Genomic DNA, 115,343 nt, shown 5'->3' with positions numbered 1-115,343 from the left:
GGCGGGGGAGTAACGTTCCCCGACCACGCACGGCGGCGCCTGCCTTGAAGTCCATTAGGAACTTCCTGCGGGACATGTGTGGCTTCCAATGTGCTCGGAGTCGCAGCCTGTGGCCTGCCCAATAAGTTCTGCATTTTTTCGGTTGGGTGAAACCTTTTGGACTTTCCCGGACAATACATTGCATGGGGAACATTCAACTCGACGACACCGAGCTGTGGTCGTCCAGTCTCAAGGGTGATGGTGATGCTTTTGGCCTGCTCTTTGACCGGCATCACGACAGGATCTTCCGTCATGCCTATCGGCTGATTCCAGTCCGCCATGACGCCGAAGACGTGGTGGCGACGGCGTTCCTCGAGTTGTGGCGACGTCGAGAGAAAGTCAGGTTGGTCGAGGGTTCAATTTTGCCGTGGCTACTTGTCACGACAACGAATGTGGCCCGCAATACGCGACGTGCGGCGTTCCGGTATCGCAAACTGCTCAATTCTCTTCCCCGGTCGGACGATGCACGGGATCCGCTGGATGAGGTTTTCTCTCGTCACCCACTGGACTCTGTTGATCACGATCTGGCGGCCGCAGTGCGTGGTCTCGGGGCCATCGACCGGCAGCTCGTCTCGTTAGTGATCTTGGAGGGGTACACGATTTCCACGGCGGCAACCGTACTTGGCCTCACGTCGTCGGCCGCGAAAACCCGGATGTTCCGGGTACGTGAACGCCTGAGAGTCGCTTTGGGGCGACCAATCAAGATAGCCGCCAATGAAATGCCGAACGGAGTGCAGCCATGAACGAGCCACATTTCGATGAAACTTTTAGTACCGCCCTCCGAAAGGTGCTGGTTGCCCAAGTTGATACGTCGGCGTCGGTGAAGAAACGCAAACACCGGCACCCATGGATTGGTGCGGGGGTGTTCGCCGGTGCTGGCCTTCTCGGTGGCATTGGTGCGGCAGCGGCCGGAATTCTCGTCCTTCCCGGTGGTGATGCTGTCACCACGCTGGCCCGTCCGGTCACCGGGACGTACACCGGGACGGCCACGGTGGACCTCGGCCCCGTCCCCGAGGGGGTTACCAACATCGCCGTTGAACTCACCTGCCTTACCCCCGGCCGGTTCGCCTACGACGACGGTGCCAGCGTGGTGTGCGACGGCGCCGGAATTGGAACACGATCTGCTGTGAGTGGCTACAGCATTCCCCTCACTACCGGGCAACACTCGATCACTATCACCACGGACTCAGCTGCTAGATGGACATTGACGGCCACCTACGTCAATCAAGCCACCACGGACTGGGCGACAAATGAACACGGGCAGAGCTACGGCGTCGAGAATTCCAAGGGCAGTCCAGACTTAGTCGCTGTTGTTGCCACGAATGGGAAGACCGGATACGCCTTTCGTACTGACCTGGACGATGCCGACGGTACGAGCGCGGCCGAGACCTTCAAAAGCCCGGAAGACGCCCTTGCCTGGCAAAAGGCACGCCAAGGGATGATCTTTCGCGTCCCCGTCTATGATTCGGACGGGACAACACTGGTGGGCGAATTCGTCGTCGGCGGCCCATAGGCGAGCCCCCCAATGGGACCGCACTGCGGGGCACTGGACCAATCAAGGTTTCTGGAGCATCACTTCGGTATGCCGCTACTCGACGGCTGCAACTACTCGCGTTCGATGGGGAGCCACAATTCACAGGTAGCCGTGCTGAAATCGTCGGCCCGGTCGAGAATGGAAACGATCGAGGGCCTGGGTCGTAACCGCCAGGGACTGGACGGGAACCACTCGGTGGCCGTCGCGGCCCATGTTGACTGCAGAATCTCAGGGTAGGGGCCTGCTGCGTGAAATATTGCCCAGGCACCAGCCGGAACCTTCAAAATGTCTAGGTCCTCGGGTACCGGCGTCTTTTCGCTGATGGCGACGCCATGGAGGTAGGTAAGCTCACTTCCCTCTATGTAATCCGGGTCGACGTCGGCGCTTATCTGGAGTAAACCCGATGGCTCCGTGTTGCCAATTCCTTTAAGTCTCTGGTGCTCGGAAATTGGCAGCGAAGCGATGTGCGCTTGGATGTGCGGATTGGTGCCGCTGTGGATGAGCGGCACGCGCGTCGCGTGGCCGACGAGACAAAATGCGGGTTGGTCTGCAATGCGGGCGTCCATTGTGGTGTTCCCTTCTACGGTCAGGCGGAACCTGAGATGTGGTTGAGTTCGAAGGGGTCCACCGTTTCGGCGTACTTCGCTAGGACTGACGCCATGCACCGCTCGGAATGCTCGACTGAACGCCTCAGCGGACCCATAGCTGTAACGCACGGCGATGGCCAAAAGGTCTTCGCCGCTGAGGAGGTCTGCCGCCGCGACTGCCATACGACGTCGGCGGATGTACTCGGATACCGGCATTCCAGCCAGCGAAGAGAACATCCTGCGAAGGTGATACTCGGTCGTGCCGAGGTGGCTAGCCAGGCCGACGACGTCGATTTCCTCGGTGAGGTGTCCCTCTATGTATACGACGAGTCGGTTGAGAACTTCGATCACGGTTTCCCCTTTCAACACCAAGCCTATTCACCAGCCTCGATGCGCACCCGACTATTCTGGTCCGATTTGATCGGCTGACTTTGTCGTTCACGAGGCCGCGCTTCACTACGCTCTGCGGCAAGCGCCCTGGAACGGGTCAACAGAGGCCTTGTTCGATCATGTGCGTTGAGAGTTGCCGAACCCCTTCGACATCAAAGTATTCATCATGTTAGGCGGATGGCTATTTGTAGACCTCGCGGCGATGAGAACTCAGGCGTCGAGCTCGGCACGCAGCTCATCCAAGGTGACTCGACCACCGTCATCAGCAGCCTTGGCAGCACGGTATTCGGTGACATCACGCATCATTTCCAACTGCTCCAGAAGCTCAAAATCCTCGGGCCCAATGAGTACGGCCGCTGGCTTGCCATTCTTCGTGATCTGGACGCGCTCATGACCGTAGCTGGCGCGGCTCACAGCATCGGCAAGACCGTCACGAAGTGCTCGAATGGTGACGGATGAGGTAATTGTGTTCACGTAACCACAGGAGTGCTTGTGTACACACATTACACAAGTGGTTTTTCGTCCAAAAAACGCACAGCGATGATTGCTGGCATTTCTTATGGGGAATCATGAGCGGATAGCTGGGAATATCTCACCAGTAACGTCGCTTGCCACCAGTATGACTATCGTGAACCAAACAGCCCAGGATGGACAACGAACGGCGCTCGTGGTCGGTGCGACGGGCATCGCCGGCTCCGCACTTGTGGAGTCCCTCTCCGCCGCTGGCTGGTCAGTGCTTGCACTGTCCCGCAGGCCCGGTGCCAATCGCGACGGTGTGCGGTGGCTTTCCGCGGACCTGACCTCCACCGAGTCTGTAGCAGCCGTTCTCGCTTCGGAGCGTCCGACGCACGTCTTCTTTACGGCGTGGTCGCGGCAGGACTCGGAGGAAAAGAACATTGCCGTCAACGCCGGCATGCTGCGCAGCCTTCTGGCCGCTCTTCGTGGCAAGCCCGTGGCACATGTGGCTCTCATGACGGGGCTTAAGCACTACCTTGGTCCGTTCGAGGCCTACGCTGCCGGCGATATGCCGGATACACCGTTCCACGAGGAGGAACCGCGACTGCCCGTCCGGAACTTCTACTACGCCCAGGAAGACGAGCTGTTCGCGGCGGCCGCGGAGCAGGGTTTCACCTGGTCCGTGCACCGCGCGCACACCGTCATTGGACACGCCGTAGGTAACGCCATGAACATGGGACTCACGCTCGCCGCGCAGGCGACCTTATGCAGGGAAACGGGAGAACCATTTGTCTTCCCGGGCTCTGAGACGCAGTGGAACGGGCTGACCGACATGACAGACGCCGGTCTCCTTGCCGAGCACATGCTGTGGGCTTCGACGACCCCCGGTGCGGCCAACGAGGCCTTCAATATCGTCAACGGGGACGTGTTCCGGTGGCGCTGGATGTGGCCAAAGCTCGCCGCCCACTTCGGCGTCGAATGGGAGGGGTACGATCAGGCCCCACGACCCCTCGAAGAGGCCATGGAGGGGCGAGAAGATCAGTGGCGCGAGCTAGCGATGCAGCACGGGCTAGCAGAGCAGCGCCTAGACCGGATGGCTTCATGGTGGCATACGGACGGTGACCTGGGCCGCAACATTGAAGTGGTGGCCGACATGGGCAAGAGTAGGGCAGCCGGCTTTACCGGATACCGGCGGACATTCGACGCTTTCATCTCGCTTTTCGAACGCTACCGCGCCGACCAACTCATCCCCTGAGGTATGCCCGCACCTAGCTCTTGTGGCTGAAGCACACAAGAGCTATGCGTGGGACCAACGACCCCGTCACGTCAAGAAAACCAAGAAATTCAGATCTCAGGATCCCTCCGGATGCGCGGCAGCGGCGGTGTCGTGCTTGGTTGGGCAGGTCACGATCGAGGATGCGGCCGCACCGACAAACGCCTGTCGAGGCCGCATGACAAGGAAACCTAGCGGAACGTATCCTTGACCAGAGTCGGGTATTAGTTTTGCGGTGACCCATGGCCGGGACCGGTGGTGGCTCCGAACAGCGCCCGGCCGGGATCATGCCTCCGTCACCGTTACCTCCCGCGAAGGCCCAGAATCCGATGGGGTATCCGTCAGACCGGCGTACGCCTGAACGCTTGACCCTGCCCGCAGTGTAGGAAGCTCGTCGAGGTCAGAGCATTGGACGCCTCTGTGGCAATTACCAGGAAATGTCCTCCGTTGCGGCTTCGGAGGAGTCTCCTCGGTGTCTGTCCGTAATGCAAGGATCGTGCTGGCCTGATGTTCCATCCGAGTAAAATTGTGCTGCATGCGGAGCGCTGCATAAGACGGTCCCGGGTCGGTCGTCCGATCATGGCTCGGAACTAGAGAGCCTTCGCCGAGCAGTTATCTGCGAGCCGAACCCGCTGCGGGACAGGTTTGACTAAGTCCAGTGCCGAGATAGCAGTTGGTGCACACAGTTGTTTCACCTGACGACTGGGGTGTGACCGGACTTTGACGGCAATGATGCATTGCTCGTCGGACCCGAATTTGAACTGGTGAGACATTTGACCACCAACTTCGGCATTCAAGGATGTGAGTGCGCCCCGGCCGATTACACGAAAGCACCCCCACTCAGCGTGGGCGGACATTGCTCGTGCCGCCATCGTTCCATGCGTTCTGGTCCGCAAACGCATGGGATCCCGACCGTATTTCATGACCTTTGTCCATGGGAGTCTGGCCAGACTGGGCACCGCCGACGGGCCGAAGTCACCAATCGAGCGGGCTCCTCCGGTTGGGTGGGGTTTCATCACGCCTCGAAAGGGCAGGGTTCCCCTTCACTGCAACGGACCACGCGCCGAGGGCCAGCGCGCCGGCAATCACAGCGTCAAGGAAGACCTGCGTCGTCCCGGCACCGGATAGCGCGTGGATTATGCCCATGACCACAAAGGTAGCTGCCGCAACAGCCACACAAAGGGAGAGGATCATCGCCCAAGGGGGTATGTTTCGAAGTTCTTTCATAGTCGCCAACTCCTTGAGACCAGCGCGAATGAGGCACTTATCAGCACTCTACCCTCGTCGGCTCTCCTCTAACCAGAGTCAACAACATCCGCCCAGACACCCCCGGTCAGTACTTGAGGTCTGTTCCAGCTTTGGTTGGCAATTGGCAGACCCAACCACCAACGCATCTTGAACCCGGTTTCAGAGTCACAAATATCGCGACTTGGGGGCCAATGCTGTCTCGAAACCACACACCGCTCTAACGTAAGAGGAACGGCTAACGGGGCAGATCGCTGAGTTGTTCAAGCGTCACCGTATGACGAACCAGTGTCTGGGGAGTAGAGCGAAAGCGAACATAGCAGGTCGTCGGCTCGTGCGTCGTCGAATTGTTCGTCGAGGACAACGCCTTCTAGTGCTTGCGCAGCGATAATGGATTCGTCTATGGCCAAGATCTTGGCGGCAGCCTCGTGGAAACGCTCTGAAACACTCATGGCAGAAGACGACTCCTGCAGTTCTTAGTGGAGCGCTATGACTGGTACCTTCAGTTGGCGGTCTACACCGTCCCGTACATCGAACCTCCTCAGGGAGCGATTCAGCGCGATTCGGAAGATCTGGGTCATCGGCACCTAGGTCGGTTCATTCGTAGTATGGGCGACGGCTCGGCAGCTCGGGAGCTGAACTGACTATTGATGGGGACTAGGTCCTATTTCTGGTCTGTCATTGAGAAGGTGTCGCCATAGTTGTTCAAGATACTCCAGTTGCTTATAGGCCAGGCAAGGACAGAGGCCTTGCCGACGATGTTTTCCACCGGTACGAACCCCTTGCCTGGTAGGTCGTGGTGGATGCGGGAGTCGCTGGAGTTGTTTCTGTTGTCACCCATGACCCAAATTTTCCCTGTGGGGACAACGGTGTTGAACCGGGGATAGCTTTGCCCCGTGTCTTTCTGAGCACCGGATGGCAGGTAGGGTTCAGCGATTGGCTGGGCGTTGATCGATATTTTCCCTTGGCTGTCATACCAGATCACTCGGTCGCAAGAGAAGCCAATGAGTCCCATGTTCAGGTGTTCAGTGGAACTATCTAGGGCTAGTCCCACGGCGATAAACATGCCCTCTATCGCGCCCGATTGAGCAACGCTGATCTCTAGCCAGCCCTGAGAGTCTTTGAGTAGGACAATATCCCAGCGCTTTAAGGACATCGGCTCGGGTACGAGCAGGTTCACGAAGACGCGATCCCTGATTTGCAAGGTGTTTTCCATGGATCCAGAGGGGATGTAGGAGGCTCGAAATAGAAACGTTTTGATCAGAAAAGGCGGCAGCAAGACAACGGCGAAGATGAAGACCAGTTCCTTCAGTCCACCTGACGCCACAAATAGTCAATCCCCGTGCGACGAGCGCGCGTGCGACTCAGGTCCCTGAGCGGCTCGGTCTTCATCAGAGACCCATGAGTGCCAAATGAGGAACTGCCTACGGAACCCCGGCCACAGCGTGGCGTCCAGGAACAGTGCCCACGAGTCTGGGGTTTTCTCTGAAGGCTAGTGGACCACACAGTCTCATTGCCTCTGCTTGGATCCGAGGCTAGAGATCAGATCAATGGTCGTTTACAGTTGCCCTAGACCCTAGAAACTGCAGGCCGGTGCCGAGTATCTCGGCGAGCCGCACCGCGTGATGACCGTCCGGGTCCAAGTCAGGATCAAAAACCGTGACGGAGGCGCCAATTGCATACGGGGCAAGGGCAGATAGCAAGGCAACGAGATCCTCCGGGCTCAGTCCGCCCGGATCGGGGCTGTCTACGGCGGGCATCCAACGGGGGTCTAAGATATCGACGTCAAGCTGCAACCAGTACCCGGCCCCACCTGCGACGGCGGCAGCGGCAGATGCTGTTGCCGTCATTCCCCGTTGCATCGCCACACGAGCGGGCATGACAAGCCCGAGTACGGAATCTGCTTCAGCAAATTCTGGGTCGTCGTCCCGACAGCCGATATGAGCCACATTCCCTGGAGCAAAGTACGGGCCGCGGCCCTGGATGTTGGCGATCGCGGGCCAGTGCATACCGACGGCTGCGGCGAGATCCTCGCCTGCCACGCTTGCACATTCATTACTGTTTCCAGGGTGCCGAAAGTCGGTATGACCGTCCAAATGGACTAATCCGGCGTTTCGACGGTTGGTCAGCGCCAGTCCCGCACTCAGCAACAGGCTGCAATCGCCTCCAATCACCAGCGGGGACTCACCACGTTCTAGAACTGAGCCGATGCGGCCGGCAAGGCGTATTGCATGCTCGATCATCGCAGTTTCGTTGCGCACATGACCCTTGGCTCGGGTCTGGTCGTCATTCACATAGCGCCCTGGGAGCACTACGCCCGCATCCAAAGCGCCCGCGGACATCAGCCGGTCGTAGAGCCCGGCATCACGAAGCGCCTCCGGGGCTTTTGACGTACCGGGAACACTGCCAAGCTCAGGAGGGCGCAACCCCAAGTTCGTGGGAGCGGAAACAATAGAAATCATGACTTTATTCTGTCACTCAAGCGATACTGATCGGCCTCGCTCTCCCCGCCGACATAATCGAATTCTCGGTAGGGAACCCCGAGCGGGACGTATGGTCGGGCCGTTTGGCCGGCTGGTGCCGGAGAACGTTGCCTAGTAGGGGATTTGGGTTGACGCACTCATTTCTGGGGATGGTTTTGCGGGTTGAGTCGGACGCGGACCGCCATTCCGGCGCAGAGGATGACGGCGAGGCCGCCCGCGACGGTGATCCAGCTAAGTGTCTCGCCGAGCAGGAGCCATGCCCAGCAAATGCTCAGCACCGGTTGTACAAGTTGAATCTGGCTGACTTGAGCCATGGGGCCGATAGACAGGCCCCGGTACCAAGCAAAGAAGCCCAGGAACAGGCTGACGACGCCCAGATAGGCAAAGGACGCCCATTGTGCGGGTGTGCCAGATGGCGGCTGCTGAATGACGGAGACAGCGGTCAGGCCCGCCATCAAGGGGGCCACGAGTACGAGCGCCCACGATACAGTTTGCCAGGCGCCGAGTTCACGAGAAAGAAGGCCTCCCTCGGCGTATCCGATGGCCGCGGCGATCACCGCTCCAAAGAGCAGTAGATCGGTCCAGCCGATCGCCCCGAAGCCCCCGGATTGGGTGAATGCGAAGGTCATGACTGCCGCTGCACCCACGGCCGTCATAATCCAGAACGCCCCCGAGGAGTGTTCCTTTCCGCGGATGACGGCGACCGTGGCCGTCGCAGCGGGGAGCAGCGCAATGACGACCGCACCGTGGCTGGCGGGGACGGCGGTCAGGGCGAAGGAAGTCAGTAGTGGGAATCCAACGACGGTGCCGCCGGCGATCACGGCGAGACGCATCCACTGCTTTCCCTGAGGGAGCGGTTGCTTGGTAAGTCCCAGCGCCAGTGCCGCCAGGATTGCGGCAACGACCGCGCGGCCAGAGCCGATGAATAATGGCGACATTCCCTCGACGGCCACCCGCGTGAACGGCACAGTGAAGGAAAATGCGGCCACACCGAGCAAGCCCCACCAAAGTCCGGTGCCCGGACTTGACGATATCACTGGGTATTTCTGGACAGTAGCGCTACTATTGGTACTCATGTACAACGATAGCAGTTCACGTATTGTGGCGCGACTGAAGGAACGGATCGCCGCATCGGCCCCGGGATCTCGGCTGCCAGCGACTAGGGCGCTGGTCGCCGAGTTCCAAGCCAGTCCCGTGACGGTGCAGAAAGCCCTGCAGACACTGACAACCCAGGGACTGATTGAGAGTAGGCCGGGAGTCGGGACTTTCGTAAGGGCCGTGCGTACCGTACGGCCCGCCGACTACGGGTGGCAAAGCGCCGCATTGGGTTCACCCCGGGCACCGCTTCCCGCGGTCTCGTCCATGATGCGCACCGTATCCAACGATGCCATCGCCTTCCACTCTGGATACCCGGATGCGGAGTTACTGCCCGAGCGCCTAATCCGTGCGGCCCTCACCCGCGCGGCCCGCGGCGATGCTGCTCTGTCCCGACCCCCGGTCGCAGGACTCCCGGACCTGCAATCCTGGTTCGCGCGTGAACTGGGCGCGGCCACTCCGACCGGCATCAACCCACCAGACCCAAGCGATGTCATCGTGCTTCCCGGAAGCCAGAGCGGACTCAGCTCCATCATCAGCGCCCTGGTCGGCAGTGGACAGCCTCTGCTCATCGAGTCTCCGACCTATTGGGGAGCCCTTCTGGCCGCGCGGCAGGCAGGGGTCCGGCTCATCCCAATACCAAGCGGCCCCGAGGGGCCGGATCTGATGGCGCTGGCCCGGGCCTTTGCCGAAAGCGGGGCGCGGATGTTCTACGCGCAACCCCACTATGCCAACCCCACCGGTTCGCAATGGAGTGCGCAGCGTGGAGAGGAAGTGCTGGAAGTTGTGCGCGCCAACGGCGCATTCCTGGTCGAAGACGACTGGGCGCATGACTTCGGCATCAACACCACCCCCGTACCGATTGCCGCGCGGGATGATTCGGGCCACGTTATCTACCTTCGCTCGCTGACCAAGAGTATTTCCCCGGCCATCCGCATCGCCGCCGTCATCGCCCGCGGCCCGGCCCGCGAACGTATCCTTGCTGACCGCGGTGCAGAATCAATGTACGTCAGCGGCCTGCTCCAAGCGGCAGCCCTTGATGTCGTCACCCAACCGGGCTGGCAAACGCATGTGCGCAGCCTGCGTCACCAGCTGCGATCGCGCCGTGACTTGTTGGTTTCCAGCCTGCAGGAACATGCGCCCGAAGCGCACCTCGAGCAGATCCCCAAGGGCGGGTTGAACCTCTGGCTGCGCCTGCCGGATGGGACCGACGTTGAACGGCTGAGCCAGGACTGCGAAAGGGCAGGTGTCATCATCGCCGACGGCACAGAATGGTTCCCCGCGGAACCGGCAGGACCCTACATCAGACTCAATTATTCTGGACCGAATCCCGGCGCCTTTCCGGAAGGGGCGAGGATCCTAGGGCAGGCGCTGAGGATGAACCGCCACTGAGCTTTTCGGGTTCCCCAGCAAAACCAGAATGAGCATATGTCTGCCACCGGAACAGTCGAACAGTCCAGGCAGGGGCTTGTTCTGATAGGAGCTGGACGTTGGCCCGTATGACGGTCGCTACGCGGACCATTGAAATCAGGGTGGTGTCATTTAGGGTTTCAGATTGCTCGTGTTTCGCCGGGGGAACCCTTTGTGATCGCTGGTCAGGACAACCTTGGGGATGATTGACGTGTCTTGCCTGAAGATGATCTTGGGCGCCGGCGTCTTGCGCGATATCTTGAGTTGCGGATCTACTACCGTCGTCCTTATGGATAATGCCAAACGTCGAGCGAGCGTGAGAGGATCAACCGCATGAGAACAAAGAAGTTCGTGACTAGCCTGACCATTTTTATCTGCACTTTTGCGGCTTATAACTTTGGCAAGTACTTCGAAGCATTCGATGGGCTCCTTTTTACAGGCATCCTTACAGTGGTTGGAGTCATCGCGCTTGGGCGCTTCGTAGAGAGCGATAATTCGGCGGTCAAAGGTAAAACACCTCAGCCCTGAGGCCCTGTCGACAGTCATTCTCGGAAGCTGGGGCACCGCAGAAAACGGAAACAATCGTACGCTAGGGGCGCGTTTAGCCAACTAGCCACTCGACTACAGCTTGCCAATGGAAGTCACCCAAAGCCTGTCCGGAGCGGGAACCCTCTACGGGACGCTCTGGTGCCCAACCGAGATTCTTCGCCGTTGACCGTTAATGTCGCGTCGCTAAGACCAGTCTCGCTGCTTTCTTGCCTTTAGAATTGCCGACCATGACAGCGATGAAAACAATTAAACATAAGCCGAGGAGAAACTTTAGTTGCCAAGTTTCTCCCGAAAAAAATAGTTCTGGGATTGTGAAGACCATGGCCGCGTAGATGCCTGTGAACGTTGGCTTCTTGGCCGCCTTGTGACCGACAAGCCATGTCTGTTCGTTCGTCATCATGGCAGTTCGAAGGCCTATGGTCCCATTGGTGCTGATATGACCGTCTGTACACCGCAGGATGACGTTGATCAGCTGAACATAGCAGGTCAGAAGGGCTATCACTGAGAAGAGCATGATCTGATTCTGTGGAGTGGGAAGAACGTATGCAGACACTGGGAAAAGTTAGAATCCTTAGAAAGCCGTGACGCGGCAGTTCCAGTTTGAAACCCCTTACGGTAAGCGCAAAGAAGCTACCTGACGCCGAATGTGAATTTCCGTACGAATCCTCCTCGGCCGTCTTCTCTGCACGCCTGCGAGTGACAGGGACCAGGCGGACGCCAGAACACATCCATTGGGTCATGGGCACGATAAGGGGGACCCTCGATTTCCGATGAACATGCACAGTCGCCATGGTCATGGCATGAGAAAAGGGCTGGCCAAAAAGCTGGCCCTCACAGGAGCTTTGAGTGTGGTCGCCGCGTCTTGGGAGGCGGAGGTCACCATGGCCGCCTCGGTATAGGCCTAGAGTGGTGGCTCATGAAAAAGTTGAACATCCGACGGTAGGTTGAAGCGCCCGCCGCACAGTGGGAATCTCAGAAGCTGAACTGATGGCCGTGGCTACTGTCATCGGATATGGATGGATGAACGCCGTGCTACGGGACCAGTGCGCGCAGCCGGTGCCTGGCCGGTTCCTCGACGTACCTGTACAGCAGGTGGGTGGCCAGGGCCATACCAGCCAGACAGGCCGCCGCGAGCAGGTTCGTTGCCAGTGTGTCGGCGTCATGCAGCCAGTCCCTGTTCAGCCAGAAGAAGAGGTAGATAAAGAACATGTGGACTAGGTACAGACTGTAGGAGCTGCGCCCGCCGTACTGCAACCAGCGTGCGGACAACGCTGAGCGGACCCGTCCGCGGGCCAGACTGAGCAAGACGATCAGTAGAGGGAAGGCCAACACGGCCAGTCGCCCCGGGCCCGAGTCTCCGGCCGCGGCCAGGAAGATCACGACGGCGGCTCCGGTCAGCACGGCGCCAGGCCCGGCCAGTGCCGGATTGAAGTTCATACGGTCCGCGTTCTGGGCCGCGATGCAACCGAAAGTGCCGGCGGTGAAGCAGGAGGCGATCTGCAGCAGCCACCCATACGGCTGATGCCCATCCCAGACGGCCGTCGGCAACACGACCAGTACTGAGGTGGCAAGTGCCGCCAGCGGATGCAGCCGACGCAGCCGGAACAGGATGAGCGCCAGCAGCGGAAACGCCAGGTAGGCCAGCCATTCGGCGCTGACCGTCCAACCGGGGCCAAACCAGCTGGCGCCATCGGCATTCGGCTGGAACCAGAGGTGGACCATTAGCAACTGCTTGACCAACCCCCACGGTGACAGATCCGGAGCCTGGTTCTGCAGCGACCAGTCATGTACGGAATGCTGTCCAACCCCATACGCGAACCACAGGCCCAGCACACCCACCATCAGTGCGAATGCCGGCCACATCCGGGCGAATCGGGCCCACACGAAGTCCCTGGTCGCACGCCAGCGGAACCGCGGACCCAGCCGGTCCAGGTAGGTGTAAGTAATGATGAAGCCGCTGAGCACAAAAAACACGTCCACGCCCAGGTCGCCGTTGGCAACGACTGGACGGAACAGCTCATAGATGGGGGCTAGGAAGGTGTGCTGCATGGCCTTGAGATGGAAGAGCACCACCCACAGTGCGGCAATGAAACGCAGTGCGGTCAGCGTCCCGAGATCAGGACGGGAGCGCTTCGTCCTAGGGCTATCCAGTGCTGCGTTCGCTGGGATCGGATTCCCAGAGGTAGTGCGACGCGGAGGTGAGCCGACAGGAAACATTTAATCCACTCTAGCTGTCATTTTCAGAAGTTGTCTGCACAAAATTCAGTACTCGTCTGCACGGCCTTCTTGTGCCCGTAAGTGGAACGCTGAACAGTCTTGGAAGTTTGCCATATCATCCCTAAGTAGGGCGCTTTACTATTCATCAACTGAAAGAGTTGATGAATGAAATCACGCTCGGTTGCCGCCACGACCATCTTGCTTCTACTCGCCGCACCAAGTCTCTCCGGGTGTTCCCTGTTCGATCCACAAGTGGACCTCACTTTGCACGATGTCATGAACGCCGGATACGACGGACCCGATGTCACGACGCAGGCTGAAGACATCACAGATACGGCGTGTGTATCTCCGCGTGTTTGCGTTGAGGCGTACAGCACTGCAGAAGCAGACTATTTTCGGTTTGATACCCGAAAGGGTGCTGAGGAGTATGGAGCTTCAGTGAAGGACGGGTTTGTTGTTAACTACATCGTCATGGACTTCGAGGGTAAGAAGGCCTCAGTGGAGAAACAGCTGTGGGCGATGCAGGCCTTGGCCGGCATGTGGAACGACTACGAGGGAGACTTCCCGGACCGTGGCTAGCGTTCGCAGTACGGGAACCTCCTGCGGGACCCTTCGCCAAGGAGCCCTCCGCCTCGCCCGCACCATCGCCAAGCCGAGCCTCTAGCCAGCCGTCGCGAATGTCGGGATGACGGGTTCCAGGCCCGTCTCATCCAGCCAGGCCAACGCAATTAGTTCGCCAAACAACGGGGCAGCCAACTCAAACAGTGTGGGCATATCCTTCGCTGATCCAGGTGAGCAGTTCGGCGTCGATCTCTGCGGGGTCTTTCAGGATGACTTCGTTGTGCCACCGGTTGGCCGACACACGCTCGGCGCGGTGTATCCGTGCCGATTCGATTTCTCTGGTCAGAACAATATTGACCAGAATCCCGCCACGGCGGGGATGGATCCCAAGAAACGCTCGTCCGTGGGCAACATGGAACGACGATGCGTTTTCTTGCACCTCACACCCGTCCAGTGCAGAAATCTTGTCCATAAGCGCACCGTAAACGCCGGACGAAATCGGGTCACCATCAATGCGTTCTCTTGCCGTGCGAGCCATCCAGCCAGCATACAACGGACAGATGCGGCACTCGTCAGATGGGGCCGGAATTAGCCGTCGCACCGTGGCCACCAATAGTTGACATACTCACACGCGTGAGCGCAAGATCCATGCGACCATCACTGCGTGGCAAGGGGACACGATCTGTGGTTTTCAACGTTAAATGTCGCATCCCAAACGCCAGGAATCACAGTCTCCCCGTTCCACGAGGGGGAACCTCCTGCGGGACGGCTTCGAACTCCAGCCACCGAATTGTTCTCATACACGCCAAGGGGAAATGCGGTGCATGGCCTTACTGCCCGCAAATTGGCGCGCTGCCGAACAAGATTTTCGACGACAAACGAAATCAACTCAGGTGATTGCCTGGATATGGAAGCGGGCTGACGCTCCCCTTATCGGATTTGCACTTGGGTCGTGGAGTCCAAACCGTCCCCTCAGATCAGGAGCTCAGAGGGCGGGCAGGCTTCGATGTCTTTCGTCCTGCGATGAACCAGAGAACAGGACCAACAAAAGGCAGCAGAAAGACGAACACTACCCAAAGCGCGATTCTGGTCGGCGCCTGATTCTTAGTCCGGATGATACTTACCAAAGAAGCGATCAGTAGCGCGAAAAGTACCAGGGCTACGGTGCCTTGCCAAAATATCCACGTCGCAGGAATGACCGGATCTGTACCCGAAGATTGAATGAAAGTTGTCAGCATATTTCCCCCAAATAAGACCGGTACTAGCATCAGATGCGATGTCGACTAGCGACTGTTCAGCACCTTACCTTGGAGCATTCTTTAGTCTCACGTCGAGCGGCTAGCTGTATGGCCCCAAACAACGGTGGTAGCCAGATAGATTGGACTGCCCGCAGGCGAACGGCATATGGGACAAGAGTGGTTCCTCTACGTGGTGCGTCGTCATCGTGGGGTCAAGGAGCCTCTGAATATCAGTCCGATACGATCGTATTCATGGATTGGGTTGCGGGGACAGTGACAGCTTACGTTGACCGGTGGGGTATCCAGCCATGCGGCGAAATGGTGACCACATCTTCGAGCTGGTTAGTTCCCGGTCGCTGGCATAATCGAGACGTTATGCTCAAGGTGGCTCGTGTCGCCGAAGAAGCCCCCGGTGGCCGCGTCCTGGCCTGGTGGGCAGGCTCTGCCGCGGCTGATGTCTATGAGCTCAGCGACCAGGCAGTCTTGATGAACAGGGCGGACGGACAGCGGGATCTGGCCGACATGTGCCAGGCAGGTCGTGATGATGAAGTCACTCACATTCTTTGCGAAACCGTCGCCGCCCTGCACGATGTGTCAGCACATTCAACTGCTCCTGCTGATCTCGTGCCATTGTCCCTATGGTTTCAAGATCTCATCTCGCCAGATGCTGCGTGGCGTCATACACGCACCATCGCACGGGCGGCAACGATGGCCCGGGAGTTGGTTCAGGCAACGGGGACAAAGGAACACCGCGTTCTGCATGGGGATATCCACCACGGCAATGTTCTTGACTTCCAAGGCCGTTGGCGTGCGATCGATCCGAAGGGCTTGTTGGGCCACCGCGCATTCGACTATGCCAATATATTCTGCAACCCGACCACAGATGTGGCACTGTCCAATTTCCATCGCCGCCTGAACATCGTCAGCCAACACTCCGGATTCGACATCAATACGGTGCGGTCGTGGGTCATCGCGTGGTGTGCTCTTTCGGTCACATGGACCGACCAAAGCGGTGGCCAGCCATGGACAGCCCACGCCATTTTGAGCGAGTTTGCCTAGCCCGGAACAGGTACGTTCCGAACGCTGAGATGCGTCCACAGGGGAACCTTCTACGGGACAGTTCCATACAGTGGATCCCTTGAAAGTAAAGCGTGCGCCGCCTGTGTCAATTATGCCGATATCGTCATAATTTGCATGAACCGTTCTGGGGATTCCCTCCTGCTACGCCATACCCGTCGCCCGTGGATAGCTAGAGGGCCAGAGCATGTCGATCGACTTTGGAGTGGACGAGCCAGCCTATAAATCCATCCGGCAGGGCAATGAACCAGGAACACACTTGGTGAGACGCGGCCGCGGAAGTCCTCAGAATTGCAGTTCTTTTGGAATCAGACTTCGGCCTGTGGTGGTGAGTTTGAACAAGATGTACATATTTGTCTCACGCGAGTCGAGGGGTGTCGGAGTAAGCCCATGACGTATTTTTAGCTCTAGCTGATCGCCACGTTCCTCCCATATGAGGTACCCGTTGCCGTTGTGATAATTTGCCGGTTCGATCAAGCCTTCATCGCAAAATCTGACTACCCAATGAATTGAGTCTTCACGCGCTGCGTGTGAACCGTCTTCTCGAATGAGCTGTTCAACTTCCCCGAAGAGAATCCAATCCGTCCAGGCTCTGGCGAGAATTTGTGTGCACAACCCTGAAATATGCAATTTAGCCCCCACCTCATGCGGTCAATTTGAAGTACCGTTCCACTCACCTTAGGCCTGCTCTCCGGGCCCTTGCTAGATGAGGATCACTTCCATCCCTGAGCGGGCAATTTGAAGCCGATGGCGAATGTACGTCGTTATATGGATTCGTTTTGGCCTGAATCGGCCAGCGTCACTCCCGCCACCGACCAGTTTTCACGGGGCCCTTCGTGGGGATTTCGTCGCCGGCAAGTACTGCGTGGAAATGCGGATGAATCAATCTAGGAAGCTCTGTTTAAAGCAATTGTTCGCTGCTAGAACCACTAGCATCTTGTTTCATATGAGATCTTCTGCCGCTGGTCCAGCCAAGGGAAACTAGCTTGGCAGCCCAAAGAACGATCATTGCGATGCCTGCCACCAACAAGAATAGATCTACCCACGTCCACTCTTCGCGCCCAAGCCGCAGAAAAACCGGAATGACGACGCATATGCCAACGGCCAGACCGCCCCAGGCTCGGAACCAGCTGCCGTGCGGAGTAGCTGAATTTTTGGTCATGGTTAAATACCTTTCACTTATGCTGCTGCCACCAATAGCGGTGATTGTTCCTTGAACGCACGATACAGCCGCAGAGCAGCAAGCTCTAGGTATTACTCAAGGAGAAAATAGCCAAGGGGCCAAAAATAGATTCGGATGACCTTGATGAGGTGTCCCGTCTAGACACTGGCGAAGTGCACCGTAAGCCGGTCCAGCTCAGGGACCTTGAGCCACCAAGCTCGACAGTCGATGTGAGATCGATGGTGTTGCCCGCAGGGGAACCTTGAGTGGGACGGTTATTGCGGCACTCACGCATTGAGAGATGGGCACGTACTTATCGTTTGATGCGTAAGGATGGTCGTATGACAATTAGTCCACCCCTTGTAGATACCTTGTCCGCATCCAGTTCCACGAATGCTCATTCGCCGCTCAACTTACGTCAGAGCCTGGTCCTCCTCGTTTCTGCTGTTGTGGCCACAGTTCTGATACTCGGGATAACGGTGCTTGTCATTATTCTGATACCCGGAGCTAGGGAAAACGGTCTTGTAGTGCTGGGGGTGACATTTCCCGTGCATGCGGCTCTGCTGCTGGTCGTGACCCATTGGGGCCTGCGTCGAGCAGGTATTGGATGGCGGACGCTGGGGTTTACCCGACCAACGCTGCACATCCTCCACCTGTTGTGGCAGATTCCGGTCATCTTCGTCGCGCTCCTAACGGTGCAATTACTTACATTCGCGGTTACTGGTACTCCACCGGTATCCGAGGGCGGAGGTATCGATGCGCTGACAACAAGTGCAGGTCCTCTGGTCGCTCTCGCGGTGTTCATTGGCGCCAGCCTGCTCACTCCCTTGTGGGAGGAAGCGATTTTCCGTGGCGTAATCCACGGTGGCCTCAGGCGCCGGTTCGGTTGCTTCCTGGCGTCTCTTCTCAGCGCGGCAATCTTCGCAGCTTTCCACGGCGTGCCCATTCTTCTGCCCTACATGCTGACGCTCGGTTTGGCACTTGCCTTCCTGAGAGAGTTTCACAGGACCCTTTGGGCTTCTGTAATCATGCATGTATGCCTAAACAGTCTTGTCGGCAGTGCCGTGCTCATTTCCGTTCTGACATAGAACGCGGGCCCCAGTGACTCAAGCCGTGGTCGCTCACAGCCCGAATGAGTCCGTCCGCAGCCGGACGCTTTGCGGGACGGGGCGCCCCTTCCGGTAGTTCCTAGGCCTTGAGTAGACCTGTGGCGATGAACGCTTTACGGTAAATCTCTTTGATGACGTGTTCCTTGCGGGCGTTGTACTGCATGGAATGTTCGCCGGCGGCCCGCGACAAAGCCGCCGCCTCACGCTTGGTATCTGCGTAGAGAGCGCGATCATCAGGATTGGCGCGAAGCCAGTCGCGGAAGATTCGATGCTTGACTACTTCAGGACTGTCATAGCCAAAAACATGCAGATGGCAAGCCGGCTCCAAGCGGCGCAGGACGCGATGCCCAAACCACCAAGGTTCCCGAACCCGTAGTTCGAATCCGGCACGTTCAAGTGCCGGAACGTATGACGCCTCATCATTTGGGTCGGCGACGATCAGGTCAATGTCGATAATCGGTTTGGCGGGGAGGCCTGGAACGGAAGTCGAACCAACATGTTCGATGACCAGCGCGCGCCAACCCAGAACATCCTCGATCTGCTTGGCGAGCAACTGGAATTGGTCGGACCAGGTATCAGTCCATTCGACTATGTCGAAATTCAGTGATGGTCCGGCACCAGGAACATAGGGCGATTGCCCTTCGGGAACAGGTGGTTCGTGAAACGTCACGATGTCGTTGGGGTGCGGCATGACCCTATTCTCGATGATCACTTCCGTTTCTGAGCTCCGCAACACTCTCCCAATGGCAAAGCGCTCCGCAAGCGGAACGTTGAACGATACACCTACCGACAGTTCGTGGACGTGAAAGCGTAATCGGCAGTTTCATCCAGATCCATGTAGTCCGGGGAGTACTTCGCCGAGGCCATACGCCGGTGCGAGAATTCCGGAACGCGGGGATCAATTGCAGGCTGCTGTTAGCCTTTCATGATGCGGGTACTGCTTACACTCCTCGGAATCGTTGCAATCGTCGTCCACTCCCTTCTCGGGGCAACATTGATGAATGACTGGGCCTTGGTTGCCGCGAGCGAGATGCCGCTTGAAACGACGATTGCTGACATGGATGCTGCAGGTCAGACTTACACCGCCATTCCGGGTTTGGCCTTCGCTGCGATGGGTGTACTGCTCGCACTTGCTTGGGGCGCAACGACACTTTTCCGTCGGACTTCGTTTCCAAGCTGGGCAACCGTGTTGGTGTGGGCTGGAATCGCTACCCTGGGTGCGCCAGCATACTTCTTCACTTCGTTCGCCAACCTGAACTCTGTAGGAGATACCTATTTCGATTGGAACGCCGAGGCGGCATTCGCGTTGGAGGCACCCCTCTACATGGCCAGCGGGATCGCGTTCCTTGTCGTCGTTGCAATGATGGTGACGGCAGCGATCAAGGCAACGGCGCGGAAGAGACCGTCGCCGGTTACGTAGCAGGCCAATAGGAAGTGCGCTTAGCCTCCTTGCAGCTGGCCACATGAGTGGAAAAGCGAAGTACTTCTGAAGGTGGGTATGCGCTTGATCGCGGTGAACCAGCGTGGAGACAGCTCTACCCGCGACCGTAAGTGATGAGTGGGTGTGCGAAATAACCTGATTCGCCATGGCCGTAAATGCCCCAGCTGGGGAACGCTATGCGGTACTGGGACTGTATTCTGTTGGTTTCATAGACTTTGGGGTGGGAACGACATGGGAAGTACCCGTAATGCGCCGGCATTCTTGATTGGCGTGATCATGATTCCAGTTGGCATGTTTCTGTATGGGCCAATTGGAGGGCGTGTGGCCCGGCAGGAATACCGTAATCACGAGGATCTTTACACTTTGCTCTTGTTGTTGGGTGGGGTGATCATTCTGGCCGGAATATTTCTTGTTGTTCTTAGCATTTTTCGATCACTTCGGAAAATTGATCGACTACCCAATGATGCATCGGTTCCGTCGCCCGACCGGGACATTTCGGTTCCCAGGGTTCGTTAGAGCCAGACATCGATTCGGCGTCTTTGGAACAACAGCAAGGCTTGGCGGTACTGCTCATAAATCCGAAATGGTGTCGAGGTAGTTCCACACCGTATCCGCTGACCATAGACCAACCTTCTACGGGACAGCTTGCGAAATTATGCGCTTGAGTACGAGCGGAGTTGAAGGGTGCGGAAATTTCCGGCCGCCTCAGTTGTCGCGGGCGTAGGCCTCCACATCGTCCGCCAGCTTCTCTGGCCGTGCCATGGAATGGTGGGCTCGCCGCGGAGGCACACTTATCTTGAATCTCCTGCTGTTGAACAATCTCGCCAGAGTTTTTGGAGCCCGGTTTTTCATCAAGCTAGAAATCGAGGGTCGGAGGGTGAACCAACGAACGTTTTCCCGGGTATAACCATCACCCACGGGTCAACTGGTTGGTCGGAGAAGATCTCCACCCACCAGCCATCGGTAAGTTCGATGGCTAGGTCACCACTCATCCGAGGCGACTGTAAGGCAATGGAAAGGATGGACAGGCCGCAGAGTTTCTGCATCCGAAGCAGGAAATCCTCACTTTGACCCCCAGCAATTTCCACGACACCGTGCCGAGTCACACGCCATGCCGACCGCGCGCTAAAGCCCCAACCCTCCCCGTTCAGTCCCAGGTTCATGCCGTGGGCGTCGACTTTGTGAATCTTTAGCGGCAAGAGAGGTCCAAGCAATTCATTCATCTCGTCAATCATGATCCAAACTCCACGTCTACTAGAGGCTTCCGTAATTCGTGAGGAGATGAATTCTCGGTCGAGAGATTGCCGCGAGTTTTACTGGGGATGAACCGGCTTTTCATCATGAGACATACCGGGGATCGAAGGGTGCGCCAACGTAGACGAGACCGGGCAGATCCATTGCCCATGGGTCGATTGGATGGTCGGAGAAGATCTCCACCCAACTGCCATCGGATAGTTCGAAGGCAGGGTCACCCCCCATCCTGGGCGACTGTGGTGCAACAGCGACGATTGAAAGGCCAGCGAGTTCTGCAACCCGTTCGGGAGTATCTTCCTCGCGCCACACCATACTCCAGCCGATTACTAAGACGCCGTCCTTGACCACTCGCCAGGCAGAGGGGGAACCAAAGGTCCACCCTTCGCCACCAAAAGTCAGCTCCCCGTAGCGGGAGTCAGCTCGATTAATCTTCAGTGGTAAAAGAGGTCCGAGCGTTTCTTTCAGTTCACTGATCATGGTCCAAGCCCCACATTCGTTAGTTCCCTTTGCTTATCTTTCCATGCCTTCTCCTGACACCATACGGAGGCTGGGCGGTTTGTCAGTGAACGGGGTGATCGCGCCATTATTGGGGTTAGTGAAGGATGCTCTGCATGAAGCATTGTCGGTTCCATGATGCGTACCAACGAACCCTCAGCTGGCAAGATATGCGCCCTCAACCGGAACGCTATCCGGTCAGCTACGTCAGCATCACTTGGCTAGTCTGCCCTGGCGAACAACAGCATCGATGACTTCGGCAGCAGTGCCCGCAATGAGCGTGGGAGAAGCCGTTTCCCCTGGCCACTCCTTACCGCGCGAGACCCAGCCCGTTTCTAGACCTGCTGCTTGGCCGCCAGCAATATCCGCGGCGGGGTGGTCACCGACCATCCAACCGCCTGTTAGGTCTGTGCCCAGGCGCCGAGCCGCAATCCGGAAAATCTCGGGATCCGGCTTCTTGACTCGTTCAGCTTCGGATATGACGACAGCATCCACATACGGTTCAAGCCCCACCTTCTGGATCTTGAGTGTCTGTTGAGACGTTGTTCCGTTGGTGACAATGGCTATCTTCCAGCCAAGTTCTCTGGCATTCGTGAGTGCTTGTGTTGTGACAGTCTCCATAGTCATCGAGTCCACGTGTTCGTGGAGCAGCCTGTCCACGAGATCCCCGAGGGCCATGTCTAATCCAAAGCGTCCCTTGATCGCACGCGCCAGTAAATCCCGAGGTTCATAGCCGTCCCGGTCAGCCTCGATGAGCCAATCCGCCTCCGAATTGGGTTTCCCGATCGACCGAACGAAGGCAGTGGACCAAGAACCAAAAGCGGAAGCTCGGTCGACCAACGTGTTATCCAAATCCACGAGAAGTAACATCTCTCCACCTTAAGCTGGCGGCTATGAACCTGCTTGATCGGCCTAAAGTTAGCGCCTATTTCAAGGTGCGGAAATCGTCCCGTTAGACGGTCCCGCACCGATTCAAGTGCAACCAAAATTCTCTCGACAGAGAATCCGCGATGGTCCACGGGCCTCGGATTCCCGTATATTGACCGCAAAAAAGCCCGCGGACCATATACGGGACAGAAAATCAGACCCAAACCAGGCACGTTCTTTGGGCTCCATGCTCGGCAAGAGCCAATGATCCGAGCATTTTGGGCATCGTACTTGGAACAGGACAGCATCAACGATGATGCGCATCGTAGGAAAGTCACATGAACGTGAGAATTTCAGGAAATTAGCCGTAAGCGTCGTCGCAGCTCAGAGCGATCCGCTGGCGATGGCCAGATTAGGGCCTACAGCCCCGCAGGATCTGTGTTGGCCCCGCACAGGATGACCGCAACACGCTCATCAGTTTCCGGTACATAGACGCCGGAATGCAGGGCTGCGAAGGCTGCTGAGGCGCCATGTTCGAGCGCGATCCGGTAGTGCTCCCACAGGAAGGTTCTTGCAGCCACGATCTCTTCGTCACTGACCAACACGCTCCGCACCCCGGTGCGTACGGCTACATCAAAACCGATGGCACCAATCCTGCGGGCGCCCAAGGAATCGGCGGCGATTCCTGATACTTCCACATCCACCGGATGTCCGGCAGCCAGTGCATGGTGCAAGCTCGGCGCATTCTCGGGTTCCACGGCAATCGTGTTCGCCCTGCCCTCCAATGCAGCGGCAATGCCGGCCAGTAGACCGCCGCCGCCGACAGCCACCAAGACAGTGTCAACCCCCTCGAGCTGCTCCAAGAGTTCCAGACCGATGGTGCCAGCCCCGGCCGCGATCTCGGCCTGGTCATAGGCATGGCAGTAGATAGCACCGGTCTCCGCTACGAAGGCCATGGCCAACTCGAAAGCATCGGCGTATTGAGCGCCGGCCTGTATTACGGTGGCTCCTGCGGCGCGGAGCTTGGCCACCTTCACGGCTGGCGAGGACAGCGGGACAAAGACAGTAGCGGGGACGCCAGCGGCCGCGGCCGCATAGGCGTTCGCTAAACCTGCGTTGCCGCCCGAAGCCACGGCAATGCCAACGCTCGGGTCAATTTCGCCACGCTCCATGGCGCCAAGGACGCGGTTGAAGGCGCCACGAGCCTTGAACGTGCCCGTCTTTTGCAGGAATTCGCACTTGAGCCATACCTGCCCGGGGGAGTGGGCCGCATCCAATTCCATAACTGGAGTGCGGCGCACATGGCCAGCGATCCGCAGGGCGGCTTGGTCGACGTCGGCGAGTGTGATCATGAGGGAGGCCCTTAATGTAGAAGGTAGGACGCAGCGCTAGGCTGGTCGCATGACTGTTCAATCCTCGCTGATCCATGACCTTCCCGCCTACACTGTCCGGCGTGCGGTCGTTTCCGCCATGTATAACAATGTCTATCTGGTGACGTCCAAGAGCACAGGCGCGCAGATTCTCATTGACGCCGCCGACGACCTTCCCGTCATCAACAGTTTGCTGGCGGACGCGGAAGCCGATACTGATGCTAAAGTGCCCACCAAACTGGCCATGATTGCTACAACCCACCAGCACTGGGATCACGTGCGGGCATTGGCTGCCCTCGTGGCAGAGTCAGGTGCTCCCACCGCGGCCGGTGCCGACGACATTGCCGGCATCGACGCAGAGGCAGGTGTCCTCGTTGGCCATGCCCTCCATAATGGTGGCACCTTGGCGGTTCCCGGCATAGAACTGGCAACCATCCACCTACGTGGCCACACGCCAGGGTCCATTGCCTTTGTTCTGCAGGACTCGTCCGATCAGACGACTGCAAACATCGGCAACACCCTGATCTTTAGCGGAGATTCCCTGTTCCCCGGCGGGGTTGGTAACACGGAGAAGGACCCGGAGCGCTTTGCACAGCTGCTCGACGACGTCGAGGACCGGCTCTTTGCTGTCTACGGCGACGAGTCGATCGTCCTGCCCGGGCATGGCGATGCGACAACTCTGGGTGCTGAACGCCCAGCCCTTCCCCAGTGGCGCGAACGTGGCTGGTAGCCGCCGTTTCTCTCGGGAGCGATAGGCTTGAGGCATGTACTTCATCGTTGTTAAATACCAAGTCAAGCCCGAAGCCACCGACACGTTCATGGAGGTTGTGACACCCTTCACCGAAGCAACGCGCGCCGAGACCGGCAACCTGTGGTTCGACTGGTCACGCAGCGTCGAGAACCCCAACGAGTTCATCCTTGTTGAGGCATTCCTTGACGATGACGCCGCCAGCAAGCACGTCTCCAGCGCTCACTTCAAGGCCGGTTTGGAGTCCATGCGCCCGGCCCTCGTTTCGACCCCAAAGATCGTTTCCCGCAAAGTTGACGGCAGCGATTGGGATGAAATGGGCGAACTGCAGATCGGCTAATTCCCATGCCTACAGCCGACGCGGTGGAACTTCCGCGCGGTCCTTTCAAGCTTGCCACGTTGGGGCAGGGACTGACTTTCGCGCAGTCCTTGCCCCAACTGGCAGCTGTTCTCAGCCCTGACGAGGGTGCCGCCGCCGTTATTCAAGCTCCTCCAGGGACCGGAAAAACCACGCTCGTCCCGCCCCTCGTGGCGAATATCCTCAATCGCACGGGTGGCGCTGCCCGGAACATTCTCGTCACCCAGCCCCGCCGCGTGGCCGTGCGCTCAGCCGCCCGCCGCCTGGCCACCCTCGACGGCACACCCTTGGGCACCAAAGTTGGTTACACGGTCCGCGGTGAGAGTCACACAGGGCCGGAAACTATCGTGGAATTCCTCACCCCCGGCATCTTGCTGCGGCGCCTTCTGCGTGACCCCGGTCTGGATGGCATTTCAGCCGTCATTCTGGACGAGGTGCATGAACGCGGACTCGATACCGACCTCTTATTTGGCATGCTTGCCGAGGTCCGCGAACTGCGCGGCGATCTAACACTGCTGGCCATGTCGGCGACCCTTGACGCCGCCCGCTTTGCCCAGCTGCTGGCCGCGGACGACGGCGCGGCCCCGGCTCCCGTGGTCGACTGCCCCTCAGCGTTGTTCCCCCTTGAGGTGAGATGGGCGCCGTCGGCCTTGCCACGCATGGACGAACGCGGCATCTCACGGGCCTTCCTGAACCACGTCGCAGATACGGCCGCCGACGCGCATGCTGCCGCCGTGGCCCAAAACCCTGACGTGGACGCGCTCGTATTCGCTCCGGGCGCCTGGGAAGTGGGGCACATCGCCGCCAGATTGCGATCAGTTCCGGGCATCGACGTTCTGGAACTCCATGGTCAGGTGCCTGCGCGTGAACAGGACCGGGCCGTTTCCGCCCGTGAAGCCGGCGGCCTGCCGCGCATCATCGTCTCGACGTCGCTGGCTGAATCGTCGCTGACGGTGCCGGGCGTACGGCTGGTGATTGATTCGGGACTGTCCCGGGAGCCGCGGCGTGACGCAGCCCGCGGCATGACGGGTCTGGTCACGGTATCCACTTCGCGCGCCTCGGCAGACCAGCGGGCCGGCCGGGCCGCGCGTCTTGGGCCCGGAACCGTGGTGCGCTGCTATGACCAAAAGACCTTTGCTGCGGCACCGGCACATCCGATGCCCGAAATTGCCGTGGCGGATCTCAGTGCTGGTGCGCTGGTGCTGGCCTGTTGGGGTGCCCCCGGCGGGCAGGGCCTCAGGCTGCCGGAGTCGCCTCCTGTCCAGTCCATGGCTGCCGCCGTTACGGTTTTGCACGAGTTGGGCGCGGTTGACTCCCGTGGACACGCGACGCCGTTGGGCAGGACCTTGGCGGAGATACCGGCCGACCCTCGTCTGGCCCGCGCGCTACTTGACGGTGCTGCCGTAGTAGGCGCCAATATCGCTGCTGAAATTGTTGCCCTGGTCTCCGGTGACGGTCGTGCCCCAGGTGCCGATCTCACCGCGCTGCGTTCAGCCATGCGGTCCGGGCGTGATCCCGGTGCGCGACGCTGGCAACAGGAAGTTCGCCGCCTCGAGGGACTTGTCCGCAAGGAAAATCGCGGCAGCAAGCCCGCCACAACGGAGGTTTCAGCTGGCGAGGTGGTGGGGTTCGTCGTCGGGCTTGCCTTCCCTGACCGGATCGCCAAGCGTGTTGACGGGGCAGCGGGCCAGCAGTATTTGCTCTCATCGGGCACGCGTGCCGGATTGCCTGCGGGCAGTTCGTTGTCCGGCCACGAATGGCTGGCCGTGGCCGAGGTGTCCCGGGCCCAGGGACGCGACGCCGCAGGAACAGGTGCCGTGATCAGGGCCGCCGCCCCCTTGGGCCTCGATCTGGCGGAGATTGTTGCGGCCCACATGCGCAGCGATGCCGTGGAGGCCGTGTTCAAAAGTGGAAAGGTCACGGCCCGCCGCGTACGCAGGATCGGCGCCATCGTGCTGTCCTCAACACCAGTAAAGGCCACTGCCGCACAGGGACGCGAGGCAGTGGCAAGTGCGCTGGCCGCGGACGGTCTTGGCATGCTTTCCTGGAGCGGTTCGGCAGATGCGCTTCGCCGACGGCTGGCCCTGCTGCATCGCGAACTTGGTGCACCGTGGCCCGATGTCAGCGATGCGGCCCTGCTCGAACGGCTGCCTGACTGGCTTGGCCCCGAGCTTGAGGCCGTTGCCTCCGGCCGCGCCCTGTCGGCACTTTCGCTCACTGAACCACTGCGCCGCCTGCTGCCGTGGCCTGAGGCCTCAAGGCTGGGGGAGCTGGCGCCGGAAACGCTAGAAGTTCCCAGCGGATCGCACATCCGCATTGACTACCCTGAGGTGTCCGACGGCGGCCCTCCCGTTGTGGCGGTCAAACTGCAGGAGTGCTTTGGGCTGGCCGATACGCCGCTGTTGGTCAAGGGGCGCGTACGGGTCCTGTTCCACCTGTTGTCGCCGGCTCGCAGGCCGCTTGCGGTGACCGATGATCTGGCGTCCTTCTGGAGTGGGCCGTATTCACAGGTGCGTTCAGAGATGCGTGGCCGTTATCCCAAGCACCCATGGCCGGAAGATCCGTGGACGGCGCCAGCCACCGCAAAGGTCAAGAAGCGGATGTAGTTTAGTTCTGAACACTCGCCTCCTTAGGGATAAGCGAGCAGTCAGTCTCCGTTGCTCGTGCCCTTGCGTGTTGCCTGGCGCCAGTCGTTGTTGGCCACATGCGAACTGGCCTGGGCGCCCATCTGCGCCATTCCGCCGTCGACCTCCCAGCTTGCCCCGGTGACATAGCTGGCGGCAGGGGAGGCGAGGAAGTTGATGACACCGGCAATCTCATCCGCCGTGCCGGCGTGCCCCAGCGGGATTCCGGGCCGGGGGATGTCGTGCGGATGGCGCGTCTCATCCGGCCCAAGGTGGGTGGCAATTTCACCCGGAGCTACGGCGTTGACTGTGATCCCATGCTCGGAGAGCTCCACCGCCAGGGTCTTAGTCAGTCCGTCAAGTCCGAACTTGGAAGCGCAATATGCACCAAAACCAAACCTTGGCTGATGGGCATGGATGCTGGTGACAACCACGATCCGCCCGCCCGATCCGCCAGCAATGAGCAATTTCGCCGCGGCCTGAAGGCACAGGAAAGCGCCGTTGAGGTTCGTGTCCAGGATCCGTTGCCAGTCCGAGTAGCTAGTATCAACCACCGAACTGTTCAGGCCAATGCCAACATTGTTGACGAACACGCCCAAGGAACCGAGATTGGCCGCCAGCTTTTCGATCACCGGGGCACAGCTTGGCAGGTCCGTGGTGTCCAACCATGACGATGCGGTCCGCCGGCCCAGCGCTGTAATTGCTGCCGCCGTGTTGGCCGCGCCGGCCTCGCTGTCGTGCCATGTGAACCCAACATCGAATCCGGCCCGAGCCAGGGCAATGGCCGTTGCCCGGCCAATGCCCTGGTCCGCACCGGTGACGATTGCAGCGCGTGGGTAGTCGGATGGTGCCATGTACGTGATTAGGGCTTTGTCTTGCTGGCCGCGGACCGTTCGGTCTTGCTACCCGCATTGGCGAGATCTCCGGCGTCGTCCTCCAGATGTGCACGCATGAACCACTGGAACAATTCCAATTGGGCGCACTGGTTGATTACCATGTCCTCCGTGATGGGGTCCAGCTCGCCAACCTCGGACAAGGTCTTGCGGTGGCTCTTGAGGAACCCGTTGTAGACCAGGTCGAGGGCGGCCAGATGGGCAGAAGTATGGGCGCGCCCAATCGAGTAGTCGTCCCAGGGGCGTGCCTCTACTAATGCCCCCGGCAGGCCGTTCGGGGAAATTCCCAGGGTGGCAATTCGTTCGGCCGTCTCATCGATCATGGCCCGGACCAGGTCAATCTGGGGGTCGAGCATCTCGTGGACGCCGATGAAGTCACGGCCAACCACATTCCAGTGGGCGTGCTTGAGGGTCAGGGCAAGATCGTTTAATGCGTGCAGGCGGGCCTGCAGCAGTACGGCCACCTTGTGTCCATCCTGTAACGACAGTCCTGGAACTGTGAAACCTGCGCGGGTTGTTCTCTTGACGACCATGGAAACTCCTTCACGACTTATGCTCGGTTGGCATTCACACGGGACCTCTGTGTCCCGGCCTGTTCCCACGGTAGCGAGAAGAGGAACGAAGTGCCAGAGGTCGCCGGAAGTGGTTTCGAACCTTTCGCACCGCCCTTATTCGAAGCGGCTGGTATCTCCCATGCCTCGGCGCACCACTTCGGCATAGCCGCTGGAGAAATCCACCACAGTGGTGGGCTCGGCGCCAACGTCCCCTGAGTCAATGACGGCATCAAGGACGTGGTCAAGGGTTTCCTTGATTTCCCAGCCCTGTGTCAGCGGCTCCTCCTCGTCGGGCAGCAGGAGCGTGCTGGAGAGCATCGGCTCACCCAGTTCCTCGAGGATGGCCTGAATCAGCTTGCTATCGGGGATGCGCACACCAACGGTCTTCTTCTTCGGGTGGGCCAGGCGCTTGGGCACTTCCTGGGTGGCCGGCAGAATAAAGGTATACGGCCCGGGTGTGACGGATTTGATGCTTCGGAAAATATCGTTGTCCACCATCACGAATTGCCCCAGCTGCGCAAAATCCTTGCAGACCAAGGTGAAGTGGTGCTTCTTGTCCAGCTGGCGGATGGAGCGGATCCGGTCCAACGCCTCTCGATTGCCCAACTGGGCGCCGAGCGCGTAACAAGAATCCGTGGGGTAGGCGATCAAACCGCCAGCCTGCAGGGTTGCGACGACCTGGCTGACCATGCGGGGCTGCGGATCGTCGGGGTGAATGTCAAAGAATTTAGCCATATCCCGAGCATACGACTCCGGCCCGTGCGGGGCAGCTATTGCCGGGCGTGTATTTGTTGAAGAGGGTGCGTTTTGCCATCCTCAACTGTTTGCAAGTGGTGGTAGCGAAGGGATTTTACTGCTCCTTGCCAGCCAACTCCCATCTTGATGGAGGATTCTGGAAAGGAATTTTTGCGCCGTCTGGCAAGAGCCGGACACACTGTGCAGGACCAGCAGGAAAAGGTATTGAGGAGCATTCGTTACATGGCCACAAGATCAACAAGAAAATCTGGGCGTGCCGCACAGGCTGAACCCGGCTCCACAATGTCGAATCTGGGTCGGTTGTTTCTAGTGTGCGGTGTAATCGGCGTCATTGTGGCCGCCTTACTCATTCCTGGCGGGGTCTTGGCCACGGGTGCAGTTGGCAGCGTCGATGACTTCCTCTCAGAGGTTCCTGACGGCCTGGATGTTCAACCACCGGCGCAGGCAACCACTCTTCTTGCGTCCGACGGTTCAACCCTTGCCACGCTGTACGCCCAGGATCGTAAAGTCGTGGACCTGGACAGCATGTCTCCGTTTATTCGGGATGGTGTGGTGGCCATTGAAGATTCACGGTTTTACGAGCATGGGGGAGTAGACCTGACCGGAATCGCACGTGCCCTCGTTGCGACGCTGAACGGCAGCCGCCAGGGAGCGTCGACGATTACCCAGCAATACGTCAACAATGTGCTGATTGAGCAGCTCGTCTCTGCGGGAAACAGCGAGGACGCCAAGCTCGGAGTTGAGAAGACCATGGCTGACAAGGTCAGAGAAATCCAGCTGGCCATCGGGCTTGAAAAGCAGATGAGCAAGGATGACATCCTCGCCGGGTACCTGAACCTGATCTACTTTGGCAACGGTGCCTACGGCATTGAAGCGGCCGCAAAACTGTATTTCAACACGACGGCCAAAGACCTGACACTTTCGCAGGCGGCGTCCCTTGCCGGAGTGGTCAACAGGCCCAGCTACTACGACCCCATTACGCAGCCCGAAAACGTCGTCGACCGGCGCAACGATGTGCTGGCCAAAATGCTGGCACAAACAAAAATTACTCAAGCCGACTACGATGCCGCCGTCAAGACGCCGCTGGAACTCCACATCACCGAATCGGCCCAGGGATGCGCGGCAGCTGCCACGGCACCGTACTTTTGCGACTATGTGCAGCAGCTGATTCTCAATGACACGGCGTTCGGTGCCACAGTTGAGGAACGGACAAAGACTCTTTATCAAAGTGGTCTGACTATCCAGACAACACTGGACCCGGCCTTGCAAAAGGTTGCCCAGGAACAAGCCGCGGCGACCATGAGTCCCACCGATCCGCTCCAGCGTGGTGCCTCGATTGTCAGTGTTGAGCCAGGCTCGGGCAAGGTCCTGACCATGGCCCAAAACACGGTTTACAGCCCGGCTACCGCTGCTGGTAATTACATGGGCAATTTTGCCCTGCCGCTCAACGACACCAATGGCGAGTCACTTCACGGTGCAGGTGGGTTCCAGGCCGGTTCAACATTCAAGCCATTCATCTTTGCCGAATGGCTCAACAGCGGGCACTCAATGATGACCAGCATTGACGGTTCAGTCCGGCGGTATCCCGCGGGGTATCAGTGGCAGAACAGTTGTGGGACAACCACAGGTGATTATGATCCGGCCGTAGAGGGTTCCGTCCTGTTGCCCAATGACGATCCCGATCACTACTACGCCATGAGCGCCTATGAGGGCCTCTACAACTCCATCAATACCGTCACGTTCCAGACCGCGGCCGCCTTGGATTTCTGCAATATCCAAAAGATGGCCACGGCGGCGGGCGTGAAGGACGGACTGAGCAATGAGCCTTACGATCTCTCCACGATCTCTAAGCTGATCGGTACCAACAACGTGGCACCCATTGACATGGCCACGGCCTTTGCCACGTTTGCCAGCGGTGGCATTCGTTGCAACCCGATCGCCATTACGTCCGTTGTAGATGCTGCAGGCAAAAAATACCCCGTACCCGGGGCAGACTGCCAGCGCACCATTAGCGAAGACGTTGCTGCCGGCGTCACCTACGCCCTGCAAAGCGTGCTGGTCAAGGGATCCGGCTGGAACATTGGCTTGGACGATAAGAGCAATGCATTTGCGAAAACAGGCACAACCGACGGCAATATCGACACCTGGACCGTTGGCGCAACGAGCAGCATCGCCACGGCCTCATGGTTTGGCAGTTACCAGGGCAACGGAGCCGAGTGGGTCAACCAAGACATCACCATTAACGGCAAGTACTACGCGGGCGTCGACGGCGCAGATCTGGCTGGTGGGCAATGGGCAGCCGTCATGAATGCCGCGGCCAGCAACCCCGCCTATGCCGCAACGCCCTTCACACAGCCACCGGCCTCCATGCTCCAATCCACCGCGCCACTGGTGGCGGGAGTTAACGATCCGAAGCCCGGCGATGCTCCAGTGATAACCGAACCGCAGGCCACCCAGCCGCAAGCTACGGAGGAACCGGCACCCGCATCCCAGGCGCCCACGCAAGAAGCAACTCAGGAGCCAGCAGCCCCGGCGACGACAGAAGCCCCACAGCCAACTGCCGAGGCCACCTTGCCAAACAACAAGCCAGAGCCTAGCAATAAGCCGTGACTCTCAGAGGGTCTTCGTTGTTAGCTAGCTCCTTCGCCTCTGGCCATCTCGCCGGAGCGAGCGGTCATTTCGGCCGTCGCCAAAGCCAGGCCCAGCTTGTCCACGGCCTGCTGGTAGGTGGCAACGGCGTCGTCCGTGTCAGGAGTAACTGCTCTCAGCCGTTCCGCTGCCGTGACTGAGCGGATCAGTGCTGCCGTTTCGGGAATTCGAACATCGCTCATGGCAGGGAAATCAATACTCAGAGCGGGATCGAGCTCGTACCGGCACCAGCGCGTGATCAAGGAATCGTGCTGAGCAGTGACCTCCGCGTACGCCTCAGTGGTGCGCAGCTGCAGCCCTGCCACGGCCATGGCAGTCCTGTGGTGACGGAGAATTCTGTCGCTTGCTGCGGCAGCGGCGACTGAAATTCCCAGCAGTGCTATGGAGGACGGCTTGCTATGTTGGGCCGGGATGAGGATCATCGGTGCGAGGGCACAGATGCCCGTAAAGGCGTACCAGAAGGTTGAATCCGGATCGTTTTCCCTCGGTGCGCGCATGCGAACAAGCCACAGTGTTGCGACCGTCGTCAGCGTGACGAGGACTGCAAGTACAAGGAAAACCATGGCGGCACCTCCCGGCCCGACGTTCGGGCGGCACCGTCCGGACGCGTATGCGGGCCCACTCATTAGTGGGCCTACCTCCATTTCAGGCCCAAAATCTCCTCCGGTCAAGAGGATGTCTCCGGCCACTCGGAAAGGTCACGATCGCAAGTCTGCGGGCAAACTAACGAGATCTGCATAACGGTTGAAAACTCACCCTGAATGGGTGTATCGGTTCAGCCTAGCTTTTGCTCGGTCCATTTCGCTGGATGCCCGCTGGACATAACGTTGAATCACCCATAAATCCATGTATTCAACGTTTCCAAAAAGAAGGTGTTTTCCATGAAATTCCTCAAGACGTGGCTCGCCATTGTGGGGTTGCTGGCCGCATTCATCATGGTTGCTCCGGCGCCAGCCCAAGCCGCACCGTATTGTGGCATCACTTGGGGATCGATGGAGAAGGCGTCTGGCAGCCTCACCGGTGCTTCCGTCACCAATGTTCGTGCGGGCCGGCACGCGTGCTTTGACCGCATGGTCATTGACCTTCGGGGCCATGCCAACGGCTTCAGCGTCAAGTACGTTTCGTTGGTTTCCCAGCCGGGAAGCGGATTTCCAGTGCCGCTCCGAGGTGGTGCAGATTTGCACGTTGTAGTCCTGGCTCCGGCCTACGACCAAGCCACCGGTTTGTCCACCTATTCACCGGCCAACAGGAATGAGCTAGTCAACACCGCTGGCTTTGCAACCTTCCGCCAGGTGGCCATGGCCGGCAGCTACGAAGGCTACACCGACATCGGTGTGGGGGTCCGGGCCAGACTGCCGTTCAGGGTATTCTTCCTGAACGGTCCGGGGAACACGACCCGGATAGTGCTGGACGTAGCCCACCGCTGGTAGAGCCGAGCTGTTCACCTCAAGCGCCGGGTGCCGCCGTTGTCCGCATTTCCAAGGACGACGGCGGCACCCGGCTTTGCGCTGGCCACGGAGTAATGCGGTGGAGCGGAGGCGCAATCGAATCAGTAGCGTTCAGGTTCCGTACCAAGCTTGAAGCGAAGCCCCCGAATGCTGGTGGGGGTGATCTCCACAAAGGTGTATTTCAACGTCCGCAACCAAGGCGAAAGTGGCAGCTCGTTCAGGGCATCAATCTCGGTTTGGGATTCAACAACGCGCGCCGTTCCCTTGAGTACGACGCTCCAGGCTTCGGTTTCAGTCAGGCCATCAATTTCAAAGGCCACGGAATGGTTGACGGTCAGGGCGGCCAACTTCGTGCCAGGGTTGGTGCGGATGAGCAATGTGCCATCGTGTGCCAAGAAATTGATCGGGAAGATGTCGGGTTCATTGGCAACGCTGAGGGCCAATCGACCCAAGTGGGTGTGTTCGAGGAATTGCCAGACCTCGTCGTCGGACATGCTCTCACTGGGCTGCTGGTCACTGTTCATGATCTGATTATGCCCCACGGTTACGGGTTAATGACCTGCCCGCCGGCGCTTTCCCGCAGCACCACCGAACCCGTGAGTTCCGCGGGCTGTTTGGTCGATGGTGTCAGGGCAAGTTGGGCCGCAATCTTCCCAATCTCCTCCAGTGGGAGGCTGTACGTTGTCAGGCCGGGGAAGTGGTCCCGAAGGGTGGGGATGTCATCAAAGCCGGCCACCTGGGCATCCTCGGGGATCCGGAGCTTGCGTGATCGGAGTGCTGTCATGGCGCCAAGAGCCATGACGTCGTTGGCGGCAAGGAAGCACAGGGGGGAATCACCGTCGGACGTGAGGAGACTGGCTGACTCGGTGTCCAAGGACTCAAGGTATTCAAGCGTGGAATCGTATCCACCCTGACTGGAGAAGGCGCCATTGATAACAGCTAGCGGCTCACAAGCTGCCTGCGACAACCCCGCGAGGAATCCTTCAACGCGAACCCTGGCTGTGTTGCGTTCATGGGGTCCGGCAAGAATAACAAAGCGGCTGAGACCTCTATCAAGGAGAGCTCCGACGAGTTCGGCAGCTCCGTCGTGATTGGCAATGTTCACCACGTGCGCCTCGGGAATGGAAGATGGCCCGAGTGTCACAACGCGTCCGCCGTTGCCAATGTATTGCGAGAGTGCCTTGATGAGGCGGGGGTCCTCGTTGAGGAGCCGGGATGCGGCCAGGATGATGGCGTCCGTGCGGTATGAGATAAATGCACTGACGGCGGCCAGCTCGGCGCCTCCGGGGGAGCCGGCATCGCCTTCGAGATCGGTTCCGGCCAAAAGAACTTGATGTCGTGATTCCAACGCGGCTTGCTGAACTCCGCGGGCAATGGCTGAAAAGTATGGATCGGCGATGTCGTGAACGACCAGTCCCACCAGTCCTGTCGTTGACCGTGCCAGGGCTTGCGCCTGGGCGTTGGCGATGTAACCCAGTTCCTCAGCTGCAGCCCTGACGCGGTCCGCGATATCAGCGGCCGGCGTGCGGCTGGAGCCGTTGAGTACGCGAGAGGCAGTAGCCAGCGACACGCCGGCCTGCCGGGCAACTTCGGTGAGTTTGACTGGCACGGAGGGTTCCTTTTCAAGAAATGAGACCGAGCTAACATTTTGGTCTTGACCCGGTGATAACTTCAGCATATATTGGAAAGCGCTTTCCAAACTCGAGGCCACGCCGGGACCGCCGGTAAGCGCTTACAACTATCTCCGGGAGAATTCAGTGACTCTTACAGCCACCAACGAGCAGGCCGCTGCGCTAGCTGCAGAAACCGCTCAGGCCGTCAGCCCAAGCGGCACCGAAGCCGGCGGCAAGCGCGTCATTCGCATTGCCATGAACGGCATCACCGGACGCATGGGGTACCGCCAGCACCTGCTCCGCTCGATCCTGCCGCTTCGGGATAGCGGACTGACATTGGAAGACGGCACCAAGGTGGCCATCGAACCGATCCTGATTGGTCGCAACGAGGCGAAGGTGCGCGAGCTGGCCGAACTGCACAACGTTGAGCACTGGTCCACGGACCTTGACGCTGTCATCGCCGACCCCACCGTCGACGTCGTCTTTGACGCCTCCATGACGAGCCTGCGCGCCGCCACCTTGAAGAAGGCGATGGCCAACGGCAAACACATCTTCACCGAGAAGCCCACGGCGGAGACCCTGGAAGAGGCCATTGAGCTGGCCCGGATCGGTAAGGCCGCCGGCATTACGGCAGGCGTTGTGCACGACAAGTTGTACCTGCCCGGACTGGTCAAGCTGCGCCGCCTCGTCGACGAGGGGTTCTTTGGCCGCATCCTGTCCATCCGCGGCGAGTTCGGCTACTGGGTCTTCGAAGGCGAGCACCAGGCTGCCCAGCGTCCCTCCTGGAACTACCGCAAGGAAGACGGCGGCGGCATGACCACGGATATGTTCTGCCACTGGAACTACGTACTCGAAGGAATCATCGGCAAGGTTAAGAGCGTCAACGCCAAGACCGCCACCCACATTCCGGCCCGCTGGGACGAGCAGGGTAACGAGTACAAGGCAACTGCCGACGACGCCGCCTACGGCATCTTCGAGCTGGAAACCCCGGCTGGCGATCAGGTCATTGGCCAGATCAACTCATCCTGGGCCGTGCGCGTTTACCGTGACGAGCTGGTTGAATTCCAGATTGACGGCACTCACGGTTCCGCCGTCGCCGGCCTGAACAAATGTGTTGCCCAGCAGCGCGCCCACACGCCCAAGCCCGTCTGGAACCCGGATCTGCCTGTCACCGAATCCTTCCGTGCCCAGTGGCAGGAAGTCCCCGCCAATGCCGATCTGGACAACGGTTTCAAGCTGCAGTGGGAAGAATTCCTGCGCGACGCCCTTGCCGGCCGTGAACACCGCTTCGGGCTGCTGTCGGCCGCCCGCGGCGTGCAGCTCGCCGAGCTAGGCCTGCAGTCCTCAGCCGAGCGCCGTACCCTGGACATCCCGGAAATCGAGCTCTAATCATGACTATTTCAATCACCCTGCCCCTGCCCGCTGGTGAATCGTCCGACGGCGAACTGGCGGAACTTGCGCTGGGCGAGACAGGTCCGTGGCGGAAGCCCCATGGATTGATCCGTTCCCGCAAGGTCTACGCGGCGGCCCACGTCACGCCCAAGGTTCTAGGCAACAACACCCCGGGTGCCCCGGCCGACATTGACTGGGACTCCACCTTGGCCTTCCGCCGTGAACTGTGGAGCTGGGGCGTTGGCATTGCCGACGCCATGGACACGGCCCAGCGGGGCATGGGCCTCGACTGGGCTGCCACGCAGGAACTAATTCGCCGCAGCGCAGCCGAGGCCGCACTCATCGCTACGCCGGAGCGCACGGTTCGTGACCTGCTCGCCTGTGGCGCCGGCACGGACCAGCTCGACCCATCCGCCGTCGAACCCGGCAAGGACGGATTGGCAGCTGTGCTGTCCGCCTACCGCGAGCAGATTGCAGCGGTTGAGGCATCGGGTGCGAAGGTCATCATCATGGCGTCCCGCGCGCTGGCCAAGGTTGCCTCCGGGCCCGCCGACTACCTTGCCCTCTACGGAACCCTGCTCTCCGAGGTCAAGGAACCCGTGGTGCTGCATTGGTTGGGCACCATGTTTGACCCCGCATTGGCCGGTTACTGGGGCAGCGAGGACGTGACGGCCGCAACTGCTACCTTCCGGCAGCTCATCGAGACTCACTCGGCAAAGGTCGACGGCGTCAAGGTTTCCCTGCTCGACGCCGGCCACGAGGTTGCGCTGCGAGCTAGTCTCCCAGCGGGCGTGCGCCTCTATACGGGCGACGACTTTAACTACCCTGAACTGATCGACGGCGACGGCTCTCACTACTCGGATGCGCTGCTGGGCATCTTTGCGGCGATCGCCCCGGCGGCTTCCACGGCGCTGCAGGAGTACGACGCCGGGCGGCCCGCCGAGGCGCGTGCCATCCTGGATTCCACTCGGGATCTTGGGCTGCACATCTTCGAGGCGCCAACTTACTATTACAAGACCGGCATCGCGTTCCTTGCCTGGCTCAACGGCTTCCAACCAGGCTTCCAGATGATCGGCGGATTGCATTCCGGCCGCGACGTGAACCACCTCGTTAAACTCTTCCGACTGGCCGACACTGCCGGCTTGCTGCTTAACCCGGAGCTGGCAGCGACACGGATGGCCGGATTCCTGAGCAACGCCGGAATTCCCTCGACCGTGACTGTTGCTGGTCTCGTCACAGAAGGTCTCGTCGCAGAAGGGATCAACGCATGAGCACCTTTGGCAAGCTCTCCATCAACACGGCCACGATCAAAAAGGCGTCCCTTGCCGAGGCGTTGGACATCAGCGTTGCGGCCGGGCTCAAACATATTGGCCTGTGGCGGGACAAGGTTGCCGAGGTCGGTCTTGAAACCGCCGTAGAGCTGGTGCGGGCCTCCGGCTTGCAGGTTTCGAGCCTGTGCCGAGGTGGCTTCCTGACGGCGGCCGACGGCGCAGGCCAGGCAGCTGCTCTCGCCGACAACAAGGCCGCCATCTTGGAGGCCAAGGCGCTGGGCACCACGGAGATCGTCATGGTGGTGGGCGGTCTGCCCGATTTCAGTGTGTCACCCGGTGCGGTGGACGGGGGAGGCGCGGCAGGGGCCATTGTGGACGGAAAGGACCGTGGTGGAAAGGATCTGGTGTTGGCCCGTCAGCGCGTAGCCGATCGTCTTGCAGAGCTTGTGCCGTTCGCGCTCGAACATGGAGTCAGGCTGGTGTTGGAGGCCCTGCATCCCATGTACGCAGCGGATCGGGCCGTATTGTCGACACTCGGGCAGGCCCTGGATCTGGCCGCGCCGCACCCGGCGGAGGCCGTCGGCGTCGTGGTTGACACGTTCCACGTCTGGTGGGATCCGTCCCTGCGCGAACAGATTGCCCGCGCCGGAGCCGAAGGGCGGATCGCGGGTTACCAGGTGTGCGATTTCAACCTGCCCATCGCGGCTGACGCGTTGCTGTCCCGTGGTTTTATGGGCGACGGCGTGATCGACTTCGCCTCGATCGGCCAGTGGGTGGCAGAGGCCGGCTACAACGGTGTGGTTGAGGTTGAAATCTTCAATGAGGACATCTGGAACCAGCCCTATTCGCAGGTGGTAGACACTGTCAAGGAACGCTACGCCGAATTGGTGGAGCCGCACCTCGGCTAGATCCGGGCCCAGCGAAAGGCGGGGCCCAGCGAAAGTAGGGGCCGCCGTCGAACTTAAACAACTAACCCGCAGTAGTGGCTGAAAAATCGCGAAAAACGCGCCTTTTCGACCACTACTGCGGGTCAGGTGTAAATGGAGTTAGCGGCCCTTGACCATGATGCCGTTGCGGGTCATCGACTCGGCGTAAGCCTTGGCCGATTCCTGCAGCCACTGTTCCTGACGCTCGGGGGAGCCGGCAAAGCTACGGCCCGACAGTGAACGGACCTTGTAGATGCCGAAGCCACGCTTGTAGAGCATGGGGCCCTGGGCCTTGAGAAGCTGATCGGCAAGGCGGTGAGCCTCGGTGCCGTGGGCAACCAGGGCTGAAGCGCGGGGTACCAAGTTCACGAACTTCACCAGCGGGCGCAGGCCCTGTTCGATCTGCGGAGCTGTCAGGCGGCCGTTGGGCTCGCCCGGAGTGAACCACGGGTGGACATTCCACGGCATGACGTAGCTGGGGCGCAAGCCTATCTGCCAGTGAATGCCCAGCAGGCGAGTGGCAGCCTGATCGTCGCCAGCGGTGATGAAGCCCGAGGGGTCCATTTCGCCAACATTTGAAAACAAGCTGATGATCTTACATTCATCGACATCGTGAACCGGGTCCACGTAGGCCACCTGCTGCTCGGGCCGGGCTTCCGCCAGGGTGTCGCACAACTCGGTGATGGGAGCAATGTTCTCGTCGTAACGGCGATTCCAGAGCTGGTCACGCAGTGATTCAGTGGCCACGGATGTCATTGAGGGGTAATGCTCCTTAGAGGGGAAAAGAATAGGGTTTGGCAACTTCCCGGCGAAGGGGAATGCCCAGCTCTCTAGCTTAGCAATTTTCCTGGGTCTTGGGGTCTCTATGTCTGTGCTAAAGGGCTGGCCGAATGGGTTGATTGTGAGAAACACAACAGGGCAATTGCCTGCCGGCATCATCCGCCGAGCTTGCCTGCCAGACGTGTATGCATTTGCTCGCTTGCCTCGTTCAGCCGGGTAATGGTCACGGATTTGCCGTGGCGCCGATACTTCTCTTTGACTGCGTCAAGTGTTGCAATGCTCGAGGCATCCCAGAGGTGTGAAGCGTGCATGTCTATGACGACATTTTCCGGATCCAGCGCGTACTCGAACTGGGTGTACAGGTCATTTGATGAGGCAAAGAACAATTCACCGACAACTTCGTAGGTGGCCGTTTCCTGGCCCTCAAGCTCGGTCACGGCACGTTTCACCGTGACAAGGTGAGCGACCCGGCGCGCAAACAAGGCCAAGGCCACCAGGACGCCGACACCAACACCGATGGCTAGGTTGTGCGTCATCACCACAACCACCACCGTGGCCACCATGACGAAGGTTTCGCTCTTTGGCATCATCTTCAAGGTTGCGGGGCGGATGCTGTGCCATTCAAATGTGGTTGCTGAAACGTAGATCATGACGGCAACAAGGGCTGCCATGGGGATCAGGGCCACCACGTCACCCAGCACAACAACAAAGACCACAAGGAACACGCCGGCCAAGAATGTCGAAATTCGGGTGCGGGCCCCGGAGGCCCGGACGTTGATCATGGTTTGCCCAATCATGGCGCAACCGCCCATGCCGCCGAAGAACCCCGTGACAATGTTGGCCACGCCCTGGCCCAGGGCCTCACGGGTTTTTGAGGAACGGGTATCGGTGATGTCATCGACCAGCTTGGCTGTCATGAGCGATTCCAGCAGACCAACGAACGCCATGGCAAGGGAGAACGGGGCGATGATCTTAAACGTGTCCCACGTCAAGGGAACGTTGGGCATGAACAGTGTCGGCAGGCTGTGGGGCAATTCGCCCTTGTCTCCCACCGTGGGAACAACCACCGAGGCAAGGACCGTAAACAAGGTCAGGGCAACAATGGCCACCAGGGGAGCGGGCACGGCCTTGGTCAATTTCGGCAGCACAAACATGATCAGCAATGCGCATGCTGCCAGGGGATAGACCATCCACGGCACGCCGAGCAGCTCTGGAACCTGGGCAATCACAATGAGGATGGACAAGGCGTTCACGAAGCCCACCATGACCGAACGTGGGATGAAGCGCATCAGTTTCGCCACGCCGCCGAGTCCCAATAACATCTGGAACAAGCCAGCCAGGATGACGGCGGCGATGAGATAGTCCAGCCCGTGGCTTTTCATAAGGGGTGCAATGACAAGTGCGACGGCGCCAGTGGCGGCTGAAATCATGGCCGGGCGGCCGCCAACAAAGGAAATGGTGACTGCCATGGTGAAAGCCGCGAACAGACCGATCCGCGGGTCGACACCGGCAATGATGGAAAAAGCCAGCGCTTCGGGGATCAGTGCCAGAGCCACCACAAGCCCGCCGAGTACCTCTGTCTTGAGTCGACGCGGGGAACGCAATGTGCCCCAGACCGATTGCAGCTCGCGTGGGGTGGGGCCCGGAATGGTTCCGGTGGATTTTGTTGCCATGGCTGTTTCCTTTGTCATGCGGGGATGCCCGACGGCGTTATTCTCGCGTGCCGCCGGCCGAAGACAACCCTAATGCAACAGCCCTCATTCAATAGCGTCAGGGGCAGGTAGCGCGTTAGCCTTGCGGCCGCACTACCTGCCCCTGCGGTTTAACTTTTGGCAGGCTCCCGTTGGGAAGCCTTAGCTGATCGACCTTAGTTAGGCGGAGCTCTTGTTTCGACCTGTGATGGCGCCGTAAACTCCGGCAACTACGAGCCCACCAACAATGGCTAGCAGCCAGGAGCCGAGGCTCCAGAATGTCATGCTGCCCTTATTGAACAGGAGGTCTCCGATCCAGCCACCAACGATGGCTCCGACGACTCCAAGAATCAGGCTTGTCACCCAACCTCCGCCGACGCGGCCCGGCATGATCGCCTTGACTATGACCCCGACGATGAGGCCCAAGATAATCCATCCAATGAAACCCATTGCTCCTCCTCATGATTGAAAGTGCTGTTTCCTGTGACAGCCGGCTTCCCGCCATTAGCTGAAAAAGCCGGTGAGTCCACGCTAACCGCGCAAGCGCCGAAGGTCTACCCCCTATTGGAAGCCATGTTCTACTATCCGCTCCATTGCTCCTGCTACTACCCTCACGGGTAGGCCGAGATCGGGGCCATTCGACACCGCCGGGCCTTGACGGCAAAATGGGAATCATGCCGAACCTTGAGCGCCCTGCCGCTACGCCGCCATTCCACTCGACTCAAGATGCCGCCTTGCACGGCGGAGTCCACCAGCCCTGGGTGAAGAATTACCAACCTGGTGTACCTGGCGAAATTGAACTGCCCACCGAGTCGCTCGTCGCCATGTTCGAACGCTCCGTGCAGGAAGCCGGCGATGCTCCCGCCATGGAGTTCTTTGGCCGCCGCACGAGCTACCGCGAGCTGGGGGAGCAGGTGAGTCGGGCGGCTGAGGGTCTGCGTCGCCTCGGCGTCCGCGCAGGGGATCGGGTAGCCCTGATCCTGCCCAATTGTCCCCAACACGTGGTGGCCTTCTACGCTGTGCTGCGCCTCGGGGCAGTGGTGGTCGAACACAACCCGCTGTACACCTCCCGGGAATTGCGCCACCAGTTTGAGGACCACCAGGCACGGGTGGTTATTGCCTGGGACAAGGTCGTGGAGATTATTGAAGAATTTCCGGCCGATGTTGGTGTGGATCAGATCATTGCCGTCAATATGCTGGCCGAGTTCCCGGCGCTGAAGCGAATGGCGCTTAACCTGCCGATAAAGAAGCTGCGTGACAGCCGCGCGGCACTGAGTGCACCGGCGCCGGGTGCGATGAGTTGGAAGGCCTTGCTCTCGAGCGGGAGCCTGGATCCGGCGCACCCCTGCCCAGATGTTCAAGACCTGGCAGTCATTGGCTACACCTCAGGCACCACGGGGCGTCCCAAGGGTGCCATGTTGACGCATTTCAACCTCTATTCCAATGCGCTGCAGGGCGAGGCTTGGATGCACGGTGCACAGACCGGCAAGGAGGTCCTCTATGCCGTGCTCCCCATGTTCCACGCCTTCGGCATGACTCTTTACCTCACATTCGGCATCCGCAAACAGGGCCTGCTGGTGCTCTTCCCGAAATTCGACACGGATCTAGTGCTGGCAGCCATGAAGAAATCGCCCGCCACCGTATATTGCGCCGTGCCACCCATCTATGAGCGCACGGCCATGGCGGCCAAGGACAAGGGCATCTCGCTGCGCTCCTGCAAGTTCTGCATTTCCGGAGCCATGAACCTTCCCGATCATGTGGTTGAGCTGTGGGAATCGGTCTCCGGCGGGCTGCTCGTTGAGGGCTACGGCATGACCGAATCATCGCCGGTGGCCCTTGGTAATCCCTTCCACCCCACCCGCCAGTCGGGCACCATTGGTGTTCCGTTCCCGTCAACCTTGATGAAGGTGGTCGACGTCGATGACCCCACCGCGGAGGTGGCGCAGGGGGAACCCGGCGAGCTACTCATTAAGGGTCCCCAGGTATTCAAGGGATATTGGAACAATTCCGCTGAGACCGCCAAGGCGCTGACCGAGGATGGCTGGTTACGTACGGGCGACATTGTCACGGTCAGCCCCGAAGGCTTCACGAAGATCGTGGACCGGGCCAAGGAGCTGGTCATCACTGGTGGCTTTAACGTCTCGCCGTCGGAAGTAGAAAACGTGCTGCGCCAGCACTCCAACGTCGCTGATGCAGCAGTCTTCGGCAAACCGCTTGAGCGTGGCGGTGAAATGGTGGTTGCCGCCGTCCAGCTCGAGCCCGGAACGGATCTTGACGAGGCAGAACTGCGGGCATTCTGCAAGGAACGCATGGCCCGCTACAAGGTACCCGTGCGGATCATCGAGATTGAAGAAATGCCCCGCTCCATGCTGGGAAAGATCCTCCGCAAGCAGGTCAAGGAAGAATCACTTCCTCTCTTGTAGAACCACGCATTTGTGGAACCGGCGCCCAGCGCCCGGATTGTTGAACGTGGTAGGCACCATGGAAATCGGTGCGTACAGTTTTGGCGACACCCCCTTGAATGCTGATGGCACACCCGGCGCAACTGCCCACGGCATCCGAAGCCTCTTTGAGGCGATTGTCTTGGCGGACAGGGTGGGGCTCGATTACTTCGGGGTGGGGGAGCACCATACGGTGTCCATGCCGGCCTCGTCTCCTGGTGCCATGCTGGCGGCCGCGGCGGGTGCAACCAAGAACATCGTGCTTGGCAGCGCTGCCAGCATCATCAGCACGGACGATCCGGTGCGTGTCTTTCAACAGTTCGCCACGGCAGATGCGATTTCCGGAGGAGGGCGCATTGAGATCACCGCCGGCCGCGGCTCCTCGGTGGAAACCTTCCCGCTGTTCGGCTACGAGCTTCGGGACTATGACCAGTTGTACGCCGAAAAGCTTCAGCTGCTCATGACCATTAATAATGCGGAAACGGAAAGTGTCAGCTGGAACGGATCCGTCAGGCCTGCCATCGACAACCTCGCCGTCGTCCCTCGTCCGGTGCAGGGGAAGCTGCCGCTATGGATCGCGACTGGCGGCAGCCCGGCGTCGTCCGCTAGGGCAGGGCAGCTGGGACTTCCGGTGTCCTACGGCATCATTGGCGGGGCGCCCCACAGATTTGCGCCGCTGGCCGAGCTGTACCGAAAGTCGGCTGAGCAGGCCGGCCATATGGGCGATGACGTCAAGATTTCGGTGGCAGCCCTGGGCCTTGTCGCGCCAACCAAGAAGGAGGCGCTGGAGCGCTTCTACCCTGGCTGGCACAATATGAATGTGGAAATGGGGCGGCTGCGCGGCTGGCCGGCCCCGGACAAGAACGCGTACCTAGCTCAGGCACAGGCGCCCGGTGCCTACTATGTGGGAGATCCGGACGAAGTTGCTGAGCGGATCGTTCACCTTCACGGTTACATGGGGCATATGCGCCACTTCCTGCAAAGCGATATTGGTGGCCTGCCGCAGGAACACCTGCTGGAGTCCATCACCTTGCTGGCTACCGAGGTCAAGCCCCGGGTGGAGCGGCTGCTCGCCAAAAAGTAGGACTGCCGGGCCGGAATCGCCGTGCCGGAATGTGGACCGTGCGAGTGTTTGTAGTGCTGCTTGTGTAAAAATGGACTGTATGCGCCCCATGCAACATTCCAGTAAATTAGCCAATGTTCGGTACGAACTTCGCGGACCAATCCTCCACGCAGCGCAAAAGATGGAGGCCGAAGGGCACCGGATTTTGCGAATGAACCTTGGTGACACGGCACCCTTTGGGCTTGAGGCGCCGGAATCGATCGTGGTGGACATGATCCACCACCTGCGTGGTGCGCAGGGGTACAGCGATTCCAAGGGAATTTTCTCGGCTAGGACCGCCATTTCCCAGTATTACCAAACCAGGGGCCTGATGAAGATCGGTGTTGACGACATCTTCGTCGGCAACGGAGTCAGCGAGCTCATTTCCATGACGCTCCAGGCGTTTCTGGAAAATGGTGATGAGGTCCTGATCCCGGCCCCGGACTACCCGCTGTGGACGGCATCCGTGACTCTGACCGGCGGCGTCCCTATCCACTATCTTTGTGACGAGGAAAATCAGTGGTGGCCCGACATGGCCGACGTGGAGGCAAAGATCACGCCCCAAACACGTGCCATCGTCATCATCAATCCAAACAACCCCACCGGCGCCGTCTACCCGCGCGAAATTCTGGAACAGTTCGTTGACCTGGCGCGCAAGCATGACCTGGTGCTCTTTGCTGATGAGATCTACGAAAAGATCCTCTACGACGGAAACACGCACATCCACATGGCCTCGCTGTCCGAGGATGTCTGTGTCCTGACCTTCAGTGGCCTGTCCAAGGCCTACCGGATGCCTGGTTACCGGGCTGGCTGGGTTGCCCTGTCGGGTCCGCGTGCGGCTATGGCTGATTTCAAGGAATCCCTCGAACTATTGGCCTCATTGCGACTGTGTGCGAATGTGCCGGCCCAGCACGCCATTCAGACGTCCCTTGGTGGTTACCAAAGCATCAACGACCTGACCAAGCCTGGCGGACGCCTGCGTGAACAGCGTGATCGAGCCTCGGAGCTGCTCAACGCCCTTCCTGGTGTGTCCTGCGTTCCGGCAGCGGGAGCCATGTACCTCTTCGTCAAGCTCGATCCACAGATGTATCCCATCGACTCTGATGAGAAGTTTGTGATTGACCTGTTGCAGGATCAGAAGATTCTTGTCTCCCACGGGACGGCCTTCCACTGGCCAACCCCTGACCACTTCCGGTTCGTGATTTTGCCGTCCATCGGCGACATCGAAGAGGCCGTTCGGCGCATCGCATCCTTCCTGGCGGTATATCGGCGCAAGACGGTCCTGGCCGCTTCCTCCCGGGAATAGTTTCGGCGCCATTGAGGTTCCCGTAATAGATGCAAACGCATATTCTTTGGAAAAGGATGGAACTTCCGTGGCACTTGGCAACTTTGAACTAGGCCTTGACACCTTTGGTGACGTAACGCTTGATGCGAACGGCGATCCGAAGTCGGCCGCACAGGTGATTCGCGACGTCGTCGAGCAGGCTGTGCTGGCCGACAAGCTGGGCTTGGACTACTTCGGGGTGGGCGAGCATCATCGCGATGACTTTGCCGTCTCTGCTCCGGACATGGTGCTCTCGGCCATCGCCGCCAAGACGGAGCGCATTCGCCTTGGCTCGGCCGTCACCGTCCTCAGCTCGGATGATCCCATCAGGGTCTTCCAACGCTTTTCAACGCTCGACGCCGTTTCCTCAGGCCGGGCGGAGGTCACCCTTGGCCGTGGCTCGTTTACGGAGTCCTTCCCGCTTTTTGGCTTTGACATGGCCGACTACGAGGAGCTCTTTGAGGAAAAGCTCGAGCTTTTCGCTGAACTCCTGAAGCAACAGCCAGTCAACTGGAGCGGCAACACCCGGCCGGCGGTGACAAATCAAATGGTCTACCCGCACACAGAATCCGGAACCCTGAAGTCCTGGGTTGCAGTAGGCGGCAGTCCGCAATCTGTTGTGCGAGCCGCCCACTATGGCATGCCGTTGATGCTGGCCATCATCGGTGGAGAGCCCCTGCAATTTGCGCCCTTTGCCGAGCTGTACCACCGGGCGTTGAAGGAATTTGGGCAGCCGGAACAGCCTATTGGAGTACATTCTCCCGGGCACATTGCCGAGACGGATCAGCAGGCCCAGGACGAACTGTGGCCCCACTACGCGGCGATGCACAGTCGGATTGGCCGCGACCGCGGCTGGCCGCCCCTGACTCGCGCCGAGTACGACGTCACGGCCGGCCCCCGAGGTGCGCTGATGGTTGGCTCGCCGGAGACAGTAGCCAAGAAGATCACGGCGGTGGCCAAGGCGCTGGGACTTTCGCGCTTTGACCTGAAGTTCAGCCATGGCACCCTGCCCCATGAGGCCATGATGAAGAGCATCGAGCTGTACGCCACCGAGGTTGCACCGCGAGTGCGGGCCAACCTCAAGAAGGGTTAGCCCCTGGCCGCAACGTGACGGTGAGCAGGACGGGGGAGCGCCTGGGCGTGATGTCAGGCACTATCCGCATACTGCATTTCAGCTGTGCAGAACCAGCTGATGCTCCGCAGCCCCGTATGCGGATGCGGGGGCACCTCCATACCAGGGGGTGCCCCTGGGGTTTCTGCCGTCTTCGTCGCGTCAGCCTGCGATTCATCCCGGCCTAGGAATTGGTTACGGGAAAGCGAACTTTAGGGAAACAATCAATGCGATATCGTCGTAGTATCGTAGCGGTTGGTTTTCGCCGGTGACCCACTTCTACAGGGAGCGCAGTTTGCCGCAGGCCTTCGAATCCAACTGAACGTTTTCGCAGTCTTGCTTTTGCCCCCCAATAGAAATGGATCGCGGGTGGATCTCACCTTTATGGTCGTGCTTGTTATAGCGCTGGCCCTCTTCTTTGACTTTACGAATGGCTTTCACGACACAGCCAATGCGATGGCGACTCCCATTGCCACCGGAGCCATCAAGCCCAAGACGGCCGTTGCGCTTGCCGCAATCTTGAATCTCGTGGGAGCTTTCCTTTCCACCGAGGTGGCCAAAACCATTTCCGGAGGCATTATCAATGAGGGCGGCCCCAACGGTGTCGCCATCACGCCGGAGATGATCTTTGCCGGGCTGATGGGCGCGGTGCTGTGGAATCTGCTGACCTGGCTCCTTGGCTTGCCCTCGAGCTCATCACACGCACTCTTTGGCGGCTTGATCGGTGCGGCCATAGTGGGTACCTGGTCATTCGGTGCGGTCAACTTCATGGTGGTTGTCTCCAAGGTTCTGTTGCCGGCCGTGCTGGCGCCAACAATTGCCGGGCTGGCGGCCTTCCTGTGCACCAAGCTCGCGTACAGCATCACCCGTCGATCGGATCCGGATTCCGGAGACAAACTCACCCAGAAGCGCGGTGGTTTCCGCCGTGGCCAGGTCTTCAGCTCCTCGCTGGTGGCACTTGCGCACGGTACGAATGACGCCCAGAAGACCATGGGTGTCATCACCCTTGTCCTGGTCGCTTCGGGCCTGCAAACCGCAGGAACGGGCCCGCACATCTGGGTTATCACGGCCTGTGCGTTGGCCATTGCCGGCGGAACCTATGTGGGTGGCTGGCGCATCATCCGGACCCTCGGATCGGGTCTCACCGATGTGAAGCCCGCTCAGGGTTTTGCCGCTGAAACAAGCACCGCCGCAGCCATCCTGGCCTCCAGCCATCTCGGCTTTGCTCTGTCCACCACACATGTCGCCTCGGGCTCGGTCATTGGCTCCGGCCTAGGCCGCAAGGGCTCAACCGTGCGCTGGGGAGCCATCGGCAAGATCGGGATCGCCTGGCTGCTGACGTTGCCGGCCGCCGCGATCGTGGGCGGACTCGCGGCTCTGTTGATGCGCACAGGCATTGTCGGCGTCGTCATCGTTGCCGCGCTGGGCCTCGGCGCAATCTTGTTCATGTTCTTCCTGTCCCAGCGTGAAACTGTGGATCACAGCAACGCCCTCAGCGACGTTGACGCCGTAGGTGAGGCCATGCACATTCCCAACAAGAAGGAACGGGAAAAGTTGGCCGCAAAGGCCCGGGCTGCCCAGAAGGTTGCCGAGAAGGCCGCTAAGCGAGCAGCCGAAACCGACGCCGCTAGGGCCATTGCCCAGAGTGCCCTGGACCATGCCGACACCGCCGTGCTGAAGGCCATGACGAAGGCAGCCGAGGACGCACAAGCGCCCAAGATCAAGGTTCCTAAAGTCAGTCTTCCTAAAGCTGGTCTCCCTAAAGTCAAGCCGCAGCCCGCTGCGGACGCGACCGTCGACGTCCCCGTTGTCGCTGCCCCCGCAGCCGACACCGAGCAGGAGAAATAATGATTAACTGGATGGCTTTTGTTACAGTCGCGATCACAACTTTTGTTGGCGCCGGTTTTGTCGTCACGATGTACTCACTGGGAGTGCGCTTCACGGCCGTCAGCGGAGACGACGACGGCCGGGTCAACCATGTCGCCAAGTGGGGCTCGTACATTTGCTTTGGTTTTTGCATCCTGGTGGTCATCGCCGGGATTATCTTGATTGTTCCGTTCCTCAGTGATGGAGCAGCCGAGATCATCGGCAACATCTTCTAAGCTTTTCAAAGCTTGCGGCACCTACGACGCCGGGCACCTGCCTTCCGCTTGATTGGAAAGGCAGGTGCCCGGCGTCGTTCGTTAACGGACTCGGGGGAGTCAGCTATCCAGAATCATGTTGGTGATGCGGCAGGTGGAGAGGCGGCGGCCGGCCTCATCGCTCATGACCACCTCGTGTGTTGTGAGGGTGCGGCCCAGATGAATCGGTGTTGCCGTGCCCGTGACCACGCCGCCCGAGGCACCACGGTGGTGTGTGGCATTGATCTCAATACCCACAACCTTCCGGCCCTCTCCGGCATGAAAAGCCGCCGCAAAGGACCCCAAAGTTTCGGCCAGGACCACGTGCGCACCGCCGTGCAACAGGCCCGTTACCTGGGTGTTTCCGGCAACCGGCATGGTGGCAACCATTGAATCAATGCTCATGTGTGTGAAGACGATGCCCATCTTCGTCACCAGCGTGCCCACCCCATGAGGGCCAAGCACAGAATGGAACTCGGTGGGGATCCCTGCGGCAAGGAGTTCCTCGGACAAAGGATGCGGTGTGAATTTATCGCTCATGATGACTAGGCTGACACTTGTGAGTGAATCTGCCAAAACGGCCCCCCAGTCCACAGCTACTGCCACCCCTGCACTTGAACCTGCCGACGGCGCAACGCCGCGCATGTTGGTTCTCGACGGGCACTCCATGGCATTCCGTGCGTTTTATGCCATGCCCGTGGATAAGTTTGTGACGCAAGCGGGCCAGTACACGAATGCCGTCCATGGCTTTACCGCCATGTTGCTCACCATGATTCGCCAGCAGAAGCCCACCCACGTGGTGGTTGCCTTTGACCTGGACACGCCAACGTTCCGCTCTTTGGAGTACACGGAATACAAGGGCGGGCGCAACAAGACGCCCGAGGAGTTCTACGGCCAGATCGATCTGATCATCAAGGTCATGGAAGCCATGAAGATTCCCACCATCTCGGTGGACGGGTTTGAGGCAGATGACATTATCGCCACGCTCTCCACCCAGGGTGAGGCTGCCGGTTGGGACGTCGTGGTGGTTTCGGGGGACCGCGATGCCTTCCAGCTCATCACCGATAAGGTTTCGGTGCTGTACCCCAAAAAGGGCATCTCCGATATTCCGCCCATGGACGCGGCGGCCGTCGAGGCTAAATACTTTGTGCCACCGAACCGCTACTCGGACTTGGCTGCACTGGTGGGTGAAACCGCAGATAACCTCCCGGGTGTGCCGGGGGTCGGGCCCAAGACGGCCGCCAAATGGATCAACCAGTATGGCGGCCTTGAAGGGATCTTTGAGAACCTCGACGCCATTGGCGGCAAGGTCGGCGAGTCCCTGCGTGCGCATGTAGAGGACGTCAAGCGCAACCGTCGCCTGAACCATCTGCTGCGCGACATGGAACTCCCGGTACCGATAGCGGACACCGTGCTGCAGGCCCCCGACAGGGCCGCAGTGGAGGAACTGTTTGACGCCCTTGAGTTCAACCAGCTGCGCAAGCGTCTGTTTGATCTGTTTGGCGAGGAGGAAGCGGCCGACGACGGTGAGGTGCACGAGGTACCCGCCCACCAGGTGGTCACCGAGGCTGCTGCACTGGAAGCGTGGCTGGCTGCAACAGCATCGGGTGCTGTTGCTGTTGACGTGCTCAGCGAAAAGGTTGGCATGGCGCACGAGGCGACCGCGGTGGCGCTGGTAGGCAAGGAATCCGCCGTCGTGGTTGAACTGGGTGCCGCCGACGCGGCCCTGGAGTCGGCTCTGGCGGCGTGGCTTCTCTCCGATGCGCCGAAGGTGGTGCACGAGTACAAGGAGGCCCTGAAGGCCCTGTCCGTGCGTGGGCTGTCACTCGGTGGCGTGGTTGATGACACCTCACTGTCCGGGTACCTGATCCAACCTGACCGCCGCAGCTACGAACTGGCCGAGCTGAGCCAGGTTCACCTCAAGGTAGGCTTCGATGCTGGAACTGCCTCTGATTCGGGGCAGCTGGACCTTGGTCTGGAAAGCGATGCCAAGTTTGGCGACGCCGTTCAGCGCGCCTACGTGGCGCTGTTGCTCAGTGAGCACTTTGGACCGCTCCTTGAGGAACGGGGCGCCGCCGCGCTGCTGCGCGATCTGGAATTGCCGCTGGCCGCAGTCCTTGCCCGCATGGAACTGACGGGAATCGACATCTCGCAGGAGCGGCTGACAACCCTGTTGGCCGATTTCACGGCCGCCATGAATGCGGCCAAGGAAGCTGCCTATGCGGCCATTGGCCACGAGGTCAACCTTGGCTCGCCCAAGCAGTTGCAGGAGGTCTTGTTCGAGGAATTGGGACTTCCCAAGACGAAGAAGATCAAAACTGGCTACACCACCGACGCGGCCTCATTGAAGTCGCTGTTGGAAAAGACCGGCCACGAATTCCTGGCCCAACTCATGGCCCACCGTGAAGCTTCAAAGCTCAAGCAGATGGTGGAGACGCTCAAGAAGTCCGTGGCCGAAGATGGCCGCATCCACACGACCTATGCGCAAAACGTTGCCGCCACGGGCCGCCTGTCATCCAACAACCCGAACCTGCAGAACATCCCGATCCGCACCGAAGAAGGCCGGCGCGTACGCGACATCTTCGTCGTCAGCGAAGGCTACGAATGCCTGCTCGCGGCCGACTACTCGCAGATTGAAATGCGCATCATGGCCCACCTCTCCGAAGATGTCGGTCTGATCCAGGCCTATGCGGAAGGCGAGGACCTGCACCGGTACGTTGGCTCGCACGTGTTTGGCGTTGCACCAGCCGAGGTCACCTCCGCCATGCGATCCAAGGTCAAGGCCATGTCCTACGGCTTGGCCTATGGCTTGACGAGCTTTGGCCTGTCCAAGCAACTCGAAATCTCCGTGGATGAAGCACGCACCCTGGTCAAGGACTATTTCGACCGCTTTGGTGGCGTGCGTGATTACCTGCGCGGCGTCGTCGAACAGGCCCGCAAGGATGGCTACACCTCCACCATCGAGGGCCGCCGCCGCTACCTGCCGGACCTCTCCAGCTCCGACCGCCAGCTGCGTGAACTGGCCGAGCGCATTGCCCTGAATTCACCCATCCAGGGTTCGGCCGCGGACATCATCAAGCACGCCATGCTTGGTGTGGCGGCGGAGCTAACGGCCAAGGAACTCAAATCACGGATGCTGTTGCAGGTCCATGATGAATTGATTCTTGAGATCTGGCCTGGCGAGCTCGATGCCGTCAAGGCCCTTGTCATCGAACAAATGGGTGCAGCAGCGGATTTGCTGGTTCCCTTGGAAGTTCAGGTTGGCCTGGGTGCCAGCTGGAACGACGCCGGACACTGAACTGCCGGACACTGAACTGACGGACCCTGAGCTAAGGACTGATCATGACCGCAGCACACGAGACTTCCACCCGCAATCAGCGGCCCTTTCCCTACGCGCTGCGCTCATTTTCGATTCGTTTTGTCGATGGTGAAATTCCAGGCGAAGTTGCGCATTGGATTCAGGCGGTGGCACTTGGCTTCTACGGGAACGCGCCCACACCCGACATGTCCAAACACTACGTTCATACCGAACAGGTGGACGGACGTGTGGTGACGGGTGCGTACCTGAGTGACTCCGTTGCGCCAGCTGGGGCATGGGGTGTGGAATACCCCGTCGCAACGTACGCCTACCACCGCAAAACCCTGAACATCGGGTCCGGTACCCTGCTTCCGGTCCACCAGATCACTGCGGTGACGGTGCGGCCCAGCCATCGCCGCCGTGGCTTGCTGCGGGCCATGATGAGTTCGGATCTGGCCCAGGCCAAGGCTGCGGGACTCGCAATTGCTGCGCTGACGGCAACCGAAGCCACCATCTACGGCAGGTTCGGCTTCGGCGTGGCCACCCACGAATGTGGCGTAGAAGTTACGGTCAAGGGCGGCATCGCGTTCCATCATCCGGCCGCGGCAGCGCGGGGGACAGTTGAGGTCGCGGATGCCTCGACGATCCTCGATCTGCACAATGACGTCTTCGCCAAGGTGCACGGCTTCACATACGGCTCGATCGGCCGGCATGACATGTACCGGCACACGGCCTCGGGCCAGGGTAGCTACGAGTCAATGGACCCGGTCAAAAACATCCGGGCTGCCTTGCACTACAACGCGGCCGGCGAGGTCGACGGATATGTCACCTACAAGCCTCTGGAGGACGCAGCGCGCTCAACAGTGGAGATTGTGGACCTGTTGGCCGCCACCGAGGGTGCCTACTTGGCGTTGTGGAATTTTCTGGGTTCCTTGGACCTGATTGACTGCATCAAGTGGGGCCAGGCGCCCGAAGTAGATCCACTGGAGTGGGCCATGGTGTCCAAGCGCGACTACAAGCGGACCAAAACCGAGGACCTGCTGTGGCTGCGTATCCTGGACGTGCCGGCCGCGCTGGCAGCCCGGCATTACCAACAGGATGGCAGCATCACGATTCATGTTGGTGACCCATTGGGACATGCCTCAGGATCCTTCCGGATAACCGTCGTCGAAGGTTCGGCCACGGTCACAAAGCTGGTGGAGGACCTCTCTGCGCAGGATCCCTTAGCGCCGGGATCGTCAGCTCAGGATCCCGAACTGAGCATGGGGATTGTCGAATTGTCTAGCCTCTATTTGGGTGGCGTGGAGGCTCGTACCCTCGCGGCGGCCGGTCGTATTCACGAAAACAGTGCCGGGGCCGTGGCTCGATTCGATGCGCTGTTCCGCCCGGCGCACGCTCCGCACTGCCTCACGCACTTCTAGCTGCCATTTGGCCATGACCGTACTTTGTCCGCTTGAAGGGCGTTGCCCGACCCCCTTCAAGCGGACAAAGTGCGGTCTAGCGGTCAACGTGCGGTTGAAGCACGACGGCGGAACGTCCTCCACAGCGGTGGGCCAGCTCTGGGTTGTCCACAATTGCGTGATCGGGCCTCCGCTCATGCCGCCGTCGGCCTGACGATGAATCATGGACACCATAAAGCTCAGCACTCATTTGGCCCAGGCTTGGCCGGAGAATTGCGTTGGCGGCATTGCGACAACTGCCATGCTCTTGGCCTCAGGGATTAGCGACAAGGCAATCACCTCGGGAGTTAAGGAACATTTGCTCGTCAGGCTTCACCGGGGCTCGTACATCCTGACGCCAGCTTGGCTGGGGCTGAAGCCATGGGAACGCGAGGATGCCATCCTGACCGGACATATATTGGCCTCAAATAGTCAAGGGGTCTATTCGCATTCAAGCGCCGCTCGCCTCCATGGTTTGGCGACCTGGGGAACGGGTGCCGTGGTTCACATTACCCACGGCTACGCGCCGGGGAGCCGTGGTCACGGTGCCGGAGTAGCCGTCCATGAGCAGCGAATCGACCCAGACCAGCTCGTCATGATGCAGCGCGGACCCGTGTCTGTGCCGGTCACCTCGATGGCTCAGACCGTCCTTGACTGCGCCAGACTGTATGACCTTGAGCGGTCCGTGGTGATCGGTGATCATGCCCTGCGAACCGGTCTGCCGATCCAGGTGCTGCAGAAACAACTGGCCTTGAGTCATGTCAAACGAGGCTCCGCCCGAGCCCGGAGGATGCTGGCATTCATCGATCCGAGCAGCGAATCAGCGGGGGAGTCGCGCAGCCGGGTGTTCATAGCAGGGGCAAAAATCCCGATGCCAGATCTTCAAGTGGAGATCCGCACCAGACACGGACTTCACCGCGCGGACTTCGCATGGCGCGAGTATCGACTCATCCTCGAATTCGACGGATGGGCGAAGTACTTCCTGTACCGGCCAACTGCCGAGGCGCTCACCATGGAACGCCAGCGGGAGAAGGACTTGATGGAACTTGGCTGGCGCTTTATCCGCATTACGTGGCGGGATCTGAATGACCCAGTCGCACTTGCCACCCGAATTCGGTCTGCGCTGCTCGCGGCGGGTGCCAAGCTGCCTATGGTTCGGACTACTGTCAGCTTGTGAAATGCATGACAGTACCTTGTCCGCTTGAAGTGGGTTGCCCGACGCCCTTCAAGCGGACAACGTACGTAGGTGCGGCTAACGTGCGGTTGTCTGGGCTGTCCGCAATTTGTCGCTGTCGGTGAACTTTTGCGCTCCTTGGCCCAAACAACTAGACTAAACGGGCATGTAATGCGTGAAGTGGGTCGGCTATGCCGGTTCAACCGAGCGCGAAACGTGTATCAACAATCTGCAGGAACCCCTGCAACCATAATAATTCCGGATCCATTCCGGCCAAGACGCGATCATTCGCGGCCTGGTCAGGGTTCGGCGAAACCAACTATCCACATCGGAGCCCCTACTACATGACCATCACGACCCCCGAGAAGACTAGTACCACTCCCGTTGTTGCGATCAACGACATTGGTACTGCTGAAGAATTCCTCGCCGCAGTAGACGCAACCATCAAGTACTTCAACGACGGCGACCTCGTCGAAGGTATTGTTGTCAAGGTTGACCGCGACGAAGTTCTGCTCGACATCGGTTACAAGACCGAAGGTGTCATCCCCTCCCGCGAGCTGTCCATCAAGCACGACGTTGATCCCGGAGACGTAGTCTCCGTTGGCGATCAGGTCGAAGCTTTGGTCCTCACGAAGGAAGATAAAGAAGGCCGCCTGATTCTCTCCAAGAAGCGCGCTCAGTACGAGCGCGCCTGGGGCGACATCGAGAAGGTCAAGGAAGAAGATGGTGTCGTTACCGGTACCGTCATCGAGGTGGTCAAGGGTGGTCTTATCCTCGACATCGGCCTGCGCGGCTTCCTGCCGGCATCGCTCGTCGAGATGCGCCGTGTGCGCGACCTGGCTCCCTACATCGGTCAGCAGATCGAAGCCAAGATCATCGAGCTGGACAAGAACCGCAACAACGTTGTTCTTTCCCGCCGTGCCTGGCTCGAGCAGACCCAGTCCGAGGTTCGTTCCACGTTCCTCAACAAGCTGGAAAAGGGCCAGGTTCGTCCCGGCGTTGTTTCCTCCATCGTTAACTTCGGTGCATTCGTGGACCTTGGCGGCGTAGACGGTCTCGTTCACGTTTCCGAGCTGTCCTGGAAGCACATCGACCACCCCTCCGAGGTTGTCGAAGTTGGCCAGGAAGTCACCGTCGAGGTTCTCGAAGTGGATCTGGACCGCGAGCGTGTATCGCTCTCGCTCAAGGCTACGCAGGAAGACCCGTGGCAGACCTTCGCCCGCACCCACGCCCTCGGGCAGGTTGTACCGGGTAAGGTCACCAAGCTGGTTCCGTTCGGTGCTTTCGTTCGCGTTGAAGACGGCATCGAAGGCCTCGTTCACATCTCCGAGCTGGCCGTGCGCCACGTTGAGCTGGCCGAGCAGGTTGTCTCCGTTGGTGACGAGCTGTTCGTCAAGGTCATCGACATCGACCTGGAACGCCGCCGCATCTCGCTGTCCCTCAAGCAGGCCAACGAGGGTGTTGACGTCGACTCCACCGAGTTCGATCCCGCACTCTACGGCATGGTTGCTGAGTACGACGAAGAGGGCAACTACAAGTACCCGGAGGGCTTCGATTCCGAGTCCAACGAGTGGCTTGAAGGCTACGAGAGCCAGCGCGCCGTTTGGGAGCAGCAGTACGCTGACGCTCAGACTCGCTGGGAAGCTCACAAGAAGCAGGTTGCCGAGCACGCCGCAGAAGATGCAGCTGCCGACAACGCCGCAGAAGGTGGCGAGTCCGCAGGGACTTCCTACTCCTCTGAGCCTGCTGTTGCTGAAGCCGGTGCCGGTACCTTGGCATCCGACGAGGCACTTGCTGCACTGCGCGAAAAGCTGACCGGAAACTAATTTCCGCTAAGTAATTCACCGCATCAAGCGTTGAATGGGTCCTTCACCTTCGGGTGGGGGACCCGTTCTTGTTTGTCCGTACCTCCCGATATGATCTCCTCAGTAGACAAATCCAGGGGGAACCAAACAATGTCGTATCCGGAACAAGCTCCGCAGGAAATAGTGCCGCAGGAATTGGCGCCGCAGGAACCTAGAGTGTTGCCAGGCTATTTCAGCCCTGCGGTGGCACCGCCACAGTTCCAACAGGCACCGGTCCAACAAGCCCAACAGGCACGGCCCGCGCCAGCAGGGCCGATGCCTTACTCGCCGGTACAGCAGCCCATGCAGTATGCCCAGCCCGGTGCTCTGTCCCAGCCGCTGTACCCGGCCTCATTTCTGGAGGCCGTGGGCCGGTTCTACGGCAAGTACGCAACGTTCAACGGCCGGGCGAGCCGCAGCGAATTTTGGTGGGTCCAACTGGCCCTAGCAGGCCTGTTCATCGTCGCCGCTATGGTCAGCGGCGTGACCGGTGGTGACTGGGTCGCTGGGGTGTGCGTCATGTTCATGCTCGCCAGCGCCGTGCCCTACATTGCCCTGACCATCCGGAGGCTGCACGATGCAAACTTCAGTGGCGGCATGGGGGCGTTGTGGCTGGTGCCGTATGTTGGCTTCCTGATCGTGGGTATCCTGGCGCTCATGCCCAGCAACCCGCGGGGCACCCGATTTGAGAAGGCCCCGCTGCTATCGGCACCTAACGCGCAGCAACGTTTCTAGCTGGGCACCCTCAGGACCGTGCCGTCAGGAAGTTGTCTCAGGACACCGCCCGCAGGCGCGTGTCCACCCACTCGATGCCGGCCGCGGCCAAGGTGCAGCGGCCGGCGGTGAGTGATGCCAGCCGTTCCACGGCGGCGGTGATCGCCTGCTCGTCGTCTGGCAGGGCCAGTCCCACCTGGGTATTGACGGCGTCGTACCCGTTGCCTGTCATGACGTAGCCGGCGCTGCGCAGCTCATTTTCCAGCCGCCCGGCTTCGGCGTGCGGGACGGCCACCGTGAACAGTTTCAGCCTGTCGCGGCGCACTAGCGGTGCGGCGTCCATGGCAGCGCTCACGGATTCCGAATATGCCCGCACCAGCCCGCCAGCACCGAGCAGGATTCCGCCAAAATAACGCACGACGACGGCGCACACGTCACTGAGGTCGGCGGCGGCCATTGCTGTGGGGGCGTCGGGACGTGTTTCGCGTTTGACGAGCGCATCCAGCATGGGGATGCCTGCAGTTCCCGAGGGTTCGCCGTCGTCGTTGGAGCGTTGAACTCCGCGGTCGGGACCGATGACGAATGCCGAGCAGTGGTGCCGCGCGTCGTGGAATTCTTTCCGCAACTCCGCCACCAGCTCGCGCGCGGTCGATTCCTCCTCGACTCGGCGCAGCACAGTGATGAAGCGGGATCGCTTGATGGTGAGCTCATGCCGAAAGTCGGGCCCTGCGGCCAACGTCGTGTAGTTGTTGGGCCCGGGAGTCGCTTGGGAAATCATCACGCTGCAATCCTATCCGCGGACGCGGGCTGGTGGGATAATTGTGTGGTTCGCGATAGACCTCCAATTGCTGAGGGGCGGCGTCCTGTGTTGCGGCTCAACTTTTTGGGGGAGCAGCGTGTCAGTGAAGAAGCGGCGGCGGATGCGCCGTCCCTTTTGGTTGGTCGCGCCCTGGAAATTCTGGCCGTCCTGGTGGTGAACGCCGGCAGGCCGCAGGAGCGTGAACGGCTGGCCGGGCTCTTGTGGCCCGAGTCCAGCGACCGGCAAGCCCGGACAAATTTGCGCCGGGAACTGCACGGACTGAGACAGCTGCCGGGTGTTGCCGGCTGCATTCACATGGACGGCACGGCCCTTGTCTGGCGCGATGGGCCGGGCTGCAGTGTCGACCTGCGCGACTTTCGCATCAACAGCGATCTGGCCATGCACCGTGGGGGACACGGGAAGGGCGGCGGACTGCTGCACCACGGCTTCCTCGCCATCAATTGCTACACCGGAGACTTGCTGCCGGGGCTCTACTCCGAGTGGGTCCTGGCTGCCCGTGAATCGCTGCACCGCGAATGCGTGGAGCTCTGCGACATGGTGGCCGCTGCGGCATCGGCAGTCGAGCCGGGACGAGCCCTGGCGGCGGCACGGCGGCGCCTGCAGCTGGAACCGCTGGAAGAGGTTGGGTACCAAAAACTCATGGAGCTGCAATCGGCAGCGGGGGATGCAGCAGCCGCTGTGCGGACTTATCACCGTTGCTCGGCCACGCTCGAACAGGAACTGGGTGTGGCGCCCGGACCGCACACCCGTGCGCTTGCCCGCAGCCTCCTGGGTTTCATCCCGGTGCCGCGGCCCGCGGCCGGCCGCGCCGTCATGCCACTTCTGCCCGGTGTTCGGACAACACGTCCCGTCGGGAGGGAGGACGAGCTTTCGCAACTTCAAGAGCGGTGGGACAGTGCCCGCGCCGGCAATCCTGGCTTGATGCTGGTCACGGGCGATGCCGGCGTCGGCAAGACCCGCCTGTTGGCGACACTGTTGGCTGGGGCGGCTGCCGGGAACACCGTCACCGCCTACGCACGCTGCTTCGACGGGGCCGGCAGCGTCCCGTTGTCCCCTGTTGCGGCATGGCTGGAGAATGCCCCTTTCCGCACTTTCGAGGACGGCGGCGACTTTCTCCGGCGCGGTGACGCGGGCGGCCCGGCAACCGGGCGGGGCGACGGCTCAACTACCGGGCCAGCCGCCGGTGCTGCGCCCGGGCTGAGTGGCGGTGCTGGGAGGGAACCACAGTCAGCTCACTTCCGGTCAGGGGCGGCCCTGGCAGATGCATGGCGGCGCCGGGCCTTCCATGAAGGCCTTGCCCGGGCAGTCTTGGCCCCGTCTCGGCCCACCCTTCTAGTTTTGGATGACCTGCAATGGTGCGACGAGGAAACACTGGACTGGCTCGCGGTGCTTTTCGCGCTGGCCCCGAACGCACCTGTGCTGGTTGCGGCCGCGGCACGAGTTGACGAACTTGCGGCCAACGCCGGACCGGCAGATTCCCTGAAAGCCCTACGTAACGGGCGGTGGGTCCAGGAATTGGCGCTACCTCCACTGGATGCCGCCCACACTGCCGAGCTGGCTGCCTCCATACTTGACCGGGACTTGTCCGGCGACGAGGCGGCCCTCCTGCACGCGGCCACCGGGGGCTACCCACTCCATGTTGTTGAGACGGCACGAGGCATGGGTGGCGCCACCTTAACTGAGGTGCTAGCGGGTGGCGCAGGCGGGGCAGGAGTGCTGCGCCGCCGCTTTGAGCAATGTTCTCCACAGGCACGGGCGGCAGCCTCTCTGGCGTCGGCGATTGGCCGTGGGTTCAGCCTCGGCACGCTGGCACTAGCCTGGTCCGGCAGCGAGCAATCTCTGGTACGCGCCGTCGACGAGTTGTGGCGGCGGCGCATCCTGAAGGAGCAGCATGGAGGCTACGACTTCAGCCACGACCTGCTGCGCGACTGCGCCTATGGACTGGTGTCGCCGCCGCAGCGCTGGCTGCTTCACAAGGCCCTGGCCCGCGCACTGGAATTCCAGCACCCCGGAGATAGGGACGCCGTGGCGCCACAGCTGGCGGAGCATTACCGGAGGGCTGGGGATCCCGATAAGGCGGTGGCATATTTTGTCCAGGCCGGGGACGCCGCGACACGCATGTTCGCCAATGCTCGGGCCGTTGCCAACTATCAGGCCGGCTTGAACCTTCTCGCGGAACAAGACCATGCACCGTCCTCCGCCGACAGGGAACTGGACGTGCTGCTGCACATGCCCCAACCGCTGACAGCCTTGCGCGGCTATTCGTCGCCAAAACTGCGCGCCACCCTAGAGCGGATCATTGAATTGGCCGGGGTGGCAGACAGGCCCCGGGTGGTGGCTTCGGCCCTCATCGGCCTTTTCGCCGCCACGTTTGTGCAAGGTCAAACTCAGCATTCCCATGCGCTTGCCACCCGGGCACTGGGGCTTGCTCACACCATGCCTGAGCTCGAGGGGCAGGCCAATTTTGCCGTCGCGGGTTCCGCCACCAGCCTGGGCCGCATCAATGAGGCACTGGTGCACTTCACGCTCGCGTTCGCCCAGGCGCCCGATGCCCAGTCCTACATCCTTGGTACCCGCGTCGAGGTTCACGCCAGAGCCTGGGCCGCCCATGCGCACTGGTTGGCGGGGGACGACGACGGCGCCCTCGCCTTGGCAGCCGAGGCCGAGGACCGTGCCACCCTAGCCGGTCACCCCTACAGTCTGGCGGTGGCACTTGCCTTCCGGGCCATGCTGCTGCAGATGCGCATGGACCCCGGTGGCGGTTCGGCTGGGGAGAGGGGCCGCCTTGCCATCCTTGCTGCGGAACTGGAGGAGCTGTGTGCGCGCCGCAACTTTGCCTACTACGGACAGTGGGGAACCATCCTGCGGGGCTGGGCCGTTGGCGGGCCGGAGGGTGTTGCTGCGATCCGGGCAGGAATCGGGCGGCTGCAGGCCACCCTGGCCTTTGCGCGCATGCCGTACTGGCACAGCCTGCTGGCGCAGGCCCTGCTCGAGTGCGGCCGGCAGGAGGAGGCGGTGGCGGTGTTTAACGGTGCCGAGTCCGCTGCAATCCAGCGCGACGATCTGTGGTGGCTGCCGGAGATCCTGCGGCAGCGTGCCCTGCTGGCAAATCCTGCAGCAGCCGCACTTCTGCTGGACCGGGCCGAGTTGCTGGCCGTGGCGCAGCAGAGCCCCATGCTGGCCGCACGAGTGCGCAACACGGCGGCGAACGCGAGGCGAACGCAGCGGTCCTAGCGTTGTGCCCACAGGCGGCAAACCAGCCGCCCCACTAAGGAGCAGCAACCATGTCACTCAAGGATTATTCGGACCCGCAACAGCGGGCAGAAGTTATTGGCGGGCTGGCCGCCACTCTTGACGGGCCACTCCTCACGGCCGCAGATGCCTGCTACGACGAGGCCCGTGCCGTGTACAACGGCATGATTGACCGTCGGCCCCTCGCCATTGCGCGGTGCGCCAATGCGGCCGATGTTGCCGGCTGTATCCGGTTCGCCACCGAAAACGGCCTGGAGCTTGCCGTGCGCGGCGGCGGCCACAACGCCGGAGGGTTCGGTGTGTGGGACGACGCGCTCGTCATCGACCTGTCGGCCATGCGCAGCATCGATGTCGACGCCGACGCACACACCGTCCGGGTCGACGGCGGCTGCACCTGGGGCGACGTAGACGGAGCCACGGTACCCTACGGAATGGCCACGCCGTCGGGATTCATGGCCTCAACGGGCGTTGGCGGTTTGGCCCTGGGCGGCGGGGTCGGCTACCTGTCGCGGCGGTACGGACTGACCGTGGACAGCCTGCTCAGCGCCGACGTGGTGCTGGCCGACGGCACGCTCGTGACCGCGGACGCCACCAGCCACCCGGACCTGTTCTGGGGATTGCGGGGTGGCGGCGGAAACTTTGGCGTGGTTGTTTCCTTCCGTTTCGCCTGCCACGACGTGGGAGAGCACGGGACGATAGTGGGCGGGCCCGTGTTGTACGACTTGGCCGATGCACCGGAGGTGATGCGGTGGTACCGGGAACTGCTGCCCACTCTTCCTGAGGAGCTCAGCGGCTGGATCGGACTGCTCAGCATTCCTCCCGCCGCACCGTTCCCCGAGGAGCTGTGGGGGCGGAAGGCCTGCGCCATTGTGTGGTGCTACACCGGGCCGGCGGACAAGGCTGACGCGGTCATGGCGCCTGTGCGGGAATTCGGTTCGCCGCTGCTTGTGGGGCTGGCTCCCATGCCCTTCTCCGCCCTGCAGTCGGCTTTTGACCCGCTGTACCCGGGCGGACTGCAGTGGTATTGGAAAGCCGACATGTTCACCGAAATCAGTGACGCCGCCATTGAGGTTCATGCCAAGTACGGGGCGCTTTTGCCGACGGGGCAGTCGACCATGCACATGTACCCGATCGACGGGGCCGCGATGCGCGTCGATACCGCCGCCACGGCATTCCCATACCGCGCAGGCGGCTGGGCGGGGACCATTGTTGGCGTCGACCCCGACCCCGCCAATGCCGCAGCCATCACGGAGTGGGCCAGGGCCTACTGGGACGAGTTGCATCCAACCTCGGCCGGAGGCGTGTACGTGAACTTCCTGGGCCAGGAGGGTGATGACCGCGTGCGCAGCGCGTACGGAGCCAACTATGAGCGCCTGGCAAGGGTGAAGGCACAGTACGACCCGCACAATGTGTTCCACATCAACCAAAACATTCCTCCGGCTGGCACTCCGGCCGGGACGCCAGCCGCCTGACCGGCGGAGCTATCCGGCCCGGTCCCGGGTGCCGGATAGGATGATGGCATGCTTTCCTTGGGACTCACCGGCGGCATCGCGGCCGGCAAATCATTGCTCGCCAACAGATTCCGTGAGCTGGGCGCCATAGTCATCGATGCCGACAGATTGGCTCGGGACGTCGTGGCGCTTGGCACGCCCGGGCTCGCGGCCGTCGTCGAACGTTTCGGGCGGGACATTCTGCTCCCGGACGGCACACTCGACCGGCCCCAACTGGGTGCCCTTGTCTTTTCTGATGACACCGCCCGGCAGGCCTTGAATGCAATTGTGCATCCCTTGGTCAGGGCTGCTGCCGATTCACTAAAGCTCGACGCCGGACCGAGCACCATAGTTGTCCAGGACATCCCACTGCTGGTCGAGTCGGGTCAGGGCGCCAATTTTCATCTCGTCGTAGTGGTGCAGGCGCCCCGCGATGAACGCATTGCGCGGATGGTACGGGACCGTGGCATGTCGGAAGCGGACGCCGTCGCACGGATGGCCGCGCAGGCCAGTGACGAAGAGCGTGCGGCTGCGGCCGACGTGGTGATTCTCAACGACGGTTCGCCGGAACACGCCGTGGCCGAGCTCGACACTCTTTGGCATGGGCGGTTGTTGCCCTTTGCCGCGAACCTTGCCGCCACTAAGGCTGCGGCCCATCCTGGTGTAGCTGCAGCTTCGGGGCTCGTGGGCGCCGCCGGGGCTATCCGGTTGGGGCAACGGATTAGACGGGCATTGGGGGATCTGGCCACCTGCGTGGAGCGCGCTAATTCCGACGCCGGATCTCTCGTCTACGAGCTCAGTTCGGCAAGCGAAATCGGTCCTGACCGAATCGTCAGTGCTCTCGCCGCTGCCGGGTTCTTCCCCCGTGTTGGTGCAGGGGGAAACGTGCTGGCTTCGGCCGATCAGGCCATCTCAGCCACAGTTGTGATTCTTCCGAGTTAGTAGACCTGAGAATTGATTCTCTCGTGAGACAACGAAAGGCCCCGGTTCAGACGAATCCGGGGCCTTCGGTTTGGGCGGTGTTTAGTAGGTGGTCATTTCGCCACTGTTAACCAAAGCCACGATGGCGATGATGTAGATAATAATGCCGATCAGCCCGAGAATGGTGAAAATCCAGCCGAGGATCACGCCGACCTTGGCCGGGGTATTGTTGGTGAATCCTGCGGCCTCCGACTTCTTCTTGGCGATGATGGAGACGATCAGGCCGGCAATGGAGACGACAAAGCAGAGCACGAGGCCGATGATGCCCAGAGTCTTTCCCGGGTCTTCAGCCGGAGCGCCGTAAGGAGTGGCATAGGCGGGCTGGCCATAGGGAGCAGGCTGCTGCTGTCCGTAAGGCTGCTGAACGGGCTTTTCGTACGGGTTTTCTGGATTTTGGGACATGATTTCCTCTCGAGGGTGGGGCAAGACACGAGTGTGATGAACTCTGGTACTAATAGTCACACAAATGTTAGTACAATCGTTGGATATTTTATGGGGAGTAGTACCCATGCCCGTGGCGAAAGTGACTTGCCGTGGACCGCAGGAGGGGTAGCGTTAAGCCCATGAGTCTTGCCCAGGAAATTAACCGCATCGTGGCCCCCTTTGAAGTCATCAGTGAATTCAAACCAGCCGGCGATCAGCCGGCGGCCATTAAGGAGCTGACGGAGCGCATCAACAACGGCGAAAAAGACGTCGTGCTGTTGGGCGCCACAGGTACGGGAAAGTCGGCCACGACAGCCTGGCTTATTGAGCAGGTCCAGCGTCCCACACTGGTACTGGTTCAAAACAAGACCCTAGCCGCACAGCTGGCCAACGAATTCAGGGAACTGATGCCCAACAATGCCGTTGAGTATTTCGTTTCCTACTACGACTACTACCAGCCTGAGGCTTATGTGCCCCAGTCGGATACCTTCATTGAGAAGGATTCCTCGGTCAATGAGGAAGTTGAGCGGCTCCGGCACTCCGCCACTAATGCGCTGCTGACCCGCCGCGATGTGATCGTTGTTGCCACGGTTTCCTGCATCTACGGATTGGGCACACCGGAAGAGTATGTGGCCGGGATGGTGACCCTGACCCGCGGTGATCAGATGAACCGCGACGACTTGCTGCGCAAGTTTGTCAGCATGCAGTACGCCCGAAACGACATTGATTTCCACCGCGGCACTTTCCGCGTCCGGGGCGACACCGTTGAAATCATCCCGATGTACGAAGAACAAGCCATCAGGGTTGAATTCTTTGGTGACGAGATTGAGAACATCTACACACTGCATCCACTCACGGGGGAGATTATTCGGGAAGAAAACGAGATGTACGTTTTCCCGGCCTCGCATTATGTTGCCGGCCCGGATCGGATGGCTCGTGCAGTGAAGCAGATCGAGGACGAACTGGCCTCGCGTACGAAGGAACTGGAAAGCCAGAACAAGCTCCTCGAGGCACAGCGGCTGCGCATGCGCACCACCTATGACCTGGAAATGATGGAGCAGATGGGTTTCTGCAACGGCATCGAAAACTACTCCCGGCACATTGACGGCCGCGACAAGGGGACCGCCCCGCACTGTCTGATCGACTACTTCCCGGATGACTTCCTGCTGGTCATTGACGAATCCCACGTCACGGTCCCGCAAATCGGCGCCATGTACGAGGGCGACATGTCCCGCAAGCGGACACTTGTAGACCACGGCTTCCGGTTGCCCTCGGCCATGGACAACAGGCCATTGAAGTGGGATGAGTTCCTAGAGCGGATCGGCCAGACCGTGTACCTCTCTGCCACGCCGGGCAAGTACGAGTTGGGCGTGTCTGACGGCTATGTGCAACAGATCATTCGCCCCACAGGGTTGATCGACCCCGAGATCATCGTTAAGCCGTCGCAGGATCAGATCAATGACCTGCTCGGTGAGATTCGCAAGCGGACAGCCAAGAATGAGCGCGTTCTGGTCACCACCTTGACCAAGCGCATGTCCGAGGACCTGACGGATTACCTGCTTGGCAATGGCATCAAGGTTGAATACCTGCACTCGGATGTTGACACGCTGCGCCGCGTGGAACTGCTGCGAGAGTTGCGCATGGGCGTCTTCGACGTGTTGGTGGGTATTAACCTGCTCCGTGAAGGCCTTGACCTGCCCGAGGTCTCACTTGTCAGTATCTTGGACGCTGACAAGGAGGGTTTCCTGCGATCCTCCACCTCGCTCATCCAGACCATTGGCCGCGCGGCCCGTAACGTCTCCGGCGAAGTGCACATGTACGCGGATCGAATTACTGCCTCCATGCAGTTCGCCATTGACGAAACGAATAGGCGCAGGGAAATTCAGGTCAGCTACAACAAGCACCATGGCATTGACCCACAGCCCTTGCGCAAGAAAATTGCCGACATCACCGATCAGCTGGCCCGTGAGGACGCCGACACGGCTGCACTGCTCGAAGAGGCCCGGACCAAGCGTGAGGGAGCCGGAAAGAACGGGAAGAAAAAGGCCTCAACCGCGGCGGCTTCCCGTCCGGCAGCCGAACTTATCAGCCTCATTGAGGAACTCACGGCCCAGATGCACGGTGCGGCCGCTGATCTGCACTTTGAGCTGGCTGCCCGCCTACGCGACGAGGTGGGCGATCTAAAGAAGGAACTGCGCCAAATGCGAGAAGCCGGCCACGCCTAGCGGGTCCGCGACGCGCCGCGCCCGGATCCCGGTGGCTCCGGGCGCGAGTGGCAAAGTTGAACCATGACTTCACACCCCACAGCGGCAACAAACGCCTTGGCGCCCGGCCGCCTCATCTACGGTTGCATGGGCCTGGGTGGCAGCTGGGACGACGCCCCTTACGGCCCGGCCGAGGTGGACCAGGCCGTCGCGGCCATCGACGCTGCCCGCCAGCTTGGCATCACTCTCTTTGACCATGCCGACATCTACCGCAAGGGCAAGTCCGAGCAAGTCTTTGGCGACGTGCTTGCCGAGACGCCGGGGCTGCGCGAACAGATCCTGATCCAGACAAAGTGCGGCATCCGCCAGGTCGGCGACGGGTTGCCCGGCCGCTACGACTTCAGCGCCGGACATATCCTGGCCAGTGTCAACGCCAGCCTGCAGCGCCTCCGCACCGACTACGTGGACATTCTTCTGCTGCACCGCCCTGATCCGCTCATGGACGTGGCCGAGCTTGCGGGCGCCGTCGGCCGCCTCATGGAGGAGGGCAAGGTTCGTGCCCTGGGCGTTTCCAACATGTCCGCCGCCCAGATCTCGCACCTGCAGGACCGGCTGGAGACGCCCATCGTTGCCAACCAGCTAGAGATGAGCCTAGGCAAACGGGCCTGGGTGGAAAGCACCGTTCTGGTCAACCAGGACACCGGTTTCGACGCCGGCTTCCCGCACGGTACCTTGGAACATGCGGTAACGCACGGCATCGAGCTCCAGGCTTACGGCTCACTGGCTCAGGGCCTCTACAGCGGGAGGCCATCAGGCACAGCGGCTGATCTAGCAACGACCGGCCTGGTCCAGGCACTCGCCCAGGGGTGGAACACCACAGCCGAGGCCGTCGTTCTGGGATGGCTCATGCGGCACCCCGCACGCATCTCGCCAGTCATTGGCACCAGCAACCCGGCCCGGATTGCCGCCTGTGCGGACGCCCCGCGCATTGCCGCCCAGATGTCGCGGGAGGCCTGGTACGCGCTGTGGACGGAAGCTCGCGGCGTCGCGTTGCCCTAGCGCCGAGCTGGACCGGCTGGCTGGCAGCCCCTCGCGGGCAGTAAGATTTCCGCGGTCGCTGGGCGACCTTGGAAATCCATCCCCGCTCCGGGGCCACCGGCCAGCCGGTCTTCCGGAAACTAGGCCCGCACTAGCCGGAGGAGGCGGGCGAAGATACCTTCGCCGTCGTCCGCGATTCCGTCATGGTGGAAGTCCGCGGATTCCCACACATGCAGGCCCTGAACGGCGGCTGCCGTGGCCAGTGAGATCTCCCGGTCCACGAAGATGTCGTCCGTGTAGACGGCGGCCGCCACCGGAACGGTGTTGCGGGCGAGTTGGTCCGCATCGTAGAGCGCGGCCCAGCCTTCGGTGCGGGCGGCCAGGACATCGGCCAGTTCCCGCAGCGGTACAAGAGCCGGGTCCTGCTCGAAGTACCACGGATAGATGGCCTCGCCGGTCAGCAACGGTTCCGCAGCTCCGGGGTGAAAGTCCGGATTCTGAGCCAAAACACGTTGGGCTGCCCAGTTGCTGGCCTCGCCCTGAACATAAATCGACTCGTGCATCAGGGCGTAAAGCGGATTTGCCGCCCGGCTCACGTAGGTCGAAACATTGGCAAGGAACGAGTCCGAGAGGCGTGCGCCGTCGAGCGTTTCAATGAACGCGTCCTCCAGCACAAAGTGCAGGGCGTCAAAACGCGTGTTGCCGCCGAGGTAGTTGCCCAGCATCTGCACGCGCTCGGCCGTGAGCCGCTCACCACTCGGGAGGAACTCAGGCACCTGGCCCACGTGGCGGACGATTTTCGTCAGCAGTTCGCGATCGCCGGGGTACTTTGCAAAATACTCGGCGTTGCGGCTGCGCAAACGTTCGAAGGTGGCCTCATAGACCTGATCAGCCGGTCCCGAAATCGGACCAAGGCCACCGGTGATGAGCGCTTCCTTCACGCCTTCCGGAGCAAAGGACAGGTAGGTCAGCGCGCAGAATCCACCGTAGCTTTGGCCAAAAATGCTCCACGGATCGGACCCCAGCTCGGCGCGGATCAGCTCGGCGTCGGCCACAATATCTGTTGCGCGGAAGTGCGAGAGGTAATCAGCTTGCGCCGCGATATCGCCAGCCAGGGGCAGTGTTTGACGATTGGCCGGGGTGGACAATCCGGTGCCGCGCTGGTCGAGCATCAGGATCCGGAAGTCCTTGGCCGCCTCAGCAAGCCAGCCGTTGAGACCCGTGGGACGGTTGCCCTTGCCGCCGGGACCACCCTGCAGGAACAATAGCCATGGCAGGCCATCCTGATCTGGGTCGCTGAACTCCCGGGCGAAGAGCTTAATAGCCGGACCGGCCGGATTGGCGTGGTTCAGGGGAGCGGAGAACCAACGATCCTGCACGTTCAAGCCGCGGACAACGTACGGTGCCGAGGTGCTCACGCCGTGATCTCCACTGATGCGGCTCCGAAGGCGTTCAGTTCGGCGCCGTCAAGACGGAATACCGACCAGCCGTCCATGGCTTCAGCGCCCAAGGACTTGTAGAAGTTAATGGACGGCTCATTCCAGTCAAGAACGCTCCACTCCACCCGCGCATACCCACGTTCCACAGCGATCTTGGCCAATTCTCGCAACAAGATCTTGCCGTAGCCGCCGCCGCGCGCCTCGGGACGCACATAGAGATCCTCAAGATGGATCCCGTGGGTCCCTTCCCACGTTGAGTAGTTCAGGAACCACAGGGCAAAGGCCACAATGGGCTCGCCCGCATTGGGCGAGTCCACGACGTTGGCGAACACCTGAGGGTTGTCACCGAAGAGGCTTGCGTCAAGCATCTCTACGGTGTTCTTGACGGCGTCTGGCTCTTTTTCATAAACAGCCAGATCCTGGATCATGCCAAGAATTGCGGGGACATCGGAGGGCACAGCGGTGCGAAGAAGACTCATGGAACGAGCTTATCGCGCACCTTACATTCGGCTGAATTCCTTGAAAATCACGACGGCGGAACCGGCCTCATTCGATGCGTCCAGATCCACCGTGGCGGACATGAACCAATCGTTGTTGCCTTCCGGATCGACGATGGTCTGGCGCACAGCCCAGGCGTCGGCAGACGGGTTGATGTGCAGCAGCGACGGTCCGCGAGCTGCCGGTCCGGACTCAATGAACTCGTGTTCGTCCCAATACGCATCCAGGGCGTCGGCCCAGCGATCGGCACTCCAGCCGTGATCTCCGTCGAGCGCTCCCAAGGCTTCAAAGTCATCATCGGCAGCCAATTCCACGCGACGGAACATTTCGTTACGCACCATAACCCGGAAGGCCCGGGCGTTGTCGGTGAGACGCGGCGGGGCCGGCGGCAGTGCCGTTTCCTCCACGACGTCCGCACTGTCACCGCTGGTCATCTTTTCCCATTCGTCCAGGAGACTGGAGTCAACCTGGCGGACAAGCTCGCCGAGCCACGAGATGATGTCCTCGAGGTCTTCGCGCAGCGCGGCTTGGGGGACCGTCTGGCGCAGCGCCTTGTAGGCGTCGGTCAGATAGCGCAGCACGATGCCCTCGGAGCGGGCCAGTGAGTAGTACTGGACGTACTCGCCAAAGTTCATGGCGCGCTCGTACATGTCGCGGATAATCGACTTCGGGCTCAGCTCAAAGTCGCCCATCCACGGGGCGGCTTTGCGGTACACCTCGAAGGCGTCCGAGAGGAGCTCCAGGAGCGGCATGGGGTAGGTGACCTCGTCGAGGATCGCCATGCGCTCGTCGTACTCGATGCCCTGCGCCTTCATGTCGGTGATCTTCTCGGTGCGTTCGCGCTTGAGCTGGGCGGACAGGATCTGCCGCGGCTTTTCCAGCGTCGACTCGATGACAGAGATGACGTCAAGGGCATAGCTGGGGGACTCGGCGTCGAGCAGATCCAGGGCGGCCAGTGCGAAGGGGGAGAGCGGCTGGTTCAACGCAAAGTTCATCTGCAGGTGGACCGTGAGCCGAACAGTGCGGCCGTCCGCTTCGAGCTCGTCCTCGGGAATCCGCTCCACAACGCCGGCACCGAGGAGTTCACGGTACATGCCGATGGCCTTGCGCATAAGTACGCGCTGCTTTGACGGCCATTCATGGTTCTCGGTGAGCAGTGCTTTGGCCGCCTGAAAGGGATCGCCGGGGCGTTCCAACAGGTTCAGCAGCATGGCGTGCGTGATGGTGAAGCTGGAGGTCAGCGGCTCCGGAACGGATTCGGCCAGACGGGTGAACGTAGGCTCACCCCAGCTGACAAAGCCCTGCTGCGGCTTCTTCTTGACAACCTGGCGGAGCTTCTTTTGATCGTCGCCAAACTTCGCCACGGCCTTGGCCATGGACTTGGCATTTTCGATGACGTGATCCGGAGCCTGCACAATGACAGTTCCGGCCGTGTCATAACCGGCCCGGCCCGCACGGCCCGCGATCTGTTGGAACTCACGCACCTGCAAAACGCGAGTGCGGACGCCGTCGTACTTGCTCAGGGCAGTCATGAGGACGGTGCGGATGGGCACGTTGATGCCCACGCCAAGCGTGTCAGTGCCGCAGATGACCTTCAGCAGGCCAGCCTGGGCCAGCTGCTCCACGAGACGACGGTACTTGGGCAGCATGCCGGCATGGTGCACGCCGATGCCGTGGCGAACCAAGCGGTTTAGGGTCTTGCCAAAGCCTGCCGAGAATCGGAAGCCGGCGATGAGCTCGCCAATCTTGTCCTTTTCCTCACGGCTGCACACGTTGATGCTCATGAGGTTTTGTGCGCGGTCGATGGCCTCGGCTTGGCTGAAGTGCACCACATAGACCGGGACCTGCTTGGTGGCCAGCAGCTCCTCGAGGGACTCATGAACGCCGGTCTGAACATAGTAGTAGTGCAGCGGAATGGGTCGTTCACCGGAGGACACCGTGACGGTGGTGCGGTTGGTCAGCTCGGTGAGTTCACGCTCAAAACGGCTGACGTCGCCAAGGGTTGCGCTCATGAGCAGGAACTGCGACTGCGGCAATTCCAGCAAGGGCAACTGCCAGGCCCAGCCACGCTGCGGGTCCGAGTAGTAGTGGAACTCATCCATGACGACAACGCCGACGTCGGCATTCTCACCCTCGCGCAGGGCGATGTTCGCCAGAATTTCCGCCGTGCAGCAGATGATCGGTGCGTCCTGGTTCACGGAAGAATCACCCGTGATCATCCCGACGTTTTCGGCGCCGAAGATCTCGCACAGGGCAAAGAACTTCTCCGAAACGAGCGCCTTGATGGGGGCCGTGTAGTAGCTGGCAGCTCCGCGTGCCATGGCGTTGAAATGTGCGGCAATGGCCACCAGCGACTTGCCCGAGCCTGTGGGCGTGGACAAAATGACGTTGTTTCCGCTGACCAGCTCCAGGGCAGCTTCCTCCTGGGCTGGGTACAGCTCCAGGCCCTTCTCGAGTGTCCACTCTAAAAACGCGTCCAGAACGTCGTCGTCGGAGGATGTTTGCGGATTCAGGGTGGAGAGCTGTTCAAGAAGATTCATGATGTTCCCAGCTTAGGCGCTCGGGGGTGTCGCCAAAGAACTGTCAGCGGCTGGTGAACGGCATGTGGCAGGATAACGCCATGGGTGAACAAACATTTCTCTGGGAACCGGCAAAGTACGTCCAATTCAGTGATTTTCGAGACAGACCGTTTTTTGACCTGACGTCCCGCATTGCGGCCGAATCCCCAACGAACGTGGTTGACCTTGGCTGCGGGCCGGGCAACCTCACAGCAACGCTGGCACTGCGGTGGCCGGGAGCGTCCGTGGTGGGGCTCGACAATTCCGAGGCCATGATCGCCGCGGCGCGGACCACTTTTCCGCCTGCCGCCGACGGCGTTGCGTCGAACTTGGACTTCACCGTCGCCGATATTGCTTCCTGGCGGCCCGAGGACTCCACGGATGTGATTGTCTCGAACGCCGCACTGCAATGGGTGCCCAACCATCCCCAACTCATGACTGCATGGTTGGCGGCCCTGCGCCCTGGCGGGTGGCTGGGAGTGCAGGTGCCCGGGAACTTTGGCGCGCCGTCGCACGTCATCATGCGCGAACTGGCGGAAAGTGCACGCTGGCGGGACAAGTTGGATGGGGTGTTGCGGCACTACGACGCCGTGCGGGAGCCCGCGGAATATCAGGATCTTTTCCTGCGGGCCGGTGCCCGGGTGGATGTGTGGGAAACCAGCTACACCCAGTTGTTGCAGGGTGAGAATCCCGTCCTTGAATGGGTGCGAGGCACTGGACTGCGGCCCGTGCTGGCTGCCCTAGGACCGGAAGACAGTCAGCTCTTTGAGCATGAGTACGCCGCCCTAGTTGCCGAGGCTTATCCGCCGGGCGAATTTGGGACGGTGTTTCCGTTCCGCCGGATCTTTATGGTGGGAGAAAAGCAATGACGGGACTGTTGGAGTTTCCGCAGGATTGGCAACGGGCGTTAGTCCTTGTGGCGCATCCTGATGACCCCGAGTACGGCATGGCAGCCGCCGTGGCCGAGTGGATCGTGGCCGGCAAGCATGTCAGTTACGTCCTTGCTACTCGCGGGGAGGCCGGTATTGCGGGACTCCCACCGGAAGAATCCGCACCCTTGCGCTCCAGGGAGCAGGAGAATGCCTGTGCGCTGGTTGGAGTCACTGATCTGGTGTTTCTCGATCACCCGGATGGGCGGATTGAGGAAGGGCTGGCGCTGCGCCGTGACTTTGCCCGGGAAATCCGCCGTGTTCGGCCGGACGTGGTGCTCACCCTGAACCATCGTGATGAGTGGGGGCCTGGCCGATGGAACTCCGCCGACCACAGGGCCGTGGGCCGGGCCGTCTTGGATGCCGTGGGCGATGCCGACAACGAATGGATCTTCCCAGAGCTGCTGGCGGAAGGCCTGCCGCGGCACAAAACCCGCTGGGTAGCCGTCAGCTCCCCGGCAGCCACGCACAGTCAGCCTGTGTCGGCGGGGAACATCGAGAAGGCAGTTGCCTCGCTGGCGGAGCACAAGGAATATCTCAAGGAGCTCAGTGACGAGCCCGTTGAAACGCAGGCCCGGCGGCAGATCGAGATGGTCACGAGCGGCGGGGCCGTGGCCTTCGAACTGTACGGGTAGGCCGGCTGAGCACTGACCCGCTGAGCCCTGACCCGCCGGTCAGCCGTCAGATAACGCCGCTATGCGCGGGCATAACGGCATTATCTGCCGGGTCAAGGGGACTAGCTGCGCATCTCGGTATTTCATGGGAAACCACAATCGCCTGTGGATGGTGAAGGACGTAGTTAGATTCTTGGCCGAGTTCGGCGCCGGAGGTCAAACAGCTCCCGGACTAAACGTCGCCCGGGCTAATCACTGCCGATAGTTGAGGTGACAGCTGCGACGAGTTCGATTTCAAAGCCATCGGAATTCACCAGGTAGGCGGCGTAGTGATCCGCCCCGCCGGCGTGGGGGTATTTCTCGGCAAAGAGCTGCTGCCAGCCGTGCGCCGACGCGTCCTCTACTAAAGCATCAACCATGTCCTTCGTTCCGGCATGGAAAGCCAAGTGGTTTAGCCCTGGAGCGGTCCGTTGGTGCTGCTCACTGCTCATTGCGGGCGACTCCTCGGTCACTATGTAGGTGCTGCCTCGACGCCAGCTAGCTCCCTTGCCCCAATTTTGTTCCATGGAGTAGCCCAAGGTAGATAGCAGCCATCCCCATTCAACGGTGGCCCGTTCTATACTTGGTACCCAAAGCTCGACGTGATGCAGGGCTCCCGCTAAGTTCTCATCCATCCGGTAAGTGTCACATATGTACCGAGGTAGGCAGCGATTCAGGTCGTGACAAACTGTTGACACTCAGAGCTTTCAATTACGATCAGTAACTAGCCACAGTTTGGTGGCCCGGCGGTGGAAGAGGCGAGCACGGTATGAATGCCATGGATGTCATGATGCGACGTTGGCGCCTCGATACGGAATCGAGCGTTCCGCCCTTCGAACAGATCAGGTTGCGAATCCTTGACCTGGCCTCGGCTGGGGATTTGGCGGTGGGGACCAAACTCCCTTCGGTACGCTCCTTGGCCACGGATTTAGGCGTTGCGGCCAACACGGTTGCGCGGGCCTATCGTGAGCTTGAACAGGCTGGCGTAGTCATTACCGCTGGCCGCAGCGGCACAGCGATTGCCTCCGGTGGTGACGTGATTGCCGCCCAGGTGGCGAGTGCCGCGGAGTCCTTTGCCGCCGTCGTACGGGACCTCGGCATGCCCACGGCCCAGGCCCTGCGGATCGTGACGGCGGCGCTGGATCGCAACTAATGCCGGGTAAGAATTTCGGCATGCGTTCGAACGAACTTTCGATTACACTCAAGAGTGTTTGCAATGTGCGGCGCCCAAGCGCCCGCGCCCTTGCCACGCCGGCGTCGTGGCAGACAGTGATGTGAAGGAATCAATGGTCAAGTCTGTAACCCCCGAAATTGCCCCTACGCGCCCGGATTTGTCCCGTCTGGTGATCAAGGGAGCCCGTGAGCACAACCTGCGCAACGTGGACCTTGACCTTCCCCGTGACGCCATGATTGTGTTCACCGGGCTCTCCGGCTCGGGTAAATCCTCGCTGGCGTTTGACACCATTTTTGCCGAGGGTCAGCGCCGCTACGTTGAATCACTTTCCGCCTACGCGCGGCAGTTCCTTGGCCAGGTGGATAAGCCGGACGTCGACTTCATCGAGGGGTTGTCCCCGGCTGTCTCCATCGATCAAAAGTCGACGTCGAAGAACCCCCGGTCCACGGTGGGCACCATCACCGAGATCTACGACTACATGCGTCTGCTGTGGGCGCGCGTAGGAACGGCGCACTGCCCCGTGTGTGGTGAGCCCATCGCCAAGCAAACGCCCCAGCAGATTGTTGATCAGCTGCTGGAAATGCCCGAGGGCACCCGCTTCCAGGTCTTGGCTCCGGTGGTACGGGATCGAAAGGGCGAGTTCGTTGACCTGTTCCGGGAGCTGACCGCAAAGGGTTACTCCCGCGCCAAGGTCGACGGCGAGCAGGTCCAGTTGAGTGATCCGCCCAAGCTGAAGAAGACCTTCAAGCACACCATTGAGGTGGTGGTTGACCGGCTCGTGGTCAAGGACGGCATTCAGCAGCGCTTGACTGATTCCGTGGAGACGGCTTTGGGCCTTGCCGAGGGCCGCGTGCTGGCCGAACTTGTTGACCTCGCCGACGATGATGCCGCCCGCATCCGCTCCTTCTCCGAGAACCTGGCCTGCCCCAACGAACACCCGTTGGCCATCGATGAGATTGAGCCGCGCTCCTTCTCCTTCAACAACCCCTTTGGCGCCTGCAACGCTTGCAGCGGCATCGGTACCAAGCTTGAGGTGGACGAGGAACTGGTAGTTCCCAACCCCTTCCTTTCACTGCGTGAGGGCGCCATCGCACCGTGGTCGCTGGGCACCGCCACCACGGAGTACTGGAACCGGCTCCTTGAAGGGCTCTCAACGGAGCTGGACTTCAAGATGGAGACCCCGTGGAACAAGCTGGACACTGACACCCGCACCGCCATCCTGTACGGCAAGGACCACAAGGTTGTTGTCCAATACAAGAACCGTTTTGGTCGCGAACGTAAGTACAGCACCGGTTTTGAAGGTGCAGTCCAGTACATCCAACGCAAGCACATCGAGACCGAATCCGATTCGGCCCGTGACCGCTACGAAGAGTACATGCGCCAGATTCCGTGCCCGTCCTGTGGCGGCGCACGCCTGAACCCGGCATCGTTGTCCGTGTTGATCAATGGAAAATCCATTGCCGAAGTCTGTGCCATGTCCATGCGCGACTGCTTTGAGTTCCTCTCCAACCTTGTCTTGACCGGCCGCGAGGCCCAGATTGCCAGCCAGGTCCTGAAGGAAATCCAGGCACGGTTGCGATTCCTGCTGGATGTTGGCCTTGAATACCTGAACCTCGAGCGTGCCTCGGCGACGCTCTCGGGAGGCGAAGCCCAGCGAATTCGCTTGGCCACCCAGATCGGTTCCGGGCTGGTGGGCGTGCTGTACGTGCTGGATGAGCCGTCCATCGGCCTGCACCAGCGTGACAACCGCCGCCTCATTGAAACCCTCACGCGCCTGCGCGATTTGGGCAACACCTTGATCGTGGTTGAACACGATGAGGACACCATCAAGGAAGCCGACTGGATCGTGGACATTGGCCCCGGTGCCGGTGAACACGGTGGCGAAGTGGTGCACTCCGGATCCTTGCCCGAACTGCTGGCCAACACCCGATCGCTGACCGGCGATTACCTGTCCGGACGCAAGAGCATTGCACTGCCCGCCAAGCGCCGCAAGTACGACAAAAAGCGTGAACTCGCCGTCATTGGTGCGCGCGAAAACAACCTGCTGAACATCGATGTGAAGTTCCCGCTGGGTGTCCTGACGGCCGTGACCGGAGTCAGCGGTTCCGGTAAATCGACCCTTGTCAACGAGATCCTATACAAGGTTCTGGCCAACAAGCTCAACGGTGCAAAGCAGGTTGCCGGGCGCCACCTGCGCGTGGACGGCCTAGAGCACCTGGACAAGGTGGTGCACGTTGACCAGAGCCCCATCGGCCGCACCCCGCGCTCCAACCCGGCTACCTACACGGGCGTCTTTGACAACATCCGCAAGTTGTTCGCGGAGACCAATGAATCCAAGATGCGCGGCTACCAGCCGGGCCGTTTCTCCTTCAACGTCAAGGGCGGTCGCTGCGAAGCCTGCACGGGTGACGGAACACTGAAGATTGAAATGAACTTCCTGCCGGACGTTTACGTGCCCTGCGAGGTCTGCCACGGCGCCCGGTACAACCGCGAAACCCTCGAGGTCCATTACAAGGGCAAGTCCATTGCGGATGTTCTGAACATGCCGATCGAGGAAGGTGCCGATTTCTTCGCCGCCTTCACTCCCATTGCCCGGCACCTGCGCACGTTGGTCGACGTCGGACTTGGTTACGTCAGGCTGGGGCAGGCCTCCACCACGCTCTCCGGCGGCGAGGCGCAGCGTGTGAAGCTCGCCGCGGAACTGCAGAAGCGCTCCAATGGCCGCAGCATTTATGTGTTGGATGAACCGACCACGGGCCTGCATTTTGAGGACATCCGCAAGCTGCTGCTCGTGCTGCAGGGGCTGGTCGACAAGGGCAACACCGTCATTGTCATCGAGCACAACCTCGATGTCATCAAGAGCTCCGACTGGATCGTTGACCTCGGCCCTGATGGCGGCACGGGCGGCGGGCGCGTTATCGCCACGGGCACTCCTGAGAAGGTGGCCAAGAGCGAGGAGAGCTACACGGCAACGTTCCTGCGCGAGGTTCTGGACGTCTGAGCGTTCACCGCCTGCAACCACCAAGATATGCCGTCACTGGCATGGATGAGGAAGGGTTGGGCCTGACCGTGAGAAACTATGGACGTGACTACTGCTTCCCCTGCCCTAAATAGTGACGGCCTAAATCTGGCCGAGCCCGACTCCGGGGCCCCGCGCACGGCCGTCCTCTTTGACCTGGATGGAACCCTTGTTGACCCCGCCGGCGGCATTACTGGCGGCATCGCCCATGCTCTGGGCGCCATGAACCTGCCGGTTCCGGACGCCGAGGTGCTCCAGGCCATGATCGGGCCGAAACTAGCTGACGCGCTCATCAGCATTGTCGGTGTACCCGCGGATCAGGTTGACGAGGTCATTGCCCATTACCGCAAGTGGTACACGGCCCAAGGCATGGCCATGTCGCAGGTATACCCGGGCATCAAGGAGCTGCTGACGCAGTTGAAGGCCGACGGCGTTGCCCTGGCGGTTGCCACGCAAAAGCCCGAGCCGCTCGCCAACAAGCTGTTGGCCCACCACGGGCTCGACGGTTTCTTTCACGTGATCCGTGGCTCCCATGCCGATGAAACCCTCAAGCCCGGCGATGCGGACTACCGCCCGGGCAAGGCCGAAATCATTGGGGCTGCCTTGCGTGATTTGGCGTTACTTACCGACCGACTTACTGACCAGGATTCCCGACTTCCGGCCATTATGGTGGGGGACAGGCACCAGGATGTACTCGGAGCCCGCAGCAACGGGCTTGAGTGCATTGGTGTTGCTTGGGGATTCGCACCTGACGGCGAGTTGGCGGCGGCCGGAGTTGCCGCCGTCGTCCGTTCCACAGTGGAACTGGCTGCGGAACTGGCAGGGTTTGGTTCGCTGGCAGCCACCGTGGCATCCGGAAAGGTAGCCAATGGAGCTGTATGACCTGACCCGGGTACTGACCCGTGGAACCATCAGCACGCTGTGCCGGCCAACTGTTGAGGGCCTGGAGAATGTACCCGTGGAGGGCCCGTTCATTGTGGCACCGAACCACCTGTCGTTTTTTGACTCCGTCATTGTGCAGGCACTCACCCCGCGCCCGGTTTCCTTCTTCGCCAAGGCCGAATATTTCACCGGCAAGGGCATCAAGGGCAAGCTCATGAAGCAGTTCTTTGAATCCGTGCACTCAATTCCTGTGGAGCGCGGCGAGCAGGCGGCCAGCGTGCAGGCCCTGAAAACGCTTCTGGAAATTCTGGGACGCAATGAGGGCGTAGGAATTTACCCTGAAGGCACGCGTTCCCGCGACGGTATTCTCTACCGCGGGCGCACAGGCGTGGGCTGGCTTGCGCTGACCACCGGAGCGCCCGTGGTGCCGGTGGGCATGATCGGTACTGAGAAGCTGCAGCCAGCCGGTACTAAGGGTTTTAAGCCGGCAAAGTTCACGCTGCGTTTCGGCAAGCCCCTCTACTTTGATAAGACCGGGCCGGATCATTCCTTGCCCGCTCGGCGCCATGTCACGGACACCATCATGGATGCCATTGCAGAATTGACGGGCCAGGAACGCAGCGCCAAGTACAACCAAAGCCCGAGCATCGACTGACCCGTGGCCGATCCAGCTTCCTATAGGCCCAAACCGGGCGAGATTCCCACCGACCCGGGCGTCTACAGATTCCGTGATGAACACGGCCGCATTATTTACGTTGGCAAGGCCAAGAACCTTCGCTCGCGCCTGAACTCGTATTTCGCGAACCCTGCCACGTTGCTGCCCAAGACCCACGCCATGGTGCATCACGCGGCCAGTGTGCAATGGACCATTGTGGGCAGCGAACTTGAGGCCCTGCAGCTGGAATTCACGTGGATCAAGGAATTTGCCCCGCGCTACAACCTTGCTTTCCGCGACGACAAGACGTACCCGTACCTTGCCGTATCCATGAGCGAGAAGTACCCGCGCGTGCAGGTCATGCGCGGCGAGCGGCGGAAGGGCACCAAGTATTTTGGCCCCTACACGGCTGGAGCGATCCGCGAAACCATGGATACCCTGCTGCGTGTGTTCCCCGTGCGCAGTTGTTCCGTCGGTGTGCTGCGACGCGCCGAACGCAGTGGCCGGCCCTGTCTGCTGGGCTATATCGACAAGTGTGCGGCGCCGTGCGTTGGGCGTGTGACCCCGGAGGAACACAAGGCGCTGGCCCAGGACTTCTGCGATTTCATGGGCGGGGAAGCCAAACGCTTCATCGGCACCCTGGAGAAGAACATGAAGGCCGCTGTTGCCGAGCTTGACTACGAACAGGCCGCCCGGATCCGCGACGACATCATAGCCTTGCGAAAAGTGTTCGAGCGCAACGCCGTGGTCCTTACCGAGGACACAAACGCCGATATTTTTGCCGTTGAACAGGACGATCTGGAAGCGGCCGTGCAGGTGTTTTATGTCCGTGGCGGCCGGATCCGTGGCCAGCGCGGCTGGGTGGTGGAGAAGGTGGAAGATGCCTCCGACGCCGAACTGTGGGAACACCTCATGCAACAGGTTTATGGTGCCGAGGAATCCCAGCAAGATGCTATTCCGCGCCAAATTTTGGTCCCGGAGCTGCCATCAAACCACGAGTACCTGGCCGAATGGTTGGGTGAACTGCGCCAAGGCAAGGTTTCCATCAAGGTTCCCCAGCGTGGCGAAAAGGCAGCGCTCATGGATACTGTGCAAGCTAACGCGCGCCAGGCCATGATTCTGCATAAATCGCGACGTGCAGGTGATTTGACCACCCGTTCCTTGGCGTTGCAGGAACTGCAGGAGGCACTTGATCTGCCCATGCCATTGCTGCGCATCGAGTGCTACGACATTTCGCATGTGCAGGGCACCAATGTGGTCGCCTCCATGGTGGTGGTTGAAGACGGGCTCACCAAAAAGAGCGAGTACCGTAAGTTTGCCATCACCGGCGAGGCCGCCATTGATGACACGGCCTCCATGTACGACGTCATCACCCGCCGTTTCCGGAACTATCTGAGCGAGAAGGTCGAGCGAGCACAGGCCGTGCAAGCTTCCGGCAGTATCGATATTGCCGGCACGGAAGACGGTCCCGCCGAGGCGGCCAAGTCCAAGTTTGCCTACCCACCCAACCTTGTTGTGGTCGACGGCGGCGTGCCCCAGGTGAATGCCGCGGCGCGGGCGTTGGCGGACTTGGGCATCGAGGACGTTGCCGTGGTGGGCTTGGCCAAGCGCTTGGAGGAGGTGTGGGTGCCAGGCAGCGACTTCCCTGTCATCCTGCCGCGCTCATCGGAAGGCCTGTACCTGCTGCAGCGAATCCGTGACGAGGCCCACCGCTTTGCCATCACCTTCCATCGCTCCAAACGTGGCAAGGCCATGGTGGCATCGGTGCTGGATCAGGTACCGGGCATGGGAACGGCTAAGCAAAAGGCCCTGTTGGCTCACTTTGGCTCGCTCAAAATGGTGCGTGCCGCAAGCCTTGAGGACCTGGTCGGCGCTAAGGGTGTCGGTCCCGTCCTCGCGCAGGCGATCTACGACGTCGTCCATGGCGACGCCGCGGCGGGTACGGAATCCGAGCCAGCGCCCGCGGTAAACATGACGACCGGCGAAATTCTCGACTAGGCGGCGGGCTAGGCTCGCCGTGCGGCACTGTGCCCGATTCGGGCGCTAGCGCCGTCGCGCCCTCCCCATCACTCGCTTCTCCCCACCCGCTCCCACTCGCTCGCAAGCTCGCGGCGGGTCCCTCGCGGGCGTGGCCCCACGTACGGGGCCCCGCGGGCGCTAGCGCCGTCGCGCCCTCCCCATCACTCGCTTCGCTCGCGTGTGGCCCCGCGGGCGCTAGGCTTAGCCATAGACGTGGTGGGGACGAAGGATTGCCCCCGTGTCCTAGCCACCAAGTGACAGGGAAGAGCAATGACTGAACATCAAGACCCATCCGAAAACGGCGTTGAACCATCAGTGGAGCCTAAGGCTGGTGACCGGATTCCTGAAGAGGGGGCCGTGGCCGATCTGGACCTCACCCCGATCAAGCCCGTTGAACCGGAATTGCTCGTCGTAACAGGAATGTCTGGCGCAGGCCGGAGCACCGCCGCAAATGCGCTCGAAGATCACGGCTGGTACGTCATTGAGAACCTGCCCCCGCAGATGCTCGGCACCCTCGCGGAACTCGTTTCACGCATGCCTGCAGCACTGCCCAAACTTGCCGTGGTGGTCGACGTGCGTGGCAAGGCTCTCTTTGCTGACATCCGCGAATCCTTGAATGCTCTGTCTGCAGCGGGCGTGAAGTACCGCGTGCTGTTCCTGGATTCCAACGACGACACCCTGGTCCGCCGCTTTGAACAGGGCCGGCGTCCGCACCCCCTGCAACAGGATGGTCGTATCCTCGACGGCATCGTGGCCGAACGACTGCTTCTGGCGGAAATGAAGAGCCAGGCCGAGGTGGTCCTGGACACCTCAGACTTGAACGTCCATCAGCTCGGCACAGCCGTCACGGAGCTATTTTCCGAATCCGGGCCCGTGGTCCTGAGCCTGACCATCATGAGCTTTGGTTTCAAGTACGGCCTTCCCGTAGACGCCAATTATGTGGCAGACGTACGCTTCATCCCCAACCCGCACTGGATCCCGGCGCTGCGCCCGCTCACGGGCCAAGACGAAGCCGTCAGTAACTTTGTGCTCAACGACAATGGCGCCGCAGATTTCGTCGACCGCTACGTCCACGCCCTGGAACCCGTGTTTGAGGGTTACCGCCGTGAGAACAAGCACTATGCCACGATCGCCGTTGGCTGTACCGGTGGTAAGCACCGCTCGGTAGCCGTGGCCATCGAGCTCGCCAAACGACTGGGCCAGCTTCCGCGCGTCACCACCAGCATCCGCCACCGCGACCTCGGGCGGGAGTAGGCGTGCACACGGGGATCTTGCCGATAATCCCTTCGGCTACGAAACTCTCCAGCCCGGAAACAGGCGTCAAGGTCGCAGCCCTCGGTGGTGGTCATGGACTCTACGCGTCCCTTTCGGCCCTTCGCCTAGTCACGGGGCAAGTCACCGCCGTGGTGACAGTTGCCGACGACGGCGGTTCCTCCGGCCGCCTCCGCGAGGAGCTCGACGTGCTGCCCCCTGGCGATCTCCGCATGGCGCTTTCGGCACTCTGCGATGACACCGACTGGGGGAGGACCTGGCGGGACGTCATGCAACACCGATTCTCGTCCCGTAACGGTGTTCCCGGTTCCCTGGGCAACCACGCCATGGGTAACCTGCTGATCGTCACGCTGTGGGAGCTTCTTGGCGACACGGTGGCAGGTCTTCGTTGGGCCGGTGCCCTGCTCGGGGCCCGTGGTGAGGTGCTGCCCATGGCCAGCGTCCCGCTCACGATCGAAGCCCGCGTCAAGCACAACGGCACGCCGGGCCAGTTGATCCGGGGACAGTCGGTATTGGCCAAGGCCGGTCAGCTCGAAGATGTCAGGCTATTGCCCGAGGACGCCCCGGCGTGTGCCGAGGCCGTGGACGCCATCCATAACGCTGACTGGGTGGTTCTGGGTCCGGGGTCTTGGTACACCTCCGTCCTGCCGCACCTATTGCTGCCGGAAATGCGTGAAGCGCTGTGCTCCACCAAGGCCAAACGGCTGCTGACAATGAACCTTGACGTCAATGACCTTGAGGCAACAGGCATGAACGCCGCCGACCACCTGCATGTGATTGCACGCTACGCACCCGAGTTCAGGATCGACGTTGTTCTGGCCGATCCAGGCTCGGTTGCCGATGTTGCAGAATTCACAGAAGCCGCTGCGATGATCGGTGCCAAGGTTGTTTTCGGTAAGGTAGGAAGTTCCGGCGCGAAAGCTGTCCATGACCCTCTGCGGTTGGCAGCGGCATATCGGGATATTTTTGGGGACCAAAAAGTTACGTGAAAGTGAAGGCTGAACCATGGCGCTGACCGCAGCAGTCAAAGAGGAACTGTCCCGACTGGACGTTAAAAAGTCCTCGGTGCGCAAGGCAGAAGTTTCGGCACTCCTGCGCTTTGCCGGGGGACTGCACATCATCTCGGGCCGCATTGTGATCGAGGCAGAGGTGGATACCGCGGCGACCGCCCGGCGTCTACGCGTCGCCATCGCCGAAATGTATGGACACCAAAGCGAAATCGTCGTGGTTTCCGGTGGTGGCCTGCGCCGCGGTAGCCGTTATGTTGTGCGCGTAGTGCGCGACGGCGAATCGCTCGCCCGCCAAAGTGGGCTCCTAGACGGCCGTGGCCGCCCCGTACGGGGCCTGCCATCCGCCGTCGTCAATGGTTCCGCAGCCGACGCTGAAGCTGTGTGGCGTGGCGCGTTCCTCGCCCATGGCTCCCTGACTGAACCGGGACGATCCTCGGCGTTGGAGGTTACCTGCCCCGGGCCCGAGGCTGCGCTGGCGCTAGTCGGTGCCGCCCGGCGTCTGGATATCACCGCCAAGGCCCGGGACGTCCGTGGCATTGATCGCGTGGTCATTCGCGACGGAGACACGATTGGGGCCCTGCTGGTTCGCATGGGCGCCCACGACACTTTCCTGGTTTGGGAAGAACGTCGCATGCGCAAGGAAGTACGTGCCACTGCCAACCGACTGGCGAACTTTGATGACGCTAATTTACGCCGCTCGGCCCAGGCTGCCGTTGCCGCCGGAGCCCGAGTTGATCGGGCGTTGGAGATCCTTGGCGAAGATGTACCCGATCATCTCAAGTACGCCGGCGCATTGCGCGTTGCGCATAAACAAGCAAGCCTTGACGAACTGGGCCGGCTCGCCGACCCGCCGCTCACCAAGGATGCGATCGCCGGTCGCATCAGACGCTTGCTGGCCATGGCTGACAAAAAGGCCAAGGATCTAGGCATTCCGAGCACTGAGTCGAACGTCACTTTTGACATGCTGGACGGCTAACGCCCCTAGTATGGAAGAGTAGAGGCGAAGCACAGTCTGCAATTTTTGCATTGGCCGTCTTCGCCCTGCCGGTCGGTTTCGAACTTGAAAACCATGATCGGCAAAACCACAGAAGAATCGCAACGGAGGAACCGTGACTAAGTACACACTTCCAGAACTCAGCTATGACTACGCTGCTCTGGAGCCCAATATTTCCGCCCGCATCATGGAACTGCACCACAGCAAGCACCACGCGGCATACGTTGCCGGTGCGAACCTGGCCTTGGAGCAGCTGGCCGAAGCACGCGAGAGCAACAACTTCGCCAACATCAACAGGTTCTCCAAGGACTTGGCATTCCACCTCGGTGGCCACACCAACCACTCCATCTTCTGGAACAACCTTTCCCCCGAAGGCGGCGACAAGCCCGAAGGCGAACTGGCAGCAGCCATCGATGATGCATTCGGTTCCTTCGATGCATTCCGCGCACACTTCACCGCAGCAGCCATGGGCATCCAGGGCTCCGGTTGGGCACTGCTCTCCTACGAAGGCCTCGGCGGCAACATCCTGATCGAGCAGCTCTTCGACCAGCAGGGCAACATCCCCGTAGCCACCACCCCGCTGCTGATGCTGGATATGTGGGAGCACGCCTTCTACCTGGACTACGTCAACGTCAAGGCTGACTACGTCAAGGCATTCTGGAACATTGTGAACTGGGCCGACGTGTCCAAGCGCTTTGAAGCTGCCCGCAAGAACGCCAGCTCACTGATCCTGCCGTAAGCTGCACTAACGCTCTATCAAGGTCACACAGCCACCCCAAGATGCTTTGTGTGACCAATATGTGGACGCCCGCTCCGTTTGATTTACGGGGCGGGCACCAAAGAACGTAATATAGATCACGGCGCGCTCTTGTCGATCCGCGCCTTGAAGAAAATCTCTGCCCAACGTCGTGCGGGAAATAATGGTTGAAGGTTTCCTTTGACCTGACTACGTGTGTTCGCAAGAGCACCAAGGAGAGAACTAAGTGACTACTCGTATTGGTATTAACGGGTTCGGCCGCATTGGCCGTAACTACTTCCGCGCAGCTTTGGCTCAGGGCGCAGACATTGAGATCGTTGCAGTCAACGACCTCACCAGCCCCGAGGCACTGGCACACCTGCTCAAGTACGACTCCGTCAACGGCCGCTTGTCCGTTTCCGTTGAGGTTGTAGACGGCCACCTCGTCGTTGATGGCAAGACCATCACCGTATTGGCTGAGCGCGATCCCGCGAACCTCCCGTGGGCCAAGCTGGGCGTTGACATCGTCATCGAATCCACTGGCTTCTTCACGAAGGCTGCTGACGCACAGAAGCACATTGATGCTGGCGCCAAGAAGGTCCTCATCTCCGCTCCGGCGTCGAACGAAGACATCACCATCGTGTTGGGCGTCAACGACGACCTGTACGATCCGGCTGCGCACCACATCATCTCCAACGCATCCTGCACCACCAACTGCCTCGGCCCGCTGGCCAAGGTCCTGAACGACAACTTCGGTTTGGAGCGTGGCCTGATGACCACCATCCACGCTTACACTGCCGATCAGAACCTGCAGGACGGCCCCCACAGCGACCTTCGCCGTGCACGTGCCGCCGCTGTCAACATGATCCCGACCTCCACCGGTGCCGCCAAGGCAATCGGCCTGGTTCTGCCGGAGCTCAAGGGCAAGCTCGATGGTTACGCCATCCGCGTACCCGTCCCCACAGGTTCGGCAACTGACCTGACCGCAACTGTGAGCCGCGAGGTCACTGTTGAAGAAGTCAACGCCGCCTACAAGGCTGCAGCTGCCGAAGGCAAGCTCGCTGGCTACCTGACGTACACCGAAGACCCGATCGTGTCCTCGGACATTGTTGGCGACCCGGCATCGTCCATCTTTGACTCGGGCCTGACCAAGGTCATCGGCAACCAGGTCAAGGTTGTTTCCTGGTACGACAACGAGTGGGGCTACTCCAACCGCCTGGTCGACTTGACCGAGCTCGTAGCCTCCAAGCTCTAAGGCAAAAAGCGAATGACTCTTCACACCCTCAGCGAACTCATCGATGAAGGTGTCCGCGGGCGGTACGTTCTGGTCAGAAGTGACCTGAACGTGCCGCTCGACGGCTCTAACGTCAGTGACGATGGACGCATCAAAGCGTCGATCCCTGTTATCACGGCTCTGGCTAACGCCGGTGCCCGTGTTCTGGTCAGCGCCCACCTGGGCCGGCCCAAGGGTGCCCCCGAAGCCAAGTACTCCTTGGCTCCGGCTGTGGCACGCTTGGCCGAACTGGCCCCGAGCTTGAACGCAACCCTGGCCGCTGACACCACCGGTCCGGCAGCCACCGCTGCTGCGGCAGATCTGTCCGATGGCTCGGTTCTGGTCTTGGAAAACGTGCGCTTTGATGCTCGCGAAACGTCCAAGGACGACGGCGAACGGGCGGCTTTCGCTGCCGAGCTCGCCGCGTTGACGGGTACCAACGGCGCTTACGTGGACGACGCATTCGGTGCTGTCCACCGCAAGCATGCAAGTGTCTTCGACATTGCCAAGGTCTTGCCGTCCTACCAGGGCGATCTGGTCCGTACGGAACTTGAGGTGCTGCGTAAGCTCACCACCGAGTCTGAACGGCCCTACGTTGTTGTTCTGGGTGGCTCCAAGGTCTCTGACAAGTTGGCAGTGATTGACAACTTGATCGGCAAGGCGGATTCCATCTTGGTTGGTGGCGGCATGCTGTTCACCTTCCTCGCTGCGCAGGGCCACAAGGTTGGCGCTTCGTTGCTGGAAGTTGACCAGATCCCCGTTGTTCAGGACTACCTAGCGCGTGCAGAAGCGGCCGGGACAACTTTTGTCCTTCCGACAGACGTCGTCGTGGCTGCAGGCTTCTCAGCCGACGCCGCTCACGAGGTAGTCGCTGCAGACGCTATCGAAGCCAGTACCTTTGGTGAGAAGGGCCTCGGCCTGGACATTGGTCCGATTTCCGGTGCTGCATTTGCGGAAGCCATTGCTGGCGCAAAGACTGTTTTCTGGAACGGCCCCATGGGTGTGTTTGAGTTCGCAGCCTTCGCAGAAGGTACCCGGGCAGTTGCCCAGGCACTGAGCACCAACACCAGCAATGGTGGCTTCAATGTTGTTGGCGGTGGCGATTCCGCCTCTGCCGTTCGTTCACTGGGATTTGCCGATGATGCATTCGGCCACATCTCAACCGGCGGTGGCGCAAGCCTCGAGTACCTTGAAGGTAAGGAACTTCCGGGCCTTCTGGCCCTGGACCGCTAGATGCCCAAAGTGGCGGCAGGTACGCCTGCCGCCACTTTTTGTATGAGTTCTGGAAACAGATCAAAAGCACGCAAACTTTCGCCAAAGACTCTTTGGCACTGATTTACAACAGTTGTATTTAAGTTACGCAAGAATCGAGATGACGATGACAACTTCAACTAACGGTAATTTTGACCGGACGCCACTGATTGCCGGCAACTGGAAGATGAACATGGACCACGTCCAGGGCATCACGTTGCTGCAAAAGCTCGCTTGGACCTTGTCTGATGCGCGCCACGACTTCAGCCGAGTGGAAGTTGCAGTCTTCCCGCCGTTCACCGACCTCCGCGGTGTTCAGACCTTGGTCCAGGGCGACAAGCTCAAGCTGGTCTACGGTGGCCAGGACCTTTCCGACCAGGATTCAGGCGCCTACACGGGTGACATCTCCGGTGCGTTCTTGAACAAGCTCGGCTGCGCCTACGTATTGGTTGGCCACAGCGAACGCCGCAGCATCCATGGTGAGAGCGACGAGTTGCTCAATGCCAAGGTCAAGGCTGCCTACCGCAACGAGGTCACCCCCGTCCTGTGCGCCGGTGAAGGCTTGGAAATCCGCCAGGCCGGTACCCACGTTGAGCACACCCTGTCGCAGGTTCGCGGCGGCGTCGCCGGTCTTACGGCCGAGCAGGCCGCAACCCTCGTCATCGCCTATGAGCCCGTCTGGGCCATCGGCACGGGCGAGGTTGCAGGACCGGAAGATGCACAGGAAATGTGTGCAGCCATCCGTGCCGAGTTGGCCGAACTCTTCGACGCTGAAACCGCTGCCAAGACCCGCCTGCTGTACGGCGGTTCGGTCAAGGCCAACAATGTTGGGGCCATCATGGCTGAGCGCGACGTCGATGGTGTTCTTGTAGGTGGCGCAAGCCTTGATGCCGGCGAATTCGCCAACATCGCCCGCTTCGAAAGTCACCTGGTCACCAACTGATCCCCACGCCCTCCCCATTGCATCCGCTGGCGCGGTTGCAATGGGGCCCCTCGGGCGCGTGGGCCCTGTTATTGAACTAATCGTGTCCATTCGCCATGTGCGGCTGGACACGGTTAGACTTGATCGCGGATACATCGGCGGCCTCCTATGAGGCGCTGTATCTTCGAACGCACTAATTGTTTGGCGGCCCAGAGACTGGGCGGCACCATCACCATGCTGAAAGGCAACTCGTGGAAGCACTACAAATCGCCCTGCAGATCCTTCTGGGTGTCACCAGCTTGCTGTTGACCTTGCTGATCCTGCTGCACAAGGGCCGTGGCGGCGGTCTGTCTGACATGTTTGGTGGCGGCATGAGCTCCAACCTTGGTTCCTCGGGTGTAGCCGAGCGTAACCTCAACCGCTTCACGGTGATCCTTGGACTCGTGTGGGGTGCTGTCATCATTGGCCTCGGCCTGATCATGTCCTACGGAAACATCGGCGCCTAGCTTAAAGCTGCCAACAGCACCAAGGTTTTCCAGAAACAAAGAAAGGTCCCGCCCGGCACATGCCGGGCGGGACCTTTCTTCATTGCCTACTTCTCAAGGAGACTAGCTAGCGGTCCCGGCGCATGAGCGCCGATGGAACCTTTGCCGCCGCTGCCTCATCGATCAACCACATGGTCTTGTTGATGCCGCGGGCGCCGGAGGCCGGCACCTGGAATTCGTTGGCACCGGCAAGGCCCAATCCAACGGCCGCAGCCTTATCGGCACCGGCCGCAACGATCCAGATTTCCTGGGCCGAATTGATCGTTTCCAGCGTTAAGGAAACGCGCGACGGCGGCGGCTTGGGTGAGTTCCGTACTCCCACCACCGTGCAGCCCTTGGTGCGAATTCCTGCCATCTCGGGGAAGAGGGAGGCGATGTGGGCGTCCGGGCCGAGGCCCAACAGCAGCACATCGAAACGTGGCACGGAAGGAGCCTCATCGGGGGCTGCGTCGTCGTTCTCCCACTCACGCTGTGCAGCTTCTGCAAGCTCCCCAGCGTATTTGGTGACGGCCTCGTCCAAGTCCGCGACCTCATTGGATGCGGCCATGATGTGCACGCGGGCCGGGTCCACCGGGACATGGTTCAGCAGCGCTTCGGCCGCCTGGCCATAGTTGCGGTCTTCCGAATCCGCAGGGACAAACCTGTCATCGCCAAACCAGAAGTTAACCTTGCTCCAGTCAACGGCCAGACGGGCCGGAGACTTGGCAATTTCACGCAGGGTGGAAATGCCCACGCTGCCGCCCGTGAGGACAACAGTCGCCTCGCCGCGTTCGCTTTGAACGTCCAGCAACCGGGTAATGAGGCGTGCGGCCGTGGTAGCGGCCAGCACCTCAAATGACGGGTGCGGGGTGATGCGGACGTTCTTGCTCATGCCTTGACAACCTTCTCTTCGGCCAACAATTTCAGCAGGCCCTCTGTGACAACTTCACCAAAAACCAAATCCGGATCCAGTCGGCGCAATTCCTCTGCCAAGCAGTCCTGCAGGGAACGGCGTGGCAGCGATATTTTCTGCTCCGGCTGGCCGGGCTGGCTTAGCGTGGCTTCCAAGGTGCCCGGGCGGAACAGCTGGACATTGCCCTTAGCGCGCTCGAGGACGACCTTGCGAATGCCGGTACCGCGCGGATCTTCCGTGACCGTGATGGGCACGTTCAAGGAACGGTGTAGCCAAGACGCCAACAGCAGCGTGCTGGGGGAGTCGCTGGCACCTTCCACCTGCAGGCCCGTAATCGGATCGGAGTCATCGTACTGGTCAAGGGCGGCAGCCAACTGGACACGCCAGTTGGTCAGTCGTGTCCACGCCAGATCGGTGTCACCGTCTGCATACGTTGCGGCAATGTGCTTGAGCGCATCGCGCGGATCGTCGGCATTGGCCGAGTCGGTGATGCGGCGATGAGCAATACGACCCACCGGGGATTTGCTCGGTGATTCGGGTGCACCACTGTGCCACCAGGCCACGATCGGGGCATCTGGCAACAAAAGCGCCGAGACAACCGATTCGCTCTCAGCGGCGAGCTCGCCGGAACCGCGCAGCACGATGACCTCGGATGCACCGGCGTCACCGCCGACCCGAATCTCGGCGTCGAGGCACGTCGGCGCCTCGGCAGAGCCGGCGGCCAGCACAATAATGCGGCACGGGTGTTCGCGGCTGGCCAGATTGGCGGCCTCGATGGCCTCTTCCTCTAGGCCACTCTTGGTGATAACCACAAGTGTCAAGACGCGGCCCAGGGCAACAACGCCACCCTGTTCGCGCATCTTGACAATGCGTTTGGTGATCTTGGAAGTGGTTGTATTTGGGAGTTCGACGATCATGGTCGGCGCCACGTCCTTCCATCACGCTTCAAGAGTTCATCAGCGGAGGACGGGCCCCAGCTGCCTGGTTCATAAGCTTCAGGCTGGATGCCTTCGGCCGCCCAGAATTCCTCGAACGGGTCAAGGATCTTCCAGGAAAGCTCCACTTCCTCGTGCCGGGGGAACAGCGGCGGCTCGCCCAGCAACACATCAAGGATGAGGCGCTCATAGGCTTCCGGGCTGGACTCGGTGAACGCATGGCCATAGCCAAAGTCCATCGTGACATCGCGGACTTCCATCTGCGTGCCCGGCACCTTGGAACCGAACCTGATGGTCACGCCTTCGTCAGGCTGAACCCTAATGACCACGGCGTTTTGGCCGAAGTCATCCTCGGCGTGATCCGTGAACAACAGATTTGGTGCACGCTTGAACACAACCGCAATTTCCGTGACACGACGGCCAAGACGCTTGCCTGCACGCAGGTAGAACGGCGCGCCGGACCAGCGACGGGTGTTGATGTCAAGACGGATGGCGGCGAACGTCTCCGTGGTGGAATCGGCAGGGATGCCCTCTTCCTCCAGGTAACCAAGGACGTGCTCGCCACCTTGCCAACCACCGGCGAACTGGCCACGTGCCGAGTGTGCGGAGAGGTCCTTTGGCAGCTTGACTGCGGCGAGGACCTTTTCCTTCTCGGCCCGGAGGTCATCGGCATTGAAGGAAATGGGCTCCTCCATTGCCGTGAGCGCCAGTAGCTGCAACAAGTGGTTCTGGATGACGTCGCGGGCAGCGCCCACGCCGTCGTAATAGCCTGCACGGCCACCGGTGCCGATGTCCTCGGCCATGGTGATCTGCACATGGTCTACATAGTTTGCATTCCAGAGCGGCTCAAACAGCTGGTTGGCAAAACGCAAAGCCAAGATGTTCTGGACTGTTTCCTTGCCCAGGTAATGGTCAATCCTAAAGACCGCATCCGCCGGGAACACGGACTCAACGATGTCATTGAGGGCGCGCGCAGACTTGAGGTTGTGGCCGAACGGCTTCTCGATGACAACCCGTCGCCAGGTCTCACTGGGGCCTTGTGCCAAACCATGCACCGAAAGTTGACGGCACACCAGTTCGAAAGCCTTCGGCGGGATGGAGAGATAGTATGCGTGATTACCACGCGTGCCACGCGTATCGTCAAGCTCGGCAAGGGTGGCCTTCAAGCGTTCAAAGGCAGCGTCTTCATCAAACTCGCCCTGAACAAAGCGAATTCCTTCGCTGAGTTGATTCCACACGGTCTCATCGAACGGGGTACGGCAGTGAGCCTCGACCGAGGCTCTCACCTCCGCCGCAAACTCCGCGTCAGTCCACGCTCGGCGGCCGAAACCGACAAGGGCAAAACTGGGCGGCAACAAGCCACGGTTGGCCAGGTCATACACCGCAGGCATGAGCTTTTTGCGGGACAAATCCCCGGTTACTCCAAAGAGCACAAGGGAAGACGGGCCCGCCACCCGGGACAGCCGGCGATCGCGGCTGTCCCGGAGCGGGTTTTCATTGTGTGATGTGGCAGAGGTTGGCATCTTGAGAGAGGTGGCCTTATGCGTCTAAGTGACGGCCGGCAAGTTCGGCCACCACAGTTTCGAGTTGGGCAACGCCGGCGGCAACGTCTGTCAAATGCAGTCGCAGTACCGGGCACCCATGGTCAGCGAGGACGGCTGCATCGCCAGCGGCTTGAGCTGAAATGAGCTCGCCGAAGCTAAACGGCCGTTCCGGAATCGCCAAGTCCTCCAGCGCGGCACCCGTCACCTGCAGGAATACACCTACTGCGGGGCCGCCCTTGTGGAACTGGCCTGTGGAATGCAGGAAACGCGGACCCCACCCGAAGGTGACGGGACGTCCCGTCAGGCCGGCAAGCTGGTCGCGGACCTGCTCCAACGGCGCATTGGCCAAGCGGTCCAGATACACCTGGACGCTAAGGTAGCCATCGCTCTTCAGGGTTCCGTTCAAGGCTGTGATGGCCTCGGCGAGAGTTGTCACCCCGGCCAGCCATCCGGCATCGGCGTTGGCCGTGCGAACTTCCACGGCGCCATCGGTGAACAGCGCCGGTGTCGGTGCGGGGGTTGCATCGAGCAATCCGCGGGCGGCCGATTTGGCTGCCTCGACGTCGGGCTGGTCATAGGGGTTGATGCCCAGCAAGCGTCCTGCGACGGCCGTGGCGAATTCCCAGACCATCATCTGTGCACCAAGATCTCCTGCAATGCTCACTTCGTTTTCGCGAAGTTCGACGTCGGAGTCCCCGGCTACCAGCCGCACCACCAGCACGTCAGACGCACCGTTGGTGACCTCAGGAGACGTTGGCGAGGCCACGACGGGCAGAACACCCGTGCCGAGCTTGCCGGTTGATTCTGCGATGAGCTGCTCGGCCCAATCAGCGAAACCGACCAGGCCCGAGCCGTCTTCAACGATCACGATCTTGTTGCGCAGCGGCGAGGTTCCTCCGAGGGCGGCACCAAGGCGCAGACCCACGTTGTCGACATCGTCATCGCGCAGCATCTCGCCGGTTTCCTCGGCCGAGTCCAGCAAAGCGGCGATATCCACACCTGCCAAACCGGAGGGAACCAAGCCAAATGCCGTCAGGCCCGAGTAGCGGCCACCAACATTGGGATCAGCATTGAATACCTTCCGGTAGCCGGCTTCGCGAGCCGAGCCATCCAGGGGCGATCCCGGATCCGTGACAATGATGATGCGTGACTTCGCATCGATGCCGGCAGCCGTGAATTCCTGCTCAAAGATCCGTCGCTGCGAATCGGTTTCCAGCGTGGAGCCGGACTTCGAGGAGACCACGATGGCCGTGGTGGCCAGGCGGTCGCTGATAGCGGCACGAACCTGCGAGGGGTCGGTGCTGTCCAGAACGCTGAGCTCAACACCGGCGGTTGCCGTGATGACCTCGGGGGCCAGAGAAGAGCCACCCATGCCGCACAGGACGATGTGGTTGATGCCTTCGGCACGCAACTCATCGCGCAGGGCCGTGATTTCCGCAACGAGGGGAGCAGAAACCTCGGCGGCTTCAACCCATCCGAGACGGACGGCCGATTCTGCCTCAGCGTCAGGGCCCCACAGCGTGGCGTCCTTTGCGAAGATTCGCGAAGCAACCTGATCGGCGACAAGCGTCATCAGGTGGGTATCGCCAGCAGACTTAGCGGCTCCAGTGGCCGCAAATGCCAGTGATGTCATAGGGGTCAGCCTTCCGCGCCGGCAGCGTCAAGAGCAACCTGAACGTGGTTCAGGAGGTCCTTCCAGCTGGCAACGAACTTGTCCAGGCCTTCGGTCTCCAGGACGCCTACGACGTCGTTGTAGGAGATGCCAAGGCCTTCGAGCTGGTTCAGGAGAGCGTTAGCTTCCTCGTAGGTGCCCGTGATGGTGTCGCCCTCGACCACGCCGTGATCGAAGGTTGCATCCAGGGTCTTTTCCGGCATGGTGTTCACGACGTTCGTGGCAACCAATTCGGTCACGTACAAGGTGTCCGGGTATGCCGGGTTCTTGACTCCGGTGGAGGCCCACAGCGGACGCTGGGGGAGTGCGCCGGCTTCGGCGAGGACGGCCCAGCGCTCGGAGGAGAAGACTTCCTCGAATGCCTGGTAGGCGAGGCGTGCGTTGGCCAGTCCGGCCTTGCCCTTCAAGCCAGCGGCTTCTTCGGTGCCGATGGCGTCAAGGCGGTTGTCGATTTCCAGGTCCACGCGGGACACGAAGAAGGAAGCAACCGAGTGGATTTCCGCCAGGTTGTGGCCGTTTGCCTTGGCCAGTTCCAGACCGCTCAAGAAGGCGTTCATGACGGCGCGGTAGCGGTCAAGGGAGAAGATGAGGGTGACGTTGACGCTGATGCCCTCGCCCAAGGTGGACGTGATGGCGCCGAGGCCCTCGAGCGTTGCCGGAATTTTGATCAGGACGTTCTTCTTGTTGACCTTGGCGTACAAGCGCTTGGCCTCTTCGAAGGTACCTGCAGTGTCCCAGGCCTTGCGCGGATCAACTTCAATGGAAACGCGGCCGTCGACGCCCTTGGAGGACTCGTAGATGCCGGCGAAGATGTCGCAACCGTCGGCAACATCTGCAGTGGTCAGTTCGAAGACTGCTTCTTCGGCGGAGATGCCTGCAGCAGAGAACTTCTTGAGTTCGGGCTTGTAGTCATCGCTCTTGGTGATGGCTGCCTCGAAAATGCTGGGGTTCGTAGTGACGCCAACAACGTTCTTTTCAGCGATCAGCGCGGTGAGGTTACCGCTGCTGATGCGGCTGCGGGAAAGATCGTCAAGCCAGATCGAGACACCGGCAGCTGAGAGGTCTGCAGTGGGAGTTGAATTCGTCATTGTGCTTACTTCCTTGAACGTGAGTACCGGCAGGTTTGCTGCTGAAAGTTTCAGCCCTGCAGGCGGGGTGTCGCGTTCCCGAGGCCAGCGGAGGAAGGCCGGAATGAACCGGCGAGTCTATCTGGCGCTAACGGGAACACCTTGAAGAATGTGGGGTGGAACTAGGCGCCGCGTCCGGAAGGTTGTTGCTGCCGGACGCGGCACCGTTGCTTTTACTACGTTGCTACTTAGGCGTTTACGGCGGCCAGGGTCTCGGCCAGGGAGTCCTTGGCAGCAGCCGTGACGGCCTCGGTGGTGATGCCGAACTCGTTGAACAGCACCTTGTAGTCAGCCGATGCACCGAAGTGCTCGAGTGAGATGGAGCGGCCTGCGTCGCCAACAAATTCACGCCAGCCCAAAGCCAAACCGGCTTCAACGGAGACGCGTGCCTTGACGGCCTTGGGCAGAACCTGCTCGCGGTATTCGGCGCTCTGGGCGTTGAACCACTCGACACACGGCATTGAGACAACGCGGGCTGCGATGCCTTCGGCGGCCAGTGCTTCGCGGGCCTCAACAGCCAGCTGAACCTCGGAGCCGGTACCGATCAGGATGACCTCGGGGGTGACGACGGCGCCGTCGGACACTGCTTCTGCCAGAACGTAACCGCCGTTGGCAACCAAGTCAGCCGAAGCAAACTCGGTGGCCGTAGCTGCACCTGCGCCACGGGCGTAGGTGGGGATGTTCTGGCGTGTCAGCACGATGCCGGCCGGGTTTTCCTTGGTTTCAAGGATCTTCTTCCAGGAAGCGGCAACTTCGTTGGAGTCACCGGGGCGGACAACGTCCAGTCCCGGAATGGCGCGCAGGCTCGAGAGCTGCTCGACCGGCTGGTGCGTGGGGCCGTCCTCGCCGAGGCCGATGGAATCGTGCGTCCATACGTAGATGGAAGGCACGCCCATGAGAGCGGAGAGGCGGATGGCCGGGCGCTGGTAGTCGCTGAAGATCAGGAACGTTCCGGAGAAGGCGCGGGTGGGCCCGCCCAGGTGGATACCGTTGACGATCGATGCTGCGGCGTGCTCGCGGATACCGAAGTGCAGTACACGGCCGTAGGGGCCACCGGACCAGGTGTCGGTCTGCTTGGAGGCCGGGATGAACGAGCCAGCGCCTTCAATGGTGGTGTTGTTGGAACCGGCGAGGTCGCAGGAACCACCCCAAAGCTCAGGGAGGACACCGCCAATGGCGTTCAGCACCTTGCCGGAAGCAGCACGGGTTGAAACATCCTTGCCACTTTCGAAGACGGGCAGGTTCTCTTCCCAGGCTGCGGGGAGTTCCTTCTTCTCGATGCGCTCCAGCGTTGCTGCATTCTCCGGGTTGGCGGACTTCCAGGCTTCAAAGCCGGTGTTCCACTCTTCACGGGCTGCGGCGCCGCGCTCAACAAGCTTGCGTGCGTGATCCAGAACAGCAGGCTCTACTTCGAAGTTCTTTTCCGGGTTGAAGCCAAGGACTTCCTTCAGGGCTGCAACTTCGGCAGCACCCAATGCGGAACCGTGGATGGCGCCGGTGTTCTGCTTCTTCGGTGACGGGAAGCCGATGATGGTGCGCAAGGAGATGATCGACGGCTTGGTCGTCTCGGCCTTGGCCGCGGCAAGGGCTGCATGGAGCTCAGCAACGTCTTCAACGTATTCGCCGGTCTTGGTCCAGTCAACGCGCTGTACGTGCCAGCCATAGGCTTCGTAGCGCTTGAGCACATCTTCGGAGTAGGCGATGTTGGTGTCGTCTTCGATGGAGATGTGGTTGGAGTCGTAGACCACAACGAGGTTGCCCAGTTCCTGGTGACCGGCAAGGCTGGAAGCCTCGCTGGTGACACCTTCCTGGAGATCGCCGTCGGAGGCAATGACCCAAACGGTGTGGTCGAAGGGGCTGGTGCCTTCGGCTGCGTCGGGATCCATGAGCCCGCGCATGCGGCGCTGGGAGTAGGCGAAGCCAACGGCCGAGGCCAAGCCCTGACCCAGCGGTCCGGTGGTGATTTCAACACCGGCGGTGTGCTTGTATTCGGGGTGGCCCGGGGTCAAGGAACCCCAGGTGCGCAGTGCTTCCAGGTCAGACAGTTCCAGGCCATAGCCGGACAGGAACAACTGTACGTAGAGCGTCAATGACGTGTGACCGGGGGACAGGATGAAGCGGTCGCGGCCGAGCCAGTCCGGGTTCTTCGGGTCGATGCGCATGACCTTCTGGAACAACAGGTAGGCGGCCGGAGCCAGGGACATTGCGGTGCCCGGGTGGCCGTTACCGACCTTTTCCACAGCGTCAGCAGCCAAAATACGTGCAGTGTCTACTGCGCGCTGATCTTCGGCGGTCCAGGTAAATGTAGGCAATTCCAGATGTGACACTGACAGGTCCCTCTCGTTATGGGCATAAAAATGCAACTCCGGGACATTCATGGAGCAACAACATAAGCGATCGTTGTGCCCCGCGCCCCGGTACTCCTTCAGTAAGCTTAGCCATGTTCTGCGGAGCGGCGCTGTGGCTCGGCTCTGCTGTGTCAGGCGCTTCTAAAGTTACACGACATGGGGTCCAAACGTGATTAGTTTTCATATGTTGAGACCTCTCCCGTCACGCTTTGACATTCCGCATTTAGTGGAGCAGCGGGAAGGACGGCTATGATATGGAGTGATTAGCTACGGTTACGGCCAGTCCCGCAAGACGGGTGCCCGTAGGTTCAAATGAAGTAATAGTTTCCACTTTGCGGCAGGTGTGGGGCTAACAACGAAAACATGGTGACAGTACACGTGAGTGCAACGCATGCCCCGATCTCCGAATCCTCTCCAAAGGTTTCTGTCGGTTTTTCAGAGAAGGCCAAAGGATATTTGGCGCTGACGAAGCCCCGGGTCGTTGAGCTCTTGTTGGTCACGACATTGCCCACCATGTTTTTTGCGCAAGGCTTCTCTGGCAAGGGCGGTGTGCCCAGCCTGTGGCTCATGATTGCCACCATGGTGGGTGGCGCGCTGGCCGCCGGTGCCGCCGGTGCGTTCAATTGCTACATTGACCGTGACATGGACAAGATCATGAACCGCACGTCCAAGCGGCCCCTGGTCACGGGCGTCATCACCCCGCGTGAAGCATTGGTATTTTCTTGGGTCCTGACCGTCTTGGCCATTGCCTTGCTGTGGAGCATCAACCCGCTGACAGGCCTGCTGGGTATTGGCGCCATCTTCCTGTACGTGGTGGTTTACACCCTGATCCTTAAGCGACGCACCTCGCAAAACATTGTGTGGGGTGGGGCAGCGGGCTGCATGCCCGTCTTGATTGCTTGGGCGGCCGTGACCAACACCGTTCAGTGGCCCGCCGTCATTCTCTTCATGATCATCTTCCTCTGGACGCCGCCGCACTACTGGCCGTTGTCCATGCGCTACAGCGATGACTACAATGCTGCCAACGTGCCCATGCTCGGCGCCGTAGCCGGGTCACGCACGGTCGCCGTGCAGGTGGTTCTCTACACGTGGGCCATGGTGGCCTGTTCCTTGCTGATGGTCCCGCTCGGCGGCGCCGGCATCGTTTACACGGTTGTCACGGTAGCTGCAGGTATCTGGTTCCTCATTGAGGCCCACACGCTCTACAACAATTCCAAGAAGGACCTTGTCACCAAGAAGAACGCCATGAAGGTCTTCCATGCCTCCATCACGTACCTGACGCTGGTCTTCCTTTCCCTGGCCGTGGATCCCTTTGTTGGATCCGCGCTCATGGGCTAGTCCTTTCAGGACGGACGACGGCGGCCGGCTGGCTCTCTTGGAGAGCTCGCCGGCCGCTTTTCTTTTGTCTTCGGTGAGCAGTAGAAGTGGGGGTCATCGGTTCGAGCCCGACATTGGGTCGGGGCGGTGCCGCTGACCTCCGGCTTTACTGGGGGGAGTGGCCTCGAGCTTCGCCATTCTGGTGGAGTTCATTAAATTGATTGCCGTCCCGGCTACGCGGTTCGCGGCTTGTTGGTTGTCGTGCGAATCAGGGCCCCGTTCGCCTCACGCGATTTTCCACCACGGATCCGACAAACTCGTTGAACGGTTTCTTGGGCAGGAGAATGTGGTTCCACGTCGGGCAGGTGCTTATCTGACCCGTGGTATCAACTCCAAATGAACTACGCGGCGCACACGTACATTGCCGTCCTGAGGTGCACTGTGGAGTGACCTGCTTCGGTATTGAGGTCAGCAAGCAAAAGGACTACCGATGGAAGGCAGTCTGGTTGTTACGCGTCGCAGAGGATGGTCATGAGTCGCGGCGTTGGACGTCCATGCAGACGATCCAGCCTGTGGGCACAAGTTGATCGGGCCATGAGTCGGGGTGAGATTTAGGAGTTCACCTTCGCTCACGTGCGCGATCCAACAACAATGTCAGAGGCTTCGGGGATACTGACTTCATGACCACAGTTGTTCGCCCCGAGTTCTTGTCAGCGTATACGTCGTTGCCGACCAGATCCGCTCTAAAGCGCTTTGTTGGCCTGGAGACGCGGGCCCTCTCTGCGAAAAGCGTCCCGAATGCAACTGGTGCCCGTTCACTTGGCCTGTGGTGGGGATGACCATGGCATCTGGTATCGAGGGTGACGTCGCCCGCATCGAGGCTGCTCTGAACACACCGACCTTGAAGCTGCTGGACCGTAAGTCTGCAGTTGTCGCCATGCCGCTCTTCGCTGCTGTGTTCCCCGATGACGCTCAGCCGGTACCGGTCGAGCAGCTCCACACTCGTGTCGACGCACTCCTTGACGAGCTGCGTGCCGCCGGGTACTCGGCGCCCTCCACCGGCGGGAAGTCACTCGCCATGCAGTGGGTCCGGGAGCGTTGGCTATTCCGCGACCCCGGCCGCGGCCAGGAGACCTACCAGCTTACCGGAGACGCCAGACAGGCCTTGGACTACGTGAGCCGAGCAACGCGGTCCCAGCTAAATGTCTCTGTGTCCCGTATTGAAACAATGCGACATGTCGTCTCCGAAGCGGCGCTAGCCGCGAACCCTGACCGGGAGGAGCGCAAGCGGCGTCTATCCGAGGAAATCTCCCGCCTGCAGGCCGAGTACGACCGACTGGACTCCGGGGGTGATTTACTGGTTTCTTCGGAATCTGAGATGTCTGAGCAGTTCGCGAACGTATTGCGCGAGCTCGATGGCCTTCCTTCTGACTTCCGCAGGGTTGAAGAGTCCGTCCGGGAGATGCACCGGAACATCACTAAGAGATTCCGTGAGGAGGAGCGTCCAGTGGGGGAGGTCGTCGATGACTATCTGGATCGGTCGGACAACCTGTTGACCAGCACCCCGGAGGGCCGAGCGTTCGCCGGAGCACTGGAGCTGCTTCGCAAGCGCGATTGGCTCACCCGACTACGCACCGACTTGGACACGATCCTCTCGCATCCGTGGGCAGGGAGCCTGCTCGCTAATGAGCAGCGCCAGCTGCGCACAGCGGTGGACGTGATTCGCCGTGGCATCTCGGACGTCCTCGGCCAGCGGCAGAGGCTCTCGGCCACACTACGGGAGCACATAGAGAACTATGACCACATCCGCAACCGCGAGCTCGACGGAGTGCTCCGAGGTATCGACCGAGAGATGCGCTCCTGGATGCAAACGGCTCGTGCCCGCGACCACGTCGACGTCGAGTTGATCCCGCCGGGTCTAGACATAGCCGCGGTGCGTTTCAGGACCTACGACCCTGGCAGTGAGCGTGCGCCCGAGCCGCTCGAGGACGTCTCTCATGAGGCCCCGGCTCCACTGTCGCTCGAAGATATCCGCAAGCAGGGTGGTCCTTCCTTGGACCAGCTTCGTCGGCGCATCGACGAGAAGCAGTCCTCGGGTGACCTGGCGTCCGCCGACGCGCTGTTCAACTCCCTGCCGGAGGAACTCCGCCGGCCCGTTGAGATCCTAGGCCTCATGCACCTGTTTACCCGGCTGGGAGCCCATATCGATCCGGTGCTGCGCGAAGCGGTCTGCGCCGTGCGGCCGGACGGAAGTACACGTCGTTTCCTGATGCCGACGTCCATGTTGCCCGAGACTGAGAAGGCCCGTCCCGAAGGAGATTCTTGATGACAGACAACCTCGCTACCGATGAAGACCTGCCTTACCTCTTCGGTTCGTTTGAAGCGGACTCGACCTCGGCTGACGGGCAGGACGACAGCGGAGCGACCAGCCTTGTCATGTTCGAGGGGGATACCGGTGTGCTGTTTCAAGAACAGCGGCGCTGCCTGCATGCGCTTCTTAAACATCGGTATCTCTCAGCAGATCGCCACCCTGAGCACTGGACAGTCCTCTTGGCTAATCAAGACTTAATCAAGAGCCGGCTTAACGAGCTGTTTTTCGAGCTCCACCTTGACCGCGATCACCAGATCGCCTTCAAGCGGCAGGCCAGTACCGAGTCGGGTGAGGCCCTACCATCACTAATTCGTGACGTGTCGCACACGAAAGAAGAGACCATTGTGATGGTCTTCCTCAGGCAGCGATTCTTCGCCCAGCGACAGGAAGGTGAGGACGTTGTGTTTGTTGACCGCCAGGTGCTGCTCAGTGAGGTGGCCGACCAGCGTCCCGAGCACGCCACTCATCGTGCTATGGACCAGAAGCGCGCTCTTAATGCGATCGACGGCCTGGCCACCGCTGGTGTGCTCATCAAGACCGCGGACCCAGAGCGGCTCCGGATCTCTCCGATCATCGAGGTCCTCCTGCCGATCGAAAAGCTCCGTGCCCTGTGGACTTGGCTCATGATCCAAAACGGTACCGCGCCCGAGAATAGCGATACCGGCTTCGTCATCGACGACGAACCCGACGTGCTCTTCGACATCGTGAAGGACAACGAATGACCCTCAACCAGATGCTGCCCGCGGGGCTGACCGCGCCAACGAACCCTGCGCAGTGGCGGGTGGAAGCTCTCCAAATGGTGAATTGGGGTGGATTCCACGGCCGCAACGAGGTGCGGTTCTCACCCGGCTCCACATTGCTCTCCGGGGCGAGCGGGACCGGAAAATCAACTCTTCTGGATGCCTACCTGGCGCTGATGATGCCGTCCGTTACGCCGTTCAATGGGGCATCCAACGACGCAGGAGGACGTGCCCGGTCGTCCGAGCAGCGGAACCTGCTGACTTACCTTCGCGGGAAGATGGATACGAACCGAGTCGACGGCTCCGACGAGATGCGTGATCAGGTGCTGCGCGGGGTCGACGGTGCTCCCATCTGGGGCGCTCTGGCAGCGACGTTCACCAACGATCAGAGCCGACGATACACCGTCCTGCGTATCTACTTCGTGAAGTCCGGTGCGACTGTCAATGGTGACGTCACCACGACCTTCGCCGCCTACGAGGGATACCTCGACGTATCTAGGCTCGAGCCCCTGGCCGTCACCCGTTTCGACAAGCGTGCTCTGAAGGTGGGTATCCCCGGACTGACCACGTTCAACACCTTCTGGGAGTTCGAGGGGACCCTGCACACCCGACTGGGCATCGGCGGTTCAGATGGCGGTAAGAAGGCCATGCGACTACTCGCCCGTGTTCAGGGTGGCATGGAAGTCAAGCGCGTCGACGGTCTCTACAAGTCCATGGTCCTGGAGGAACCGATCACCTACCGGGCCGCAGACGACGCACTCGAACACTTCGCCAACCTGGAGGCTTCTTATTCGAAGATGGTCGACGAGGCCAACAAGGTCAAAGCCCTGCAGCGCCTACCAGGGTTGCAGAACGAACTGGCCGATGCAGAGGCTAAGGAACTGCTCATCCGGCAGTTCGGGGCCGAGGACGACGGTCCTTCGTCGTTCCTGCTTTGGCAGCTGCGTACCGAGCGCCGCCTTCTCGACGAGGCAGCGTTGGAAAACCGTCGCGATCACGCGAAGACCTCCACTTCGTTCAATCAAGCTAGCGCGGACGAAGCCATGCACGAAACGCACCTGACTCAGATCGCAAAAGACAAACTAGCCAACGGCGGTGGTGCAATCGACGAACGCCGTGATGAGATCACCAGCCTCGAGACCACCCGTGATGCGGCCTATCTGGCCAACCTTAGATTTCAGGCAAGGACCGAGGCCATCAGGCTAGTCGTACCGGAAACGGCTGCCCAGTTCGCCGAGGCGCACACCGCTGCGGCGGAATTCCTGGCCAACTTCGACGCGCGTGAGCAGGTGCTCCAGAACGAGGAGGAAACCGTTCGGGATGAGCTATCCCCACTGTCGAGTAGCAAGTTCGATCTTCTGGACGAAAAGAAGTCCCTTCAAGGCCGCGCGGGTATGGTCCCGCGCGGACTGCACGAAGCGCGCGTGCGGATGGCCGAGGCCGCAGGCTTGGACCCGATGACTGAACTGCCGTTTGTGGCCGAACTTATCGACGTCCTGCAGGGGGAAGAGCGCTGGCGCAAGGCCGTGGAGACCACGCTGGGCGGCATCGCACGGACTGTGCTGGTCGACCGCAGCACCCGGAACAGGCTCTCTGCGGCGATTGATGGAATTGCGATCAGGCCGCGCATCCGGTTCCAGGCCGTGACCCCAGCCGAGCACGAAAACTGGCGCGGCGACCCTGACCACGTCTCGGGGAAGCTTGTGTTTAAGGATTCGCCATACTCGCGCTGGGTCCAGGACCGAGTCAGTGGCAATAGTGTTGACCACCTCTGCGTCCCCGATGCCGCGTCGCTTGGCGGCCCGGGGCCGCGGGTCACCCCCACAGGGCAGACACGCGACGGCGACAGAGGCGCGCATGGGGAGTCCAGCGAAGGCAACATCATCGGCTTCTCTAACGAGCGCCGGCTCGCCGACATCGGTGAGCTGCTGGCCGAGCTTGAGCCGCAGATCACCGCGGTCCGCAGTCGCATCAAAACTATCCAGGAACGCCTCACCGATCTCCGGCAGCAGAAGGACGCCCACGTCCATGTTCAGGACACAGTTTGGGGCGATATAGACCATCTCGGCATCGAACGGCGTGTCAGCGAACTCCAGAACGATATTCAGCGACTCCGCGACGCTAACCAGATCCTCGACGAATTGCAGAACGAAGAAGAACGCATCAAGCCGCTTCTCACCAAGGCCAACCGGGACAAGGTTCTCGCCAACGACCACCTAGAGAAATTGGACAAGAAGCACAGCCAACTCGTCTCTGACCAGGACTCCGTCCAGGATGACGTGGATGCCATTGTCGATGGACAGACGGCCACCGTCACCGACGCGCAGCGGATATACCTAGACACCCTATTCGTCGACAATTGGGATACCACGAGCCTGGACTCGTTCAGCAAGAACATGAGTGCTCTACGTAGACGCTTGGGATCGGAGGCCGAGGCGGAACGACGCGGCGCGCGCAACGCAACGGGCGCGATGGAGGCAATGTTCGAGGCATACAAAGCTCAGTGGACCGAGCACAACCTCGGCACCACCGCGGCTTCCGCCAGCGGCTACCGCGAGATACTCGATCGGATTGAGTCTGAGGGACTGTACGAACGCCGAGACCGCTGGCGTCGCGAGTTCGCCGCCTGGTCCAGTGATGACCTGCTGCGCCTCAACGACGCATTCGACACCGCTCTCGAGGACATCGAGAACCGTCTCGTACCGATCAACCACATCCTCGAGACCCTGCCGTTTGGCGGCAAAGGCGTCCTGCAGATCAACCTCCGGCGCCTCCAGAGCGAGGACCTGAGTACTTTCCGTCGCGGTCTGCGCGAGCTCTCGTCCGGCCTCGCCCTTGAGCTCACGGATCAACAGGTCGAGACGAGGTTCAGGAAACTCCGCGAGTTCATGACCTGCATCCAAATCCCCGAGGGCCACACCAAATCCTCAACGTCTCGGCGTGACCGGTACCTCGACGTTCGCCAGCACGTCGTCATCACCGCGGTGTGCCTTGATGAGAACCACCGTGAGATTGCCACTTACGACTCGCTCGGCGGCAAATCAGGTGGGGAGACACAGGAACTGGTTGCGTTCATCGTCGGCTCGGCGCTACGTTACCAGCTTGGGGATGAGTCCCGCTCCCGACCGACGTTCGCCCCGGTATTTCTCGACGAGGGGTTCGTGAAGTCCGATAGCGAGTTTGCAGGCCGATCCGTCAAAGCGTGGCAGGACCTCGGCTTCCAGCTCATCATCGGTGCTCCATTCGATAAAGTGACGGCGCTCGAGCCGCATATGGACCTGCTCCTCACCGTCACAAAGAACATGCGGGGCTACTCCTACATCAGCGATTTTCCAGACGCGCCAGACACCGGTGACGACGCATGAAGTCACCGGAGACTGTAGCCGCGGACATTCGTCGTCGACTCACCGGGAAGTGGCACGCCGACCTAGTTGGCGAGGAGTCGGGGTTCCCGCACGCTTTTCCGCTGGGGCGTCCATCTGCATCTGACCTGCGCGCAGACTATGCGGCCGTCCATGCACAGACGGTCGAGTGGCAGGACTGGGCCAGAAAGCATGGAGTCATCATGGTCTATGAGAGTCGTGCAGCCAAAGGACGGACCACGCAAACCGTCCCCACCCACGTGAGAATCGCGTCCATCGACCAGGCAGCGGCAATCGTCGCCAACGAGTGGCCCGAGCGACTCGCCCGGGCTCGCCAGCGGCTGGTCGTCCTGCTCGAGAGGTACCCGCACGTGGTCGAAGTCGGTCGAGTCCTCCGACTCGTCGACACGTACTCGACGGTCGACTTCGAACTGCTCCTCACTGTGACCGACTGGTATCTTGAAGACCCTGCCCGCGCAGCCCTTGGCGTCACGCCGCGTCAGGTGCCGATTCCCGGTGTCCATGCGAAGTGGCTGCAGTCCCACCGGGCCGGCGTTCAGGCGCTCACTGGTCTGGACGACCTCGGGCTCTTGCCAGGTCACCCGTCCCGCATCCATTTCACTTACCTCGACCCCGAACACCTGGAAGCCGGCGAACGCGTTCACGACTCGGCGACTGCTGGTGACAGCTTCACGCCCGCATATCTGCCTGAGGTCGTCGTCATCTCGGAGAACAAGGACACGGCGATCCACTTTCCATCCCTTGGAGGCGGCATCTCGGTCGAAGGCGTCGGCAAAGGCGGGAAGACACCCGCGTCGTTCAGCTGGATCAGAAACGCTCCCGTAGTCGTGTACTGGGGCGACATTGACCGCGACGGCTACGAGATCCTGAACGGCTACCGAGTCGACTTCGAACGCGACATCGACTCAATTCTCATGGGCACGGAGACCTACGAGACATACGAGGAGTTTGGCACCAACCTCGACCAAAACGGCAAAACCCTTGAGCCGGGCTTCCCGAAACCGGTGGACAAGCTCCGCACGGACGAGCTGGTGGTGTACCTGCGTGTCCTTGATGCGCAGTATCCCGGAAACCGGCGAGTCGAACAGGAAAGGATCCCTCTTACACGAGCGCTCGAAGCGGTGAAGCTTGTCCGCAAACGATGGACGAGGCGCGACGATCAATAATCGAAGCAGAGGGCGCCCAGTACAGGCAGACTTCGGGGCGTTCTTCTTGATTCGTGGCGCGATATTTCCGGTACATTGTGGATCTGATGGTCAGCCGCCAGGGGGCGTGGAGTAACGAACACCTTTTGGGCTTTCTGGACAGATCTGTGAGGTTATTTCTGCAGGGGTTCCTCTTCGAATATTGCTATCTGCAGCACCCCGATTCACCCGGCTACCTGACGACCCGGCTGGACCCGTTCCCGCCCGACGCCTTAACTAACGCCATTCAAGAGCTCTGCGACCACCTTACGACCACCGAAACCCGCTACCCCGGCACCGAGCTGACTCTACGCTTCGAATTCAAACCCAAAAACCAATGTTCAAAACACTAGATCGGCGACCGGAGCCCTGTGCCTGCGGTTCGTGACAGTCATCGCCCGGTGACCACGCAATCGATCGCGGCGAGTCCTGATTGTCAGGCAAGGGCCGGCCTTACGAACCGGATCAATGAGATCCAGCAACGACTCATCCGGCTGGCCGCCGCCGCAAGAACTTGGTCGTAGACGACCCTATTTTGCTTCCCTAAGGTACTTGTGGCGCTACAGTAACGCGTAACTTGACTGCGTAAACTAGTAGGCCGAGTGCGTAATCAAACTCCGTCAAAACCATGATGGAAGGGTTTTGACACGATTTGTGGGGGGATCACAATGGATCTTGATCAGTTGGGTAAACTTCTCGCCGGCATAGCTGGCCTGCTCGCCGTAGGTGTGACCATCACTCTGGCGGCTCGGAAGGCCACGAATCGGGAGTCGATTGCGCATCGCCGCGCTTCAGGGGCGTTGAGCCTGCTCAAGGCCTGGGATGAAACCGAACTTGGCGGGGAAGACCATGGCGATGTGCGGGCCAGGCAGACCCTTCGTCGCGAACTTGTAGAGCAAGCTTTCCGCTCCACCCAGATCTACGTTTCCTCGACCAAACCAACGTTCGTCTCCTACTGGCAGCCATTCCTTATCCTTGTTGTCAGTGTTTTTTGGTTCTGGAACTATATCCAGAGCACAGAGACTCCGAATCCTGACAATCCATGGCATGTGGCTGCGGTCCTGGGCGTTCCGCTGGTTCTGATCTTCTTAGTCATCTTCATAGTCATGAGGGTTTCCCAGCACCACGACGACGAGAGGGCGTTGAAGAAGTCGCGCAATCGGACGGCCATTTATGTCAAGGCAAAGGCAAAGGCCAAGCAGAGCATGCAGGAGAAACGGAACAAGGCGTTGGTTTCAGCAGGCAGCCAACGTGGGCAAACCGAGGAAGAAGGATGACTTGGCAACGCTTATTGGATACGCCAAGTTTAGTGCAAAGGAGCGGAACGTCGACCTGCAGCACGAGGCTCTCAACGCCGCAGGTGCTTATCGGATCTGGACGGACGGCACCTCGGGCGTCGCTGCAAACCGTCCGCAGTGGCAGGACTGCCTAGGCGACCTCCAGCCCGGCAATGTACTGGTCGTGAATGTCCTGTAGCGGTTCGGGCGAAACACGGCTAACCTAGCTGCGGTCGTGAAGAATCATTCCGAGCGTAATGTGGGGCTCCGGTCATTGCCGGAAAGTTGGCTGGATACCACCAACTCCCAAGGTCTGTTGACGTTGCACTTCTTCTTCGCCAGTGCCGAAACGAGCCTAACAGGCTCCGCGAACGCATCCTGGACGGCTCGAAGGCCGCCAGATCCGAGGAGGGTTGATGGGATGCCAACGAAGGTGACGCCTGACAAGTCCGCCGCGGCATATGAAATGCGTGCCAAGGGCGGACGATCAACGACATAGCGAAAACCTTAGATGTCAGCGAGGCCACCGTGGTATGTCACTTGGATGGGCTGTGGCGTGGCCAACGCCCCGCTGCCAGGTAGGAGTTCGTCGCCGGGGAGGGGGGCGCAAAGACGATTTTCAGGTGTTACTTCTATTCGTAGACTTGAAGTATCGTCTCCTCTTTGCGGATTGCGAGCTTCGCTCACGGAACCATGGCTACCTGGCGGGTGCCGGGCCCTGGGCAACGGCATCACCAATGGCAAGGACTGCCCGCGCAGGCTAGTCCTATCAAACAGAGAACGGTGGGGTCCAAATGGGTGGGACGCTGATTGCTGCAAGGAAGACGACTGATGATTATGACCGAGTCACCCGAAACCTACCGGTTTGAACGAAGAGCAACGGCAATATAGTAGCTATTGTTGTTGCGCGCGTACCTCTGGAACAAGGGCCAAAAGCCACTAATGGCAAGGATGAAGCGACACTCGGGTCTAAAGTGGGGGTCGTCGGTTCGAATCTGATAAGGGCCCAGAACATGCGGTTTGTGCCGCTGGGTGGACCTGTCCTTCCACTGGTCAAAATAGCTCTCTGTGCAAAAAGCCCGGCCCGCCGACCAAGATTGGCGGCGGACCGGGCTTCCTCATACGAAGGCTTGCCTACTGCGCGGGAGCTTGTGCCTTGCCTCGGTTCAGGACCACGTCCACAATGTTCGTGCCCACCGCGAGGGTCAGGGATGCTCCTAGCATGTGGACGCCAACGAGCAGCGCCGGAATGCCGGTGAAGTACTGCCAGTAGCCAATGAAGCCCTGGAAAATCACTGTAGCGAAGAGCAGGATCGCCGCGTTGCGAAGCATGTCGCCCTTGCCATTTCGCCACAGCAAGATGAGCAGGAGCAGCGCGGTGGCCACCAGGACGTACACGGGGACCACATGGATGCGCGTTGTGAGATAGCCGTCGAGCTGCATGCGCGGCGAGGTTGAATCGCCCGAGTGTGGGCCCGAACCCGTCACCAGCGTGCCGAGGACAACTGCCAGGTAGCTGGCGACTGCCGCGACGACACTGAGCTGGCGGACGAGGCGAGCCGGACGCCTGACTGCGGCAGGCGCCGTCGTACCTGTCCTGCTGTAAGCCCGGTTGACCAGCAACATCGAGACCACCACCAATGCCGCGGAGACCAAGAAGTGCAGGCTCACAACGTAAGGGTTGAGTCCCGACAGGACCGTGATTCCGCCGATGACAGCCTGTGCCGGAATGCTCGCCAGCAGTCCAAAGGCGAGCCAAAACAGATCCTTGCGTTCCTTGCGCATGTTCCAGAGCAGCACCAGCAGTGCAAGTGCGACGGCGGCCAACGCGAACGTGAGCGTCCGGTTGGCGAACTCAATAAAGCCGTGAATGCCCATCGCGGCGGTGTTGGTCAGCGACTCCTCCGTGCATTTGGGCCAGGTGGGGCAACCAAGGCCAGATCCGGTGACACGCACAACACCACCAGAGACGATGAGGACTCCCTGGCCAATCAGCGTGCCAACAGCAAGCCGCTTGATCGCGGGCGTAACGCTGGTGGGCAGCTTGGTGATGAAAGTTTCGTACGCATTCTTCAATTTCTCAGATGCGGTGTTGCCTTGACTCACTTTGGTGTCGCCTTTCAATTCCATTTGAACCACTTGAGCGCGGCGATGGCTGCAACCACGGCCCACGCCAGCAAAATAATCAGGCCCCACACGTCGAGGCGGCTCTCAATCAACGCTGCCCTCATGAGGTTGCCCAAGGCCCCTGATGGCAGCCACTGGACGAGTCCTTCCAAAGAGCTGGAAAACTTGCCGGCGGGCAACACAATCCCGCCGACGGAGGCCAGCAGAATCCAGCCAAGGTTGGTAATGGCAAGAGTGGCTTCGGGACGAACGGTCCCGGCGATTAGCAGTCCCAGAGCGGTAAAGGCTGCGGCGCCGAGAACGAGTAACGGGATGCCCAACAGGATCCCGGCGAACGGAGGGCGCCAGCCCATGAACGCTGCGACAGTTGAAATCAACACCACCTGAAGAGCCAACACAACCAAAACGGCGATGACCTTCCCGGCAATCAATCCACCTTTGCCCAGCGGCGTCGTCGAAAGGAAACGAAGTACGCCATAGCGACGGTCAAACCCGGTGGCAATGCCCTGGCCGGTAAACGCCGTCGAAAGGGCGCAGAGGGCCAAGATGCCAGGCGTTGCTACGGCCACTCGGGAATGGCCCATGCCATCAAGTAGTGGAGTCGCGACCAAGGCCAGAAGGCCCAGCAACGGCATAACAACCATCAGCACCAATTGCTCGCCATTGCGCAACATGGTGGCGGCCTCATACCGCCCTTGGCTGATGATCCGGCGGGTCAGGGTTGCAGGACGGCCCGCTGGGGCGTCGTGGAAGAGGGTGCTCATTAAATCCCCATGGATTCGTGGTTGTTCCCCGCACCTGAAATGGACAGGAAGACGTCCTCAAGGGACTGTGATGCCAGATGAACGGAGGTGGGCATGATGGCGTTCTGTGCACACCAGGAGCCGAAGCGGCCAAGGTCCGCTGGTTCGAGGTCGCCCGCCAATGTGTAGCTGCCTGGCCTTGTCTCTGTACAGCTAATACCGGAGCGAACGAGGGGCGCAGTATTGAGGTGCGGCGTGGCCTCGAAGGTCATGGCGCGCTGGCTCAGTGCAGCCGTTGACTGTTTCAGCAATTCCTGGACCGTGCCTTGGGCTACGGATTCGCCCTTGTCGACGATATATACGTAATCGGCCAGTCGTTGCGCATCGTCAAGCAAATGGGTGGTCAGAATAATGGCCTTGCCGCTATCCCTTAGCTCCCGGATCAGCTCAAAGACCATGAGCCGTGATTGCGGATCCAGACCCGCACTTGGCTCGTCGAGGAAGAGTACCTCCGGATTGCCGATCAGGCTGGCAGCCAAGGCAACCCGTTGCTTTTGGCCTCCGGACAGGCGGCGGATGTTGGTGTCGGCAAACTCGCCGATGCCCAGCCGTTCGACGAGCGCATCCACGCTGAGTGGGTTTTCGTAGAGGGTGGCAACATGGCGCAGCAAGGCAACGGGCCGCGCTGACGGTGGCAGTCCGCCGTCTTGAAGCATGACGCCAACTCTGGCGCGAAGTCCGGCGTCGGCCGTTTGCGGATCCTGGCCCAAAAGGGAAATGTCACCACCGGTGCGCACTTGGAGGCCCTGGGCGCATTCGATCGTCGTCGTCTTCCCGGCACCATTGGCGCCGAGCAGGGCCGTCACTGCGCCAAAGTGGGCCGTCAGGCTAATGTTGGAAATGACGCGCTTCATCCGGCCATCCAGGCCCGGCACGGGCCCCACGTCCTTGATGAGCCCGGAGATCTCCAGGGCAGGGGAAAGTGTCTTTGTCACGCCGTCATTCTACGCGACGTAGTTGTGGGTTTCGCCGGGGTAATAAGCGTCGTGAAAAGTGGGCCATTGAGTGGGTAGGCTCACCTTAGTGGCACCGTGCAGGTAATTACGGCATACTTGTGTTGTGTAATATTGTGTGTTATTTCGACTGCGTGGAGGTGTGAATGAGTCAGCATGTAGACACCGGGGTCACCCTGGGGATCGAACCTGATGAACGTACCCGAGACCGTGTCCTGACGGCGGTGCTGGAACAGGGCCCCGTCAGTGCCGCGCAACTTGGCAGCCTCTTGGGGCTGACCCCCGCAGCTGTGCGCAGGCACCTTGATACCTTGACCCGCGAGGGAATTATTGAGGTCAAGCTCATTAGCAACGCCAAGAGTGGCGCGGGCCGGCCGGCTCGCCGCTACGTTGTGTCCCGCAGGGGACAGACCGAGATTGGTGACGACTACCTTGAGATTGCCACGCTGGCCTTGGGCGAGCTTGCCAAGACTGGTGGACAATCCGGTGTGGCCGAGTTTGCCCAGCGTCGTTTCGCCAAGATGGAGGCCAACTACCAGTCGGTGGTTGACGCCGCGGGCGATGACGTTGCAGCCCGTTCCAAGGCACTCGCCGCGGCATTGAACAAGGACCACTTTGTTGCGACATCGAATTCCTTGAATCCAGGCTCGGCCATGGCAGCTGAACAACTGTGCCAAGGCCACTGTCCCATTCAGGAACTCGCCAGTTCCTTCCCCGAATTTTGCGATGCCGAGACCGAGGTTTTCGCCCGGCTCATCGGCGTCGATGTACGCAGACTCTCCACCATGGCAAGTGGTGGACACGTCTGCACCACCCATGTTCCGACTGGGCGCGCAGTTGTCCGCAAGCTAAACACGACGACGGCGACGAAAGCTGCTCCCGCATCGTCGGCTGGCCGCACGGTGCGCATTCAAAGTCCAACCAATTTTGTTTCCAAACATCAGCAAGAAAGGCCGTGATGACGGATCAATTAGCGCAGGATGTAAGCGCCAATGGTGAGGTGGCAGATGCCACCAACCACGACATCCTCGAAAGAAACCCCGAACTTGAGGGCCTGGGTAACTATGCCTTCGGTTGGTCGGATAAAAACGCGGCCAGCGACAACGCCCGTCGCGGATTGAGCGAAGAAGTTGTTCGTGACATCTCCGCCAAAAAGGGTGAGCCCCAGTGGATGCTGGATCTGCGCCTCAAGGGCCTGAAGTACTTCGACCGTAAGCCCATGCCCACCTGGGGTGCAGACCTCTCCGGCATTGACTTCGACAACATCAAGTACTTTGTGCGCTCCACCGAGAAGCAGGCCGGTAGCTGGGAAGAGCTTCCCGAGGATATCCGCAACACGTACGAGAAGCTCGGTATCCCCGAAGCTGAGCGTAACCGCTTGGTCGGTGGCGTCACGGCTCAGTACGAGTCCGAGGTTGTGTACCACCAGATCCGCGAGGACCTGGAAGCACAGGGCGTTATCTTCACCGACACCGACACCGCGTTGCGCGAATACCCGGAGATCTTCCAGGAATACTTCGGCACCATGATTCCGGTGGGCGACAACAAGTTCGCCTCGCTGAACACGGCCGTATGGTCCGGTGGCTCCTTTGTCTACGTCCCCCCGGGCGTTCACGTTGAGATCCCGCTGCAGGCCTACTTCCGCATCAACACGGAGAACATGGGCCAGTTCGAGCGCACGCTCATCATTGCCGACGAGGGCAGCTACGTCCACTACATCGAAGGCTGCACGGCCCCGATCTACACCTCGGACTCCCTGCACTCGGCCGTCGTCGAGATTGTTGTGAAGAAGAACGCCCGCGTTCGTTACACCACCATCCAGAACTGGTCCAACAACGTGTACAACCTGGTCACCAAGCGTGCCATTGCACACGAAGGCGCCACCATGGAGTGGGTCGATGGCAACATCGGTTCCAAGGTCACCATGAAGTACCCGGCCGTCTACCTTGTAGGCGAGCACGCCAAGGGTGAGACGCTCTCGGTTGCTTTTGCCGGCGAAGGTCAGCACCAGGACACGGGATCGAAGATGGTCCACATTGCCCCGAACACGCAGTCCTCGATCATCTCGAAGTCTGTTGCCCGCGGTGGTGGACGTGCTGCTTACCGCGGCCTCGTCCAGATCCGTGAAGGTGCTACGCACTCCGCCAACACGGTACGTTGCGATGCCCTCCTGGTGGACAACATCTCCCGCTCGGACACCTACCCCTACGTTGACGTTCGTGAAGACGATGTCTCCATGGGTCACGAGGCAACAGTGTCCAAGGTCAGCGAAGAGCAGTTGTTCTACCTGCAGTCCCGCGGTATGCCCGAGGACGAGGCCATGGCCATGATCGTGCGCGGCTTTATCGAGCCGATCGCCAAGGAATTGCCCATGGAGTACGCACTGGAATTGAACCGCCTGATTGAACTGCAGATGGAAGGGGCCGTCGGCTAAATGACCGAGCTCACGCAAGAACAAGAAACAGATTCAAAAGTCTGGTCCCAGGATTTCATCAAGGGCATGACCGAAGA

100 protein-coding genes (1 of these 100 cut by a window edge) are annotated in these 115,343 nt (G+C 60.5%); 58 read left to right on the top strand and 42 right to left on the bottom strand.

What is annotated here, in order from left to right; translation table 11 throughout:
* The first annotated feature begins 182 nt into the window (after positions 1 to 182).
* Both ACP7B9_RS05515 and ACP7B9_RS05510 read left to right on the top strand, forming a co-directional pair.
* Positions 183 to 782, top strand: coding sequence for an RNA polymerase sigma factor (locus tag ACP7B9_RS05515; RefSeq protein WP_425861484.1), 600 nt, complete (start codon positions 183 to 185; stop codon positions 780 to 782).
* Positions 779 to 1,552, top strand: coding sequence for a peptidase M56 family protein (locus ACP7B9_RS05510; protein ID WP_425861482.1), 774 nt, complete (start codon positions 779 to 781; stop codon positions 1,550 to 1,552). Before ACP7B9_RS05515 ends, ACP7B9_RS05510 begins: the two co-directional genes overlap by 4 nt.
* Positions 1,553 to 1,644: 92 nt before the next feature.
* On the opposite strand, the gene ACP7B9_RS05505 is transcribed toward ACP7B9_RS05510, so the two are convergent.
* Together ACP7B9_RS05505 and ACP7B9_RS05500 are read right to left on the bottom strand one after the other, a co-directional pair.
* Positions 1,645 to 2,511, bottom strand: coding sequence for a GyrI-like domain-containing protein (locus ACP7B9_RS05505; protein WP_425861481.1), 867 nt, complete (start codon positions 2,509 to 2,511; stop codon positions 1,645 to 1,647).
* Between the two features lie 249 nt (positions 2,512 to 2,760).
* Entirely contained in the window at positions 2,761 to 3,024 is a 264-nt protein-coding gene (locus ACP7B9_RS05500) for a type II toxin-antitoxin system Phd/YefM family antitoxin (protein WP_425861479.1), read from the bottom strand.
* Between the two features lie 145 nt (positions 3,025 to 3,169).
* Between ACP7B9_RS05500 and ACP7B9_RS05495 the strand changes: the two genes are divergently transcribed.
* Positions 3,170 to 4,261 carry an SDR family oxidoreductase gene (locus ACP7B9_RS05495; RefSeq protein WP_425861478.1) on the top strand — a complete coding sequence of 364 codons (1,092 nt, stop codon included), beginning with the start codon at positions 3,170 to 3,172 and terminating at the stop codon, positions 4,259 to 4,261.
* Between the two features lie 993 nt (positions 4,262 to 5,254).
* Here ACP7B9_RS05495 and ACP7B9_RS05490 read toward each other — a convergent pair.
* The 5 genes from ACP7B9_RS05490 to ACP7B9_RS05470 all read right to left on the bottom strand — a co-directional run bounded on the left by ACP7B9_RS05490 (position 5,255) and on the right by ACP7B9_RS05470 (position 9,083).
* Positions 5,255 to 5,506 (bottom strand): hypothetical protein, encoded by a 252-nt coding sequence (locus ACP7B9_RS05490; RefSeq protein ID WP_425861476.1) that lies wholly within the window; start codon positions 5,504 to 5,506, stop codon positions 5,255 to 5,257.
* Positions 5,507 to 5,787: 281 nt separating this feature from the next.
* A complete protein-coding gene (locus tag ACP7B9_RS05485; protein WP_425861475.1) occupies positions 5,788 to 5,976 on the bottom strand; it encodes a hypothetical protein in 189 nt (62 codons plus the stop codon).
* A gap of 212 nt (positions 5,977 to 6,188) precedes the next feature.
* A complete protein-coding gene (lepB, locus tag ACP7B9_RS05480) occupies positions 6,189 to 6,851 on the bottom strand; it encodes a signal peptidase I (RefSeq protein WP_425861473.1) in 663 nt (220 codons plus the stop codon).
* 220 nt (positions 6,852 to 7,071) lie between these two features.
* Positions 7,072 to 7,986, bottom strand: a complete 915-nt coding sequence (locus ACP7B9_RS05475; protein WP_425861471.1) for an arginase family protein — start codon at positions 7,984 to 7,986, stop codon at positions 7,072 to 7,074.
* 158 nt (positions 7,987 to 8,144) lie between these two features.
* A complete protein-coding gene (locus ACP7B9_RS05470; protein WP_425861469.1) occupies positions 8,145 to 9,083 on the bottom strand; it encodes a DMT family transporter in 939 nt (312 codons plus the stop codon).
* On the opposite strand from ACP7B9_RS05470, the gene ACP7B9_RS05465 reads away from it, so the two are divergent.
* Together ACP7B9_RS05465 and ACP7B9_RS05460 are read left to right on the top strand one after the other, a co-directional pair.
* Positions 9,082 to 10,494 (top strand): PLP-dependent aminotransferase family protein, encoded by a 1,413-nt coding sequence (locus ACP7B9_RS05465; RefSeq protein ID WP_425861468.1) that lies wholly within the window; start codon positions 9,082 to 9,084, stop codon positions 10,492 to 10,494. The two genes, ACP7B9_RS05470 and ACP7B9_RS05465, sit on opposite strands and share 2 nt — an antisense overlap.
* A gap of 351 nt (positions 10,495 to 10,845) precedes the next feature.
* The gene (locus ACP7B9_RS05460; protein WP_425861466.1) at positions 10,846 to 11,040 is read left to right on the top strand and encodes a hypothetical protein; all 195 of its coding nucleotides are present in this window, start codon (positions 10,846 to 10,848) and stop codon (positions 11,038 to 11,040) included.
* Between the two features lie 190 nt (positions 11,041 to 11,230).
* On the opposite strand, the gene ACP7B9_RS05455 is transcribed toward ACP7B9_RS05460, so the two are convergent.
* Positions 11,231 to 11,575, bottom strand: coding sequence for a hypothetical protein (locus ACP7B9_RS05455; protein ID WP_425861464.1), 345 nt, complete (start codon positions 11,573 to 11,575; stop codon positions 11,231 to 11,233).
* Between the two features lie 518 nt (positions 11,576 to 12,093).
* A complete protein-coding gene (locus ACP7B9_RS05450; protein ID WP_425861463.1) occupies positions 12,094 to 13,278 on the bottom strand; it encodes an acyltransferase family protein in 1,185 nt (394 codons plus the stop codon).
* A gap of 165 nt (positions 13,279 to 13,443) precedes the next feature.
* On the opposite strand from ACP7B9_RS05450, the gene ACP7B9_RS05445 reads away from it, so the two are divergent.
* The gene (locus ACP7B9_RS05445; RefSeq protein WP_425861461.1) at positions 13,444 to 13,857 is read left to right on the top strand and encodes a hypothetical protein; all 414 of its coding nucleotides are present in this window, start codon (positions 13,444 to 13,446) and stop codon (positions 13,855 to 13,857) included.
* Positions 13,858 to 14,035: 178 nt separating this feature from the next.
* Here the strand turns inward: ACP7B9_RS05445 and ACP7B9_RS05440 are convergent, their stop codons facing one another.
* Both ACP7B9_RS05440 and ACP7B9_RS05435 read right to left on the bottom strand, forming a co-directional pair.
* The gene (locus ACP7B9_RS05440) at positions 14,036 to 14,377 is read right to left on the bottom strand and encodes a DUF5655 domain-containing protein (RefSeq protein ID WP_425861459.1); all 342 of its coding nucleotides are present in this window, start codon (positions 14,375 to 14,377) and stop codon (positions 14,036 to 14,038) included.
* A 439-nt stretch (positions 14,378 to 14,816) separates the two neighbouring features.
* On the bottom strand, positions 14,817 to 15,077 hold the full coding sequence (locus ACP7B9_RS05435) for a PLD nuclease N-terminal domain-containing protein (RefSeq protein ID WP_425861457.1): 261 nt from the start codon (positions 15,075 to 15,077) through the stop codon (positions 14,817 to 14,819).
* A gap of 252 nt (positions 15,078 to 15,329) precedes the next feature.
* Between ACP7B9_RS05435 and ACP7B9_RS05430 the strand changes: the two genes are divergently transcribed.
* Positions 15,330 to 16,136: an aminoglycoside phosphotransferase family protein gene (locus tag ACP7B9_RS05430; RefSeq protein ID WP_425861456.1), complete on the top strand. Its 807-nt coding sequence runs from the start codon at positions 15,330 to 15,332 to the stop codon at positions 16,134 to 16,136.
* Between the two features lie 919 nt (positions 16,137 to 17,055).
* Here ACP7B9_RS05430 and ACP7B9_RS05425 read toward each other — a convergent pair.
* The gene (locus tag ACP7B9_RS05425) at positions 17,056 to 17,316 is read right to left on the bottom strand and encodes a hypothetical protein (protein WP_425861454.1); all 261 of its coding nucleotides are present in this window, start codon (positions 17,314 to 17,316) and stop codon (positions 17,056 to 17,058) included.
* A gap of 341 nt (positions 17,317 to 17,657) precedes the next feature.
* On the opposite strand from ACP7B9_RS05425, the gene ACP7B9_RS05420 reads away from it, so the two are divergent.
* Positions 17,658 to 18,404, top strand: a complete 747-nt coding sequence (locus ACP7B9_RS05420) for a CPBP family intramembrane glutamic endopeptidase (RefSeq protein WP_425861453.1) — start codon at positions 17,658 to 17,660, stop codon at positions 18,402 to 18,404.
* A 100-nt stretch (positions 18,405 to 18,504) separates the two neighbouring features.
* Here ACP7B9_RS05420 and ACP7B9_RS05415 read toward each other — a convergent pair whose 3' ends face one another.
* Entirely contained in the window at positions 18,505 to 19,116 is a 612-nt protein-coding gene (locus ACP7B9_RS05415; protein ID WP_425861451.1) for a GrpB family protein, read from the bottom strand.
* A gap of 237 nt (positions 19,117 to 19,353) precedes the next feature.
* On the opposite strand from ACP7B9_RS05415, the gene ACP7B9_RS05410 reads away from it, so the two are divergent.
* Positions 19,354 to 19,845 carry a hypothetical protein gene (locus tag ACP7B9_RS05410; RefSeq protein WP_425861450.1) on the top strand — a complete coding sequence of 164 codons (492 nt, stop codon included), beginning with the start codon at positions 19,354 to 19,356 and terminating at the stop codon, positions 19,843 to 19,845.
* Between the two features lie 872 nt (positions 19,846 to 20,717).
* Here the strand turns inward: ACP7B9_RS05410 and ACP7B9_RS05405 are convergent.
* From ACP7B9_RS05405 to ACP7B9_RS05390, 4 genes are all read right to left on the bottom strand, one after another.
* Positions 20,718 to 21,101 carry a hypothetical protein gene (locus tag ACP7B9_RS05405; protein ID WP_425861448.1) on the bottom strand — a complete coding sequence of 128 codons (384 nt, stop codon included), beginning with the start codon at positions 21,099 to 21,101 and terminating at the stop codon, positions 20,718 to 20,720.
* A gap of 103 nt (positions 21,102 to 21,204) precedes the next feature.
* The gene (locus ACP7B9_RS05400) at positions 21,205 to 21,597 is read right to left on the bottom strand and encodes a hypothetical protein (RefSeq protein WP_425861447.1); all 393 of its coding nucleotides are present in this window, start codon (positions 21,595 to 21,597) and stop codon (positions 21,205 to 21,207) included.
* 231 nt (positions 21,598 to 21,828) lie between these two features.
* Positions 21,829 to 22,485 (bottom strand): HAD family hydrolase, encoded by a 657-nt coding sequence (locus tag ACP7B9_RS05395; RefSeq protein WP_425861446.1) that lies wholly within the window; start codon positions 22,483 to 22,485, stop codon positions 21,829 to 21,831.
* Positions 22,486 to 22,901: 416 nt separating this feature from the next.
* Positions 22,902 to 23,834, bottom strand: a complete 933-nt coding sequence (locus ACP7B9_RS05390) for a threonine/serine dehydratase (protein ID WP_425861444.1) — start codon at positions 23,832 to 23,834, stop codon at positions 22,902 to 22,904.
* A gap of 49 nt (positions 23,835 to 23,883) precedes the next feature.
* On the opposite strand from ACP7B9_RS05390, the gene ACP7B9_RS05385 reads away from it, so the two are divergent.
* The 3 genes from ACP7B9_RS05385 to hrpB are packed head-to-tail and all read left to right on the top strand — an operon-like array spanning position 23,884 to position 27,564.
* The gene (locus tag ACP7B9_RS05385; RefSeq protein ID WP_425861442.1) at positions 23,884 to 24,582 is read left to right on the top strand and encodes an MBL fold metallo-hydrolase; all 699 of its coding nucleotides are present in this window, start codon (positions 23,884 to 23,886) and stop codon (positions 24,580 to 24,582) included.
* Between the two features lie 34 nt (positions 24,583 to 24,616).
* Complete coding sequence (locus tag ACP7B9_RS05380; RefSeq protein WP_425861440.1) at positions 24,617 to 24,940, top strand: putative quinol monooxygenase; 324 nt, start codon at positions 24,617 to 24,619, stop codon at positions 24,938 to 24,940.
* A 5-nt stretch (positions 24,941 to 24,945) separates the two neighbouring features.
* Positions 24,946 to 27,564, top strand: coding sequence for an ATP-dependent helicase HrpB (hrpB, locus tag ACP7B9_RS05375; RefSeq protein ID WP_425861439.1), 2,619 nt, complete (start codon positions 24,946 to 24,948; stop codon positions 27,562 to 27,564).
* A gap of 41 nt (positions 27,565 to 27,605) precedes the next feature.
* Here hrpB and ACP7B9_RS05370 read toward each other — a convergent pair whose 3' ends face one another.
* From ACP7B9_RS05370 to ACP7B9_RS05360, 3 genes are all read right to left on the bottom strand, one after another.
* Entirely contained in the window at positions 27,606 to 28,436 is an 831-nt protein-coding gene (locus ACP7B9_RS05370; protein ID WP_425861437.1) for an SDR family oxidoreductase, read from the bottom strand.
* An 8-nt stretch (positions 28,437 to 28,444) separates the two neighbouring features.
* Positions 28,445 to 29,008, bottom strand: a complete 564-nt coding sequence (locus tag ACP7B9_RS05365) for a Dps family protein (RefSeq protein WP_425861435.1) — start codon at positions 29,006 to 29,008, stop codon at positions 28,445 to 28,447.
* Between the two features lie 135 nt (positions 29,009 to 29,143).
* The gene (locus tag ACP7B9_RS05360; RefSeq protein WP_425861434.1) at positions 29,144 to 29,764 is read right to left on the bottom strand and encodes an L-threonylcarbamoyladenylate synthase; all 621 of its coding nucleotides are present in this window, start codon (positions 29,762 to 29,764) and stop codon (positions 29,144 to 29,146) included.
* Positions 29,765 to 30,007: 243 nt separating this feature from the next.
* Between ACP7B9_RS05360 and ACP7B9_RS05355 the strand changes: the two genes are divergently transcribed.
* Complete coding sequence (locus ACP7B9_RS05355) at positions 30,008 to 32,395, top strand: transglycosylase domain-containing protein (protein ID WP_425861433.1); 2,388 nt, start codon at positions 30,008 to 30,010, stop codon at positions 32,393 to 32,395.
* A gap of 20 nt (positions 32,396 to 32,415) precedes the next feature.
* On the opposite strand, the gene ACP7B9_RS05350 is transcribed toward ACP7B9_RS05355, so the two are convergent.
* A complete protein-coding gene (locus ACP7B9_RS05350) occupies positions 32,416 to 32,997 on the bottom strand; it encodes a hypothetical protein (RefSeq protein WP_425861431.1) in 582 nt (193 codons plus the stop codon).
* Positions 32,998 to 33,315: 318 nt separating this feature from the next.
* On the opposite strand from ACP7B9_RS05350, the gene ACP7B9_RS05345 reads away from it, so the two are divergent.
* Positions 33,316 to 33,864: an AMIN-like domain-containing (lipo)protein gene (locus ACP7B9_RS05345; protein ID WP_425861429.1), complete on the top strand. Its 549-nt coding sequence runs from the start codon at positions 33,316 to 33,318 to the stop codon at positions 33,862 to 33,864.
* A gap of 119 nt (positions 33,865 to 33,983) precedes the next feature.
* Here ACP7B9_RS05345 and ACP7B9_RS05340 read toward each other — a convergent pair whose 3' ends face one another.
* Positions 33,984 to 34,406: a pyridoxamine 5'-phosphate oxidase family protein gene (locus ACP7B9_RS05340; RefSeq protein ID WP_425861428.1), complete on the bottom strand. Its 423-nt coding sequence runs from the start codon at positions 34,404 to 34,406 to the stop codon at positions 33,984 to 33,986.
* Positions 34,407 to 34,426: 20 nt separating this feature from the next.
* Positions 34,427 to 35,491: a LacI family DNA-binding transcriptional regulator gene (locus tag ACP7B9_RS05335; RefSeq protein ID WP_425861426.1), complete on the bottom strand. Its 1,065-nt coding sequence runs from the start codon at positions 35,489 to 35,491 to the stop codon at positions 34,427 to 34,429.
* A gap of 259 nt (positions 35,492 to 35,750) precedes the next feature.
* Here ACP7B9_RS05335 and ACP7B9_RS05330 point away from each other — a divergent pair, with 259 nt between their 5' ends.
* Genes ACP7B9_RS05330 through ACP7B9_RS05320 form a run of 3 tightly spaced genes read left to right on the top strand, consistent with a single transcriptional unit; the run spans position 35,751 to position 39,066 of the window.
* Positions 35,751 to 36,884, top strand: coding sequence for a Gfo/Idh/MocA family protein (locus ACP7B9_RS05330; RefSeq protein ID WP_425861778.1), 1,134 nt, complete (start codon positions 35,751 to 35,753; stop codon positions 36,882 to 36,884).
* Positions 36,885 to 36,886: 2 nt separating this feature from the next.
* A complete protein-coding gene (locus ACP7B9_RS05325; protein ID WP_425861424.1) occupies positions 36,887 to 38,158 on the top strand; it encodes a dihydrodipicolinate synthase family protein in 1,272 nt (423 codons plus the stop codon).
* Entirely contained in the window at positions 38,155 to 39,066 is a 912-nt protein-coding gene (locus ACP7B9_RS05320; protein ID WP_425861423.1) for a sugar phosphate isomerase/epimerase family protein, read from the top strand. Before ACP7B9_RS05325 ends, ACP7B9_RS05320 begins: the two co-directional genes overlap by 4 nt.
* 138 nt (positions 39,067 to 39,204) lie before the next feature.
* On the opposite strand, the gene ACP7B9_RS05315 is transcribed toward ACP7B9_RS05320, so the two are convergent.
* The 3 genes from ACP7B9_RS05315 to ACP7B9_RS05305 form a co-directional block, all read right to left on the bottom strand.
* Complete coding sequence (locus ACP7B9_RS05315; protein WP_425861422.1) at positions 39,205 to 39,840, bottom strand: uracil-DNA glycosylase; 636 nt, start codon at positions 39,838 to 39,840, stop codon at positions 39,205 to 39,207.
* A 179-nt stretch (positions 39,841 to 40,019) separates the two neighbouring features.
* Entirely contained in the window at positions 40,020 to 41,537 is a 1,518-nt protein-coding gene (locus ACP7B9_RS05310) for a SulP family inorganic anion transporter (RefSeq protein ID WP_425861420.1), read from the bottom strand.
* A gap of 198 nt (positions 41,538 to 41,735) precedes the next feature.
* The gene (locus ACP7B9_RS05305) at positions 41,736 to 42,005 is read right to left on the bottom strand and encodes a GlsB/YeaQ/YmgE family stress response membrane protein (RefSeq protein ID WP_425861418.1); all 270 of its coding nucleotides are present in this window, start codon (positions 42,003 to 42,005) and stop codon (positions 41,736 to 41,738) included.
* A 224-nt stretch (positions 42,006 to 42,229) separates the two neighbouring features.
* Between ACP7B9_RS05305 and ACP7B9_RS05300 the strand changes: the two genes are divergently transcribed.
* From ACP7B9_RS05300 to ACP7B9_RS05275, 6 genes are all read left to right on the top strand, one after another.
* Positions 42,230 to 43,978, top strand: coding sequence for a long-chain-fatty-acid--CoA ligase (locus ACP7B9_RS05300; protein ID WP_425861416.1), 1,749 nt, complete (start codon positions 42,230 to 42,232; stop codon positions 43,976 to 43,978).
* Positions 43,979 to 44,036: 58 nt separating this feature from the next.
* Positions 44,037 to 45,080 (top strand): LLM class flavin-dependent oxidoreductase, encoded by a 1,044-nt coding sequence (locus ACP7B9_RS05295; RefSeq protein WP_425861414.1) that lies wholly within the window; start codon positions 44,037 to 44,039, stop codon positions 45,078 to 45,080.
* 79 nt (positions 45,081 to 45,159) lie between these two features.
* A complete protein-coding gene (locus tag ACP7B9_RS05290; protein WP_425861412.1) occupies positions 45,160 to 46,404 on the top strand; it encodes a pyridoxal phosphate-dependent aminotransferase in 1,245 nt (414 codons plus the stop codon).
* Positions 46,405 to 46,471: 67 nt separating this feature from the next.
* The gene (locus tag ACP7B9_RS05285) at positions 46,472 to 47,515 is read left to right on the top strand and encodes an LLM class flavin-dependent oxidoreductase (protein WP_425861410.1); all 1,044 of its coding nucleotides are present in this window, start codon (positions 46,472 to 46,474) and stop codon (positions 47,513 to 47,515) included.
* Positions 47,516 to 47,902: 387 nt separating this feature from the next.
* On the top strand, positions 47,903 to 49,381 hold the full coding sequence (locus tag ACP7B9_RS05280; protein ID WP_425861408.1) for an anion permease: 1,479 nt from the start codon (positions 47,903 to 47,905) through the stop codon (positions 49,379 to 49,381).
* A gap of 11 nt (positions 49,382 to 49,392) precedes the next feature.
* Entirely contained in the window at positions 49,393 to 49,635 is a 243-nt protein-coding gene (locus ACP7B9_RS05275; protein ID WP_425861406.1) for a hypothetical protein, read from the top strand.
* Positions 49,636 to 49,734: 99 nt separating this feature from the next.
* Here ACP7B9_RS05275 and ACP7B9_RS05270 read toward each other — a convergent pair whose 3' ends face one another.
* Positions 49,735 to 50,193: a hotdog fold thioesterase gene (locus ACP7B9_RS05270; RefSeq protein ID WP_425861404.1), complete on the bottom strand. Its 459-nt coding sequence runs from the start codon at positions 50,191 to 50,193 to the stop codon at positions 49,735 to 49,737.
* A gap of 127 nt (positions 50,194 to 50,320) precedes the next feature.
* Here ACP7B9_RS05270 and polA point away from each other — a divergent pair, with 127 nt between their 5' ends.
* The 5 genes from polA to ACP7B9_RS05245 all read left to right on the top strand — a co-directional run bounded on the left by polA (position 50,321) and on the right by ACP7B9_RS05245 (position 58,143).
* Positions 50,321 to 52,951, top strand: a complete 2,631-nt coding sequence (gene polA, locus ACP7B9_RS05265) for a DNA polymerase I (RefSeq protein WP_425861776.1) — start codon at positions 50,321 to 50,323, stop codon at positions 52,949 to 52,951.
* Between the two features lie 44 nt (positions 52,952 to 52,995).
* Complete coding sequence (locus tag ACP7B9_RS05260; RefSeq protein WP_425861402.1) at positions 52,996 to 54,372, top strand: GNAT family N-acetyltransferase; 1,377 nt, start codon at positions 52,996 to 52,998, stop codon at positions 54,370 to 54,372.
* A 202-nt stretch (positions 54,373 to 54,574) separates the two neighbouring features.
* Positions 54,575 to 55,567, top strand: a complete 993-nt coding sequence (locus ACP7B9_RS05255; protein WP_425861400.1) for a type IV toxin-antitoxin system AbiEi family antitoxin domain-containing protein — start codon at positions 54,575 to 54,577, stop codon at positions 55,565 to 55,567.
* A gap of 341 nt (positions 55,568 to 55,908) precedes the next feature.
* A complete protein-coding gene (gene rpsA / locus ACP7B9_RS05250; RefSeq protein WP_425861399.1) occupies positions 55,909 to 57,390 on the top strand; it encodes a 30S ribosomal protein S1 in 1,482 nt (493 codons plus the stop codon).
* Positions 57,391 to 57,519: 129 nt separating this feature from the next.
* Entirely contained in the window at positions 57,520 to 58,143 is a 624-nt protein-coding gene (locus tag ACP7B9_RS05245; protein WP_425861398.1) for a DUF805 domain-containing protein, read from the top strand.
* 37 nt (positions 58,144 to 58,180) lie between these two features.
* On the opposite strand, the gene ACP7B9_RS05240 is transcribed toward ACP7B9_RS05245, so the two are convergent.
* Positions 58,181 to 58,900, bottom strand: coding sequence for an IMPACT family protein (locus ACP7B9_RS05240; RefSeq protein ID WP_425861775.1), 720 nt, complete (start codon positions 58,898 to 58,900; stop codon positions 58,181 to 58,183).
* Between the two features lie 87 nt (positions 58,901 to 58,987).
* Between ACP7B9_RS05240 and ACP7B9_RS05235 the strand changes: the two genes are divergently transcribed.
* From ACP7B9_RS05235 to coaE, 3 genes are read left to right on the top strand one after another with little or no spacing between them, the layout of a single operon-like run.
* Positions 58,988 to 62,176 carry an ATP-binding protein gene (locus ACP7B9_RS05235; RefSeq protein WP_425861396.1) on the top strand — a complete coding sequence of 1,063 codons (3,189 nt, stop codon included), beginning with the start codon at positions 58,988 to 58,990 and terminating at the stop codon, positions 62,174 to 62,176.
* 50 nt (positions 62,177 to 62,226) lie between these two features.
* The gene (locus ACP7B9_RS05230; RefSeq protein WP_425861394.1) at positions 62,227 to 63,666 is read left to right on the top strand and encodes an FAD-binding oxidoreductase; all 1,440 of its coding nucleotides are present in this window, start codon (positions 62,227 to 62,229) and stop codon (positions 63,664 to 63,666) included.
* A gap of 48 nt (positions 63,667 to 63,714) precedes the next feature.
* On the top strand, positions 63,715 to 64,626 hold the full coding sequence (coaE, locus tag ACP7B9_RS05225) for a dephospho-CoA kinase (protein ID WP_425861393.1): 912 nt from the start codon (positions 63,715 to 63,717) through the stop codon (positions 64,624 to 64,626).
* Positions 64,627 to 64,707: 81 nt separating this feature from the next.
* On the opposite strand, the gene ACP7B9_RS05220 is transcribed toward coaE, so the two are convergent.
* Positions 64,708 to 65,067 carry a DUF4190 domain-containing protein gene (locus ACP7B9_RS05220; RefSeq protein WP_425861391.1) on the bottom strand — a complete coding sequence of 120 codons (360 nt, stop codon included), beginning with the start codon at positions 65,065 to 65,067 and terminating at the stop codon, positions 64,708 to 64,710.
* Between the two features lie 161 nt (positions 65,068 to 65,228).
* Here ACP7B9_RS05220 and uvrB point away from each other — a divergent pair, with 161 nt between their 5' ends.
* Both uvrB and ACP7B9_RS05210 read left to right on the top strand, forming a co-directional pair.
* Positions 65,229 to 67,313, top strand: coding sequence for an excinuclease ABC subunit UvrB (uvrB, locus tag ACP7B9_RS05215; RefSeq protein WP_425861389.1), 2,085 nt, complete (start codon positions 65,229 to 65,231; stop codon positions 67,311 to 67,313).
* 63 nt (positions 67,314 to 67,376) lie between these two features.
* Entirely contained in the window at positions 67,377 to 68,351 is a 975-nt protein-coding gene (locus ACP7B9_RS05210; protein ID WP_425861388.1) for an aldo/keto reductase, read from the top strand.
* Positions 68,352 to 68,470: 119 nt separating this feature from the next.
* On the opposite strand, the gene ACP7B9_RS05205 is transcribed toward ACP7B9_RS05210, so the two are convergent.
* From ACP7B9_RS05205 to ACP7B9_RS05195, 3 genes are read right to left on the bottom strand one after another with little or no spacing between them, the layout of a single operon-like run.
* Positions 68,471 to 69,748 carry an alpha/beta fold hydrolase gene (locus tag ACP7B9_RS05205; RefSeq protein WP_425861386.1) on the bottom strand — a complete coding sequence of 426 codons (1,278 nt, stop codon included), beginning with the start codon at positions 69,746 to 69,748 and terminating at the stop codon, positions 68,471 to 68,473.
* Complete coding sequence (locus tag ACP7B9_RS05200) at positions 69,745 to 70,248, bottom strand: GNAT family N-acetyltransferase (protein ID WP_425861384.1); 504 nt, start codon at positions 70,246 to 70,248, stop codon at positions 69,745 to 69,747. Before ACP7B9_RS05200 ends, ACP7B9_RS05205 begins: the two co-directional genes overlap by 4 nt.
* A gap of 21 nt (positions 70,249 to 70,269) precedes the next feature.
* Positions 70,270 to 72,807, bottom strand: coding sequence for a DEAD/DEAH box helicase (locus ACP7B9_RS05195; protein ID WP_425861382.1), 2,538 nt, complete (start codon positions 72,805 to 72,807; stop codon positions 70,270 to 70,272).
* A gap of 80 nt (positions 72,808 to 72,887) precedes the next feature.
* Between ACP7B9_RS05195 and ACP7B9_RS05190 the strand changes: the two genes are divergently transcribed.
* Together ACP7B9_RS05190 and ACP7B9_RS05185 are read left to right on the top strand one after the other, a co-directional pair.
* Positions 72,888 to 73,694: a trans-aconitate 2-methyltransferase gene (locus tag ACP7B9_RS05190; RefSeq protein ID WP_425861380.1), complete on the top strand. Its 807-nt coding sequence runs from the start codon at positions 72,888 to 72,890 to the stop codon at positions 73,692 to 73,694.
* Entirely contained in the window at positions 73,691 to 74,389 is a 699-nt protein-coding gene (locus tag ACP7B9_RS05185) for a PIG-L deacetylase family protein (RefSeq protein WP_425861379.1), read from the top strand. Before ACP7B9_RS05190 ends, ACP7B9_RS05185 begins: the two co-directional genes overlap by 4 nt.
* Positions 74,390 to 74,616: 227 nt before the next feature.
* Here ACP7B9_RS05185 and ACP7B9_RS05180 read toward each other — a convergent pair whose 3' ends face one another.
* Positions 74,617 to 75,042, bottom strand: a complete 426-nt coding sequence (locus tag ACP7B9_RS05180) for a VOC family protein (RefSeq protein WP_425861377.1) — start codon at positions 75,040 to 75,042, stop codon at positions 74,617 to 74,619.
* Between the two features lie 134 nt (positions 75,043 to 75,176).
* On the opposite strand from ACP7B9_RS05180, the gene ACP7B9_RS05175 reads away from it, so the two are divergent.
* The 13 genes from ACP7B9_RS05175 to secG all read left to right on the top strand — a co-directional run bounded on the left by ACP7B9_RS05175 (position 75,177) and on the right by secG (position 90,120).
* A complete protein-coding gene (locus ACP7B9_RS05175; protein WP_425861375.1) occupies positions 75,177 to 75,560 on the top strand; it encodes a GntR family transcriptional regulator in 384 nt (127 codons plus the stop codon).
* A 133-nt stretch (positions 75,561 to 75,693) separates the two neighbouring features.
* Positions 75,694 to 78,582, top strand: a complete 2,889-nt coding sequence (gene uvrA / locus ACP7B9_RS05170) for an excinuclease ABC subunit UvrA (protein WP_425861374.1) — start codon at positions 75,694 to 75,696, stop codon at positions 78,580 to 78,582.
* Positions 78,583 to 78,666: 84 nt separating this feature from the next.
* Entirely contained in the window at positions 78,667 to 79,482 is an 816-nt protein-coding gene (locus tag ACP7B9_RS05165; protein WP_425861372.1) for an HAD hydrolase-like protein, read from the top strand.
* Positions 79,469 to 80,137 carry a lysophospholipid acyltransferase family protein gene (locus ACP7B9_RS05160; protein ID WP_425861370.1) on the top strand — a complete coding sequence of 223 codons (669 nt, stop codon included), beginning with the start codon at positions 79,469 to 79,471 and terminating at the stop codon, positions 80,135 to 80,137. Before ACP7B9_RS05165 ends, ACP7B9_RS05160 begins: the two co-directional genes overlap by 14 nt.
* A gap of 3 nt (positions 80,138 to 80,140) precedes the next feature.
* On the top strand, positions 80,141 to 82,135 hold the full coding sequence (gene uvrC / locus ACP7B9_RS05155) for an excinuclease ABC subunit UvrC (RefSeq protein ID WP_425861369.1): 1,995 nt from the start codon (positions 80,141 to 80,143) through the stop codon (positions 82,133 to 82,135).
* A 291-nt stretch (positions 82,136 to 82,426) separates the two neighbouring features.
* A complete protein-coding gene (rapZ, locus tag ACP7B9_RS05150) occupies positions 82,427 to 83,410 on the top strand; it encodes an RNase adapter RapZ (RefSeq protein WP_425861367.1) in 984 nt (327 codons plus the stop codon).
* A gap of 17 nt (positions 83,411 to 83,427) precedes the next feature.
* Positions 83,428 to 84,417 (top strand): gluconeogenesis factor YvcK family protein, encoded by a 990-nt coding sequence (locus ACP7B9_RS05145; RefSeq protein ID WP_425861366.1) that lies wholly within the window; start codon positions 83,428 to 83,430, stop codon positions 84,415 to 84,417.
* Positions 84,418 to 84,433: 16 nt separating this feature from the next.
* Positions 84,434 to 85,414, top strand: coding sequence for a DNA-binding protein WhiA (gene whiA / locus ACP7B9_RS05140; protein WP_425861364.1), 981 nt, complete (start codon positions 84,434 to 84,436; stop codon positions 85,412 to 85,414).
* A gap of 133 nt (positions 85,415 to 85,547) precedes the next feature.
* Positions 85,548 to 86,171, top strand: a complete 624-nt coding sequence (locus ACP7B9_RS05135) for a superoxide dismutase (protein WP_425861363.1) — start codon at positions 85,548 to 85,550, stop codon at positions 86,169 to 86,171.
* Between the two features lie 244 nt (positions 86,172 to 86,415).
* Positions 86,416 to 87,423, top strand: coding sequence for a type I glyceraldehyde-3-phosphate dehydrogenase (gap, locus tag ACP7B9_RS05130; RefSeq protein WP_425861362.1), 1,008 nt, complete (start codon positions 86,416 to 86,418; stop codon positions 87,421 to 87,423).
* Positions 87,424 to 87,435: 12 nt separating this feature from the next.
* On the top strand, positions 87,436 to 88,674 hold the full coding sequence (locus ACP7B9_RS05125) for a phosphoglycerate kinase (RefSeq protein WP_425861360.1): 1,239 nt from the start codon (positions 87,436 to 87,438) through the stop codon (positions 88,672 to 88,674).
* Between the two features lie 145 nt (positions 88,675 to 88,819).
* Positions 88,820 to 89,635 carry a triose-phosphate isomerase gene (gene tpiA / locus ACP7B9_RS05120; RefSeq protein WP_425861359.1) on the top strand — a complete coding sequence of 272 codons (816 nt, stop codon included), beginning with the start codon at positions 88,820 to 88,822 and terminating at the stop codon, positions 89,633 to 89,635.
* 230 nt (positions 89,636 to 89,865) lie between these two features.
* Positions 89,866 to 90,120, top strand: a complete 255-nt coding sequence (gene secG / locus ACP7B9_RS05115) for a preprotein translocase subunit SecG (protein ID WP_425861357.1) — start codon at positions 89,866 to 89,868, stop codon at positions 90,118 to 90,120.
* A 106-nt stretch (positions 90,121 to 90,226) separates the two neighbouring features.
* On the opposite strand, the gene pgl is transcribed toward secG, so the two are convergent.
* The 6 genes from pgl to tkt form a co-directional block, all read right to left on the bottom strand.
* Positions 90,227 to 91,030 carry a 6-phosphogluconolactonase gene (pgl, locus tag ACP7B9_RS05110; protein WP_425861355.1) on the bottom strand — a complete coding sequence of 268 codons (804 nt, stop codon included), beginning with the start codon at positions 91,028 to 91,030 and terminating at the stop codon, positions 90,227 to 90,229.
* Positions 91,027 to 91,968, bottom strand: a complete 942-nt coding sequence (locus ACP7B9_RS05105; protein WP_425861353.1) for a glucose-6-phosphate dehydrogenase assembly protein OpcA — start codon at positions 91,966 to 91,968, stop codon at positions 91,027 to 91,029. Before ACP7B9_RS05105 ends, pgl begins: the two co-directional genes overlap by 4 nt.
* On the bottom strand, positions 91,965 to 93,509 hold the full coding sequence (gene zwf / locus ACP7B9_RS05100; RefSeq protein ID WP_425861351.1) for a glucose-6-phosphate dehydrogenase: 1,545 nt from the start codon (positions 93,507 to 93,509) through the stop codon (positions 91,965 to 91,967). The genes ACP7B9_RS05105 and zwf overlap by 4 nt, the downstream gene beginning before the upstream one ends.
* A 16-nt stretch (positions 93,510 to 93,525) precedes the next feature.
* Positions 93,526 to 95,163 (bottom strand): glucose-6-phosphate isomerase, encoded by a 1,638-nt coding sequence (locus tag ACP7B9_RS05095; RefSeq protein WP_425861349.1) that lies wholly within the window; start codon positions 95,161 to 95,163, stop codon positions 93,526 to 93,528.
* Positions 95,164 to 95,168: 5 nt separating this feature from the next.
* On the bottom strand, positions 95,169 to 96,290 hold the full coding sequence (gene tal, locus ACP7B9_RS05090) for a transaldolase (RefSeq protein WP_425861347.1): 1,122 nt from the start codon (positions 96,288 to 96,290) through the stop codon (positions 95,169 to 95,171).
* A 227-nt stretch (positions 96,291 to 96,517) separates the two neighbouring features.
* Positions 96,518 to 98,656 carry a transketolase gene (gene tkt / locus ACP7B9_RS05085; protein WP_425861346.1) on the bottom strand — a complete coding sequence of 713 codons (2,139 nt, stop codon included), beginning with the start codon at positions 98,654 to 98,656 and terminating at the stop codon, positions 96,518 to 96,520.
* A gap of 387 nt (positions 98,657 to 99,043) precedes the next feature.
* Between tkt and ACP7B9_RS05080 the strand changes: the two genes are divergently transcribed.
* The 7 genes from ACP7B9_RS05080 (at position 99,044) to ACP7B9_RS05050 (ending at position 109,148) form a co-directional block, all read left to right on the top strand.
* Entirely contained in the window at positions 99,044 to 100,015 is a 972-nt protein-coding gene (locus ACP7B9_RS05080; RefSeq protein WP_425861773.1) for a heme o synthase, read from the top strand.
* An 820-nt stretch (positions 100,016 to 100,835) separates the two neighbouring features.
* A complete protein-coding gene (locus tag ACP7B9_RS05075) occupies positions 100,836 to 102,320 on the top strand; it encodes a DUF3375 family protein (RefSeq protein ID WP_425861344.1) in 1,485 nt (494 codons plus the stop codon).
* Entirely contained in the window at positions 102,320 to 103,087 is a 768-nt protein-coding gene (locus ACP7B9_RS05070; RefSeq protein WP_425861342.1) for a DUF4194 domain-containing protein, read from the top strand. Before ACP7B9_RS05075 ends, ACP7B9_RS05070 begins: the two co-directional genes overlap by 1 nt.
* Positions 103,084 to 106,470: an ATP-binding protein gene (locus ACP7B9_RS05065; protein WP_425861340.1), complete on the top strand. Its 3,387-nt coding sequence runs from the start codon at positions 103,084 to 103,086 to the stop codon at positions 106,468 to 106,470. Before ACP7B9_RS05070 ends, ACP7B9_RS05065 begins: the two co-directional genes overlap by 4 nt.
* A complete protein-coding gene (locus ACP7B9_RS05060; RefSeq protein ID WP_425861338.1) occupies positions 106,467 to 107,654 on the top strand; it encodes a DUF3322 domain-containing protein in 1,188 nt (395 codons plus the stop codon). The genes ACP7B9_RS05065 and ACP7B9_RS05060 overlap by 4 nt, the downstream gene beginning before the upstream one ends.
* 686 nt (positions 107,655 to 108,340) lie before the next feature.
* Entirely contained in the window at positions 108,341 to 108,949 is a 609-nt protein-coding gene (locus tag ACP7B9_RS05055) for a hypothetical protein (protein ID WP_425861336.1), read from the top strand.
* A 1-nt stretch (position 108,950) separates the two neighbouring features.
* The gene (locus ACP7B9_RS05050; protein WP_425861334.1) at positions 108,951 to 109,148 is read left to right on the top strand and encodes a recombinase family protein; all 198 of its coding nucleotides are present in this window, start codon (positions 108,951 to 108,953) and stop codon (positions 109,146 to 109,148) included.
* A 935-nt stretch (positions 109,149 to 110,083) separates the two neighbouring features.
* On the opposite strand, the gene ACP7B9_RS05045 is transcribed toward ACP7B9_RS05050, so the two are convergent.
* Genes ACP7B9_RS05045 through ACP7B9_RS05035 form a run of 3 tightly spaced genes read right to left on the bottom strand, consistent with a single transcriptional unit; the run spans position 110,084 to position 112,814 of the window.
* Positions 110,084 to 111,025, bottom strand: coding sequence for a COX15/CtaA family protein (locus ACP7B9_RS05045; protein WP_425861772.1), 942 nt, complete (start codon positions 111,023 to 111,025; stop codon positions 110,084 to 110,086).
* Between the two features lie 44 nt (positions 111,026 to 111,069).
* Entirely contained in the window at positions 111,070 to 111,840 is a 771-nt protein-coding gene (locus tag ACP7B9_RS05040; RefSeq protein WP_425861332.1) for an ABC transporter permease, read from the bottom strand.
* Complete coding sequence (locus ACP7B9_RS05035; RefSeq protein WP_425861330.1) at positions 111,840 to 112,814, bottom strand: ABC transporter ATP-binding protein; 975 nt, start codon at positions 112,812 to 112,814, stop codon at positions 111,840 to 111,842. The genes ACP7B9_RS05040 and ACP7B9_RS05035 overlap by 1 nt, the downstream gene beginning before the upstream one ends.
* A gap of 164 nt (positions 112,815 to 112,978) precedes the next feature.
* Here ACP7B9_RS05035 and ACP7B9_RS05030 point away from each other — a divergent pair, with 164 nt between their 5' ends.
* The 3 genes in view from ACP7B9_RS05030 to sufD are tightly spaced (each overlapping or abutting the next) and all read left to right on the top strand, a layout consistent with a single transcriptional unit that may run on beyond the window.
* Positions 112,979 to 113,791 (top strand): helix-turn-helix transcriptional regulator, encoded by an 813-nt coding sequence (locus tag ACP7B9_RS05030; RefSeq protein ID WP_425861328.1) that lies wholly within the window; start codon positions 112,979 to 112,981, stop codon positions 113,789 to 113,791.
* Positions 113,791 to 115,266, top strand: a complete 1,476-nt coding sequence (sufB, locus tag ACP7B9_RS05025) for a Fe-S cluster assembly protein SufB (protein WP_425861326.1) — start codon at positions 113,791 to 113,793, stop codon at positions 115,264 to 115,266. The genes ACP7B9_RS05030 and sufB overlap by 1 nt, the downstream gene beginning before the upstream one ends.
* On the top strand, positions 115,267 to 115,343 hold the start of the coding sequence (gene sufD / locus ACP7B9_RS05020) for a Fe-S cluster assembly protein SufD (protein ID WP_425861325.1). 1,240 nt of this gene lie beyond the right edge of the window; the window shows 77 of its 1,317 coding nt (coding positions 1–77); the start codon lies at positions 115,267 to 115,269; its stop codon lies off the right edge, out of view.

It is taken from the genome of Arthrobacter sp. TWP1-1 (assembly GCF_049897845.1).
In the GTDB taxonomy this organism is placed as follows: Bacteria; Actinomycetota; Actinomycetes; order Actinomycetales; family Micrococcaceae; genus Specibacter.
This window is presented reverse-complemented; position numbering and strand designations above follow the sequence as displayed.

What these genes read in the sequence shown, in the direction of transcription:
- ACP7B9_RS05275 (WP_425861406.1), top strand. Translation starts at nt 49,393, where the DNA reads ATGGCTTTTGTTACAGTCGCGATCACAACTTTTGTTGGCGCCGGTTTT.
- ACP7B9_RS05160 (WP_425861370.1), top strand. Translation starts at nt 79,469, where the DNA reads ATGGAGCTGTATGACCTGACCCGGGTACTGACCCGTGGAACCATCAGC.
- ACP7B9_RS05325 (WP_425861424.1), top strand. Translation starts at nt 36,887, where the DNA reads ATGACTATTTCAATCACCCTGCCCCTGCCCGCTGGTGAATCGTCCGAC.
- ACP7B9_RS05400 (WP_425861447.1), bottom strand. Translation starts at nt 21,597, where the DNA reads ATGATCAGTGAACTGAAAGAAACGCTCGGACCTCTTTTACCACTGAAG.
- ACP7B9_RS05485 (WP_425861475.1), bottom strand. Translation starts at nt 5,976, where the DNA reads ATGAGTGTTTCAGAGCGTTTCCACGAGGCTGCCGCCAAGATCTTGGCC.
- ACP7B9_RS05255 (WP_425861400.1), top strand. Translation starts at nt 54,575, where the DNA reads ATGGACACCATAAAGCTCAGCACTCATTTGGCCCAGGCTTGGCCGGAG.
- ACP7B9_RS05125 (WP_425861360.1), top strand. Translation starts at nt 87,436, where the DNA reads ATGACTCTTCACACCCTCAGCGAACTCATCGATGAAGGTGTCCGCGGG.
- tpiA (WP_425861359.1), top strand. Translation starts at nt 88,820, where the DNA reads ATGACAACTTCAACTAACGGTAATTTTGACCGGACGCCACTGATTGCC.
- ACP7B9_RS05340 (WP_425861428.1), bottom strand. Translation starts at nt 34,406, where the DNA reads ATGAACAGTGACCAGCAGCCCAGTGAGAGCATGTCCGACGACGAGGTC.
- ACP7B9_RS05345 (WP_425861429.1), top strand. Translation starts at nt 33,316, where the DNA reads ATGAAATTCCTCAAGACGTGGCTCGCCATTGTGGGGTTGCTGGCCGCA.
- ACP7B9_RS05510 (WP_425861482.1), top strand. Translation starts at nt 779, where the DNA reads ATGAACGAGCCACATTTCGATGAAACTTTTAGTACCGCCCTCCGAAAG.
- ACP7B9_RS05065 (WP_425861340.1), top strand. Translation starts at nt 103,084, where the DNA reads ATGACCCTCAACCAGATGCTGCCCGCGGGGCTGACCGCGCCAACGAAC.
- ACP7B9_RS05410 (WP_425861450.1), top strand. Translation starts at nt 19,354, where the DNA reads ATGCGGGTACTGCTTACACTCCTCGGAATCGTTGCAATCGTCGTCCAC.
- ACP7B9_RS05290 (WP_425861412.1), top strand. Translation starts at nt 45,160, where the DNA reads ATGCGCCCCATGCAACATTCCAGTAAATTAGCCAATGTTCGGTACGAA.
- ACP7B9_RS05185 (WP_425861379.1), top strand. Translation starts at nt 73,691, where the DNA reads ATGACGGGACTGTTGGAGTTTCCGCAGGATTGGCAACGGGCGTTAGTC.
- ACP7B9_RS05450 (WP_425861463.1), bottom strand. Translation starts at nt 13,278, where the DNA reads ATGTTTCCTGTCGGCTCACCTCCGCGTCGCACTACCTCTGGGAATCCG.
- pgl (WP_425861355.1), bottom strand. Translation starts at nt 91,030, where the DNA reads ATGAGCAAGAACGTCCGCATCACCCCGCACCCGTCATTTGAGGTGCTG.
- ACP7B9_RS05395 (WP_425861446.1), bottom strand. Translation starts at nt 22,485, where the DNA reads ATGTTACTTCTCGTGGATTTGGATAACACGTTGGTCGACCGAGCTTCC.
- ACP7B9_RS05515 (WP_425861484.1), top strand. Translation starts at nt 183, where the DNA reads ATGGGGAACATTCAACTCGACGACACCGAGCTGTGGTCGTCCAGTCTC.
- ACP7B9_RS05370 (WP_425861437.1), bottom strand. Translation starts at nt 28,436, where the DNA reads ATGGCACCATCCGACTACCCACGCGCTGCAATCGTCACCGGTGCGGAC.
- ACP7B9_RS05385 (WP_425861442.1), top strand. Translation starts at nt 23,884, where the DNA reads ATGACTGTTCAATCCTCGCTGATCCATGACCTTCCCGCCTACACTGTC.
- ACP7B9_RS05200 (WP_425861384.1), bottom strand. Translation starts at nt 70,248, where the DNA reads ATGAGTCTTCTTCGCACCGCTGTGCCCTCCGATGTCCCCGCAATTCTT.
- ACP7B9_RS05180 (WP_425861377.1), bottom strand. Translation starts at nt 75,042, where the DNA reads ATGGATGAGAACTTAGCGGGAGCCCTGCATCACGTCGAGCTTTGGGTA.
- ACP7B9_RS05455 (WP_425861464.1), bottom strand. Translation starts at nt 11,575, where the DNA reads ATGCTCTTCTCAGTGATAGCCCTTCTGACCTGCTATGTTCAGCTGATC.
- ACP7B9_RS05305 (WP_425861418.1), bottom strand. Translation starts at nt 42,005, where the DNA reads ATGGGTTTCATTGGATGGATTATCTTGGGCCTCATCGTCGGGGTCATA.
- ACP7B9_RS05310 (WP_425861420.1), bottom strand. Translation starts at nt 41,537, where the DNA reads ATGGCAACAAAATCCACCGGAACCATTCCGGGCCCCACCCCACGCGAG.
- ACP7B9_RS05435 (WP_425861457.1), bottom strand. Translation starts at nt 15,077, where the DNA reads ATGCTGACAACTTTCATTCAATCTTCGGGTACAGATCCGGTCATTCCT.
- ACP7B9_RS05445 (WP_425861461.1), top strand. Translation starts at nt 13,444, where the DNA reads ATGAAATCACGCTCGGTTGCCGCCACGACCATCTTGCTTCTACTCGCC.
- ACP7B9_RS05365 (WP_425861435.1), bottom strand. Translation starts at nt 29,008, where the DNA reads ATGGTCGTCAAGAGAACAACCCGCGCAGGTTTCACAGTTCCAGGACTG.
- hrpB (WP_425861439.1), top strand. Translation starts at nt 24,946, where the DNA reads ATGCCTACAGCCGACGCGGTGGAACTTCCGCGCGGTCCTTTCAAGCTT.
- coaE (WP_425861393.1), top strand. Translation starts at nt 63,715, where the DNA reads ATGCTTTCCTTGGGACTCACCGGCGGCATCGCGGCCGGCAAATCATTG.
- ACP7B9_RS05195 (WP_425861382.1), bottom strand. Translation starts at nt 72,807, where the DNA reads ATGAATCTTCTTGAACAGCTCTCCACCCTGAATCCGCAAACATCCTCC.
- polA (WP_425861776.1), top strand. Translation starts at nt 50,321, where the DNA reads ATGGCATTCCGTGCGTTTTATGCCATGCCCGTGGATAAGTTTGTGACG.
- rapZ (WP_425861367.1), top strand. Translation starts at nt 82,427, where the DNA reads ATGACTGAACATCAAGACCCATCCGAAAACGGCGTTGAACCATCAGTG.
- ACP7B9_RS05380 (WP_425861440.1), top strand. Translation starts at nt 24,617, where the DNA reads ATGTACTTCATCGTTGTTAAATACCAAGTCAAGCCCGAAGCCACCGAC.
- whiA (WP_425861364.1), top strand. Translation starts at nt 84,434, where the DNA reads ATGGCGCTGACCGCAGCAGTCAAAGAGGAACTGTCCCGACTGGACGTT.
- ACP7B9_RS05470 (WP_425861469.1), bottom strand. Translation starts at nt 9,083, where the DNA reads ATGAGTACCAATAGTAGCGCTACTGTCCAGAAATACCCAGTGATATCG.
- ACP7B9_RS05070 (WP_425861342.1), top strand. Translation starts at nt 102,320, where the DNA reads ATGACAGACAACCTCGCTACCGATGAAGACCTGCCTTACCTCTTCGGT.
- uvrA (WP_425861374.1), top strand. Translation starts at nt 75,694, where the DNA reads ATGGTCAAGTCTGTAACCCCCGAAATTGCCCCTACGCGCCCGGATTTG.
- sufB (WP_425861326.1), top strand. Translation starts at nt 113,791, where the DNA reads ATGACGGATCAATTAGCGCAGGATGTAAGCGCCAATGGTGAGGTGGCA.
- ACP7B9_RS05060 (WP_425861338.1), top strand. Translation starts at nt 106,467, where the DNA reads ATGAAGTCACCGGAGACTGTAGCCGCGGACATTCGTCGTCGACTCACC.
- ACP7B9_RS05230 (WP_425861394.1), top strand. Translation starts at nt 62,227, where the DNA reads ATGTCACTCAAGGATTATTCGGACCCGCAACAGCGGGCAGAAGTTATT.
- rpsA (WP_425861399.1), top strand. Translation starts at nt 55,909, where the DNA reads ATGACCATCACGACCCCCGAGAAGACTAGTACCACTCCCGTTGTTGCG.
- ACP7B9_RS05270 (WP_425861404.1), bottom strand. Translation starts at nt 50,193, where the DNA reads ATGAGCGATAAATTCACACCGCATCCTTTGTCCGAGGAACTCCTTGCC.
- ACP7B9_RS05350 (WP_425861431.1), bottom strand. Translation starts at nt 32,997, where the DNA reads ATGGTTTTCCTTGTACTTGCAGTCCTCGTCACGCTGACGACGGTCGCA.
- ACP7B9_RS05105 (WP_425861353.1), bottom strand. Translation starts at nt 91,968, where the DNA reads ATGATCGTCGAACTCCCAAATACAACCACTTCCAAGATCACCAAACGC.
- ACP7B9_RS05475 (WP_425861471.1), bottom strand. Translation starts at nt 7,986, where the DNA reads ATGATTTCTATTGTTTCCGCTCCCACGAACTTGGGGTTGCGCCCTCCT.
- ACP7B9_RS05300 (WP_425861416.1), top strand. Translation starts at nt 42,230, where the DNA reads ATGCCGAACCTTGAGCGCCCTGCCGCTACGCCGCCATTCCACTCGACT.
- ACP7B9_RS05460 (WP_425861466.1), top strand. Translation starts at nt 10,846, where the DNA reads ATGAGAACAAAGAAGTTCGTGACTAGCCTGACCATTTTTATCTGCACT.
- ACP7B9_RS05490 (WP_425861476.1), bottom strand. Translation starts at nt 5,506, where the DNA reads ATGAAAGAACTTCGAAACATACCCCCTTGGGCGATGATCCTCTCCCTT.
- ACP7B9_RS05075 (WP_425861344.1), top strand. Translation starts at nt 100,836, where the DNA reads ATGGCATCTGGTATCGAGGGTGACGTCGCCCGCATCGAGGCTGCTCTG.
- ACP7B9_RS05425 (WP_425861454.1), bottom strand. Translation starts at nt 17,316, where the DNA reads ATGACCAAAAATTCAGCTACTCCGCACGGCAGCTGGTTCCGAGCCTGG.
- ACP7B9_RS05440 (WP_425861459.1), bottom strand. Translation starts at nt 14,377, where the DNA reads ATGGCTCGCACGGCAAGAGAACGCATTGATGGTGACCCGATTTCGTCC.
- ACP7B9_RS05055 (WP_425861336.1), top strand. Translation starts at nt 108,341, where the DNA reads ATGGATCTTGATCAGTTGGGTAAACTTCTCGCCGGCATAGCTGGCCTG.
- ACP7B9_RS05405 (WP_425861448.1), bottom strand. Translation starts at nt 21,101, where the DNA reads ATGATTGACGAGATGAATGAATTGCTTGGACCTCTCTTGCCGCTAAAG.
- zwf (WP_425861351.1), bottom strand. Translation starts at nt 93,509, where the DNA reads ATGCCAACCTCTGCCACATCACACAATGAAAACCCGCTCCGGGACAGC.
- ACP7B9_RS05330 (WP_425861778.1), top strand. Translation starts at nt 35,751, where the DNA reads ATGAACGGCATCACCGGACGCATGGGGTACCGCCAGCACCTGCTCCGC.
- ACP7B9_RS05220 (WP_425861391.1), bottom strand. Translation starts at nt 65,067, where the DNA reads ATGTCCCAAAATCCAGAAAACCCGTACGAAAAGCCCGTTCAGCAGCCT.
- ACP7B9_RS05315 (WP_425861422.1), bottom strand. Translation starts at nt 39,840, where the DNA reads ATGACATCCGTGGCCACTGAATCACTGCGTGACCAGCTCTGGAATCGC.
- ACP7B9_RS05175 (WP_425861375.1), top strand. Translation starts at nt 75,177, where the DNA reads ATGAATGCCATGGATGTCATGATGCGACGTTGGCGCCTCGATACGGAA.
- ACP7B9_RS05430 (WP_425861456.1), top strand. Translation starts at nt 15,330, where the DNA reads ATGGATTGGGTTGCGGGGACAGTGACAGCTTACGTTGACCGGTGGGGT.
- ACP7B9_RS05295 (WP_425861414.1), top strand. Translation starts at nt 44,037, where the DNA reads ATGGAAATCGGTGCGTACAGTTTTGGCGACACCCCCTTGAATGCTGAT.
- ACP7B9_RS05390 (WP_425861444.1), bottom strand. Translation starts at nt 23,834, where the DNA reads ATGATCACACTCGCCGACGTCGACCAAGCCGCCCTGCGGATCGCTGGC.
- ACP7B9_RS05320 (WP_425861423.1), top strand. Translation starts at nt 38,155, where the DNA reads ATGAGCACCTTTGGCAAGCTCTCCATCAACACGGCCACGATCAAAAAG.
- ACP7B9_RS05360 (WP_425861434.1), bottom strand. Translation starts at nt 29,764, where the DNA reads ATGGCTAAATTCTTTGACATTCACCCCGACGATCCGCAGCCCCGCATG.
- ACP7B9_RS05355 (WP_425861433.1), top strand. Translation starts at nt 30,008, where the DNA reads ATGGCCACAAGATCAACAAGAAAATCTGGGCGTGCCGCACAGGCTGAA.
- ACP7B9_RS05495 (WP_425861478.1), top strand. Translation starts at nt 3,170, where the DNA reads ATGACTATCGTGAACCAAACAGCCCAGGATGGACAACGAACGGCGCTC.
- ACP7B9_RS05245 (WP_425861398.1), top strand. Translation starts at nt 57,520, where the DNA reads ATGTCGTATCCGGAACAAGCTCCGCAGGAAATAGTGCCGCAGGAATTG.
- ACP7B9_RS05190 (WP_425861380.1), top strand. Translation starts at nt 72,888, where the DNA reads ATGGGTGAACAAACATTTCTCTGGGAACCGGCAAAGTACGTCCAATTC.
- ACP7B9_RS05040 (WP_425861332.1), bottom strand. Translation starts at nt 111,840, where the DNA reads ATGAGCACCCTCTTCCACGACGCCCCAGCGGGCCGTCCTGCAACCCTG.
- ACP7B9_RS05465 (WP_425861468.1), top strand. Translation starts at nt 9,082, where the DNA reads ATGTACAACGATAGCAGTTCACGTATTGTGGCGCGACTGAAGGAACGG.
- ACP7B9_RS05030 (WP_425861328.1), top strand. Translation starts at nt 112,979, where the DNA reads ATGAGTCAGCATGTAGACACCGGGGTCACCCTGGGGATCGAACCTGAT.
- ACP7B9_RS05260 (WP_425861402.1), top strand. Translation starts at nt 52,996, where the DNA reads ATGACCGCAGCACACGAGACTTCCACCCGCAATCAGCGGCCCTTTCCC.
- ACP7B9_RS05095 (WP_425861349.1), bottom strand. Translation starts at nt 95,163, where the DNA reads ATGACATCACTGGCATTTGCGGCCACTGGAGCCGCTAAGTCTGCTGGC.
- tal (WP_425861347.1), bottom strand. Translation starts at nt 96,290, where the DNA reads ATGACGAATTCAACTCCCACTGCAGACCTCTCAGCTGCCGGTGTCTCG.
- ACP7B9_RS05210 (WP_425861388.1), top strand. Translation starts at nt 67,377, where the DNA reads ATGACTTCACACCCCACAGCGGCAACAAACGCCTTGGCGCCCGGCCGC.
- uvrB (WP_425861389.1), top strand. Translation starts at nt 65,229, where the DNA reads ATGAGTCTTGCCCAGGAAATTAACCGCATCGTGGCCCCCTTTGAAGTC.
- ACP7B9_RS05420 (WP_425861453.1), top strand. Translation starts at nt 17,658, where the DNA reads ATGACAATTAGTCCACCCCTTGTAGATACCTTGTCCGCATCCAGTTCC.
- ACP7B9_RS05240 (WP_425861775.1), bottom strand. Translation starts at nt 58,900, where the DNA reads ATGATTTCCCAAGCGACTCCCGGGCCCAACAACTACACGACGTTGGCC.
- ACP7B9_RS05415 (WP_425861451.1), bottom strand. Translation starts at nt 19,116, where the DNA reads ATGCCGCACCCCAACGACATCGTGACGTTTCACGAACCACCTGTTCCC.